The 115,343-nt window shown below is 63.7% G+C and carries 105 protein-coding genes and 1 pseudogene (2 of these 106 running past the window's edge); 31 read left to right on the forward strand and 75 right to left on the reverse strand.

Translation table 11 applies throughout. From position 1 onward, the window contains the following. The 13 genes from EHF44_RS27205 to EHF44_RS27265 all read right to left on the reverse strand — a co-directional run. A protein-coding gene (locus tag EHF44_RS27205; RefSeq protein WP_124686890.1) for a TolC family protein crosses the window boundary here: on the reverse strand, positions 1-945 show its 5' portion. It extends 261 nt beyond the left edge of the window; the window shows 945 of its 1,206 coding nt (coding positions 1-945); it begins with the start codon at positions 943-945; the stop codon falls past the left edge of the window. Between the two features lie 90 nt (positions 946-1,035). Further along, positions 1,036-1,389 (reverse strand): hypothetical protein, encoded by a 354-nt coding sequence (locus EHF44_RS27210; protein WP_124686891.1) that lies wholly within the window; start codon positions 1,387-1,389, stop codon positions 1,036-1,038. A 200-nt stretch (positions 1,390-1,589) separates the two neighbouring features. Further along, positions 1,590-2,222, reverse strand: a complete 633-nt coding sequence (locus EHF44_RS27215) for a DUF421 domain-containing protein (RefSeq protein ID WP_172966217.1) — start codon at positions 2,220-2,222, stop codon at positions 1,590-1,592. Next, a complete protein-coding gene (locus EHF44_RS27220; RefSeq protein WP_124686893.1) occupies positions 2,197-2,418 on the reverse strand; it encodes a DUF2188 domain-containing protein in 222 nt (73 codons plus the stop codon). Before EHF44_RS27220 ends, EHF44_RS27215 begins: the two co-directional genes overlap by 26 nt. Before the next feature lie 122 nt (positions 2,419-2,540). Continuing rightward, positions 2,541-3,521, reverse strand: a complete 981-nt coding sequence (locus EHF44_RS27225; RefSeq protein WP_253700488.1) for a tyrosine-type recombinase/integrase — start codon at positions 3,519-3,521, stop codon at positions 2,541-2,543. A 161-nt stretch (positions 3,522-3,682) separates the two neighbouring features. After that, positions 3,683-4,399, reverse strand: coding sequence for an MgtC/SapB family protein (locus tag EHF44_RS27230; RefSeq protein ID WP_124687072.1), 717 nt, complete (start codon positions 4,397-4,399; stop codon positions 3,683-3,685). 236 nt (positions 4,400-4,635) lie between these two features. Beyond that, complete coding sequence (arsH, locus tag EHF44_RS27235; protein ID WP_124686894.1) at positions 4,636-5,400, reverse strand: arsenical resistance protein ArsH; 765 nt, start codon at positions 5,398-5,400, stop codon at positions 4,636-4,638. Beyond that, the gene (arsC, locus tag EHF44_RS27240; protein ID WP_124686895.1) at positions 5,397-5,819 is read right to left on the reverse strand and encodes an arsenate reductase (glutaredoxin); all 423 of its coding nucleotides are present in this window, start codon (positions 5,817-5,819) and stop codon (positions 5,397-5,399) included. Before arsC ends, arsH begins: the two co-directional genes overlap by 4 nt. 8 nt (positions 5,820-5,827) lie before the next feature. After that, complete coding sequence (gene arsB / locus EHF44_RS27245) at positions 5,828-6,892, reverse strand: ACR3 family arsenite efflux transporter (protein WP_124686896.1); 1,065 nt, start codon at positions 6,890-6,892, stop codon at positions 5,828-5,830. Then, entirely contained in the window at positions 6,889-7,404 is a 516-nt protein-coding gene (locus tag EHF44_RS27250; protein WP_124686897.1) for an arsenate reductase ArsC, read from the reverse strand. Before EHF44_RS27250 ends, arsB begins: the two co-directional genes overlap by 4 nt. A 35-nt stretch (positions 7,405-7,439) precedes the next feature. Continuing rightward, on the reverse strand, positions 7,440-7,928 hold the full coding sequence (locus tag EHF44_RS27255) for an ArsI/CadI family heavy metal resistance metalloenzyme (RefSeq protein ID WP_124686898.1): 489 nt from the start codon (positions 7,926-7,928) through the stop codon (positions 7,440-7,442). Between the two features lie 3 nt (positions 7,929-7,931). Further along, positions 7,932-8,261 carry an ArsR/SmtB family transcription factor gene (locus EHF44_RS27260; protein WP_124686899.1) on the reverse strand — a complete coding sequence of 110 codons (330 nt, stop codon included), beginning with the start codon at positions 8,259-8,261 and terminating at the stop codon, positions 7,932-7,934. Between the two features lie 585 nt (positions 8,262-8,846). After that, positions 8,847-9,506 carry an HD domain-containing protein gene (locus EHF44_RS27265; RefSeq protein WP_124687073.1) on the reverse strand — a complete coding sequence of 220 codons (660 nt, stop codon included), beginning with the start codon at positions 9,504-9,506 and terminating at the stop codon, positions 8,847-8,849. Positions 9,507-9,684: 178 nt separating this feature from the next. Here EHF44_RS27265 and EHF44_RS27270 point away from each other — a divergent pair, with 178 nt between their 5' ends. The 6 genes from EHF44_RS27270 (at position 9,685) to EHF44_RS27295 (ending at position 15,647) form a co-directional block, all read left to right on the forward strand. Next, on the forward strand, positions 9,685-11,094 hold the full coding sequence (locus tag EHF44_RS27270) for a PLP-dependent aminotransferase family protein (protein WP_124686900.1): 1,410 nt from the start codon (positions 9,685-9,687) through the stop codon (positions 11,092-11,094). A gap of 123 nt (positions 11,095-11,217) precedes the next feature. Further along, a complete protein-coding gene (locus EHF44_RS27275; RefSeq protein ID WP_124686901.1) occupies positions 11,218-11,634 on the forward strand; it encodes a cupin domain-containing protein in 417 nt (138 codons plus the stop codon). A gap of 24 nt (positions 11,635-11,658) precedes the next feature. Further along, entirely contained in the window at positions 11,659-12,114 is a 456-nt protein-coding gene (locus tag EHF44_RS27280) for a carboxymuconolactone decarboxylase family protein (protein WP_124686902.1), read from the forward strand. A 414-nt stretch (positions 12,115-12,528) separates the two neighbouring features. Further along, positions 12,529-12,732: a cold-shock protein gene (locus tag EHF44_RS27285; protein WP_124686903.1), complete on the forward strand. Its 204-nt coding sequence runs from the start codon at positions 12,529-12,531 to the stop codon at positions 12,730-12,732. A gap of 477 nt (positions 12,733-13,209) precedes the next feature. Further along, positions 13,210-14,184, forward strand: coding sequence for a Bug family tripartite tricarboxylate transporter substrate binding protein (locus EHF44_RS27290; protein ID WP_124686904.1), 975 nt, complete (start codon positions 13,210-13,212; stop codon positions 14,182-14,184). A gap of 11 nt (positions 14,185-14,195) precedes the next feature. Then, entirely contained in the window at positions 14,196-15,647 is a 1,452-nt protein-coding gene (locus tag EHF44_RS27295) for an N-acyl-D-amino-acid deacylase family protein (protein ID WP_124686905.1), read from the forward strand. Between the two features lie 3 nt (positions 15,648-15,650). Here EHF44_RS27295 and EHF44_RS27300 read toward each other — a convergent pair whose 3' ends face one another. Continuing rightward, complete coding sequence (locus EHF44_RS27300; protein ID WP_124686906.1) at positions 15,651-16,559, reverse strand: LysR substrate-binding domain-containing protein; 909 nt, start codon at positions 16,557-16,559, stop codon at positions 15,651-15,653. 73 nt (positions 16,560-16,632) lie between these two features. Here EHF44_RS27300 and EHF44_RS27305 point away from each other — a divergent pair, with 73 nt between their 5' ends. Further along, complete coding sequence (locus tag EHF44_RS27305) at positions 16,633-18,201, forward strand: amidase family protein (RefSeq protein WP_253700490.1); 1,569 nt, start codon at positions 16,633-16,635, stop codon at positions 18,199-18,201. A 548-nt stretch (positions 18,202-18,749) separates the two neighbouring features. Here the strand turns inward: EHF44_RS27305 and EHF44_RS27310 are convergent. The 3 genes from EHF44_RS27310 to EHF44_RS27320 form a co-directional block, all read right to left on the reverse strand. After that, positions 18,750-19,784, reverse strand: a complete 1,035-nt coding sequence (locus EHF44_RS27310) for an MBL fold metallo-hydrolase (RefSeq protein ID WP_253700492.1) — start codon at positions 19,782-19,784, stop codon at positions 18,750-18,752. An 83-nt stretch (positions 19,785-19,867) separates the two neighbouring features. Next, entirely contained in the window at positions 19,868-20,590 is a 723-nt protein-coding gene (locus EHF44_RS27315; protein ID WP_124686907.1) for a nitroreductase, read from the reverse strand. A 3-nt stretch (positions 20,591-20,593) separates the two neighbouring features. Beyond that, the gene (locus tag EHF44_RS27320) at positions 20,594-21,142 is read right to left on the reverse strand and encodes a 4-hydroxylaminobenzoate lyase (protein ID WP_124686908.1); all 549 of its coding nucleotides are present in this window, start codon (positions 21,140-21,142) and stop codon (positions 20,594-20,596) included. 110 nt (positions 21,143-21,252) lie between these two features. Between EHF44_RS27320 and EHF44_RS27325 the strand changes: the two genes are divergently transcribed. Next, positions 21,253-22,233 carry a LysR substrate-binding domain-containing protein gene (locus EHF44_RS27325; protein ID WP_124686909.1) on the forward strand — a complete coding sequence of 327 codons (981 nt, stop codon included), beginning with the start codon at positions 21,253-21,255 and terminating at the stop codon, positions 22,231-22,233. 302 nt (positions 22,234-22,535) lie between these two features. Here the strand turns inward: EHF44_RS27325 and EHF44_RS27330 are convergent, their stop codons facing one another. Continuing rightward, positions 22,536-23,528 carry a GlxA family transcriptional regulator gene (locus tag EHF44_RS27330; protein WP_124686910.1) on the reverse strand — a complete coding sequence of 331 codons (993 nt, stop codon included), beginning with the start codon at positions 23,526-23,528 and terminating at the stop codon, positions 22,536-22,538. Between the two features lie 253 nt (positions 23,529-23,781). Between EHF44_RS27330 and EHF44_RS27335 the strand changes: the two genes are divergently transcribed. From EHF44_RS27335 to EHF44_RS27385, 11 genes are all read left to right on the forward strand, one after another. Next, positions 23,782-24,756 carry a tripartite tricarboxylate transporter substrate binding protein gene (locus EHF44_RS27335; RefSeq protein WP_124686911.1) on the forward strand — a complete coding sequence of 325 codons (975 nt, stop codon included), beginning with the start codon at positions 23,782-23,784 and terminating at the stop codon, positions 24,754-24,756. A gap of 45 nt (positions 24,757-24,801) precedes the next feature. Next, positions 24,802-26,235 carry a 3-isopropylmalate dehydratase large subunit gene (gene leuC / locus EHF44_RS27340; protein ID WP_124686912.1) on the forward strand — a complete coding sequence of 478 codons (1,434 nt, stop codon included), beginning with the start codon at positions 24,802-24,804 and terminating at the stop codon, positions 26,233-26,235. Next, complete coding sequence (gene leuD / locus EHF44_RS27345; protein WP_124686913.1) at positions 26,236-26,871, forward strand: 3-isopropylmalate dehydratase small subunit; 636 nt, start codon at positions 26,236-26,238, stop codon at positions 26,869-26,871. Between the two features lie 768 nt (positions 26,872-27,639). Further along, positions 27,640-28,443: an ATP-dependent Clp protease proteolytic subunit gene (locus tag EHF44_RS27350; protein ID WP_253700494.1), complete on the forward strand. Its 804-nt coding sequence runs from the start codon at positions 27,640-27,642 to the stop codon at positions 28,441-28,443. A 372-nt stretch (positions 28,444-28,815) separates the two neighbouring features. Next, complete coding sequence (locus tag EHF44_RS27355; RefSeq protein WP_124687077.1) at positions 28,816-29,052, forward strand: hypothetical protein; 237 nt, start codon at positions 28,816-28,818, stop codon at positions 29,050-29,052. A gap of 504 nt (positions 29,053-29,556) precedes the next feature. Continuing rightward, positions 29,557-31,056, forward strand: coding sequence for a transglycosylase SLT domain-containing protein (locus EHF44_RS27360; RefSeq protein ID WP_124686914.1), 1,500 nt, complete (start codon positions 29,557-29,559; stop codon positions 31,054-31,056). Between the two features lie 539 nt (positions 31,057-31,595). After that, complete coding sequence (locus EHF44_RS27365) at positions 31,596-32,495, forward strand: LysR substrate-binding domain-containing protein (protein ID WP_124686915.1); 900 nt, start codon at positions 31,596-31,598, stop codon at positions 32,493-32,495. Between the two features lie 139 nt (positions 32,496-32,634). Continuing rightward, complete coding sequence (locus tag EHF44_RS27370) at positions 32,635-33,384, forward strand: SDR family NAD(P)-dependent oxidoreductase (protein WP_124686916.1); 750 nt, start codon at positions 32,635-32,637, stop codon at positions 33,382-33,384. A 74-nt stretch (positions 33,385-33,458) separates the two neighbouring features. Continuing rightward, complete coding sequence (locus EHF44_RS27375) at positions 33,459-34,790, forward strand: MFS transporter (protein ID WP_124686917.1); 1,332 nt, start codon at positions 33,459-33,461, stop codon at positions 34,788-34,790. Positions 34,791-34,817: 27 nt separating this feature from the next. Next, positions 34,818-35,663, forward strand: a complete 846-nt coding sequence (locus EHF44_RS27380; RefSeq protein WP_124686918.1) for a transketolase — start codon at positions 34,818-34,820, stop codon at positions 35,661-35,663. Next, positions 35,660-36,667: a transketolase family protein gene (locus EHF44_RS27385; RefSeq protein WP_124686919.1), complete on the forward strand. Its 1,008-nt coding sequence runs from the start codon at positions 35,660-35,662 to the stop codon at positions 36,665-36,667. The genes EHF44_RS27380 and EHF44_RS27385 overlap by 4 nt, the downstream gene beginning before the upstream one ends. Before the next feature lie 721 nt (positions 36,668-37,388). Here the strand turns inward: EHF44_RS27385 and EHF44_RS27390 are convergent. From EHF44_RS27390 to EHF44_RS27400, 3 genes are all read right to left on the reverse strand, one after another. Beyond that, complete coding sequence (locus tag EHF44_RS27390) at positions 37,389-38,861, reverse strand: GntP family permease (protein WP_124686920.1); 1,473 nt, start codon at positions 38,859-38,861, stop codon at positions 37,389-37,391. Positions 38,862-38,864: 3 nt separating this feature from the next. Then, a complete protein-coding gene (locus EHF44_RS27395; protein ID WP_124686921.1) occupies positions 38,865-39,908 on the reverse strand; it encodes a patatin-like phospholipase family protein in 1,044 nt (347 codons plus the stop codon). A 430-nt stretch (positions 39,909-40,338) separates the two neighbouring features. Further along, on the reverse strand, positions 40,339-41,094 hold the full coding sequence (locus tag EHF44_RS27400; protein ID WP_124686922.1) for an SDR family NAD(P)-dependent oxidoreductase: 756 nt from the start codon (positions 41,092-41,094) through the stop codon (positions 40,339-40,341). 142 nt (positions 41,095-41,236) lie between these two features. On the opposite strand from EHF44_RS27400, the gene EHF44_RS27405 reads away from it, so the two are divergent. Beyond that, a complete protein-coding gene (locus EHF44_RS27405) occupies positions 41,237-42,130 on the forward strand; it encodes an AraC family transcriptional regulator (RefSeq protein WP_124686923.1) in 894 nt (297 codons plus the stop codon). Positions 42,131-42,630: 500 nt separating this feature from the next. Here EHF44_RS27405 and EHF44_RS27410 read toward each other — a convergent pair whose 3' ends face one another. Continuing rightward, positions 42,631-43,149, reverse strand: coding sequence for a DUF4145 domain-containing protein (locus tag EHF44_RS27410; RefSeq protein WP_172966218.1), 519 nt, complete (start codon positions 43,147-43,149; stop codon positions 42,631-42,633). A gap of 774 nt (positions 43,150-43,923) precedes the next feature. Here EHF44_RS27410 and EHF44_RS27415 point away from each other — a divergent pair. The 3 genes from EHF44_RS27415 to EHF44_RS27425 all read left to right on the forward strand — a co-directional run bounded on the left by EHF44_RS27415 (position 43,924) and on the right by EHF44_RS27425 (position 47,999). After that, a complete protein-coding gene (locus EHF44_RS27415; protein WP_124686925.1) occupies positions 43,924-44,208 on the forward strand; it encodes a PadR family transcriptional regulator in 285 nt (94 codons plus the stop codon). Continuing rightward, on the forward strand, positions 44,205-44,939 hold the full coding sequence (locus EHF44_RS27420) for a sugar transferase (RefSeq protein WP_124686926.1): 735 nt from the start codon (positions 44,205-44,207) through the stop codon (positions 44,937-44,939). The genes EHF44_RS27415 and EHF44_RS27420 overlap by 4 nt, the downstream gene beginning before the upstream one ends. Before the next feature lie 1,386 nt (positions 44,940-46,325). Continuing rightward, positions 46,326-47,999: a site-specific integrase gene (locus EHF44_RS27425; RefSeq protein WP_124686927.1), complete on the forward strand. Its 1,674-nt coding sequence runs from the start codon at positions 46,326-46,328 to the stop codon at positions 47,997-47,999. A gap of 328 nt (positions 48,000-48,327) precedes the next feature. Here EHF44_RS27425 and EHF44_RS27430 read toward each other — a convergent pair whose 3' ends face one another. The 17 genes from EHF44_RS27430 to EHF44_RS27510 form a co-directional block, all read right to left on the reverse strand. Beyond that, the gene (locus tag EHF44_RS27430; RefSeq protein WP_124686928.1) at positions 48,328-50,511 is read right to left on the reverse strand and encodes a xanthine dehydrogenase family protein molybdopterin-binding subunit; all 2,184 of its coding nucleotides are present in this window, start codon (positions 50,509-50,511) and stop codon (positions 48,328-48,330) included. Continuing rightward, positions 50,495-50,935 (reverse strand): (2Fe-2S)-binding protein, encoded by a 441-nt coding sequence (locus tag EHF44_RS27435; protein ID WP_124686929.1) that lies wholly within the window; start codon positions 50,933-50,935, stop codon positions 50,495-50,497. Before EHF44_RS27435 ends, EHF44_RS27430 begins: the two co-directional genes overlap by 17 nt. 129 nt (positions 50,936-51,064) lie before the next feature. Then, positions 51,065-52,006, reverse strand: a complete 942-nt coding sequence (locus EHF44_RS27440) for a tripartite tricarboxylate transporter substrate binding protein (RefSeq protein ID WP_124686930.1) — start codon at positions 52,004-52,006, stop codon at positions 51,065-51,067. A 148-nt stretch (positions 52,007-52,154) separates the two neighbouring features. Further along, positions 52,155-52,973, reverse strand: a complete 819-nt coding sequence (locus EHF44_RS27445; protein ID WP_124686931.1) for an IclR family transcriptional regulator — start codon at positions 52,971-52,973, stop codon at positions 52,155-52,157. A gap of 327 nt (positions 52,974-53,300) precedes the next feature. Next, positions 53,301-54,734: an MFS transporter gene (locus EHF44_RS27450; protein ID WP_437340365.1), complete on the reverse strand. Its 1,434-nt coding sequence runs from the start codon at positions 54,732-54,734 to the stop codon at positions 53,301-53,303. Between the two features lie 157 nt (positions 54,735-54,891). Further along, the gene (locus EHF44_RS27455) at positions 54,892-55,848 is read right to left on the reverse strand and encodes a PDR/VanB family oxidoreductase (protein ID WP_124686932.1); all 957 of its coding nucleotides are present in this window, start codon (positions 55,846-55,848) and stop codon (positions 54,892-54,894) included. A 42-nt stretch (positions 55,849-55,890) separates the two neighbouring features. Further along, positions 55,891-56,856, reverse strand: a complete 966-nt coding sequence (locus EHF44_RS27460) for a VOC family protein (RefSeq protein ID WP_124686933.1) — start codon at positions 56,854-56,856, stop codon at positions 55,891-55,893. A 1-nt stretch (position 56,857) separates the two neighbouring features. After that, a complete protein-coding gene (locus tag EHF44_RS27465; protein ID WP_124686934.1) occupies positions 56,858-58,336 on the reverse strand; it encodes an aldehyde dehydrogenase in 1,479 nt (492 codons plus the stop codon). Between the two features lie 15 nt (positions 58,337-58,351). After that, positions 58,352-59,158, reverse strand: a complete 807-nt coding sequence (locus EHF44_RS27470; protein ID WP_124687079.1) for an aspartate dehydrogenase — start codon at positions 59,156-59,158, stop codon at positions 58,352-58,354. 12 nt (positions 59,159-59,170) lie between these two features. Further along, positions 59,171-60,868: a thiamine pyrophosphate-binding protein gene (locus EHF44_RS27475; protein ID WP_124686935.1), complete on the reverse strand. Its 1,698-nt coding sequence runs from the start codon at positions 60,866-60,868 to the stop codon at positions 59,171-59,173. Beyond that, on the reverse strand, positions 60,861-61,664 hold the full coding sequence (locus tag EHF44_RS27480; RefSeq protein ID WP_124686936.1) for an SDR family oxidoreductase: 804 nt from the start codon (positions 61,662-61,664) through the stop codon (positions 60,861-60,863). Before EHF44_RS27480 ends, EHF44_RS27475 begins: the two co-directional genes overlap by 8 nt. Positions 61,665-61,687: 23 nt before the next feature. Then, positions 61,688-62,551 (reverse strand): IclR family transcriptional regulator, encoded by an 864-nt coding sequence (locus EHF44_RS27485; RefSeq protein WP_124686937.1) that lies wholly within the window; start codon positions 62,549-62,551, stop codon positions 61,688-61,690. Positions 62,552-62,579: 28 nt separating this feature from the next. Further along, complete coding sequence (locus EHF44_RS27490; protein WP_124686938.1) at positions 62,580-63,116, reverse strand: cupin domain-containing protein; 537 nt, start codon at positions 63,114-63,116, stop codon at positions 62,580-62,582. 24 nt (positions 63,117-63,140) lie between these two features. Beyond that, on the reverse strand, positions 63,141-63,911 hold the full coding sequence (locus EHF44_RS27495) for an SDR family oxidoreductase (protein ID WP_124686939.1): 771 nt from the start codon (positions 63,909-63,911) through the stop codon (positions 63,141-63,143). Beyond that, positions 63,904-64,959, reverse strand: a complete 1,056-nt coding sequence (locus tag EHF44_RS27500; RefSeq protein WP_124686940.1) for an aromatic ring-hydroxylating dioxygenase subunit alpha — start codon at positions 64,957-64,959, stop codon at positions 63,904-63,906. The genes EHF44_RS27495 and EHF44_RS27500 overlap by 8 nt, the downstream gene beginning before the upstream one ends. A gap of 33 nt (positions 64,960-64,992) precedes the next feature. Further along, positions 64,993-65,298, reverse strand: coding sequence for a recombinase-like helix-turn-helix domain-containing protein (locus tag EHF44_RS27505; RefSeq protein WP_437340359.1), 306 nt, complete (start codon positions 65,296-65,298; stop codon positions 64,993-64,995). 221 nt (positions 65,299-65,519) lie between these two features. Then, positions 65,520-66,401: an alpha/beta fold hydrolase gene (locus tag EHF44_RS27510; RefSeq protein WP_124686942.1), complete on the reverse strand. Its 882-nt coding sequence runs from the start codon at positions 66,399-66,401 to the stop codon at positions 65,520-65,522. A gap of 492 nt (positions 66,402-66,893) precedes the next feature. On the opposite strand from EHF44_RS27510, the gene EHF44_RS27515 reads away from it, so the two are divergent. Together EHF44_RS27515 and EHF44_RS27520 are read left to right on the forward strand one after the other, a co-directional pair. Next, positions 66,894-67,988 carry a porin gene (locus EHF44_RS27515; protein ID WP_124686943.1) on the forward strand — a complete coding sequence of 365 codons (1,095 nt, stop codon included), beginning with the start codon at positions 66,894-66,896 and terminating at the stop codon, positions 67,986-67,988. Positions 67,989-68,000: 12 nt separating this feature from the next. Further along, positions 68,001-69,002 carry a Bug family tripartite tricarboxylate transporter substrate binding protein gene (locus EHF44_RS27520; RefSeq protein ID WP_124686944.1) on the forward strand — a complete coding sequence of 334 codons (1,002 nt, stop codon included), beginning with the start codon at positions 68,001-68,003 and terminating at the stop codon, positions 69,000-69,002. Positions 69,003-69,501: 499 nt separating this feature from the next. Here EHF44_RS27520 and EHF44_RS27525 read toward each other — a convergent pair. Together EHF44_RS27525 and EHF44_RS27530 are read right to left on the reverse strand one after the other, a co-directional pair. Then, positions 69,502-69,876 (reverse strand): annotated as a pseudogene (locus EHF44_RS27525) (helix-turn-helix transcriptional regulator); the annotation flags it as partial. A 113-nt stretch (positions 69,877-69,989) separates the two neighbouring features. Continuing rightward, complete coding sequence (locus EHF44_RS27530) at positions 69,990-70,976, reverse strand: GlxA family transcriptional regulator (RefSeq protein ID WP_124686945.1); 987 nt, start codon at positions 70,974-70,976, stop codon at positions 69,990-69,992. 106 nt (positions 70,977-71,082) lie between these two features. Here EHF44_RS27530 and EHF44_RS27535 point away from each other — a divergent pair, with 106 nt between their 5' ends. After that, positions 71,083-71,724 (forward strand): HD domain-containing protein, encoded by a 642-nt coding sequence (locus tag EHF44_RS27535; RefSeq protein WP_124686946.1) that lies wholly within the window; start codon positions 71,083-71,085, stop codon positions 71,722-71,724. A 38-nt stretch (positions 71,725-71,762) separates the two neighbouring features. Here the strand turns inward: EHF44_RS27535 and EHF44_RS27540 are convergent, their stop codons facing one another. The 13 genes from EHF44_RS27540 to EHF44_RS27595 form a co-directional block, all read right to left on the reverse strand. Next, on the reverse strand, positions 71,763-71,990 hold the full coding sequence (locus tag EHF44_RS27540; RefSeq protein ID WP_253700413.1) for a response regulator: 228 nt from the start codon (positions 71,988-71,990) through the stop codon (positions 71,763-71,765). A 72-nt stretch (positions 71,991-72,062) separates the two neighbouring features. Continuing rightward, positions 72,063-72,458: a VOC family protein gene (locus tag EHF44_RS27545; RefSeq protein ID WP_124686947.1), complete on the reverse strand. Its 396-nt coding sequence runs from the start codon at positions 72,456-72,458 to the stop codon at positions 72,063-72,065. Continuing rightward, positions 72,455-73,417, reverse strand: a complete 963-nt coding sequence (locus tag EHF44_RS27550) for an isopenicillin N synthase family dioxygenase (protein WP_124686948.1) — start codon at positions 73,415-73,417, stop codon at positions 72,455-72,457. Before EHF44_RS27550 ends, EHF44_RS27545 begins: the two co-directional genes overlap by 4 nt. Before the next feature lie 14 nt (positions 73,418-73,431). Then, the gene (locus EHF44_RS27555) at positions 73,432-74,694 is read right to left on the reverse strand and encodes an ABC transporter substrate-binding protein (protein ID WP_253700415.1); all 1,263 of its coding nucleotides are present in this window, start codon (positions 74,692-74,694) and stop codon (positions 73,432-73,434) included. Then, the gene (locus tag EHF44_RS28785; protein ID WP_253700417.1) at positions 74,652-75,212 is read right to left on the reverse strand and encodes a hypothetical protein; all 561 of its coding nucleotides are present in this window, start codon (positions 75,210-75,212) and stop codon (positions 74,652-74,654) included. The genes EHF44_RS27555 and EHF44_RS28785 overlap by 43 nt, the downstream gene beginning before the upstream one ends. 181 nt (positions 75,213-75,393) lie before the next feature. Beyond that, positions 75,394-75,744, reverse strand: a complete 351-nt coding sequence (locus EHF44_RS28790) for a hypothetical protein (RefSeq protein ID WP_253700419.1) — start codon at positions 75,742-75,744, stop codon at positions 75,394-75,396. Between the two features lie 296 nt (positions 75,745-76,040). Continuing rightward, positions 76,041-76,460 carry a cupin domain-containing protein gene (locus tag EHF44_RS27565; RefSeq protein ID WP_124686949.1) on the reverse strand — a complete coding sequence of 140 codons (420 nt, stop codon included), beginning with the start codon at positions 76,458-76,460 and terminating at the stop codon, positions 76,041-76,043. A 42-nt stretch (positions 76,461-76,502) separates the two neighbouring features. Then, a complete protein-coding gene (locus EHF44_RS27570; protein WP_124686950.1) occupies positions 76,503-78,566 on the reverse strand; it encodes an acetyl/propionyl/methylcrotonyl-CoA carboxylase subunit alpha in 2,064 nt (687 codons plus the stop codon). A 10-nt stretch (positions 78,567-78,576) separates the two neighbouring features. Then, positions 78,577-80,184, reverse strand: coding sequence for a carboxyl transferase domain-containing protein (locus tag EHF44_RS27575; RefSeq protein ID WP_124686951.1), 1,608 nt, complete (start codon positions 80,182-80,184; stop codon positions 78,577-78,579). 14 nt (positions 80,185-80,198) lie between these two features. Next, complete coding sequence (locus EHF44_RS27580) at positions 80,199-81,380, reverse strand: isovaleryl-CoA dehydrogenase (RefSeq protein WP_124686952.1); 1,182 nt, start codon at positions 81,378-81,380, stop codon at positions 80,199-80,201. Positions 81,381-81,511: 131 nt separating this feature from the next. Next, on the reverse strand, positions 81,512-82,435 hold the full coding sequence (locus EHF44_RS27585) for a hydroxymethylglutaryl-CoA lyase (protein WP_124686953.1): 924 nt from the start codon (positions 82,433-82,435) through the stop codon (positions 81,512-81,514). Positions 82,436-82,464: 29 nt separating this feature from the next. Beyond that, on the reverse strand, positions 82,465-82,848 hold the full coding sequence (locus EHF44_RS27590; protein ID WP_124686954.1) for a hypothetical protein: 384 nt from the start codon (positions 82,846-82,848) through the stop codon (positions 82,465-82,467). A gap of 9 nt (positions 82,849-82,857) precedes the next feature. Next, positions 82,858-86,457, reverse strand: coding sequence for an indolepyruvate ferredoxin oxidoreductase family protein (locus EHF44_RS27595; protein ID WP_124686955.1), 3,600 nt, complete (start codon positions 86,455-86,457; stop codon positions 82,858-82,860). A 151-nt stretch (positions 86,458-86,608) separates the two neighbouring features. Here EHF44_RS27595 and EHF44_RS27600 point away from each other — a divergent pair, with 151 nt between their 5' ends. Further along, positions 86,609-87,541, forward strand: a complete 933-nt coding sequence (locus EHF44_RS27600) for a LysR substrate-binding domain-containing protein (protein ID WP_124687082.1) — start codon at positions 86,609-86,611, stop codon at positions 87,539-87,541. Between the two features lie 14 nt (positions 87,542-87,555). On the opposite strand, the gene rraA is transcribed toward EHF44_RS27600, so the two are convergent. The 3 genes from rraA to EHF44_RS27615 all read right to left on the reverse strand — a co-directional run bounded on the left by rraA (position 87,556) and on the right by EHF44_RS27615 (position 90,080). After that, entirely contained in the window at positions 87,556-88,065 is a 510-nt protein-coding gene (gene rraA, locus EHF44_RS27605; protein WP_253700421.1) for a ribonuclease E activity regulator RraA, read from the reverse strand. Between the two features lie 9 nt (positions 88,066-88,074). Next, entirely contained in the window at positions 88,075-89,055 is a 981-nt protein-coding gene (locus tag EHF44_RS27610) for a Bug family tripartite tricarboxylate transporter substrate binding protein (protein ID WP_124686956.1), read from the reverse strand. A gap of 134 nt (positions 89,056-89,189) precedes the next feature. Continuing rightward, positions 89,190-90,080 (reverse strand): LysR family transcriptional regulator, encoded by an 891-nt coding sequence (locus tag EHF44_RS27615; RefSeq protein WP_124686957.1) that lies wholly within the window; start codon positions 90,078-90,080, stop codon positions 89,190-89,192. Between the two features lie 108 nt (positions 90,081-90,188). On the opposite strand from EHF44_RS27615, the gene EHF44_RS27620 reads away from it, so the two are divergent. The 3 genes from EHF44_RS27620 to EHF44_RS27630 all read left to right on the forward strand — a co-directional run bounded on the left by EHF44_RS27620 (position 90,189) and on the right by EHF44_RS27630 (position 95,566). Continuing rightward, on the forward strand, positions 90,189-92,165 hold the full coding sequence (locus EHF44_RS27620) for an aconitase family protein (RefSeq protein WP_124686958.1): 1,977 nt from the start codon (positions 90,189-90,191) through the stop codon (positions 92,163-92,165). 125 nt (positions 92,166-92,290) lie between these two features. Further along, positions 92,291-93,382: a porin gene (locus tag EHF44_RS27625; RefSeq protein WP_124686959.1), complete on the forward strand. Its 1,092-nt coding sequence runs from the start codon at positions 92,291-92,293 to the stop codon at positions 93,380-93,382. Between the two features lie 36 nt (positions 93,383-93,418). Then, positions 93,419-95,566, forward strand: a complete 2,148-nt coding sequence (locus tag EHF44_RS27630; RefSeq protein WP_124686960.1) for a 3-hydroxyacyl-CoA dehydrogenase NAD-binding domain-containing protein — start codon at positions 93,419-93,421, stop codon at positions 95,564-95,566. Between the two features lie 180 nt (positions 95,567-95,746). Here EHF44_RS27630 and EHF44_RS27635 read toward each other — a convergent pair whose 3' ends face one another. The 17 genes from EHF44_RS27635 to EHF44_RS27715 form a co-directional block, all read right to left on the reverse strand. Further along, positions 95,747-96,160, reverse strand: coding sequence for a VOC family protein (locus EHF44_RS27635; protein WP_124687084.1), 414 nt, complete (start codon positions 96,158-96,160; stop codon positions 95,747-95,749). A gap of 37 nt (positions 96,161-96,197) precedes the next feature. Continuing rightward, positions 96,198-97,646, reverse strand: coding sequence for an N-acyl-D-amino-acid deacylase family protein (locus EHF44_RS27640; protein WP_124686961.1), 1,449 nt, complete (start codon positions 97,644-97,646; stop codon positions 96,198-96,200). 3 nt (positions 97,647-97,649) lie between these two features. Next, the gene (locus tag EHF44_RS27645) at positions 97,650-98,633 is read right to left on the reverse strand and encodes a Bug family tripartite tricarboxylate transporter substrate binding protein (RefSeq protein ID WP_253700424.1); all 984 of its coding nucleotides are present in this window, start codon (positions 98,631-98,633) and stop codon (positions 97,650-97,652) included. A 75-nt stretch (positions 98,634-98,708) separates the two neighbouring features. Next, complete coding sequence (locus EHF44_RS27650; protein ID WP_124687086.1) at positions 98,709-99,722, reverse strand: threonine/serine dehydratase; 1,014 nt, start codon at positions 99,720-99,722, stop codon at positions 98,709-98,711. A 68-nt stretch (positions 99,723-99,790) separates the two neighbouring features. Beyond that, positions 99,791-100,786 (reverse strand): N-carbamoyl-D-amino-acid hydrolase, encoded by a 996-nt coding sequence (locus tag EHF44_RS27655; RefSeq protein WP_124686962.1) that lies wholly within the window; start codon positions 100,784-100,786, stop codon positions 99,791-99,793. Between the two features lie 255 nt (positions 100,787-101,041). Continuing rightward, positions 101,042-101,944, reverse strand: a complete 903-nt coding sequence (locus tag EHF44_RS27660) for a LysR family transcriptional regulator (RefSeq protein ID WP_253700427.1) — start codon at positions 101,942-101,944, stop codon at positions 101,042-101,044. A gap of 109 nt (positions 101,945-102,053) precedes the next feature. Beyond that, the gene (hutG, locus tag EHF44_RS27665) at positions 102,054-102,851 is read right to left on the reverse strand and encodes an N-formylglutamate deformylase (RefSeq protein WP_124686964.1); all 798 of its coding nucleotides are present in this window, start codon (positions 102,849-102,851) and stop codon (positions 102,054-102,056) included. Continuing rightward, positions 102,848-103,855 carry a hydroxyacid dehydrogenase gene (locus EHF44_RS27670; RefSeq protein ID WP_124686965.1) on the reverse strand — a complete coding sequence of 336 codons (1,008 nt, stop codon included), beginning with the start codon at positions 103,853-103,855 and terminating at the stop codon, positions 102,848-102,850. Before EHF44_RS27670 ends, hutG begins: the two co-directional genes overlap by 4 nt. Beyond that, positions 103,840-105,165, reverse strand: a complete 1,326-nt coding sequence (locus EHF44_RS27675; RefSeq protein ID WP_124686966.1) for a Zn-dependent hydrolase — start codon at positions 105,163-105,165, stop codon at positions 103,840-103,842. The genes EHF44_RS27670 and EHF44_RS27675 overlap by 16 nt, the downstream gene beginning before the upstream one ends. Then, positions 105,162-106,850 (reverse strand): ABC transporter ATP-binding protein, encoded by a 1,689-nt coding sequence (locus EHF44_RS27680; RefSeq protein WP_124686967.1) that lies wholly within the window; start codon positions 106,848-106,850, stop codon positions 105,162-105,164. Before EHF44_RS27680 ends, EHF44_RS27675 begins: the two co-directional genes overlap by 4 nt. A gap of 3 nt (positions 106,851-106,853) precedes the next feature. Further along, positions 106,854-107,690 carry an ABC transporter permease gene (locus EHF44_RS27685; protein WP_124686968.1) on the reverse strand — a complete coding sequence of 279 codons (837 nt, stop codon included), beginning with the start codon at positions 107,688-107,690 and terminating at the stop codon, positions 106,854-106,856. Between the two features lie 10 nt (positions 107,691-107,700). Next, positions 107,701-108,690: an ABC transporter permease gene (locus EHF44_RS27690; RefSeq protein ID WP_124686969.1), complete on the reverse strand. Its 990-nt coding sequence runs from the start codon at positions 108,688-108,690 to the stop codon at positions 107,701-107,703. 89 nt (positions 108,691-108,779) lie between these two features. Then, positions 108,780-110,369: an ABC transporter substrate-binding protein gene (locus tag EHF44_RS27695; protein ID WP_124686970.1), complete on the reverse strand. Its 1,590-nt coding sequence runs from the start codon at positions 110,367-110,369 to the stop codon at positions 108,780-108,782. 52 nt (positions 110,370-110,421) lie between these two features. Continuing rightward, entirely contained in the window at positions 110,422-111,174 is a 753-nt protein-coding gene (locus EHF44_RS27700) for a LamB/YcsF family protein (RefSeq protein ID WP_124686971.1), read from the reverse strand. A gap of 24 nt (positions 111,175-111,198) precedes the next feature. Continuing rightward, the gene (locus tag EHF44_RS27705; protein WP_124686972.1) at positions 111,199-112,203 is read right to left on the reverse strand and encodes a biotin-dependent carboxyltransferase family protein; all 1,005 of its coding nucleotides are present in this window, start codon (positions 112,201-112,203) and stop codon (positions 111,199-111,201) included. Next, positions 112,200-112,943, reverse strand: a complete 744-nt coding sequence (gene pxpB / locus EHF44_RS27710) for a 5-oxoprolinase subunit PxpB (protein ID WP_124686973.1) — start codon at positions 112,941-112,943, stop codon at positions 112,200-112,202. The genes EHF44_RS27705 and pxpB overlap by 4 nt, the downstream gene beginning before the upstream one ends. After that, the gene (locus EHF44_RS27715; protein WP_437340360.1) at positions 112,943-114,097 is read right to left on the reverse strand and encodes a pyridoxal phosphate-dependent aminotransferase; all 1,155 of its coding nucleotides are present in this window, start codon (positions 114,095-114,097) and stop codon (positions 112,943-112,945) included. Before EHF44_RS27715 ends, pxpB begins: the two co-directional genes overlap by 1 nt. A 202-nt stretch (positions 114,098-114,299) precedes the next feature. Between EHF44_RS27715 and EHF44_RS27720 the strand changes: the two genes are divergently transcribed. Continuing rightward, a complete protein-coding gene (locus EHF44_RS27720; RefSeq protein WP_124686975.1) occupies positions 114,300-114,977 on the forward strand; it encodes a GntR family transcriptional regulator in 678 nt (225 codons plus the stop codon). A gap of 81 nt (positions 114,978-115,058) precedes the next feature. Here EHF44_RS27720 and EHF44_RS28795 read toward each other — a convergent pair whose 3' ends face one another. Next, positions 115,059-115,343 carry the 3' portion of a TonB-dependent receptor gene (locus tag EHF44_RS28795; protein WP_253700429.1) on the reverse strand. It continues 387 nt past the right edge of the window, so only the last 285 of its 672 coding nucleotides appear in the window; its start codon lies off the right edge, out of view — the gene reads right to left on this strand; the stop codon is at positions 115,059-115,061.

Genomic DNA, 115,343 nt, shown 5'->3' on the forward strand with positions numbered 1-115,343 from the left:
CACGCGCTCGGTCCGGTCGCGCTCGGCCCGCGCGGTCATTAGTTCGGTCTGCGCGGCGGTCTCGCGGGGCAGGTTGCGGGCATCGGTGGCAAACGGAAAACGCACGAAGACGCCGACGGTCTGGTCGCTGGGCAAGCCGCCGCCCGCCGCGTCGCGGCGGTAGGTCACGCCAACTTCGGGCGCATCGCGGCGGGATGTCCGCAGGTAGCCCACCTGGCGCTCGCCGCGCTCCACGGCGCGCCAGGCCGCCTCAATGCGCGGATGCGGCGCGCCGGGCAGGTCCGGCGCGGGGCGTTCGTCGTAGTGCTGCGGCAGGCCCTGCACGCCGGTGGCCTGCAGCAGCCGGGCGCGCATCTCGATCACGCGCGCCTCGTTCTCGGTCAGCAGTGCGCGGCTGGCTAGCAGGTCCTGCTCCGCGAACAGCAGGTCGGTGCGGGCCAAGTCGCCGGCGCTCACGCGGCCCCGCACGTCGTCGCGCAGGCGCTGGGCAACGCCCACGCGGCGGCGGGCCACGTCGCCCTCGGCCTCGGCGGCAGCCAGTTGCCAGACCCGCTCGCGGACTTCGGCGGCCACGGCAAGCTGGCCCAGCAGCATCGCGGACTCGGCCTCGGCGGCCTGGGCATCGGCCAGAGCGCCGCGTGCGCTGCGCTGTCCCGGCAACCAGACCGGCACGCCCAGCGACACCTCGGTCTCGCGCACGCCGCGCCGGTCGGTAAGCTGGTCGCCCCGGTGGCGCAGGTCCACGGCGGGCGATCCCGCGATCAGCGCGTCGGCCTGCACCCGGCTGGCGGCGGCTTCCTGGCGCCGGCCGGCAGCGGCCTGCATGGAGACCGACCGCTCCCATGCGGCCTCGAACAGCGCGTGCAGATCCGTCGCCGGTGTTTGCGCGCAAACGTCGGCCAGCATCGCGCACGATGCGGCCAGCAATACAAGTAACTTCTGCATGACTTCCCCAAACGCCTAGGCTCGACCAGCGTCGCGGCGGGGCACCGTGCCTGAGCGGCACGGCGAGCAGGAATGGCTAACGCCCCGCCGTCAGGCGGGTGCGTGAGGCGGACGTAAGGGAGGACTTGTGGCCGGGTGCGGCACTGCGCGGCCGGCAAAGACGGGCGCGGGCTGGCGGCAATCCAGCAGTGGCGGGAACGCCACCGTCATCAGCGTGCCGGGCAGATTGGACATCAGGTCGAAGGCGAGCTGATGCGTGGCGGACGACAGCGAGTCGTCTTGTTCGACGCTGCCATCGTCGTCATGATGGTGCGGCACGTGTTCGGCGTGCGCGACGAGGTGGTCGATGGTGTCGCCGGCCAGATGACCGAGTTGCCGCTCCGCCGCGGCAAACGCCTGCAGCGGAAGGACCAGCATCATCAAGATGGCAACGATTCGCGACATGGGCGCGATTCTACATCACCGATTCGGTATCCGGCACCAATCACCCAAGCCTTCCAGGGAGGAGGATCGGTTCTTAGGGCAATGCCCATTTTGTCACGGCCGTTGCAAGCACAGTCGGAATATCAGTGGGGAGCGACATTGAGCCGGCGACGGCAAGAGAGAGGATTGACTAGCTGCTGGGCGTCTAATCGCACAATTTTTCAGCGGGATGCGTGATCTTCCTGTTTCACTGCAGTAGATACTCTGAGCCGCTGATGATCCTCGCGCGCCGCAGGTCCGGGCGTTCCGTCTCTGGCTTGCGGCTTGACGAATGTGATCTGGCCGGCTCGTTCCAACACCACCTTCCACTGGCGGTCCCAGCCGGGCGCGTGCATGCTGGCGCGTGCATTGGCGTCGAGGTCCTCGTCGCTCAACATGGCGCGCTTGCGCGCATGGCGGTTCTCCATGCCGTCGAAGACCAGCACGATTGGCCGGCCACCGACGATTCGGTCGAAGGCTGGCCACCGAGCCGACAGCATGCTGATTGCGCGATGCATGAAGACAAGTACTGCCGCCCCGGCCAGCGTACCGAGCATGGGGCTTGCTCCGACCACCGCGCGCGACAGGATCGCGCCCAGCAGCAGCATTATGCACAGGTCGAACGCGGTCTTCTGCGCGAACGTGCGTCGACCAGCCACCCGTAGCAGCACCCACGCGGCCATAAACACGAGCGCGGCCCGCGCGGCCATCTGGTACCAGGCCAGTTCCTCGCCCCTGCCGAAGACGGCCTGCATGGCCGCCTGGATGCCATCTGCAACCACGGCCGATTTACCCCTTGATCGATCGGGGATCATGCCCGAACGAGTTGCGCGAGCGGATCTGGCCGTCGCGGCCATGGATGAACAGCTCCGACTGGTTGCGCCGGGCGATCTCCATGGCGGCCTCGATGGCGTCCTCCTGCGTGGCGAACAGCTTGCGGCCCGCCGGGGTCTTCGCCTCTTCCACGGCCCAGCCCTCGGGGGCAGGGACCACGTGTACGTCCTTGTTCATAGGTCACCATCTGGTGGTTGTCACATAGCGTACTTATTCACCCAAAGCGACCTGCGGGGTAGTCGGCCAAAGTCTGACAACCGTGTAGGCCAAATGGCGATCGAGAAGGATCGGCTCACAATCTATGGCGTCACCGGTATCGTGGCGGCGATACGGGCAACAGTCCTATTGCTAACGAGACCCAGCGTCGCGCTGACCGTAACGGCGGCGATCCCACGGATCAATAGGCGCCGGCAGTAAGTGTTTCGGAGAGTCCTTGGACTTATGTTGTCCGCTTCGTGTCCAATCGCGTGGCATGCTTCGCGCACTATCTTGCCGAGACTCATGTCGGTTATCGGGGTTCCCGCGCGTGTTAGTGCAAAAAGCAGATCGCTCTCGGCTTTCCATTTGCGCCGGGCGGCAGCCCAGGCGGTAAGGGGTTCAAGGGCAAAGGGCTCCACATGCACCGTTCGGGCATCCTTGGGCCGCCGTGCGGGTACGTGGAGATATGGAGGGGCCGCATCAAGATGTAGATCGCGACCTCTAGCGCCGCGGCCCTCGTTGGCAGTGACACCAGTCCCGAGAAAAAAGGCGACTATTGCTCGTTTCTGGAGTTTCGCTGGGTCCTCGTTCGGTGCTGGCTGCACAAATTCCTGCAGCGCCAAATCCATCTCTTGGCTAAGGAAATAAACGTCCGGATCTGTGAGGGGCCATTGGTGGCTTGAGGCCAGTTCGCCGGCCGGATTTGAGTCGCGAACGCCGATGGTGACGAGATGTCTGCACAGACGGTCGATGAGCTTGAGGTAGCGCATGCGCGTTGCCGCAGAGTAGTGGACCGCCTCCCCATCGAGCCAGAACCCGTCTAAAACGTCAGAGCCAAAACTGGTCACCGTAGCACCGCGGCCGATCAAGTATCGATGGAATCGATCGAACATGGCTCGATGCTGGATGATCGATCGAGGGGAGAACGGACGGCGGTCCGCGCCAACGGCTTCGCCATCCTGCCAGTCGGCGTAGGCGCGAGCAGGATCCGATAACCACAGTCTATCCATCTTTGAATTTATATACTGAAATTGACCGACCTCACAAACAAATCGTCGCTTCGCGCCGACATTTGCATTCAAGCAAGGGCCGGCGAACTATGGAGACCACGTCAATCAGGCGCCACGCGAGCGGCCAGGTCCCGGATGTCGACAATATGAACGCTCAACTGGAAATGGCCAGGGAAGCCCGAAAGTCCTAATATAGATTTCCTTTCCGGCGGCAACGCGGCACACGGACATCCTTACTCCGTCGTACTCGCACTCCAGAATGCTTGACTGACAACGCTAGTGCCCCCCAGCCGGGTGACAATGCGGTCGAGTACGTCGCCGTCGACAGAGGTCGCGGCCAGCGCCGCCTCAATTTCCACTTCCTGTTCGCCGAATGCGCGGACTTCCAGGTCGCTCGGCGGATAATGGGCGGCCTTCAGCGCGTCCTCCAGCAGCCTTAGCGCCGTCTTCTGATGATCGCGTGCGGCGATCACATGCACCGTGTGTGTGACTTCCACGGCCGTCGTGTCTAATGGCTGGCGGTTAATGCGATCTACAACGGGGCGCAGCAACGTGTTGGCGGCCAGGATGAACACCGCGGCGATCGCCGCTTCCACAATCATGTCGGCGCCGGCGCAGGCGCCCACCGCGGCCGAGCACCAGAGCGTGGCCGCCGTGTTCAGCCCGCGCACGTTGCCTTCCTCGCGCATGATCACGCCCGCGCCCAGAAAACCGATGCCGGAAACGACGTACGCAACCACGCGCACCGCGCCATCGTGTCCGGCGATATGGTTTGCAAGGTCGACGAAGATCGCCGCGCCCACAGCCACCAGCACGTTGGTGCGTAGGCCGGCCGTGCGTTGGCGATACTGGCGCTCGAAACCGATCATGCCGCCCAGCACGAACGCTGCGGCCAAGCTTATGGCCGTATCGAGTAGCGATTGCGGGTTGATATTTTGCAGCGCTTCCAGCGACATGGACATATCCGTCTGGGCAAAAAGTTGGGGCGATTGTGGCACAGCGGCCGGGTGCCCGGTCCAATCCTTAGTCGCGCCCACCGTCTTGTTCATGCCGCTGACGACGAAACGCTCCGCATTGCGTTAGCTGCCGCCTCCACTACGGCGACCAGTAGATCAGACCGGCACGCGGCACGCCAGGTCGTGCAAAGATCACGCTATTGCTTGGCTCCACGTTTTTCCGTTGCCGGTTATTCGACTTCGCCGCCATCGGTGTCTCCCGTCTGCGCCTCGTTTTCGTGAGCCATGGCTGCTGCCGCGAGTGTCAGGGCGTTGGAGGGCGCGACCTCCTTGCGCTCGCTGTAGCGATCGGTCAGGTAGTCGCTGCGGTCCCGCACCAGTAGCGTGAACTTGTAGAGTTCCTCCATGACGTCGACCACGCGATCGTAGTACGACGACGGCTTCATACGGCCGTGGGCGTCGAACTCCTGATACGCCTTGGCTACCGACGACTGATTCGGAATGGTCACCATGCGCATCCAGCGGCCCAGCAAGCGCAGCGCGTTGACGGCGTTGAACGACTGCGAACCGCCGCACACCTGCATCACAGCCAGCGTGCGACCCTGCGTCGGGCGAATGCCGCCCATCTCCAGCGGCAGCCAGTCGATCTGGTTCTTGAAGACGGCTGTCAGCGTGCCGTGGCGCTCGGGACTGCACCAGACCTGGCCTTCCGACCACTCGGAGAGCTTGCGCAGTTCGACCACCTTCGGGTGATCGGCGGGCACGCTGTCGGTCATCGGCAGATCGCGCGGCTCAAAGACGCGGGTCTCTGCCCCGAAGTGCTGCAGGATCCGTTCGGCTTCCAGCACAAGCAAGCGGCTGTAGGAGGTCTCGCGCAGCGATCCGTATAGCAGAAGGATGCGCGGCGGGTGGGTGCTGACGTGTGCTGGCTTCAGCTTGCGGAGGTCCGGCGTGTCGAGCACCGCAGGGACGATGTTGGGGAGATCGACGGTCATCGAATCCTCCGGCCCTGCGCGTCGGTGACGGCCTCGCCGTCCTCCTTGGTGAAAGCGCCTTGCTGCGGTGCCGGCAGGATGTCCAGCACGACTTCGGACGGTCGGCACAACCGCACGCCAAGCGCGGTGACGACGAAGGGGCGGTTGATCAGGATGGGGTGGGCCAGCATGGCATCGAGCAACTGGTCATCGTTCAACGCAGGATCGGCGAGACCGAGTTCGGCGTAAGGCGTGCCCTTATCGCGGATGGCTTCGCGTACGGTAAGGCCGGCATCGCGGATCATTGCTTGCAAGGTCTGCCGATCGAGTGGCGAGGTCAGGTACTCGATGACGGTTGGCTCAATCCCCGTATTGCGGATCATCGCCAGCGTATTGCGCGACGTACCGCACGCCGGGTTGTGATAGATGGTGACGGTCATGGGGTATCTCAATGCGATTCGTACCAGTGCTGCGAACGGTTGACCACGCCAACCACGAGAAGCATCACCGGCACCTCGATCAGCACGCCGACGACGGTGGCGAGCGCCGCGCCGGACTGAAAACCGAACAGGCTGATGGCCGTGGCCACGGCCAGCTCGAAGAAGTTGCTCGCGCCGATCAGCGCCGATGGGCCCGCCACGCAGTGGGCGACGCCGAGCTTGCGATTGAGCAGGTAGGCCAGCCCGGAGTTCACGAGTACCTGGATCAGGATGGGCACAGCCAGCAGCAGGATGATCAGCGGCTGCTCCACGATCGCGTTGCCCTGGAAGCCGAACAACAGCACCAGCGTCGCGAGCAGTGCGGTGATCGAGTAGGGACCCAGCGCTCCCACCACGCGCTTGTAGGTCGCCTCGCCCCGCGCCAGCAACGCCTTGCGGATACCCTGCGCGATCAGCACCGGTACCACAATGTAGAGCGCGACCGAGGTGATGAGCGTGTTCCACGGTACGGTGATCGACGACAGGCCCAGTAGCAGCGCGACGACGGGTGCGAAGGCCACGACCATGATGGCATCGTTGAGTGCCACCTGCGAGAGCGTGAAATACGGATCGCCCTTGCAGAGCTGCGACCAGACGAACACCATTGCCGTACAGGGCGCTGCCGCCAGCAGGATCAGGCCGGCGATGTAGCTGTCGAGTTGATCCCCCGGCAGCCAGCCTGCGAACAGGTGGCGGACAAAGATCCAGCCCAGCAACGCCATCGAGAACGGCTTGACCAGCCAGTTGACGAAAAGGGTGACGCCGATGCCGCGCCAATGGCCCGCGACCTGGCCCATGGCGCCGAAGTCGATCTTGATTAGCATCGGGATGATCATGATCCAGATCAGCACGCCGACGGGCAAGTTTACCTGCGCAACTTCCATGCTGCCAATGGCGTGAAAGACCGGTTGCAGCCATTGGCCGAGCAGAATGCCGGCGACGATGCAGAGTGCCACCCAGACGGTCAGGTAGCGCTCGAAAAAGCCAATGGCGTTGGACTGCACCGTTGCGGCGGACTGTTGCGTCGTGCTCATTTGCCAGCGTCCACAGGCTGCTCGCCGATGGCCCGCATTTCGCGGTGGATGGCGTTGCGGTCCAGCACGTGCAGGGGCAGGTTCACGAACAGCGTGACGCGGTTCAGGATCTGGCGGAAGACCTGGTCGAAGACCTTGCGCTTCTCGTCGTCGGAGCCCTGAATGGCGGCCGGGTCCATGAAGCCCCAGTGCGCGGTCATCGGCGTGCCGGGCCAGATCGGACAGGTCTCGCCGGCGGCCTGGTCGCAGACCGTGATGACGAAGTCCATCTGCGGCGCGCCGGGCTGGGCGAACTCGTCCCAGCCCTTGCTGCGCAGGTTCGCGGTGTCGTAGCCGATGGACCGGCACAGGTCGACCGCCATCGGATGGACCCGGCCGGTCGGCTGGCTACCGCCGCTGTAGGCCCGGAAGCGGCCCTTGCCCAGCACGTTGAACAGCGCCTCGGCCATCACGCTGCGGGCGGAGTTGCCGGTGCAGAGCACCAGCACGTTGTACGTCTTGTTGTCGGACATGGCTGCCTCGGGATGCGGTTGCGGGGGCGGGGGGCTCAGCAGCAGCCGGAGGCCGGCGTGCAGCCACGGGCCGGGGTGGCCGGCTGCGGCACGGCGTCGAACTGGCGGGGCACGCAGCAGGCCGACGCCTCGGCGCCGCGGTCGCGCGATTCGCCGTAGGTGGGCGCGTCGCCGAGCGTCTGGAACGATTCCCACGCGATGCCGGTGGGGTCCACCGACCAGTGCTTGCTCGATCGGGCGTAGCAGCAGTTGGTCTCGGCCTGCGTCTGCATCGGAAGGTCGGCGCTGGCCAGCCGCGCCTGCATTGCCGCCAGTTCGTCGGCCGTTTCCACCTGGATGCCCAGGTGGTCCACGCCGGGCTGGTCGGTGCGATTCGAGATCGCGAAGTTCACGTGTGGGTCGTCGAGCGCCCACCTGGCGTAGTCGTCGCGCACGACGGTGGGTTCGGCGTCGAACAGGGCCGAGTAGTAGCGGATGCTGGCCGACAGGTCGGCCACGCTGACGTGGACGTGAAAGCGCTTCATGGTTCAGGACTCCGCGGCGGCGGAACAGGCGGACACCGGCGAACACGGCGCGCCGCCGCAGCAGTTCTCGGTGAGGTAGCCCAGCAGGGCATTCATGGTTTCGAAGCGGGCCATGTAGACGATGGAGCGGCCTTCCTGGCGGCTGGCCAGCAGGCCCGCGCGGTGCAATTCCTTGAGGTGGAACGACAGCGACGAGGCCGGCATCTCCATCAATTCGGCAATGCGGCCGGCCGGCAGCCCGTCGGGGCCGGCCTGGACCAGCAGGCGGAAAACGGCCAGCCGGGCGGCATGGGCCAGCGCGGCGAGCGCTTCGATGGCTTTACTGGTTTCCATTATTCGAATGTAGTCGAAATATGGAAATTCAGCAATCGCTAGCGCAGAAGTTCGTGGCCCTGCCGATCCTCAAGGGTCGGGAGAACGTGGGGAACGTGCGGCCGTTGCGGTAAAAAGGACGGCGCGCCTGATGTCCCTGGTGGGCACAGGGGACAAGCAAAAACAGGGCGGATGGGTCGCCATGGCAACTGATTTTCATGGCGGACCCCGTTACCCGAAAGCACCGAATCCGAGGACCGCAGCCAATGCGTGCACATTTCATGACTTGGAAAGGGACCGCAGGCGTGGAGATAAAGTTCAATAGTGCCCGGTGCGTGAAGTGCCTTCGCCGTCGCTTGTGGAGAATTTGTGTCCTACAAGTGAAAGTCGAGCGTAAGTCCCCATAGACCGCGATGTATCCCATGTTGGCGAATCCAAATGGTCGTGAGTTCCAGCGGGCTATTGATAATGACCTAATGTCCGTCGGCGGCAAGCCGGTGGGACAACGCGCGACCGATGCCCTTTACTGGCGCCCGTAACCAAAAATGTACGTCTGAGCATTGCAAAAATCCTATAGATGTAGAAGTGAGCCCGTGGGAAACGCAGTCATCCCCAGCGGGAATTCAGAATGATGCTGCACAGATTAGCGCGCTCGAAGCTTGGGTCCTTGTGCGCCAGGAAGTCGTCGTTGAACGTGCCGAACGTGGTGCCTGGGCGATGCTTCATACCGTCGTAGAAGGCATCGATCATCTTTCCGGCGAAATCGGTACCGCGGGGATAGGCAGCGACAACCGACGCGCGCTGTTCCTCGATGAACGCGTCGAAGTTCCGTCCTGCCAAGTCCATTCCAGCTCCTGCCTGCACCAGTGCGATTTCACCGTGCATGTGCTCGGGAATGCCTGGCGTCGTATGGAGCGCCACAGCGGTCCACACTTTCGCTACGTCAGCCTCGTCCACCTGGTGGCTGCGCAGAAAATCGCGCGCCGCGTTGGCGCCGTCAACTTCGAAACGCAGTTCGCTTTCGCGATAGGACGAGGTCAAACCGATATCGTGGAACATTGACGCAACGTAGAGCAGTTCCGGGTCGAACGCTACGCGCTTTCGCTCTCCCAGTAGTGCGCCCCATAGATAGACGCGCGTGGAGTGGTTGAAGAGCAGTTCGCTTTCGGTGTCCCGAATGAGCTGCGCGACCTCGCGCGCTAGCTGGCTGTCGGGGATGACGACACCAAGACTTTCGATTGCGGGCGCTGCCTTATCCTGCTTCATCGGATTCCTCGCGTTGTTGAGAGCGTGCGATTCCTGCAGCACGCTTGATTTCCGGAGCCCGCCGCGTGAGTCATTGAACCCGAACGGGCCTAGCGGCATGACACCGACAAAATTACACCTCTCCTTGGGTCATGGAAAAGGCCTAAGATTGGACAATTCGAATGTACTATGCGCGTCCATGACAAAGCTTTCTATCGGCCTCGATCGGTCCGGGCGCATCTCTCTATCGGCGCAAATTTACGGCTCGATTCGAGAAGCGATCGAGTCGGGCCAGCTTGCCGCTGGCGCACGGCTGCCGTCCTGGTCTGATCTTTCCACCCAGCTCGGCGTGTCCCGGGGCACAGTGCGGGCCGCCTATGAACGGCTAATTGACGAGCAATTCGTGATCGGCCTTGGCGCGGCCGGCACCCGAGTAGCCGCGCGGCCATTGCCGGCGACGACGGGATGGTCGCCGGAGGCGCCGCCGCTTCCGGATCTGTTCTACGACTTCAGCACAGCGCCGTTGGCGTTCCAAATGGGGGTCCCCTCCCAGGACGCCTTTCCATTCAAGCTCTGGTCGCGCATTCAGGCGCGTGCGGCCCGCCGAGCAGCAGCGGCTCCCGTCGGCTACCCCGACCCACGTGGCGAGCCGGATTTGCGCCAGGAGATCGCTGCGTATCTTGGCGTCTCGCGCGGGCTTCGATGCAGCCCCTCCCAGGTCTTCGTCACCGCAGGGTTCTCCGGCGCGCTCAATCTGGCGATTCGCGGGCTTCGCTTGGAAGGTCGCCAAGCCTGGCTGGAAGAGCCCGGCTTTCCGCTCACACGCGCGGCGCTCGGGCTGGCCGGCATAACCGTGGCAGGAGTGCCGGTCGATGTGGACGGGCTCAATGTCGACGCCGGCATTCAGATCGCTCCCGAAGCCGCCCTCGCGGTGGTCACGCCGGGCCAGCAGGCGCCGTTCGGAATGACGATGTCGCTTTCTCGAAGAATCTCACTGCTCGGCTGGGCCCAAAAAAACGATGCCTGGATTGTCGAAGACGATTATCTCGGCGACTTGCAGCTGAAAGGGCGGGCCGCGCCGGCGCTGGCGTCGCTCGATTCGGATGGACGGGTGCTGCACATCGGGACCTTCAGCAAGACGATCAGTCCGGCACTGCGTTTGGGGTTTCTCGTTGTCCCGCCTGCCCTGGCACGCCACTTTGGAGACGTCGCAGCGTGCCTTGCGCCCGCGCCGACTACTTCCGTGCAACACGCCGTTACCGAGTTCATGCACGACGGACACTATCTTCGCCATCTGCGGCGTATGAAACGTCTCTACGCTGCTCGACAGGAATCACTCGTTCGTTGTCTGAAGGGCCTGGCCTCGCAATCGATCAGAGTGCAGGCGGCCGCCGGCATGACCGTCGTGGTCGCGACGCCCCCTTCGGCCTCTGATGTCGATATCGCTGCGCGGGCGCGAGCTTTCGGGCTAGCCCCAGTTCCTCTCTCACCTTGGTACACGAGCCATCCGGCGCAGCAGGGGCTACTGCTCGGCGTCACGAATATCGATGAACGAACCCTTGCGTCCAACTGTTCACGCCTGCTGGAACTGGTTCTCGGACGCCACTGATGGACCCGTGGCGCTAGATCTTTCGTCGCGTCTTGGTACATCGAAAATGTTCATTCATGGTGCTTTCTGAGTAGCCGCCTGTCGCACGACAATTCTGGGAGGTAAATCGGAGCCCCAACTTCCATGAACATTCGACGTATCGTAGAAGCCGTCTGCACAGCTGTGGCCTTTGGCATCGCCCTTCCTGCCAACGCGCATGACACGACGGAGACTGTCACACCAAACTTTCAGCGTGCCATTCCCAACATCCCGGGCAAGTCCTTGATCGCTGTCGTCGTTGACTATGCACCGGGCGCAGCGTCGCAGGCGCATAGGCACGCAGGCTCGGCTTTCATCTATGCCTACGTCGTATCAGGCGATATAGAGTCACAGGTCGATGATGCCCCGAAGCGTGTCTACCATGCTGGCGAGAGCTTTTTCGAGGAGCCAGGCGCCGTTCATCGCATAAGCCGCAACGCGAGCGAAACAAGGCCCGCAAAGCTGCTCGCCGTATTCGTCGCGGACAGCAACGACAAAGTGCTGACCACCCCTATCAAGTAATTCCGTACCTCAAGGAGTCACCTCGTGAGCAAGCGTCTTGACTACGTTCAGATTGCGCCGGAGGGCGTCAAAGCCCTTGGCGGCGTCTACGGCTACGTCATGCAGAGCGATCTTTCGCCGGTTCTCGTCGATCTGGTCTACCTGCGCGTCTCGCAGATCAACAACTGCGCCTATTGCCTCGACATGCATACACGCGACCTGCTGAAAAAAGGCGCTACGGTCGATAAGCTGGCGCTGGTGCAGGCATGGAGGGAAGCGGGCCATCTCTTCGACGAGCGCGAGCGTGCGGCACTAGCGTGGGCCGAATCGGTTACGCTGGTTGCACAGACTGGCGTGCCCGACACGGCCTACGAGGCGGCACGCGCCGTGTTCGATGAACGCGAGCTTGTTGACCTGACCATCGCCATCAGCCTGATGAATACCTATAACCGCATGGCGATCAGCTTCAGGAACACGCCTCAGGCCGTAATGGAGTTGTAGAACGCCGTCGCTTCCGATGGGCGCGACAGCTGCCGACGGGCATGTGCGACGGCAAGACAAGGTGTGTCGTGCAGCGACTCGGATTCTGGAGGGAACGAGCGCCGCCGGACGGCGCGTCCCTTCCATGGCGAGGTGTCTGCGATCGCCCGCCGAAAGGAGCCTTCCGTACTCAGCGCGTTAACGGGATTCTTGACAGCCATACCGTTCTCAATGGAAGCCGGAACGGCAGATGCAGCAAGAATTTCTGATTGACCGAGTATGACTTCACCTGTATAACCGACCTCGCAGGATCTTCAAGCTAGTCTCGCAGCGTCAGTTGCAGCCCGTTAGGGCCACTTTCTCTCCATGCATCTTCCTTGATCGTCGTGCCTCGTCTGCATCCTTCGCCGGCGAGAATCTTTAAGGAGTCCTCACATGGAAACCGGTACTGTAAAGTGGTTCAACGATTCGAAAGGCTTCGGCTTTATTTCCCCCGACGCAGGGGGCGAAGATCTTTTCGCACATTTTTCTGAAATTCAAGGCGCTGGCTTCAAGAGCCTCCAAGAAGGACAGAAGGTTCGTTTCGTAGCAGGCAAGGGCCAGAAGGGTCCCGCAGCAACGAAGATCGAGCCAGTCTAATCAGTTTCCTAGATTTATGAAAAAACCCCGCCAGCGATGACGGGGTTTTTTTCATTGCCCCGAGTGCAAACAACATTGTGGACGGCGCTCTTTTGCACTGCGTAGGTTCCTACCGAAGCTCTAGTCTGCAGAAGGCATATCTATGCTCGCAACTGAGGGACACCCCTCGCCACCGTCTCGTCAGATATCGTTCGTCTCCCGGATCGCGCCGGCAGAAGATCGCGTCATGCCAGCGCTGCTTGAAACGCTAAGGTAGCGCGATTCAACGTCCGCGATCGGTTGACCCGCTCGCGGCACTCTTTCAAAGCGTCGCCGGCAAGTCGGTCGCGATACTGCGCCGAAGGAGAGGCGCGGCCGGCGAGCCTTCTAGATTTATTCCGCCACGGAAACTATCGAACCACAAAACTTCACTAGGCTGCCGTCCGGCCGGCGCTGATACTCGATCCGCAGTGACACCACGATGACGAGGAAATCAGCATGAGGAAGACAGCAATTCAAGCACTGGCTGCGGGGATCTTCGGCACGCTGCTGCTTGCGCCGGCTGCGGCGCAGGCGGCGTGGCCGGAGAAGCCGGTGCGCTTGATCGTACCGACCGCGCCGGGCGGCGCACCGGACATCGTTGCGCGCTTGTTTGGCGACGCGTTGTCGAAGCGGCTTGGCCAAGCCGTGATTGTCGAGAACCGGCCCGGAGCGGGCGGCAATATCGGCATGCAGGCGCTGCTGGCCGCGCCGGCGGACGGCTACACGATCGGTTATGGCAACAACGCCACGATGTCGACCAACCGTTTCCTCTATACCAAGCTGCCCTACGACCCCGACAAGCTAGTGCCCATTGTCGGCTTGGTGACGACCTTCAACATCCTTGCGGTCAACCCCTCGCTTCCGGTCAAGACCACGCAGGAACTGGTGGCTTACGCCCGCGCCAATCCGGGCAAGCTGTCGATGGGCTCGGCCGGCAACGGCACCACCAGTCACCTGGGCGGCGAGCTGTTCAAGGTCATGGCCAGCCTGGACATCGCCCACGTGCCCTACAAGGGCAGCACGCCGGCGCTGCAGGATCTGGTTGGCAACAACGTGCAGCTCATGTTCGACAACGTGCCGTCGATCGGGCCCTACGTGGCGTCTAACCGTGTGCGGGCGCTGGCGGTGACATCGAGCAAGCGGTCGCCGCAGTTCCCGGACCTCCCCACTATGGCGGAGGCCGGCCTGAAGGGCTATGAATTGACTGCATGGGCTGGACTGGTGGCCGCGCCAGGGACGCCTGCCGAGGCCCTCGACCGCCTGAACCGGGAAGTCAATGCCATCATCAAGGATCCGTCTTTCCGTGCGCATTTGGACAAGCTCTCGTTCGAACCGGTGGGTGGCACCGCGCGCGACTTCCAGCAACTGATCACGACGGAGACCGTCAAGTTCGGCGAACTGGTGCGCAAAAGCGGCGCCAAGGTCGACTGAGGGGGAGCGTCATGCAAAAGCACTATGACCTGATCATCCGCAACGGCGACCTGATCGACGGCACCGGCGCGCCGCGTCGCGCCGGCGACATTGGAGTGTTGGACGGCGAGATCGCCGCGATCGGAAACCTCGTTGCGGCGCGGGCGGACACCGAAGTGGATGCTACTGGGCTGATCGTTGCGCCGGGCTTTATCGACACCCACACACACGACGACTGGATGGTATTCCAGTCCCCGGAGATGCTGCCCAAGGTTACGCAGGGCGTCACCACCATTATCGCAGGCAACTGCGGCATCAGCCTGTTCCCCCTGGTGACTGACGCCATCCCGCCGGCCCCGCTCGACATCATGCGCGGCGGCTACCGCTTCGATTCAGTGCGGGCCTACCGGGAATCATTCGCGGCGCAGCCGGCCGCGGTCAATGTCGCGGTGCTGGTGGGCCAGTCCACGCTGCGCGCCAGGCATCTGCGCCAGCTCGGCTTGCCCGCCAGCGATGTGGAGATCGAAGGCATGCGGCAAGACATCGAGGCCGCGCTGCGCCAGGGCGCGATCGGTGTGTCCACCGGCACGTTCTATCCGCCATCGGCCGCGGCATCCGAGGATGAGATCGTGCGTATGTGCGAGCCGATGAAGCGGCTCGGCGGCGTGCTGGTCTCCCATATGCGCGATGAAAGCGACAACGTCGGCGCATCGATCGACGAGACCGCGCGCATCGGCAAGGCCCTGGGAGTATCGACGGTGATCTCGCACCACAAGCTGGTGGGCAAGCAGAACTACGGCCGCAGCCGCCACACGCTGGCGCAGGTGCGGGGGCTGGCCAAAACCATGCCGCTGTGCCTGGACTGCTATCCGTATGCGGCATCGTCGACTATGCTGCGTCCCGAGCGTGTGTATCAATGCGACCGCATCCTGATTACTTGGTCCGCTGCGCATCCTGAAGCCGCCGGACGTTACCTGGAGGACCTTGCGCAGGAATGGGGCCAATCACGCCGTGAAGTTGCCCAGGCGCTGGTGCCGGGGGGTGCCGTGTACTTCATCATGCACGAGACAGACGTGCGCGACATCCTGGCCTATCCCGACACCATGATCGGCTCTGACGGCATTCCTTCCGATGAAACGCCGCACCCGCGGCTGTGGGGCACGTTCCCGCGCGTGCTCGGCTTGTACGCGCGTGACCTAGGTCTGTTTCCGCTGGAGCTCGCGGTCCACAAGATGACCGGTTTGCCGGCACAGCGTTTTGGGCTGGAGCGGCGTGGGGAACTCAGGACTGGCTATGTCGCCGATATGACCGTCTTCGATCCGGCGACGATCCAGGATCGCGCCACCTTCGATGATCCACAGCAGCCTTCCGTTGGCGTGCGGCACGTGTTCGTCGCTGGGGAGGCGACCCTTCGCGACGGCCAGCCGGCCAGCAGCCGACCCGGTCGCTTTGTCACCTCTACCCTGGTAAAGACGCAGGGGTAGCAACTAGCGTCGGTTTGCTTCCGCGCTCTGCTCCAGCAGCCACGCGATAAAGGTCTCCATGGCGGGGCTGTCCCGCTTATCCTCGCGACAGATGAAGTAGTAGGCCTTGGGCGAGACATAGGGCTCGTCGGACAGGCGCAGCAGACGGCCCGCCTTGATGTCGTCGCCAGCAACATACTCCGGCAGCAGCGCCAGGCCCAAGCCGCCGAGGGCAGCCTGCAGGCCCATGGTCAGCAGGCCGTAACGCGAACCGTCATGCGGGTGCGCGAGCTTGATGCCGGTCTGCTGGAGATAGGCCGGCCATGCTTCCAATGCGGCGTTCTGGTGCAGTAAGGGCAGGATTCTCACCGCTTTGGCCAGCGGAGTGCCGGCCGGCATCAATTCACGGGCGCAGACCGGATACAGTTCCAGCGGCATGACCTTCAGGCTGAAATGGCGCGGTGGCGGACCCGCGCAATACATGATGGCCGCGTCGAGCCCGGCGCTTTCGAGGTCTACCGGGCCGACCTTGGTGGTGACGTTGAGTTGGATATGCGGCTGTTCGCGCGCGAACCTGAGCATGCGCGGCAACAGCCAGATATTGCCCAGCGACACCGGCACGGACAGGTTCAGTCGCCCGCCCGAGGCCCGTCCCGATTGCACCTCCATCGTGGCCTCCTCGAGCATGGCAAGGGCCTTGCGCACACTCTTGAGGTACTCCTCGCCGGCAGGCGTCGGCGCCACAGCGCCCTTGCGGCGGTTTAGCATGCGCGCGCCGAGGAAGGATTCCAGCTCGGTGATTTGCTTGCTGACCGCGCTTTGCGTCAGGCACAGTTCTTCGGCGGCGCCAGTGACGCTACCCGTGCGCGCGGTAGTCTCGAATGCAATCAAGTTCGCCAGCGCGGGCAGGTGGCGGCCGTTGGTACTCTTCATGTCGATAGGCTGGGCTAGGCAGCCGGGTCCGGTTGCGGGGTGCGTGCCGGTATTGTCGTGCATTCATTCCGGGATGGAAAGATGGATCGACAAAACATCCATTGCCTACCGGGCATCGGCGGGCCAATACTGCTTAAATACCAAATGCTCGACGATGACCCCCAGTTCTTCCGCTGCTCCGACTGACAGTTTCGATCCGTTCGAAGCCTCCCTGCGGGAGCTCGCGGCCGCCATGCGCACCGGCACCCTTTCGGCGTCCGGTCTGGTCGACTTCTACCTCGCCCGCATCGCCGCCTTCGACAAGTCCGGCCCGCTGATCAACGCGATCAGTTGGGTCAATCCCGTCGCCTTGGAAGAGGCGCGTGCCCTTGACCAGGAGTTGCGCGCAAGCGGCCCGCGTGGGCCGTTGCACGGGATTCCCATGGTGGTGAAGGACAATATCGATACCGTCGGCATGCCGACCACTGCCGGGTGCTTGGCATTGTGCGAAGCTTATCCGAGCGCGGATGCGCAGTGCGTGGCGCGCCTGCGCGAAGCCGGTGCTATCGTGCTGGCCAAGGCCAATATGTCGGAGCTAGCTGCATCCAACGGCCGCTTCGGCTACAGCTCCGCCAATGGCCTGACGCTAAATCCCTATCGCCTGTCGCGCAATGCCAGCGGTTCCAGCAGCGGCACCGGCGCGGCAGTGGCGGCCAACTTCGCGGCCTTCGGGCTTGGCACCGATTCATTCGGTTCCGTGCGAGGCCCTGCCTGCGTGCATGCATTGACTGGCGTGCGGCCCACCCACGGGTTGCTCGATGCGGAGGGCGTACTGCCGCTGGCGGCATCGTTCGACACCGTAGGGCCGGTGGCGCGCTGTGCCGCCGATGCGGCCGTGGTTCTGGATGCACTGGCCCCAGGCGCAGGTTTCAGCGGCACGCCAACATCGATGCCCGGCCGCAGGCTGGGCGTCGTGGCCGACTTCGCGGGCGGCAATGACGAGATCGATGGGCTCTTCCTTGCGGCGACGCAGACGCTGCGTGGGGCGGGCGCGGAGACAATACCCGTACGCCTGCCAGCGGGTGCGCGCACGCTATACACCGACCTCCTTGGCGATATCGCCCGCGCTGAATGGGTGTTCGGGCTCGATAGCTGGCTGGAACGATTGCCTGGCGGCGCCCCCGCCGACACCTCTGCGTTGCTTGCACGGATGGCCGCAACGGATGTCCGCCGTCCGGTGAACCCGCTTACCCTTCTCGCGCTAAGGCAAGCGTACGAGACACGAGACCTGCCACCGCGAGCCGATCGCCAGGCGGCTCGCCGCTTTGGCGCCATGCTAGACGAGATATTCCTTGCCAATGGGGTGGAGGCATTGGTATTCCCCACGCTGTCATGCCCCGCATCGCCGCGCTTCGACATGGTCGATGCGACCTACCACTGCCGCGCCGAACAGCCCCTAGCGCCGATGCATATGGCGAGCGCCGCCGGCTTTCCGGAGATCAGCGTGCCGATGGGATTCACGTCGGCCGGCGTTCCCGCTGGCGTATCTTGGCTAGGCCGGGCAGGCAGCGATGTGCTGCTCTTGCGGCTGGCATCGGCCTTCGAGCAACTGACCCGGCACCGCCGTCCACCGGCCAGTACGCCGCCGCTGCGGCTTGGTTAGACTGAACGCGACACAGGCATCGCAGTAACCTACGTAGCAGCATTCGTAAAGTCGTCGTACACCCTGCCAATCCATGCCGCCGCGCTCATCGTGCAACGCAAGCACCAGTGCGGCCGGATTGTGCGGCATGCTTCTTCCGACATTTGATTCCGAACTACGACACTAGGATAATCGGCCACACGTACTGTTCTGGCTTTGCCAAAACGCCATACGGGCAGCCATTCAAAGGTGTCCGCTCGGGGTGCGGCTTGTGCGGGTTCGAATGATCGAAGGGTGACGGTAGGGCGGTGGTGCTGGTCGTTGCCACCTAGCGGGTAGCACGGCGGAGCGAGATACTTGCCGCGGGCGCCGTCTTAAAAGGAATAGCTGGTTGGCTGCCAGTTAGGAGCTCCAGGATGCCCCATTGCGAGGGGTAGGGCGCCACGTCGCAGAACGACCCTGTGGCGCCCTCCGGCGGTCTTCTCTGTGAATGACCGAAATAATCGGGCGTCTAAGGGTGGTCTTGCCGTGCGCGGCAACTCCAAGGCCCACCGCTTAATAGGCCCGGGCTAGATATCAGCCTGCAGTCCTGCGTAGACCATTCTCGTAAATTGATCGCCGTTGAACACGAAGTTTCCCCATTTGGCGTCGAAGTTTGCCGTTGGCTTGGCAGCCACAATTTCCTCGAGCGTCTTCCCGGCCTTCTTGAGCGCCGCTACGTTGTTGCGCACGGTCACCAGCATGTCGCGAAACTCAATGAGCTGAGCGCGAGTGCCTACAGTCCCATGCCCCGGAATGACAATCGTGTGGGAGGTCGTCCGAGCTACCGCCTTGCTGGCCCATGCGATCGCGCCGTCGATGCTTCCCCCGTCTTCGTTGTCGATATACGGATAAAACCCGTTCCAGAAAGTGTCGCCCAGCACCAGCACGTCGGCGTTCTTGAAGTAGACCCACAAATCCCCGTCCGTATGACCTTGGCCGAAGTTCTCCACTTCAATCACAGCACCGCCAAAGTTGAACGTCATTTCGCCGTCGACTAGCAGCGTTGGGCGTGCTGATTGTTGCACGGGGTCAAATGTCCAGTTCCAGGCGTTCACGTGTGTTCTTTCGGTAAGATGCCTGTAGGTATTACTTTGTGCGACGATCGTGGCCCCTGCCTCGTGCAACCATGCATTCCCGTCCGTGTGGTCCCAGTGCCAATGCGTGTTCACGACGTACCGGAGCGGGCGCTGTCCGATTTCTTTGAAGGCCGCCTGCAGTTTCTCCCGTGACTTGCTGATGCCGGCATCGACCAGAAAGTTTCCTTCCCGAGTCGCGAGCACAGTGATGTTGCCCCCCGAGCCCATCAGTACGGTGATATTACCCCGCAGCGGCTTCTTGACGAGATCGTCGTCGGCACGGCGCAAATACCTTGCGCCCGCCCCAGTATGAAAATAGTCGTCGGGCAACACCTTCGTGCTGGCAACGCTTGCCTGGATTGCATCGGAAGCCGATGCAGCGAAGGGTATGAACGCTGCGGCCGCGAGGCTGATTCCTATCGGCAAGAGGCTGGACACGATACTCGTGGTTGCTCGGGACTTCTTGAATTTGGAAGGGATGGTCATCTGATACGTGTTGTGCAGTGTTGCCTTCGAAGTGGCTGAGGCCCGGTCCGGTCGGACGGGTTTATGCGAATTCGGCCGTGGGATTACCGACCGGCCGCGGCAGAAAACCCGAATAGGCGGGCGAAGTCCTGCACACGTTCGCGTGGCATCCTCGTCTGATTGACCTCGGCTTCGGGTTCGCCGAAGCCCAACGACATACCGAAAGCGGTAACTTCCTCGGCAGGCATGCTCAAGTACGATGCAATCTGCTCGTGGAACGGTGCGAAGGCGACCTGGGGGCATGTGTCAATGCCTCGCGCTTTCGCGGCAATCATGAGGTTCTGCGCGAAAAGCCCGATATCGATCCAACTGTGGGGTTTCAGTCTGCGGTCTATGCTGAAAATTAGTCCCACCGGAGCACCAAAGAACGAGAAGTTCTTTTCGGTCTGGCGCGAGCGGGCCGCCGTGTCGTTGCGATCGATACGAAGCGACGCGTAGTAGCGCGCGCCGAAATCAATCAGTCTTTTGCGAAAAAGTTCGGGCAATGGCTCGGGGAAGTGAGCAGGAGCAGGAGCTGCCCCAGCTCTGTAGGCAGCGACCAGGATGTTGGCAAGTTCGTCCTTGACCGCACCTGTAACCACGTACACGCGCCAGGGCTGAATGTTGGCTCCGCTTGGTGCGGTGGCTGCTTCCTGCAGGATCTGTTCGACCGTTTCCTGACACACGGGGTCTGGCTTAAACGCACGGACTGAACGCCGCGAGGACACTACTGAGGCAACACATTGCGCGATCGCCTCCTGAGACCATTCACTTGCTGTCTTCACCATGACTCACTCCTGCGGGGCTTCGTGATATGAAATACGCCCCGAAGGCAAGAAGAACAGCGCGATCACGGCGCCACCCTTTGCTTCGGGGTAGTGATGGCTCCCGGGAGCCGGGGCGGTCCAGCCACCCGCACACCAACCATTCGGACCGTTGAGTGCCGCCCCGGCGTTCAAAGGAACGACCATGTTGAACTCCCCATACGGATGGCCGTGGTATTGCCCCCGAAAGCGACCATCCGAGTGTCCCTGGGCATTGCCAGCGCTGTCCATGTACACGGCAGTGATGCTGAAGTGCAGCGTGCGTTCGGAGGGCTCCGCGATGCGACTACGGCGATAGGTTGAGCCTTCAATGTCAATATTGGCCGCCCAGCCATCCTCCACACCCTTGCGCACAAGCGAGGCCAATGTCTTGTAGAGCTCGCTGTCAGGTCCGTATTTTTGGTTGAGCCAACTCTCCACCTCGGTACCGGTGGTGAGGTCCTTTACTTCCTCAAGGAAGGGGATGCATCGCTCGATCAGTGCTTCGCGATCGTTTTGCAGCGTTTCTGAAGTCATGGTTCGCCTCCTGTCCAATATTGGAAGCCATGATGCGCCGCCATTGAATGGAATGGAATTGATGTCTGTGCAACTGCATAATGAGCGGCATTCAACTACGGGGCGCCATCATGAGCATCGGACGCACGGACCTGAACCTTCTGAAAGTATTCGAGGCCGTCTATGAAGAGCGGAATCTGATCCTGGCCGGTAAACGTCTGCACCTCACGCAATCTGCGGTCAGTCATGCGCTACGCAGGCTGCGCGAGCTGGTGGGGGACGAGCTTTTCATACGGAGGGGCAAGGGCATGGTTCCGACCGGCCGTGCCATGTCGATGGCGCCAACGTTGCTGGATTCGCTTCGCAGGATCGAAAACGCTTTGGGCACGGAACCGTTCTCGCCAGGTCAATCCAAACGCAGATTCGTGATTGCGGCGAACGATCACGTCACTGAAGTAATCGTTGCGCCACTCTCCCGCCTGCTGGAGAAGTTGGCGCCCGGCGTGGACCTCGTCATTCGGCCGTCAACGCGACTGGATCTCGCGGAGCAGATCGACTTGGGCCGTATCGACATCGCTATTGGCATCTTTTCCCAGGTTCCCCCTCGCCTTAACTCGTGCGACTTGATGTCTCTCGGTGAATCGATCTTGATGTGCAAAGGACATCCGGCCTCGCGAAGAAAGCTCAGGCTCGAGGATCTGGCGAAGTACCCCCTTGTCACACTGTCAGTAGGCGGGCAGGAGGAAGGGGCGATAGGTGGATTCATCGTCGAGCGCGGGCTGGCTCGCCAGTCGGAGATGTTCGATCGACGGGCGTTGGAGGAGGCGCTCCTTGCGTGTGGAGAGACGCCGCGACTAAGAGTCACTACCCCACACGCGCTCGCCATTCCAGCCCTGCTTCGCCAGACCGACATGCTGTCGGTCGTGCCAGCGTCGCTTGCTCTCGCACTCGCGGACCGTGGGGGTCTAGCTCGTCGCGTACCACCTTACCCATCACGCACCGAAATCATGCGCGCGGTCTGGCATGGCCGGGACGATGACGATGTGGGGCATGCCTGGCTGCGCGAGATGATTTTGAAGACCGCAAAGACGTCAGAGAAAGCGCTGAAATAGTCCGCTTGCCTCTCTCATAGTCGGAAGTTGGCCGATTGGCTCATATAGCGTTGCCACATGCGTCAGTCGTGGTTCGTCGCGTCGATTTTGAATGGCCGAGCACTTTCCGTGCACGTAGAATCTTCTGTTGCCCTCCTGTGGATGGCGCTAGCGGTGGCTGCCATGCCAATGCACATATGCCTTCGACGGCTAGCATCGTTGCGTCGGTGCGGCAACGCCGGCGTGCAGGAGGTGACGCTGACTAGCGTGGGCGAGCGCAAGCGGATCCACGGGTATTCGGAGACGGACCGGAAGTAGGGTGGCTATCCGCCGGCCTCTGAATCGCCGGGCGACAGGAAATGGGCCCGGTACTGCTGCGGCGTGATGCCCAGCCGCCGCTTGAAGACCTGCCGCATCGTGTGCGCATCGCCAAAACCGCATTGGCTGGCGATGCGCTTCAATGGCACGTGGCTTTGCTCCAGCAGCACGCGCGCTGCATCGACCCGCGCACTCTCGACGAATACCGCGGGCGTCATCCTGGTCTCCTGCGCGAACACGCGCGCGAAGTTGCGCAGGCTCTGCCGGGCGACGCCGGCCAGCACGCCGACGCTCAGATCCTCCGCCAGGTGTTCCCGCACGTACGCCTGCACCTGTGCCACCGGTGACGCGTACTCGGTGTACGGCATCAGGTAGGGACTGAACTGCGACTGGCCGCCGGCGCGCTGCGTGAAGACCACCAGCCGCTTGGCCACGTCGAGCGCGATGGCCTTGCCATGGTCCTGCGCCACGAGGTACAGCGCTAGGTCGATGCCTGCCGTGACGCCGGCCGACGTGTACAACGCGCCATCCTGCACAAAGATGTTGTCCGCCACGACGTTCGCATCCGGACACAGCGTGCTTAGCGCCGTCGCCGCGTTCCAGTGCGTGGTGACCGTACGCCCGGCCAGCAGGCCGGCATGGGCGAGCACGAAGGCCCCGTTGCAGATCGACCCATGGCGCCGCGCCGCCGTGCAGAAACGTCGCAGCCATGCGTAGACATCGACGTCCCAGGCATCGCCCTGCAATCCGGCGCCGCCGGCGGCCAGGACGAGGTCGTACTGCTGCTCGCCAGGGGCGACCTCCGAGTAAGCGTGATGCGGCTGCAGGACCAGACCGTTGCAGCAGGCGATGGGGCCCGGCTCGGTGCCGATCACTGTCAGGACATAGCGTTCGTCGTGCGGAAGAAATCGGTTGGCCTCGGCAAAGACGTCCATGGGGCCGGTCACGTCCAGCGCCTGAACGCCGGGGAAGACCAGCAGCGCAATGTGTCGGGTCATAGGGTGGCTGGAGCGCCGCGGCTCCGGATTGGCAAAGCTGGCCCAAAGATAACGGAAAGGACCCACCCGCGCCACCGCCGAAAGTCACCGCTATTTGGCCGAATTCGTACGCACGCGGCGCTAGCTTGCGGCACCGGTTCTGCGCTACGCAACCGGCATCTTCTGCCGGCTGGCGCGGCGATGCCCGGCCCGATCGGCATCACATGCCGGGATGCGGTGCGTAGAGTCTCCGAAAACACTACGGAGACAATCAATGAACAACCTGCGGCGCGTCCTTCTGATCGCACCGATTGCCATGGCGTGCACCGTGGCTGCGGCGCAAACGACACCGGCCTACCCCAGCAAGCCGGTGAAAATCATCGTGCCGTTCGCACCGGGCGGCACCACCGACCTGCTGGCCCGGATACTCGCCCAGCGCATGACCGTGGCATGGGGCCAGCCGGTGATCGTGGAGAACCGGCCAGGCGTAGGCGGCACCATTGGTGCCGGGATGGTGGCGCGGTCGCCCGCCGATGGCTACACGTTGCTGCTCGGCACCGTCCATCACACCATCGCGCAAGCGGTGTACAAGAACCTGCCCTACAACTTCGGGCGCGACTTCGCGCCGGTCAGCGTGATGGCGATGGTGCCCAACGTGGTCGTGGTGAATAACGCGGTACCGGCGACCACCATTGAGGCATTGGTGGCGCTGGCCAAGTCCCAGCCCGGCAAGCTCAATTACGGCACGGCCGGGGCCGGCACCGCCCATCACCTGATCGGCGAGATGTTCAAGACGCGCGCCGGCGTGGACCTCGTCCACGTGCCCTACAAGGGCAGCGGGCCTGCCGTGGCGGACCTGATGGGCGGCCAGGTGCAGGTGATGTTCGACACGCTGACTTCGGCGCTGCCGCAGATCAAGGCCCACAAGACCCGGGCGCTGGCGGTCACCACTGCCCGGCGTGCCTCGGCCATGCCCGAACTGCCGACCCTGTCGGAAACCGTGCTGCCGGGGTTCGACGTCGGCACCTGGTTCGGCATCGTGGCCCCGAGCGGCACGCCCGCGCCCATTGTCGACAAGATACAGGGCGAGATCCGCCGCATGGTCGCCGCGCCCGAGGTGCGGCGGCAACTGCACGACATTGGGGCCGAGCCCGTCGGCAGCACGCCCGCGCACATGGGTGCACAGATCAAGGCCGAACTCCAAGCGTACGAGACGCTCGCAAAGCAGGTCAAGCTCGTCGTCGAGTAAGTCACCGGCCACTTCCGATTTCACCACTACTGGAACCACATACCCATGCCATCGAACAGGGAACCCCGGACGCTTTACGACAAGCTCTGGCAGAGCCATCTCGTGCACGTGAACGACGACGGCGAAGCGCTGCTCTACGTCGACCGTCACCTGCTTTACGAAGTGACCAGCCCTCAGGCCTTCGAAGGTCTGCGCGCGGCGGGCCGTGCGCCGTGGCGCCCCGAAACTGTGGTCGCCACGGTGGACCATAACGTGCCCACCACTCGGGCCGAACGCACGAGCGTTGACCGCATCGCCGATCCCTTCTCGCGCCAGCAGTTGCAGCAACTTGGCAAGAATTGCCGAGAATTCGGCATCTCGGCATTCGAACTGGGCGATGTCCGCCAGGGCATCATCCACGTCGTGGGTCCGGAGCAGGGTGCCACCTTGCCCGGCATGACGGTGGTGGCCGGCGATTCCCATACCAGCACGCATGGCGCATTCGCGGCGATGGCATTCGGGATCGGTACGTCCGAGGTGGAGCACGTGCTCGCGACGCAATGCCTGGCCATGCGTCCCATGAAGACCATGTGCGTCAAAGTGGAGGGCAAGCTGGCCACGTCTGTCACCGCGAAAGACCTGATCCTGGCCATCATCGGCCGCATCGGCATGGGCGGCGCCACAGGCCACGCCATCGAGTTCGCGGGCAGCACCATCGCGGCGCTGTCGATGGAAGGCCGTATGACGCTGTGCAACATGGCTATCGAAGCTGGCGCGCGGGTTGGCTTGGTAGGCGTCGACGACACCACGATCGACTATCTGCGTGGCCGGCCGTACAGCCCGGCCGGCGCCGAATGGGACCGGGCCGTGCTCCATTGGCGCACGCTGGTCAGCGACGCCGGCGCCCGCTTCGACCGCACGGTGGAGATTGATGCGAGCACCATCGGGCCGATGGTGACGTGGGGCACGTCGCCCGACATGGTGGTCGCGGCTGATGGCCGAGTGCCAGACCCGGCCCGGGAGCCCGATCCGATTCAGCGTGCGAGCATGGAAGCCGCCCTGGCCTACATGGGGCTCGCGGCAGGCACGCCCATGCGCGACGTCGCGATCGACAAGGTCTTCATTGGCTCGTGCACGAATTCGCGCATCGAGGACCTTCGCGCCGCCGCGGCCGTCGTGGCGGGCCGACGCGTGGCCGATTCGGTGCGCCTGGCCTTCGTGGTGCCGGGCTCTGGCCTGGTGAAGGCGCAGGCCGAAGCCGAGGGGCTGGACGGGATCTTCCTATCGGCCGGCTTCGAGTGGCGCGAGCCGGGCTGCTCGATGTGCCTGGCGATGAACGATGACAGGCTGAGCGAAGGAGAGCGGTGCGCGTCGACGTCCAACCGCAACTTCGAAGGCAGGCAGGGCGCCGGCGGGCGCACCCACCTCGTGAGCCCGGCGATGGCCGCCGCGGCAGCCATCGCCGGCCATTTTGTTGATATTTCCCGGGAGACACGTTGAATGGAACCGTTCAAGACGCTAGACGCGGTGGTGGCGCCGCTGGATCGCCGCAACATCGACACCGATGCCATCATCCCGAAGCAGTACATGAAGTCGATCTCGCGTACCGGCTTCGGCCAGCACCTGTTTGACGAATGGCGGTATCTGGATCGTGGCCGCCTGGGCCAGGACGCATCGACGCGCCCGCTGAACCCGCGTTTCGTGCTGAACCAGCCTTGCTATGCGGGCGCGCAGATCCTGCTGGCCCGCGAGAATTTCGGCTGTGGTTCAAGCCGGGAGCACGCACCGTGGGCGCTGCGGGATTTCGGCATCCGCGCACTGATCGCGCCGAGCTTTGCCGACATCTTCCACGCCAACTGCTTCAAAAACGGCATCCTGCCCATCGTGCAACCGTCGGCAGTGGTGGACGACCTGTTTCAATGGGTCGGCCAGCAACCGGGCTGCACGCTTCAGATCGACCTCCAGGCGCAGATCATCTCACTGCACGGCCGCACGATACCGTTTGACATCGCCCCAGGGCGCAAGCACCGCTTGCTGCACGGGCTGGACGACATCGCCGTGACGCTGCAGCAGGCAAATGCCATCCGCGCCTATGAAGCCAAGCGCAGGGTATCCGAGCCTTGGCTCTTCGCCTAGGGGGCATGGGGACTTGGCGCGGCCAAGATTTCCCGTTGCTGCCACGATGTGATCGAGCTTCCGCGCGGCTGATAGCTCTTCGCCGATCGAAGTTTCTTCGGAATGGACAGATTGGCCGAAGTTCGACGACGCATCTTTCGATACGGCCGTTGGCAGGCCCCGGCCGTCGGAGTACCGGAGCTAACCACGCAGCAGCCAGAGGTTCGGCCGAAGCGGACTCCCTGATTTAGCCCGTACACAAGGACTGTCGAGGCTTTGCGCAAGAAACTTAGGGGGCAATTTCAGATGTGGGTACGGGCGCTTCCCGACCTCAAACGCGTGATCGCATAGCACCCGGGCCAGCGCCGGTCCCTTCCACTCCAATGAGACACAAGTCCGCCAAGTGGACGTCTGGCGGTACGGTACAGCGCTTGACCGCTTGACCGCTTGACCGCTTGACCGCTTGACCGCTTGACCGCTTGGACGTGCAGCCTATGCTGTAGAAGAGCCGTCAAAAGCGCCGCTATTCTTATGAGGATCGGCTGCTGAAGGATGGCGGGACGCAGCGCCAGCGCACCGTCCCGCAGGTCAATCGCGGACCGCGCATGGTTCGCAGTCGATAGCAGCGCTCGTAGCATCTGCTCATTTAACACTAACGATCCAGACCCGGAGGAATCCGTTCCCGTGATTGCATGCTTTCAGCGCAGCGGATCGGTGCTGCGACACAGTGCGGCGCTACTGCCATGGCTTTTCCTCCAGGCCATGCTCGTTCCAGTCGAAGCGTTAAGCATGGAGTTCCGCTTCTATCAACAGCCCGAGCTTAACCGGCGAATGATCATAGCGGAAGGACGCATCGATGAGGGCGATGCCGACAAGCTTCGCGCGGTTGCGCGACTCGCGGACCGCGATGACGACGGACTTGTGACACTGATCCTGAACAGCCAAGGCGGCAACGTCGAAGCAGCGTTCAGACTCATCGATGTCATGGACAAGATTCGCGTCTATACCGTTGTTCCAGACAACGCTCAATGCGCGTCCGCCTGCGCTTCGATTTTGTTTGTCTCCGGGGAGCGCCGCGGCATTCTGGGATCGGGAAGGCTGGGATTCCATAGCTGCTACAAACGGACTGGACAGTCCTACGTGAGCGATTCGCTCTGCAACGAGATCGTTGCCGCAAACGCAATGCAACGAGGCGTCAGTCATGCCGCCATCAACCGCTTTGTCGCCGATCACGGAGCGCGCGACATGGCTTGGCTCGGACGTGGCGTCGCCTGCAGATTGTTGCAAGGACTATGCAAGCCCGGCAAGTTGGAGGATCTTCCGGCAACCCGCAACGCCGTGATGCGCAGCCTAGATTGCAGCAAGCTAAACTCCACCGTCTTGCAGCTAATCTGTGGTGACACTGAGTTGGCTCGCGTCGAGCGCGACCTCGCCGATCTATACAGGGAAAAGCTGTCTGAAAGCCGCACCAAGGCGGCAATCCGAGACGATCAACGTGACTGGGTAAGGCGTTCGCGCAATCAATGTACGGACAAGACCTGCTTGCTTCGTGCATATAGGCTTCGCATCGAGGAACTGCGACGGGCGCGGTAGCGATAGCGCTTTTGCGGACGCACGCAGAGTGCTTCTGTTCCGTCCGTCTAGTCACCCCTGGTTGCGGAACGTGCGCCAGTCTTTAACACCAATTTATCACCGTGCGATCGCCGCTGTGAGAGACAGGAGCGAACGGAATCGGGCAGGCGATGGCGAAGCGGACGTCACAAAATTGTCTCCCCCTGGCTTGCCCTCAATTGAAACTCCGGGGGCACTGGAACGCCCACGGTGTCCTGAGCCCAAGGTCCAATGGCAAGCCAAGCGAGCATCGTGCAAATTAATGTCGGAATTGTCGGCTCCGTGCGGTCCTTGTGCGCAGCAAGCGACATCCGAGGCGACCACGGGAGACGGAAGATGAACACGCGGGGAGCAATGGCGAAGGCCGTTACGGTTGCGATTGTGTTCCTGAGCAGCATCTCAGCCGCAGCTACTGAGCAGGCGCAGCAGCGTCGTCAAGGCAGGGATGTGCGCCAGGACACGAGGCAAGATGCACGGGAGAATAAGCAGGATTGCCGGGCGGCAAACCAGCAGAGCAATTCACAGTGCCGCCAGGACAAACGGCAAGCGAAGCAGGGCGGGCGTCAAACGGCTCGCGACATCAAATACTAGATGGCTCGGCACGCTCTCAGCGTGCGCAAACGTCGCTTTTATACCGTTCAGATCATGCGACGTGTTAGATAGGTCTGGCTAGCTCCCATCGGACGCCACGGTCTTGTTTGTGGCGTTCGGCAGGCTTGTCAAGGTCACACCCCTTGACGTTTATCGTGCGCCCCCTCGGCAAATCGGTTATCCCACGCCCCGTCTCAACCCTCGAACGCGACGACTGCTGGTCCTTTAGTCGGGCCAACCTGCAGCGGGACTTGTCGACACTCGCGGCGATTCCAGGCCAATCGACGTCATTCTCCACGTCCCAGTTGCATCGGCCGGGAAGAGGAACAGAAGCCCGCGCCGACATGTAGACGGCACTTTGGGGCAGAGAGCGCGCTTGCACCACTGCGACGGCAGCCTATGCTGAACGAGAGTCGTAGCCCCAGCTTGGCGCTCTCTTTCGCCTGCCCAAAGTCGCTGGGTAGGCATAGCCGTGCAAGACTCGAAAGTGAACGGTGCAACGTGATGCAAACTCCTCGCAAGTGGCTTCGGTCCGGACTTGTCGGCGTGGCTCTGTGGCTGTCCGGCACGCTTTCGGTCCTCGTATGGTCCGCCCTGCCGTCCGCACCAGCGTCTGCACCACCAGCCCCGAACACCGCCAGAAGGCTTGACCTGACCGTGAAGCCCTGGCGGGGCGACTTCGACGCGATGCTCGAACGACGCGTGATCCGGGTGCTCGTCCCATTCAGTCGCTCGCTCTACTTTAATGATCGGGGGCAGGAGCGTGGGCTAACCGCCGATTTCGCGCGAGACTTTGAGCGATTTATCAACAAGACTTACGCGGGCAAACTGGACAAGCGGCCCGTGACAGTGGTGATGATCCCGACAACACGGGACCGTTTGTTGCCGGCCCTTAACGAGGGTCTTGGAGATATCGCCGCCGGCAACTTGACCGTCACCGACGAGAGATTGAAGCAGGCCGATTTCGTTACAGCAAGCGCGCGTAAGCCCACCCGGGAATTGATACTGACGGGGCCGAAGTCGCCAGCGCTCACCACCCTCGACGATCTGAGCGACAAGACTGTCCACGTGCGCCGCCACAGCAGCTATTACGAAAGCGCGAACGCGCTCAATGGCCACTTCCGCCAATCGGGTAAGCCGCCGATGAAGATCGTGCTGCTGCCCGATGCGCTGGAGGACGAGGATGCGATGGAGATGATGAATGTGGGCCTTCTCCAGATTCTGGTGGTGGACGACTGGAAGGCGCGCATGTGGGCGCAGATGCTGCCACAGGTAAGAGTCCACGAGAACATCGCCGTGCGCGAAGGTGGCTATGTGGGCTGGGCCATACGCAAGCAGAGTCCCCAGTTGCAGGCGGCCGTCAGCGACTTCTATGAAAACTACATCAGGAAGCAGAGCATCGCAGAGATCCGACTGAAGCAGTATATGCAGGGGATCAAGCAGATCCACAACAACTCTGAGAGCACCGAGCTCAAGCGGTTCACACAGACGGTCGCAATTTTCGAGAAGTACGGCCAGCAGTACCGCTTTGATCCCCTGATGTTGGCGGCGCAGGGCTTTCAGGAATCGCAACTCAGGCAGGACGCTAAGAGCCGGGTTGGCGCGGTCGGGATCATGCAAGTGATGCCCGCCACCGGCAAGGAGTTGAACGTTGGTGACATCAAGGTGGCTGAGTCGAACATCCACGCCGGAGCCAAGTACCTGGATCAACTCATGAGCCGTTACTTTCAGGACGCCAAGTTCTCCGAGGTTGACCGCCCGCTATTCGCGTTCGCCAGCTATAACGCGGGGCCGGGAAACATCGCGAAAATGCGGAAGCTGGCGGTAGATCGCGGGCTCAACCCCGATGTCTGGTTCAACAACGTCGAGATTGTCGTAGCGGAAAAAATTGGAGTGGAGACGACGACATACGTGAGGAATATTTATAAGTACTATGTGTCTTACCGGCTGCTCAAGGACGCTGAGACACAGCGGCAGCGTGCGGTACAGCAGATCAACCGCTGACCGCATCGGTTAATGCGCGTGGGAGTGCTTGGCCGACCTGTGATGGCGGTGGTGTGCGCAGTGTTCGCTTGCTGCGAATTACTCGCAAGCACAGGTAAGGTCCGCGCGATATCCGGCTGAGTTGAATGCCGCTTCACCAGAGGAACCGAGCAGTCCAGCTTCGCGCCTGAGACGCGAGATAGCCACTGGCAGAAGAAAGGCATTCGCCGTCGCCCGGGATACGATGTCGGGCCAGACTTGCGCCTTGCAACGCGGTCGGGGACGCATTTACGGGGATTCCTATCCGAGGAACTGGCATCTAAAATCGGAGCCGTTGGGCTGAGGGCAAGTACGGACGCGCGACCACCTCCCCCCTGATGAAGGGGGGGATTGAGTCCCGGCTGCGCCGAGCCATCCAAAGGGCTTGCTAGGGCAACGAGGCACCGCCGAGACGTCCTGTCTTCGCAAGACGGAATCCCAGGATACCCCGCCTTTCCTCCTTACGAGGCGGATGCTTGTGTGCACGATAATGGCCGAAGAGCTCGTTACTAAGGAACTCAATGCGCATTCCGCCAATGAAGAGCATCGTTGCCTTTGAGAGCGTTTCCCGCAACCGAAGCGTCAGTAGGGCAGCAGAAGAACTTGGTTTGACTGCGTCGGCGGTCAGCCATCAACTCGCCAATCTGGAGGAGGCTATCGGCCAGCCGCTGTTCTTTCGCCAAGGCCGGGGTCTTGTCCTTACGCCCGTCGGTGAGCAGTATCTCCGGGACATCACCGGAGCTCTCGCGGAGCTCAACAGGGCGACCGAGCGTGCCTCCACCCCTGCAGCAATTGACATCCTGCGCGTTCATACCAGCCCAAGCTTCGGACTTATGTGGTTGCTTCCGCGGCTGGGGACTTTCCAGGCTGACAATGGCGATATTCAGATTAACCTGTCGTGCTCCTACGAGGATGTGTCCTTCACCGCCGGCTTCTATGACGTGGACGTGCGGCATGGCCACGCACACTGGCGAGATCTTGAGGTTAAAACGCTCCGACACGAACGAATTCTTCCCCTCGCGTCGCCTGAGTACCTGAGCAAGAATCCGGTTCAAAAACCCGCCGACCTTGTGCAACGACGGCTTATCAACTCCGAAACTCCGCTGATTCGGTGGGAGCAGTGGTTTGCGCGGTTCGGAGTGCCCGCGATGCATAAGAACTTCGACTTCGCTTTCGACCGTTCATACATGTCACTAGAAACGGCTGCCCTGGGTCTAGGGGTGGCACTTGAGAGCTCGCTCCTCGCATCGGTGATGCTACGGAAAGGGACGTTGGTTCCTGTGTTCGAAGAGCAATATTCAGTGGAGGTCGTCAGCCATCACGTGGTGTATCCAGCCCAAAATGCCGACTTGCCGCGGGTCCAGCGTTTCCTGACCTGGCTCGATCGGGAGGTCAATCGCCGTCAGGAGGGTGCGGACTAACGGGGTTTTCCCTAATCTCGTGAACCCTCGATATCTGAAAATTTCTCAGCAATAGTTGAAACCGAATGCATTGATTGGAAGTGCTCCAGAGACAAAACTCGACCCATCAACACACCACGCATAACCAAGGAGACATGAGATGCTGGTCGAGAACAAAGTAGTCATCGTCACGGGAGCAGCCTCGCCTCGTGGTATCGGCAAGGCAACTGCCCGCGCGCTGGCGGAACAGGGCGCAAAAGTAGTCATCGTCGACCTGCAGCTCGATGCAGCCCAGACAGCGGCCGCGGAACTGGGTGACGGCCATCTGGGACTGCGCTGCGACGTCACGGACAAAGCATCATGCGACGCTGCGGTGCAGGCCACTATCGAGCGCTATGGCCGCATTGATGGTCTCGTCAACAATGCCGGTATTACACAGCCAGTCCGCACGCTCGATATCGGTGCCGCCAATTTCGATGCGGTTGTTGATGTGAACCTGCGCGGTACGCTTTACATGTCACAGGCGGTACTGCCGCAGATGAAGGAGCAGAAGAGCGGAAGCATTGTCTGCATGTCGTCAGTTTCCGCGCAACGCGGCGGCGGCATTTTTGGCGGCCCGCACTATAGCGCCGCGAAAGCCGGCGTTCTCGGGTTGGCTAAGGCCATGGCCCGGGAATTTGGCGGCAATCGTATTCGCGTGAATTCCGTTACTCCTGGGCTGATTCAAACCGACATTACCGGGGACAAGCTGACCGCCGAAATGCGGGCAGACATTATCAAGGGTATTCCGCTTGGACGGCTTGGCGATGCCGCTGACGTAGCCAACGCTTGCCTGTTCCTGGTCAGCGATCTTTCCACATATCTCACTGGCATCACGCTGGATGTGAACGGCGGCATGCTGATTCACTGATAGCGGCCCGAGGGCCGCCTCCCCACCATGTCAAAGCACCCGGGACCACCCGGGGCACCGGCAGGAGACATTCCATGAAGACCAAGTATGCAGCGTCGGCCCTTGGGGCCGGCATGGTGACAACGCGCGCCGATGAAGCCACGTTCGAGTCTCGCACCTACGGCAAGGTGATGCGGAGGCTGATTCCGTTCCTGATGCTGTGCTACCTGGGAGCATACCTTGATCGCGTCAATGTGGGCTTTGCCAAGTTGCAGATGCTGAACGATCTGCAATTCAGCGAAACCATTTATGGCCTTGGCGCCGGTATTTTCTTCCTGGGTTATTTCATCTTCGAAGTGCCGAGCAACGTCATCCTGCACAAGGTGGGCGCGCGCAACTGGCTAGCGCGCATCATGCTGACCTGGGCGGTCATCTCGGCGGGCTTCGCTTTCGTCAGCACGCCAACGCAGTTTTACGTACTGCGTTTCATGCTCGGTGTCGCCGAGGCCGGCTTTGCACCTGGTGTCATCCTTTACCTCACGTATTGGTTCCCGTCGGAGCGCCGCGCGAAGGCATTGTCGATGTTCTTCATGGCGATTCCTTTGGCCGGCATCGTGGGTGGACCGCTGTCGGGCTGGATCATGCATGAATTCCACGGTGCGCATGATCTGGCCGGCTGGAAGTGGCTGTTCCTGATCGAGGCATTGCCTTCTCTGGTTCTCGGTATTGCCATTCTGTTCTATCTCGACAATGGCATCCAGGGCGCAAAATGGCTCACTGATCAAGAAAAGGCGTTACTCCAGCGTAATGTGGAGGGTGACAACGCCCAGAAGGTGCAGCACGTTTCGATTCGTGCCTTTATGGTGGATCGCCGGCTGTGGTTGATGGCTGCCATCTACTTCTGCGTGGTGCTGGGCCAGTATGGTTTGACGTTCTGGCTCCCGACGATCATCCGCAAGACTGGTGTCGCGGACCCGCTATGGGTTGGCATCCTCACCGCTGTGCCGTATCTGTGCGCCATCGTTGCACTGCCCCTGATTGGCCTGTCGGCCGACCGTCGGCGCGAGCGCCGTCTTCACTTGGCCATTCCGATGCTGGTGGCTGCTATTGGCTTTGCCACGCTGCCAATGCTCGGCAGTGTTACCGCAGCAGTCATTTGCCTCTGCATTGCTGCTGCCGGAATCATGACCTCGTCATCACAGTTCTGGGCACTACCCACGGCCGTACTGGGCGGGATGTCGGCGGCAGCAGGTATTGCTGCGGTGAACTGTGTAGCGAACCTGGCAGGCTTCTTCTCACCCGCCATCGTAGGCTGGCTCAACGACTTCACTGGCAAGTCAACTGCGGGCCTGATCTTCATCTCGGCAACGGTCGTTTTCGGCGCGCTGCTCGTATTCCTGGTGCCGGCGAAAGCTGTGAATCGCTGAGCCAACCACCATCCAACGGAGTCAATCATGAGTCGTACAAATCTCGAGGCGCCTGTCTCGCTGGCAGAACGCGCCTATCGCATCCGACGCAATGCCATCCTGATGGGCGAAGTCCAAGGGCAGGGCTATGTCGGCCAGGCTCTCGATATCGCGGACGTGCTTGCCGTCGCCTACTTCGGTGCCATGAAGTACCGTCCAGAGGATCCGCAATGGGATGGCCGAGATCGCTTCCTGCTTTCCAACGGTCATTACGCGATTGCGCTGTATGCCGCGCTGCTCGAGGCGGGCATTCTGCCTGCCGATGAACTCGAAACTTACGGAAGCGATGACAGCCGATTGCCCATGTCGGGCATGGCTAGCTACACACCGGGTATGGAGATGTCCGGTGGGTCGCTTGGCCAAGGCCTCACGATTGCCGTGGGTCGTTGCCTGGGCCTGAAGCGCAAGAACTCGGATGCGTTCGTCTACACGCTGTTTTCGGATGGAGAACTGGACGAAGGATCGATCTGGGAAGGCATCCTGTCCGCCAGCCACTGGAAGCTGGACAACCTTATCGCCATGGTTGACGTGAACAACCAGCAGGCCGACGGACCGTCGGCGCAGATTCTGGCGTTCGAGCCACTGGTTCCGAAGCTGGAGGCGTTTGGCTGGTATGTGCAGCGTGTGGACGGCAATGACATCGATGCGGTAGCCACGGCCTTTGACAACGCCCGCGCGCATAAAGAAGCGCAGCCGCGAATGATCGTCTGTGACACGCGAATGGGCTGCGGTGTGCCGTTCCTTGAGCAACGCGAGAAGAATCACTTCATTCGGGTGGATGCGCACGAATGGCAACTGGCCCTGCAGGCCCTCGAAGATGGGAGAAAAGCATGAGCAGCAGCATTCAATCGGGCAAGCCCCGCCTGAAGACCTCGGCCATGATTGCGTCGATCGCTGGCGAAGGGCAGACTACGCGGTCGGCGCCATTCGGTCACGCGTTGACGGCACTGGCGGCCGAGCGACAGGACATCATCGGCATGACGGCTGACCTGGGCAAATACACCGACCTCCATATTTTTGCGAAGGCCTACCCGGATCGCTACTATCAGATGGGCATGGCGGAGCAACTGTTGATGGGAGCGGCCGCAGGCTTTGCGCACGAAGGTGCAGTTCCCTTCGTCACGACCTACGCAGTGTTTGCAACGCGCCGCGCATACGATTTCATGCATCAGACGATTGCAGAGGACAACCTGAACGTCAAAATCGTCTGCGCGCTGCCCGGGCTTACCACCGGCTATGGCCCGAGCCACCAGGCTGCGGAGGACTTGGCGCTGATGCGTGCGATGCCGAGTATGACGGTCATCGACCCATGCGACGCCATCGAGATCGAACAGATGGTGCCAGCCATTGCGGCACACGACGGCCCGGTCTATACCCGCCTGCTACGCGGCAATGTGCCGGTGGTCCTGGACGAGTATGACTACAAATTCGAACTTGGGAAGGCGAAGCTGCTCAGGGATGGTGCCGACGTGCTGATCATCTCGTCCGGGATCATGACGATGCGCGCCTTGGAGGTTGCGAAGGAATTAGAAGCTGACCGTGTCGGCGTGGCCGTGCTGCATGTCCCCACCATCAAGCCGCTCGACACGGAAACCATCCTGCGTGAGGCGCAAAAGTCGGGTCGGCTGGTGATTGTGGCGGAGAATCATACCGTCATTGGGGGGCTTGGAGAGGCGGTTGCTGGAACATTGCTGCGCGCGGGCGCGCACGTGCCTTTCAGGCAAGTGGCTCTGCCCGACGAGTTCCTGGATGCCGGCGCCCTCCCGACGCTCCATGACCGCTATGGCATTTCCACCAACGTGGTTATTCAGTCGATCAAGAAATGGCTTAGCGAGTAGAAGGAGTTGGAATGCGGCACCGACAAGCGACGGTGCCGCATATGCCGATATGGTCTTAAACTGGCGAGCCTGATTCAAGACTGTTGGGAACTTCTCACGCGAGTCTTCCGAAAAATCGGGTTAGCTCTCGAGCGCGAAATTCCCGTATCCGAGCGTCCGAAGTTCACTGCCATCCGGCAACTGAAACGCTGCCTCTGTACGACCGAAATTGGCCGGCCTCGGCCCTCGGTCCACCTGGGTAGGACCTAACGGCCCGTCAGATTGCTCCAAACCGGGCAATGGCGCGGCGCCTTGGGCTCACTTGGAATCAGAGCCTGAGGTTCGGTCGTGCCTGCCGGATTTCAACTCCACTCGTACCGAGAGCGTGAGCATTAGGGTGGGTAAGCCAGGCGATGTCATTTCTGGACGACAACTTTCCAACCCATACAAAACCTACGCCCAGCGAGAAGAGGCCTAGGCGTCACCGCACGACGCATTCTGACATGACTCAATCAGCTCCGGAATCAAGTAGAGCATGAGTACCTCTTGCCAAGTCGGCCGGAGGTTGAGACCCTCATCGACGTAACAAGCTTGTTTGCAGCCTCCACGCAACGGTAAATCGCCAGCCTAGCCAAATCGGGATGCACCAAGCCATAACCATAGACGGAACCCGCGCCGTACGCCCACTGGCTGGAACGCTACCGCGCGCAGTCGGCCTGAACCTGAGCCAGCGCTGGCCGGGTCAGAAAGATCCGACCAGCGTACCCAGCACGATCACGGCCACAAGCGCCAGCAGCGGCCCAACGATGCCGACCATCACGATGCCGCCGTAGCTTTGCTTGTGCGTGGTGCCGCAGACGGCCAGCAGCGTGACCACGGCGCCGTTGTGCGGCAGCGTGTCGAGCGTACCGGCGCTCATCACGGCCACGCGGTGCAGTACAGCCGGATCGAGCCCGATTTCGAGCGCACGCGCCAAATAGGTGCTGCCCAGCGCGTCGAGCGCGATGGTCAGGCCGCCCGATGCCGAGCCGGTCAGCGCTGATAGCACATTCGTCGCGACGGCCAGCGATACCAGCGGCCCGCCCTCAATCGATAATACCCAGTCCCGTACCACGGCAAAGCCCGGCAGCGCGGCCACCACGGCGCCAAATCCGACCAGGCTGGCCACGCTGAGCACCGGCAAGGCTGCCGCGTGCGCGCCTGCACCCATCGTTTCGCGCAGCGCGGTCAGGCGACGCCAGTTCAGCAGCACCAGGCAGAGGATGGCCGCCGCCAACGCCACGATCACCGACCACACGCCGCCCACGGCCTGCAAGGTGGTGGCGCCCCATTCGGGCAGGGCCAGATAGTCCGCGTCAAGGCGCGGCAACACGACCAGGCTCATGGTCAGGTTCACGGCAATCACCACGATCAGCGGCAGCAGCGCCACCAGCGCCCCGGGCGGCTCGGCACTGCGCTGGCCGTGACGCGCTTCGGCCGGATCGAATTCGTGCGCGGTGCTGGCGCGCTCGCGGATCAGCGGCCGTTCGGCCACCTCGGCCACTTCCGCCACCCCGTCCACGCCGGCAGACCCCCCGTCGCCATAGCCCTCGCCTTTGCGCCGCGCGGCGCCTTCGCAACGCGTCAGCCACCACATGCCGAACGCCAGCATCAGCAGGCTGGCGATGATGCCCAGCCCTGGCGCTGCGAACGGCTTGGTGCTGAAGAAGGGCATCGGGATCGCATTCTGGATGGCCGGCGTGCCGGGCAGCGCCGACATCGTGAAGGTCGAAGTGCCCAGCACGATGGCCGCCGGCATCAGCCGGTGCGGGATGTCGGCCGCACGAAACAGCGCATGGGCCATCGGCGCCAGCACGAAGAACGCCACGAACAGGCTGACCCCGCCATAGGTGAGCAGCGCGCCGGCCAGCACCACGGCCAGCATCGCGCGCCGCGGGCCCAGCGTGCGTGTCATCCAGTCGGCAATCGCGCTCACCGATCCACTGTCGTCCATTAGCTTGCCGAACAGCGCGCCAAGCAGGAACAGCGGAAAGAACTGGGCCACGAAGCCCGCCGCTGTGCCCATAAAGGTTTGCGTCCAGTGTGCCAGCAGAGGCTCGCCCGCCGTGGCGGCAGCCAGCAGGGCGGCGGCCGGGGCAATAAGAAGGATGCTCCAGCCACGGAATGCCATCCAGATCATCGCCGCAAGGGCGATGACGATGCCTAGCAAGCCCATGGGTCAGACCTCCTGCAGCAGTTCGTCGAGATTGAACGACGAGCAGTTGCCCAGCGCATCGCCGTGCATCCCCAAGAACTGCTCGGCCGCCGCGCGGCCTTCGTCGCGCAGCATGCACAGGAACGGCCATTCGGCATTCATCTTCGACGACGAACCGAAGTCGGCCATGCGCTCGCTGGCAATGCGGTGGATGCGCATGTCGGCCCATTGGGCACCCTCGGCGTCGCCGGGGTCGGCCACGCGTTGCAGTACGGCGATCATGCGCAACTCCTTGAGCAGGGCGGCATTGAACGAAATCTCGTTGACCCGGCTCAGGATGTCGCGCGCGCTGCGGGGCACGCCGGCGCGGGCCACCGGATTGATCTGCACAAGGATGGTGTCGCGCGACTGGCATTCGCGGACCAGCGGCGTGATGGTGGGATTCCCGGCGTATCCGCCGTCCCAGTACGGCACGCCGTCGATCTCCACGGCCTGGAACACTGTCGGCAGGCAGGCCGATGCCAGCAGCACGCTGGCCGTGACCTCGGTGTTCTTGAACACGCGGCCGCGCCCGGTTTCCACATTGGTGGCGGTGACAAACAGATGAATCGGCGCCTGGGCCAGCACATCGAAATCGATGGTGGCCTGCAGCACCTCGGCCAGCGGATTGCTGCCGGCGCGGTTCAGGTCGTAGGGCGACCAGAGGCGCGCGGCCAGGTCGGCGGCAACAAAAAGCGGGGAGTTGTCGAGCGTCCAGCGGCCCAGGATCACGTCGAGAGGGGTGCGCCGGAACGGGCTGAAGCGGGCCGCATCGGACACCCGCTGCCAGAACGCCTCCAGTGCCCGGCGGGCCCCCGCGGCGCCATCGAGCGCGTGGCCGTAGACCAGCACGGCGGCATTCATCGCCCCGGCCGAAGTACCCGATATCCCGTCGATATTAAGCCACGGTTCTTCCAGCAGCCGGTCCAGCACCCCCCAGGTAAAGGCGCCATGGGCCCCACCGCCCTGCAGCGCCAGGTCGATCAGCAGCGGCTCGCGCGCCGGGGGGGACTTGCCTTCCTCGTTCATCCAGCACTCCCGAAGGTGACTCACGTGAGGTACAAGCCCCTCTATTATTTGTTGTGCAGTGCAACTTCCGCAAGGTTGATTGCTGGATCACTTATGCAGGAGCTTTGGAAGAGGTTGCGTCAGGGTGGGTGAGTGACTTGACGAGGCGCCTTCGCGGCCACGGGAAGGTCGTCAGAAAATCATGACAATCATGACTTGCAGTGTTTTAGGTAAGGCGCTTAATGCGAAAACACAGAGCTGTGGAGAACGGCGGCTAACATCACCCGGTGTGCGATGGCGAGGCGCGACTAAGGGCATTTTGGGACATTCAATATGTTCGCCCGGGTCCGGGTTCACTTTCGGGCGCCTGGGCGAGATACTATGTTTTGGCACAAGCTTATGGCCGAACGCGGACTCGCGTCCGCGCAAGGCTAGCGCAACGGAGCGGGGCTCAGATGCGCTGGCCGCCCGATACCTCAATGCGTTGCGCATTGATCCACCGGTTATCGGGGGAAAGCAAACTCGCAATCATAGGGCCGATATCGTCGGGCACGCCGACGCGGCCCAGAGCGGTCATCGCTGCGAAGGACTGGTTCAGCTCGGGATTGTCTCGCACCGCACCGCCGCCGAAGTCGGTCTCGATTGCTCCCGGTGCCACCGTGTTGACCGCGATGCCACGCTGGCCCAACTCCTTGGCCATGTAGACCGACAGCACCTCGATGGCGCCCTTAGCCGCTGCATAAGCGGCATAGCCGGGATAGCTGACGCGTGTCAGGCCCGACGATAGATTGACGATGCGGCCGCCATCGGCAATCAGGGGCAGCAGCGCTTGCGTCAGGAAGTAGACGCCTTTGAAATGCACCTCCACCAGGCGATCAAATTGCGCCTCGGTAGTATCGGCGATCAGTGCGTAGTCGCCGTGCCCAGCGTTGTTGACCAGATGGTCGAACGAATTGCGGCCCCAATGCTGTTGTAACGCCTTCCGCAGTTGTTCGGCGAACGGCGCAAAGGCGGCGACAGCCCCGGAGTCAAGCTGGAACGCCACCGCCTTGCGTCCCATGGCCTCGATCTCAGCCACGACGGCTTGGGCGTCCTGCGCCCGGCTTTGATAGGTGATGATGACGTCTCCGCCCTGGCGGGCGATGCTCAGTGCGGTATTGCGGCCGAGCCCACGGCTTGCGCCGGTAACAACGGTGATTCGGGTCATGTCTGGCTCCTGTCTCTAGTGTGGATGACTGGAAGCCAGTATCGAATTCCACCGCCTCGAAGGGTTGTCCAAAACTCGGCGATTCTTGCCTAATCCTGCAAATGCGTCGCGCCGCTGCAGCCACAGGTGTAGTCTTGTCGCCATGGAATCAACACTGCTCTCCGCCGTCCGACGCTATGCCGACGCCCATTCCGATGCAGCGGGCACGGCCCTGACGCCTGTTCCCGGACTCACCATCATCCAGGCCACGTCGGCGAGCGCGCTGCACTATTCGATCTCGCGGCCATTGATCTGCCTCGTACAGCAGGGCAGCAAACGCGTGACGGTAGATGCACAGAATTTCGATTTCACCGCTGGGGATTCGCTGGTGATTTCGGCCGATGTGCCGACCGTCAGCCAGATCACCGGGGCAAGCATAGCCGCCCCGTATCTGTCGCTGGTCATGGAGCTCGATAACCTGCTAATCGCCGAGCTGTGCCAGGAGATTGGCACTGTCGGCGATATCGATGAGACGCCCGTACGCGTCGATCGTACCGATACGGAAGTCACAGACGCTGCCTTTCGCTTGATGCGTTTGCTCGATCGTCCAGCGGCTGTCCCAGTATTACGGGCACAAATCGTGCGCGAACTGCACTACTGGTTGCTGATGGGGCGCTACGGCACGGCAATCCGAAAGTTGGGCAAGGTAAATAGTCACGCGCAACGCGTGGCACGCGCGGTGGCCGTGATTCGCGCTGAGTTCGACAAGCCGCTGACTGTGGAGCGGCTCGCAGCGGTGGCAGGCATGAGCCAGGGTGCCTTTCATCAGCATTTCCGTTCAGTGACATCGCTGACACCGCTGCAATTCCAGAAGTACCTTCGCCTCATCGAGGCCCGGCGCTTGATGCTGTCGGAGGGCGTAACTGCCAGCCGGGCGGCCTTCGCCGTCGGCTATGAAAGCGTGCCGCAGTTCACGCGCGAATACGGACGCATGTTCGGCCAGTCGCCGGCGCGAGATACGCGGACGGCGCGCAGCAATATCAAGGATGCGGCATAAGGCCCATTATTGCCAAAATGGTACTTTGACCCCATGGGGAGGCGCACCGGGGAGCTCTCACACCTGCCGTCGGTTTTGCGCGAGGAGGCAAGCTGGAGCCGGTCGATGCCGAGCCCGCCATTACCCTCTAGGAAGGCCGCCGCTTGCGCCTAAGCCGGGGAGGAGGCGCGAGGAAAGCGAGTTTTTCATCCCGGGCCAGCCTCGTGCCAAGCTTATTTGACTTGTACTTTATACATCACTTTACTTCGAATAAAGCTTATGTTAAATTAGGTGCGTAGATCAGAATCAATTTCCCATCTACAGGATGCCCAAGTGTGGCGCGCGCGACCGTCGACTGGAGGTCACATTAACCCTAGCATCTCTCTCCCCAACCCAATGGATGCCGGGTGGTGGCTTTTGAGCACCCTAGGGAGGGCTTCGAAGACTAAATTTAAATTTCGCGGCCCGCTTGGCGCGGTTCTGCACAACGTTTGGCATCTGACGATGCTCGGAAACTGAATTTAAGGCGCCGCAGGCAGCGCAACGGCATCGCCAGGCTTACCCTTAACCTTCGCGGGTCTGGGCGGCCTCGGCGGAGTTCTCTCCGCCATGCGCTTGACGGCTTCCTCGTGAACGTAAAGGGACTCGATAACATGCTCCATAACTCCCACCAGAACGTTCAGATCCTCCTCTGAAGGGATATGGCCTCGATGAATGGTCGCGTGGCCGACGTCGAGCACCGATTCCAGTTGTTTTTTCATGAGGAGAGACACATGCCCTTGCTGGAAGAGCTTCTCGAGATTCTCATCGAAGCCGCGATGATCGCCTCCGATCTTGTCTATCATCGCTTGTTCTAGGGCGGCGCGTACCCCCATCGCAGCGAGGTGCGGCATGTCATTTTGAAGCGCCTTATAGATCTCATTGCAGATCACGCGCACCGGCTCTTTCAAGCCTTGCGGGCCAAACCAACGCGACATCCACTTCGGCGGCTTTCGTAGGGCCGCAGGAGGATAGTCCGTTACCGTCGACTCGCCAAACATGCCAGATCCTGTCCAATCATTGCGAAGCTTTACGTTCCGACAGCCGCCGCATTGGATAGTCAAGTCAGTGTTCTCTTCCCAGCCGTCTTGGTCGCCAAGGTGTTGCGCTACGATATGAAGCACCGTATGCCAGGTGCGGCAGCCGCAAACGTTGCAGAATGACTGAACGCTGTCCCCTAAGTTGAAAGCCATCTCGACCCACCCCAAGAAATATCCCTCAAGGCGCCAATTCTAGCCGTGTCAGAAGAGGCGACCCCGCTCCGCGACCGTCCAACTCGCGATGACCAGCTCGCGGCCACCCTGCAGAAATGCCGAAACGCGCTCGGGACCGATGAAAGGTCGCAGCAATGTCGCGCGCGGCCGAACCTAAGAACCGAGGTGCGAACCAGTTACGTCCGGCGAAAGTGCCACCTCGACGACGTGTCCAGCCGCGGTCTCGTAATGAAGCACATGCCCATCAAGGCGATGCTTCTTTTCCTCATCTAGCGTCGGCTCAAACACGTGCCTCCGCACAGCAGGCACGGTGTCACCGCTCAGTACTGTGGCCCGCAAAGTTCCTTTCACCGGAACATTGGAGGGAGTGTGGTCAAACACAACTAGGCCCGAACCCTTCCCTCGCACCCAAATCCCGGGAATTCCGGATCCGTCGCCCTCCCAGCCGCCGCGAACGGGATGCCGCCTTCCCATGGTGTTTCGCACCGGGTTGTGGGTTCATGAACTGGCGGTTGACTTTCCCATGACGCTATGTAGACTTACAACATAGGGGGTAAGCGTATGAAGATGTCTCAGTCCGGGTTGTTAGTGCTGAAGGTTTTTTTGGAGCATGCCAGTGCACCGATCTATGGCTATACCTTGATGCAGGCAGCCGGCATATCCTCGGGCACGCTCTATCCGTTGCTGGCGCGATTTGAGGCCGAAGGACTTCTCACAAGCGCCTGGGAAACGTCCGACCCGGCCAAAGCAGGCCGTCCACGGAGACGCCTCTACCGGATGACGGCGCACGGTACGCGCGTTGCCACAGAAGTCTTGAGCCAACTTCGAGGAGGTGTGCTGGTATGAGCGAGACCCTGACCAGCATCCTGGTGTTTCTTGTTGGCCTCGCTTTTGCCGAACTGAAGGATTGGCTGCCCTGGCTGGCCCGGAAGGTGGTGTCACACGCAGGGCGGCGGTTGTCCCCGGAAATGCGTGAACGCATGGAGGAGGAATGGCTGGCCGAACTGGAGCAGATTCCAGGCAAGCTATCACCGTTGTTGTTTGCAGTAATGCTTTGCCGTGCGGCAAAAAAAATGCGACAGGACGCCCTCCCAATATCGCCAGAGGAGTGGCTCACGCGGAGGTTTGACGTGATCTTCGCCGTCGCCGTGCTGATCGGCGTCTTCCCACTGCTCCTTATCTTGTGGCTTCTGGTTCGACGACAGTCGGTTGAAGGGGGACTGATTGGACGGTCGGCATATGGTCAGGGTGGCAAGCCGGTTCGACTATATTCCTTTGCGCTTCCGGTGGATACGACCGGGCGTCTCACGCCGCTGGGCAAGTTCTTGTATAGAACCCAGTTTCATATGTTGCCGCGGTACATCAATGTCGCTAACGGCTCGCTAGCGCTCTTCGGTCCACGCCCGCAGTGGCCGGTCGCAAAACACGATCGCACCGGTGCCGACGAACTTTCTGTACGACCGGGCCTCGTTCCGTTCGAGGCTGACGGTGTGCGCCTGTGCACTGGGCCGTCCTTACGCGAGCGGTGCATTGGACTAGGGCGGGTAGCTTGGCGCGGTTGGAACAAGCCGCTGTGAATGTAACGCCCCGACGGCGCCGGGTTCGGCTATCGTCCCGCGCGGCGGATCGGTCGCGAAGCACCCCATAGCTCTCAACGCAGGTTTGGGCGGAGTCACCAGCCTGCGGTGCGAACTGCTGTCCGTCCTTCGGAATGCCGATGGGTCCTTCCTCACCAAGAAATCGCCGGCGCTGGAACATGAAGATCGACGGAAATGGGTAAGCGCAACCGCGGGTCCGTGAGGGTACTAGACAATCTTTTCTATGCCGGCCCGTCCTAGGACGGGTCAGGATCTCGAGCTCGACACACTGCAAAAGCACGGTGGCGCTGCTCCAGCGTACCAACCAGATCCACGCCTTGGGCATCAACTTGGGCGACGCCACGCGCAGGCAGATTGGGGCCGAACGACCTGGAGGCTATCTCGCTGTGGCTGGCGAACTATGTAGAGAGCCTGGCGACGCACGCGAACTATCGAAGGGAAGCCGATCGGCTGCTCCTCATGGGCCCTCGCGGATGCCCTGGCGGAGCCGGCAGCCATCGACGCAGGAGGACCTACGCCTGTTCCGCGCTTTTCTAGCGACGCCGGCGCCAAGCAATTTGGCCGAACAACGCGACCAAGCCCGCGCGCGATGGCTCACCACCCTCCTCTACCTGTTGGGTCTACGAATCTCTGAAGTCGCTGCCTGCACGATGGGCCACTTCGTGCGGGAGTTGAGCGCACCGCCGCCAAGGTGAATCGACGCAAAGCCATCGGATGAAATGGAGTAAGAGGTCCGGCTGCTCGGCACCACTGCAATGCGCTCGGGTGCCGCAAGGCGGACAGTTCCGGAGCTACCAGGAAGTATTCAGTTTGCCCTGAGGTAACATCGCCCCCGAAGGGGCGGAAGTTAGCTCGAATTCTTTGACTTACTTGGTCCGGTACCGGTCCCGGCGGGTAGCCACGCGTTCCGGCATGCCACAGTTCTGTGAGGAGTGTTCTTTGTCGGCCGGCGGCAGGCTTTGCAGGGTGACTGCCAGGGCGAGAAGGAAGGAAATTAGCGACGCTTTCATGGTTCCGGCGCTCTCAATCGAGCTCTGTTATTGAAGGAACTCAGTTAAGCGATGTCTGTTTAGTCAAGAAAACTGGTTCTTTGGACTTGCACATGCTTCGTTGCCCAAAATTTGACGTAGCCATTGACTGGCGCGGTACGCTGCGCAAGTTGGCGAAAGTGATGTTCGGGAAAGACGGGTCGCTGTACGTCATGTTCCCCGGTTTTCGAAATTCCCTTGGCATCGCTTCCCACCTCGTGATGCCGGCCGCTCCGTCGCCCCCGCTTTCCGCTCGCTGCGCATAAAAACGTCGCTACAGAGATAAGAGTTATTATCTCGGTACCGCTATCTTGGTACGTAACTCGCTTCGCACAAAATGCCCCGACGCCTCACTATTCCCGATGGCCTGCCCGACCCCGCCGCCCTTGCCGCGCTGCGCGCCTGGTACGAGGGCGCTTCCTCGCGTGAGGCGGCAGACCGCTACCTACGTGATCGGATTGCCGATGGCCAATCGGCTAGAGGCATCGTTGGCGCGATCCGGCGCCAGCTCGTTCAGTATGCCCGGCAGCGCCGGCGCCACGATCTGGCGGACATCTTCGTGTGCTCCACAACCGAGCGCGTGGGTTACGCCCGGGCCGCCGCGGCAGCCATCGAGCAACTGCGTGTGACCGCAGCGCCTTCGCCGCAGATCAGCGATGCTGTGGCACAGTGGCTGCCAGCGCGCGCGGTACGCGCCCTGCAGGCCGCTGGCATCACCAACCTGGCCGACCTTACCGTTCGTATCCCCCGCCGGCGACAGTGGTGGACCGCCGTCCCGGGCCTCGGACCCGCCAGCGCCCGCCAGATCGAGGCGTTCTTTGCCACACACCCGGCGCTTACCGAGCGCGCCCGCGCCTTGGTCGTCGCCGATCGAAAGCCCATCGTGACGCCGTGGGAACACCTGCGGCTGCCCCACGAGGTTGACGGCTCCGCCGGCGCCTTCCGCGCTCCGCTGTCGACCTGCATCCTGGGCGTGGACAACGATTACGAGGCCATCCAAGCCTGGCTGGCCCTCCACGAATCCTCGGCCACGCAGCGCGCCTACCGCAAGGAAGCCGAACGGCTGATCCTGTGGGCCATCGTCGCGCGAGGGAAGGCCCTTTCATCCTTGACGACCAAGGACGCGACCGACTATCGGGCATTTTTACGCAGGCCCACGCCGCGCGAGCGCTGGGTCGGACCACCACGGCCACGCACGTCGCCGGACTGGCGCCCGTTTGTCGATAACCTCTCGGCGCGCTCAGTCGCGCATGCGCTGGCCGTCCTCAGCGCGCTGTTCCGCTGGCTGGTGGAACAGCGCTATGTGCTTGCCAACCCCTTTGCGGGTATCAAGGTGCGCGGCAGCCAGCGTGCCATGGCCGTGGAAACTACCCATGCCTTCACCGAAGGAGAATGGCTGCTGGTGCGCACCATCGCCAACGGTCTCGAGTGGTCGTACGGCTGGCAAGCCGCGGCCGCACAGCGGCTTCGTTTTCTGCTGGATTTCGGATACGCCACGGGACTGCGGATCAGCGAACTGGCCAATGCCGCGTTGCGTCACCTCGACGTCGACGCCGCAGGCGATCACTGGCTGCACCTGGTTGGCAAAGGTGGCAAGCCCGCTAGGGTCACATTGACGCCCTTGGCGCGGGCAGCGCTGGAACGCTACCTGCTGGAGCGCGGGCTCCCTGTCAGCCGTGCTCGCTGGAACCCCGATATGCCATTAATCGGTAGCCTGGATGGTGGCGAAGCCGGCATTACGCCTCTGCGCCTGTGGGAAGTCATGCGCCGATTCTTCAGGCTTGCGGCGCACATCATCGAAGGCGATCATCCACCTTTGGCAGAGAAGCTCCGGCGGGCGACACCACACTGGATGCGGCACACCCACGCGACCCACGCGCTGGCAAAGGGCGTCGAACTGAGCGCTGTGCGCGACAACCTGCGCCACGCCTCAATTTCAACCACGTCCATCTACTTGCATACCGATGACGTCAAGCGGACGCGGCAGTTCGGCCAGGCATTCGCTGCCTGAATCGCTTTTTCAAGAGGGTGCCGTGAGTACGAAATGCAAGGAGATGGCAGCGCTGGCCGTCTGACCGCGCGTCTTGGCGCCCGGCAGGCGCTACTGACGGAGTAGCTCACGCAAAGCGCCGTCGTCGGCCCGACAGCCTGAAATGCGCCAGATTTTGCACCGGAAGGAGTGCAACCGAGAAAATTGCGACCGCACAACGCATTGATATATAAGAAGAATTCAGACCAAACCGCCAGATTTTGCACGGAAAGTACGATAGCCCCTAGCCTGGCAATCCAAAGCAAAAGGCGGCGCACCGTCGCGCCGCCCCTCACCCGGACGCCAACCCTCAGGCTTCCAGCTTCATCGGCATCGACCGGCGTCGTGACCGCGTTGCCTTGTACAGCGCATGCGCCACGGCAGGCGCCACTGGCCCAAGCGACACCTCGCCGCAGCCCTGCGGCGGACGGTCGCTATCGACGATCACTACCTCGATCTTCGGCATTTCGGCCAGGCGCAACAACGGATAGTCGTGGAAATTGCTCTGCTGCACCACGCCGCCCTTGAACGTGATCTCGCTATTGAGCGTATTCGTCAATGCAAAGCCGATGCCGCCCTCGATGTTAGCGCGGATCAGGTTCGGATTGATCGCCCTGCCGCACTCCACCGCGCACACCACCCGCTTCACGCTGAATGACTTGCCCGCGCGCTTCAGCTCCAGCGCCATCGCCACGTAGGTCTGGAATGCCTCCCCGCGCCCCGTGTAGAGATTGAACGTGAAGGCGCGCGTGACGTTGGCCTGGGGCTTGCGATCCCAGTTGGCAGCCTTTGCCGCCGCATCGAGCGTGCGCAGCGCCAGGGGATTGTGGGCCAGCAATACACGCCGGTAGCGGTACGGATCCATGCCTGCCGCATCGGCCATCTCGTTGACGAAGCTCTCCAGCATGAAAATGCTCGATGTCGAACCCACGCTGCGCATGAAGCTGACCGGAATCGGCTGCTTCACGTCGATCATGTCGACCTTGAGGTTCGGCACGCGGTAGACGCAGTCGTAGATGGCTTCGAGCATCGTTTCGTCCCAGCCGCCATTCTTCGCCATGCGATCGGCCTTGATGACGCCGTAGAGCGACTGCCCCGTCAGGCGCGCGTGCATGGCCACCGGCATGCCCTTGTCGTCCAGTACGGCGCGGAAGCGGCCCGAGACGCCGGGGCGATAGAAGCCGTGCCGGATATCGTCCTCGCGCGAGCGGATCACCTTGACCGGCTTGCCGACCGCGGCCGAGGCGCGCGCGGCATGGATCACGAAATCCGGCAGGAACTTGCGCCCGAAGCTGCCGCCCAGGAATGTCGTGTGAACGATCACGGTCTCCGGCTTGCGGCTATACAGCTTGCCTAGTGCGTTGCGCACGAAATCCTGGCCCTGGATCGGCCCCCAGACCTCGATCGCATCGTCGCGCACATGCACCGTGGCGTTCACCGACTCCATCGTCGCGTGCACGATGTACGGCGTGTGGTAGTCGGCCTCCACGATCCGCCCGCCCGCAGACAGTGCCGCGTCGGCATCGCCGAGCCGGGTGGCGACAACCGCCTCCGGCGCACCGAGCGCAGCCTGGCGTGCGGCCATGATGTTGTCGCTGTCCAGGTCTTTCGCCGCGCCCGGATCGATATCGAGCTCCAGCGCGTCGGCGCCCTTCTTTGCCAGCCAGTAGCTTGTCGCGACGACAATTGCCGCGTCGGGGGCCCGCACCACGGCCTTGACGCCAGGCATCGCCTGGACCGCGTCGGCATTGCGGATGCCGGTGACCTTGCCGGTCACGGTGGGCGGCATCTTCAGGGCGCCGTACAGCATGTCCGGCACTCTGACGTCGATGCCGAACTCGGCCGAACCGTCGACCTTGGCCGGCGTATCGAGGCGCAGCAGGTCCTTGCCGATCAGCTGGTGCGCCGCCTCGTTCTTGAGGCGCGGCGTCGGATTCAGCGGCAGCTTCGCTGCTTCCAGGGCCAGTTCGCCATAGGAGAACGAGCGCCCGGTGGCGCCGTGATACACGCGGCCCTTGTCGGTATGACACTGCCCGGGCCGTACCTGCAGCCGCTTTGCCGCCGTCATCATCAGCACTTCGCGCGCCTGCGCGCCGGCAATGCGCAGGCGCTGGTAGAACAGCGTGGCCGACATCGACGCGCCGACGAACTGCTGCGGATCTTCATACGCCGCCCCCGTGCGGTAGGCATCGCGCCCGGTGACGAACGTCACGGTGATGTTCTGCCAGTCCGCGTCGAGTTCGTCTGCGAGGACCTGCGGCATGCCGGTGTAGACCCCCTGCCCGCACTCGCACTGCGACAGGCCGAGCGTGATCTTGCCGTTCGGCTCGATCCAGATCCAGTCGGTTATCTCGTGGGTGCCGTGGGGGCCGCTGTCGACGGTGCGGCTGGCCAGCGCCGGCAGCGGGATGCACAAAGCGCCCGCCAGCGCCGCACTGCCCTTGAGGAAGCCGCGCCGCGCGGGGCTCGCCAGGATCTCACTTTGCTGCGGCATGGATGGCCTCCCGGATGCGGTGATAGGTGGCGCAGCGGCACAGGTTGGTCACGGCCGCGTCGATTTCCTTGTCGGTGGGGTGCGGGTTCTGCTTGAGCAGCGCGCTGACCGCCATCACCATGCCCGACTGGCAGTAGCCGCATTGCGGCACATCCTTGGCGATCCACGCCTGCTGCACCTTCGACGATCGGTCGGGCGACAGGCCTTCGATCGTGGTGACGCTGCGCCCCGCCACGCTGGACACCGGCGTCACGCACGACCGCTGCGCCTGCCCGTCGACGTGGACGGTGCATGCCCCGCATGCGCCGATGCCGCAGCCGTACTTGGTGCCGGTCATCCCGGCGTCGTCGCGTATCACCCACAGCAGCGGCGTATCGCCGTCGCCACCGAAGTGCGTCGCCTGCCCGTTCAACACAAAGTCCATGATTGCCTCGCTTTGTCCTCGCCAGTGCGAGAAAAGACGGCCGCAGGCCACCGCGCACTGCGCGCGGTGCGGCCGGTACGACTCGAAAATCGGATGGGATGGCGCCGCCTGGGCGCCCGGATGGTGCCGCTAGTCCGGCGTGATGTGGTAGGTGCGGATCAGCGTGGCCCACGACGCGGTTTCATCGCGAATACGCGTGGCCAGTGCTTCTGGCGTGCTCGCCACGGGCTCCAGGCCCTGGCGCTGCAGATCGCTGCGGATCACCGGCGTGGCGAACAGTGTCTGGACGTCGACGGCAAGCGCATCGGCCAGCGGCCTGGGCGTGGCCGATGGCAGCAGCAGCGCGTACCACGAACTCACATCGATACCGGGCATGCCCTGCTCTGCCAGCGACCGCACATCGGGCGCGGCCGGCGAGCGCTTCGACTGCGTCACCGCAATCGCACGCAAGGCCCCGGACTGCACGAACGGCGCCAGCGTGGGCCACGTGCCGAACAGCATGGGCACCTGGCCGCCCACCACGTCGTTGACGGCCTGCGTCGTGCCCTTGTACGGCACGTGCAGCATGCTCGCCCCTGCCTTGTGGTGAAACAGTTCGCCCGCCAGATGCAGGCCGCTGCCGACGCCGGGGCTGGCATAGCCCAGCGGCTTTCCGGCCTGGTCCGCCAGCTTCGCCAGCGCAACCAGTTCCGGCACGGTGCGCGCCTTGACCGACGGATGCACGGCCAGCACGTTGGGAGAACTGGCCAGCAGGGACACCGGGCGGAAATCACGCGCCACGTTATAGGAAAGCGCCGGAAACAGCGTGGGATTGATGGTCAGGTTGCCGGCCGGCACCACCAGCCAGGTGCAGCCATCGCCAGCCGCGCGCCTCACCGCATCGATACCGATATTGCCGTTGGCGCCGGGCTTGTTGTCGACGACGATGGACGTGCCCTGGCGCTGCTGCAGCCCCATGGAAAGCGTGCGGGCCAGCTGGTCGGCCGCACCGCCGGCCGGAAACGGCACGACGATCCGCACGCTCGCGCAGGAGCCGGCATGCGCCGTGCCGGCCACGGCGACGGCTGCCATCGCCGCCACCGCTGCGCCCAGCCACCGCCGGGGCCGCTGCCAAGCCTTCGCCCTCTGATTCGCCTTCTGATTCGCGGTCTGGCTGCGTTGCTGCATGCTCTTCCTGCCTGTCCCTTCGATCGTGACGATCGCTACCGTCGTGTTGTCATTAGCTGGCCACCATGCCTTCCGGCATGGGCCGGTAATCCAGCAGGCGCGATAGCTCGGCTGCCGCCTCCCGCACCCTTTCCACCATCGGTTCCAGCAGCGCCGGATCGATCCGTGCCGCCGGAATCGTCGCGCCGAGTGCGGCCACCACGCGCCGGGTACGATCCCGCACCGGCGCGGCAATGGTCGAGATACTCGCCTCGAAGAACCCTTCGTGCAGCACGTAGCCGCGCTGGCGGTCACGCTGCACCATCTCGTACAACTCTTCCACCGTGCGCGGCGTGCTCTCCGAGAACACTTCTAGCCGCGACTCCGGATACAGCTCGCGCAGCTCCGACAGCGCCAGGTCTTCCAGCAGCACGCGGCCCAGCACCGTGGCATGCGCCGGCAGGCGCGTACCGACATTGACCGTACTCGTGAACGGCCGGGCTGCCACCGACTTGGCCACGTACACGATGGACCGGCCATCGCGCACCACGAGATTGCACGGGTAGTGAATCTCGTCACGCAGCCTGTCCAGCAGCGGCCGGCCCAGTTCGGTCAGCTCCAGCGAGGCCAGGTAGTCGAAACCGAGCCGCAGCACCGCCATCCCCAGGCGAAACTCCCGCCCGCCGTCCGTGCGCTCCACGAACCCCATCATTTCCAGGGTGGCCAGCAGCCGGAACACCGTCGAACGCGGCACCTGCAGCCGCCGCGCCAGTTCCGCCGCCGACAGCGTGCGGTCCTTGCTGCTGAACTCGCCCAGCAGCCTGAGCCCGCGCTCCAGACCCGGCACGATGTACTTGTCCTGCGTCTCCTCCGTGGGAGTGGCTTTACTCATGGTCTCTCTCTGCTTGACGTTCGGTTTGCCAATGAACAGCAACGGGTCGATATAACACGCTTCGCGCTGCCCCATGCACCCCAAGGTACATGGCCATTTCCAAACACTAGCAGAATAGTTCCATATATAAAACTACGATCCACAATAGGGACAACTGCACTGTAGGACTTCTGTGTTGATGACTCAACTTAAGGAAAACCCTGACGGGACGCGGCAGGCCCCTTAAACAGCACCAGAAGAGCGAAAAAACCCTGCACGCCGGGAAAGTCGGCAGCAGGGCAAACGACGACAGGCAGGTCGGCGCCTGGAGGCCAGGCGCGATTTTCTTCAGATTTCCAGCTCTTCCAGGACCTGGCCCTTGGTTTCGATACCGAGGAAGAACACGGTGACGGCAGCCAGCAGCGGCACCACCGCCAGCCCGAGGAAGGCGGTGCTCAGGTTGCCGGTGCCGATGGTGGAGGCGATGATGCCCGGGGCAAAGATTGCCGACACCTTGAGCCACGCGCCGCCGAGCCCGCACCCCATCGCCCGCACGCTGGTCGGGTAGAGTTCAGGCGTATAGACGTAGGCCGTGATGAATCCGCAGGCCAGGAAGCCCATCGCCAGCGCGCAGAACGTGGCCACCACATAGACCGACGATGCGTGGAACACGCCCGCCAGGATCAGCGACGCCGCGCACAATACGAACGAGACATTGATGACCGGCTTGCGGCCAACCTTGTCCACCACCAGCGCACAGACCAGCGACCCGACCACGCCCAGTACCGAGGCACCCGCCGCCAGGTTCAGCGCCAGTTGCAGCGGCGCGTGGTAGACGGTCTTGTAGACGGTGGGCAGCCATGTGGACAGCCCGTACTGGATAAAGCCGCAGGTGGCCCACAGCATCCATACGGCCAGCGTGCGGCCCAGATACGCCTTGCCTACCAGGTCGCGCACCCGGCGGCGCGGATGCTTGCCCATCGCGTCGAACCTCGATGCATCGCCAACCGGTGCCAGCGGCTGCTTCGCACGCGCCTCGAACTGGCGCAGCGCGTCGTCGGCTTCCGCCAGGCGGCCCTTCTCGGCCAGCCAGCGCGGCGACTCCGGAATCACGCGGCGCAGCACGAAGAACAGCACCAGCGGCGCGCCGCCCAGGAAATACATCACTTCCCAGCCATAGCGCGGCACCAGCACGGCACCCATCGCATTTGAGACCATCAGCCCGATGGGGAACACGATCTCGTACAGCAGCACGAACCGGCCCCGGCCGTGGGCGCGCGTCACCTCGTTGATATAGGTGGCCGCCACCGGCAGTTCGCCGCCAAGCCCAAGGCCCTGCACGATGCGCAGCAACAGGAAGATCTCGAACGACGGCGCGAAGCCGCACGCCAGGCTCATCAGGCCGATGATGCCCGCGCTCCAGCCAATCGACCGCAGGCGGCCAAACCGTTCGGCCAGCGCCGGAAACAGCAGCGCACCCACCAGTTGCCCCACCGACGGGGCGGCGATCAGCAAGCCGATCTGGCCCGGCGACAGCGACCACTTGCCGATCAGCAGCGGCAGCGTGGCGGCAATGGCGATCACGTCGAAGCCATCGAAAAACGTGGCCAGGCCGATCAGCAGCCGTGCCCGCACGTGCATCATGTTGCCGGGCATGCGCTCGATACGGGCGACGATCTGCCCGCGTGTCACGGGCGTGGCCGCCTGGGTCTGGGATGGGGTGGCGGCCTCGCCGGCCGCTGCGCCGCCGTAGGCTACGGTGCCCGCCTGCGCGCCCTGCATCGAGGGCGCTGCGTCTTGTCTCTGAATCAACACGGGTATCTCTTCCGGAATCGTGTAGGGCAGTCACCCGCGTGGCCGCTTCGTCCCTGAACGTGCGACTCTGCCATGGCGGCGGGCAGTCTTCGTTGCCGCGCCTGTCACGGCACGGCGGGGTCCGTCAAAGGTCCAGCACCAGGCGCTGGCCCTTGCAACCGGATACGCAGACCATCATCGTCTGGTTCGATTCGCGCTCGCTGTTGCTAAGCACGCTGTCGCGGTGATCGGGACAACCTTCGACCACCGCTGTCTCGCACGAACCGCACACGCCTTCGCGGCAGCTGTACTCCACGGCCACGCCGGATTCCAGCAAAGCGTCGAGCAGCGACTTGCCGGACGGCACGCGCACGGTCTTGCCGGAGCGCTGCAGCTGGACGCTGTACTCGCCCTCCTGCACCGCTTCGGTGGCCGGGTCGGCCGCGAAGCGTTCGATATGCACGTTCGGGTAGCCGTGCGCTTCGCAGGCCGCCTCGAAGGCGTTGAGCATCGGGCCGGGGCCGCAGCAATAGAAGTGCGTGGTGGCGTCCTGCCCCGCCAGCATCGCCTTCAGGTCCGGCGGCACGCCGGCCTCGTCGTCGAAGTGAAAGCGCACGGCGTCGCCATAGGCCGACAGCTGCTCGACGAACGCCGCCTCCGCACGCGAGCGTGCGCAATACAGCAGCGTGAACGAGCGGCCGCGCTCGGCCAGGCGCCGCGCCATGCACACGATCGGAGTCACGCCGATGCCGCCGGCGACCAGCACCGTGTGTGCGGCATCCTCGTCCAGCGCGAAATGGTTGCGCGGCACCGCCACCGTCAGCGTGGTGCCGACGCGCAACTGCTCGTGCACGAAACGCGAGCCGCCACGGCTGTTGCGGTCGTTGAGCACGCCAACGGTGTAGCGGTCGCACTGTTCGGGCGCGCCGCACAGCGAATAGCTGCGCACCAGGCCGTTGGCCAGATGCAGGTCGATATGCGCGCCCGGCGCGAATGCCGGCAGCGGCGTGCCTTCGGGATCGCGCAGTTCGACGCTGACAACGCCACGCGCCTCGAAGCGCATGGCCTGCACGCGCAGGGTTAAAGATTGGCTCGCACTCATGGGGGCTTCCTTCTACTTCGAGACTTCCAGTCTTCCAGACACTTAACGCTTTTCCGTCAGGAACTTGCCTTCCGGGCCGCCGGCGTTCTTCTGCCGGCGAGTATTGCCGTCGATGCCGCCTTCGATCGCCCATTCGGCGAACGTGGTCGGGCCTGGCTCGAATTCGCGCGGCTCCCAGTGGGCATCGAGCTGGTCTTCGTCGGCGTAGTACTCGATCAGGCCGCCGGCCGGATTCTTGAAGTACCAGAAGTACGCCGACGAGATCGGATGCCGGCCCGGCCCGAGCTGCGTATCCCAGCCCGTGCGCGACATGTGCATGCCGCCGCCAAACACCTCGTGGATATCGCGCACCGTGAACGCCACGTGGTTGAGTCCGGCCTTGCCATGCGGCAGCTGCAGCAGGAACAGGTCGTGGTGACCGCCCTCGGCCGCGCAGCGCAGGAACGCGCCACGGCCCGGGTAGTTGTCCGATTGCACGAAGCCGAACTTCTCCATGTAGAAGCGCTCGGTGGCCTTCACATCCTTCACGAAGAACACCACGTGCCCCACTTCGATGGGGATCGCGCGCTCGTAGATCGGGCTCCGCTCGTTCATGCGCGGCTTGTCGTTCCACGTGTTCATGCGCGCGCACTCCACCAGCACGTCATGCTTGCGCGATACCTGGAAGCGCACTGCCAGGCCGTTCGGGTCGGTGCAGCCGATGCGTGCCCCATCCTGCAGCGACACGAACGTCGGCTCGTTGCCGATACGGTCGCGGATGGCGGCCAGCGATGCCTCGTTGTCCACGCCCCACACCACTTCGCGCAGCGTCGGGCCGTCCTCGATCGCCGCCGCCAGCGCCGCGTCGGCGATCTTGCGCACCAGCACGCGGCAGCCGTTCAGCGTCTCGAAGTCCAGGCCCTGCGCGTCGTCGCGCTTGATGGCCAGGCCCCAGTCGCCGAAGAAGCCACGGCATGCGTCGAAGTCGTCGGCACCGTAGACGATTTCGTCAATTCCCAATACTTTCATTTCAGTCTCCGGCCCACGGCAGCGGTTGTTCGTTCAAGCCCCAGTACACGCTCTTCTGTTCCATGTACTGCAGGATGCCAAGTCGTCCCTTCTCGCGGCCCAGGCCGCTGTCGCGCCAGCCGCCGAACGGCGTCGCGATCGAGAACTGCTTGTAGGTGTTGATCCAGACGTTACCGGCTTGCACGGACCGTGCCACCCGCCACGCACGCTTGTAGTCGCGCGTCCAGATGCCGGCCGCCAGCGCATAGACGCTGTCGTTGGCCTGCTCGATCAGGTCGTCCTCGTCGTCGAACGGCATCGCCACCAGCACCGGCCCGAAGATTTCCTCCTGGCAGATGCGTGCGTGGTTGTCGAGCCCTTCGATGATGGTCGGCGTATAGAAGTAGCCATTGGGCAGGCCGGGCACGTCCGGGCGGATACCGCCCGTGCGCAGCTGGCCGCCGTCTGCCACGCCTACCGCCACGTACGATTCGATGCTGTCGCGGTGCCGGTCGGTGATCAGCGGCCCCATCTGGGTGCGTTCATCGGCCGGATCGCCCACTCGCAACTTCGCCGCCGCAGCAGCCAGTCGGTCGATGAATGGCTCGTACTGCGAGCGCGCCACGAACAGGCGCGAGCCGGCAATGCACGATTCGCCCGACGAACTGAAGATGCCGTACAGCACGCCGTTCACCGCGTGGTCCAGGTCGGCATCGTCGAACACCATCGTCGGCGACTTGCCGCCCAGTTCCAGCGACACCGGCATCATCTTGTCGGCCGCGATATGCGCAATGTGCTTGCCGGTAGTGGTGCCACCGGTGAACGACACGCGCTTCACCAGCGGGTGCTTGGTGATGGCGTCGCCAATGACCGAGCCCTTGCCCGGCAGCACGCTGATCAGGCCACGCGGCACACCGGCCTCTTCGCAGATGGCGGCCAGTTCCAGCGCCATCAGCGGCGTTACCTCGGCCGGCTTGACGATGACAGCGTTGCCGGCGGCCAAAGCGGGCGCCATCTTCTGTGCCTCGCTGGCAATTGGCGAGTTCCACGGCGTGATGGCCGCCACCACGCCCATCGGCTCGTAGACACTCATCGTCAGGCAATCGCCGCGTTGCGGCGTGATCTGCTCTTCCAGCGTTTCCAGTGCGGCGGCAAAGAACTGGAAGGTCGCCGCAGCGCTGGCCACCAGCGCGCGGGTTTCGCTGATCGGCTTGCCGTTGTCCAGCCGCTGGCTCTGGGCCAATGATTCGGACTTGGCGCGGATCAGCGCGGCCACACGGTGGAGCACGGCGGCGCGCTCGTGCGGCTTGCGTTGGGCCCATCCGCTGACACGGAAGGCCTGATGCGCGCCCTGGATGGCCTCCTCGACATCGGCCAGGCTGGCCGCGTTCAGTTCGGCCACCACCTCGCCAGTGGCGGGGTAGCGCGTGGCGTAGCGGTCGCCGCCGCCCGGGCGCCACTCGCCGGCAATCAGGATGGGAAGGACTTGTTGCGTCGTCATGGGGTATTACTCGCTTCAGATCGACACCGCGTGCGCGCGGTTGCCGAGGGCGCGCACCACACTGAACACGGTCAGCGCGGACGTCTTGGGGTTGGCCGCCAGCGGCTTGCCGCGCATGGTCAGCTCGAAGCCGCCGAATGCGCCGCGTGCTTCCACGTGGTGGACGTTCTCCACCGCCGACGGATCGGCCAGCAGCTTGACCGACGTGCGGTCCAGCCCCAGTCCGGCCAGCGACACGGTGGCCGCCACATTGGCGTTCTTGGGATAGAGCCGTGCGGCATCGCGCGCCGTGCCTTCGAAGATCACGGTCGGCTCGGTCAGCGCATCGAGGTCGAACAGCTGCTCGGCCGGCGTGCCGGTCCATGCGCGCGCCGGCTTGCGGCCCGTGTAGATGACCTCGTCCAGCCCGCCCACGCGGGCAGCCGCCAGGGCATCGATGGCACCGATGGCACCGGACAGCAGCTGCACCTGCGTGTTGCCACGGCGTGCCGCGGCCTCCAGGCGTTCGGCCATCCCGGGCTCCGAAAGCGCGCCCACCGACACGACCAGGCACGGAATGCCGCGCTCCAGGGCCGGTACCACGTGTTCCTCCAGCGCCTGGTGGCCCGCGCATTCGACCAGCAGGTCGGGGCGCTGGTCACCGTCGGCCAGCCGCGTCGCCACGCGCACGTGGGGCGCCAGCGTCGACAGCGCGCCGCGCGCCTCGTCCATCCCGCCTTCCGGCACGATGACCACGTCGAACGCGACATCCGGATCGGACTTCAGCAGTTCCAGCACGCCGCGGCCAATCGCACCGCAACCCACCATCGACACATGCAGCATGGACATCCCCCTTCAGGCCGCTGCCGCCGCCGTATTGGCGATCGGGGCCTGCTTGTTGACCGGCGGGCCGGCAAACACGGTCTTGAAGCTGCCGATCGATAGCATGTCGATCTCCAGCAGGAACGGACCCGGCTCTACAGTTGCGGCCTCCAGCGCGGCGCCGATATCGGCCAGGTTGCTCACGCGGCGGTGGCGCAGCGCCAGCGACTGGCACAGCTGCGCATAGTCGGGCGTGTGCAGGTCCACGTAGTGGCGGCGGCCGCCGTACTGCGCGTCCTGGATGTTCTTGATCACGCCGTAGCCCTTGTCGTTCATCAGCACGATGACCATGTCGGCGCGCTCCTGCACCGCCGTGGCCAGCTCGCCCAGGTTCAGGATGAAGCCGCCATCGCCAGCCAGCGTGAACGTCTTCTTGCCCGATGCCGTGGCGGCCGCGCCCACTGCGGCGCCGATACCCATCGCCAGGCCCTGGCCGATGCCACCGCCCAGCGCATGCACGCCGGCACGCGAATCGAACAGTTGCAGGTGGCGGTTGCCCCAGGTGCTGTTTGACACGGTCACGTCGCGCACCCAGTTGAAATTGCGGCCCACGGCCTGCTGCAGCGCCTGCACCAGCGCGCTGTACGGGCCCAGGCCATCGACCAGCGCGCCCACGGCGGCGTCATGCGCGCGACGCAGGTCGGCAGCGAAGTTGTCATCGATCAGCATGCGGCCTTGCAGGCGGTCGGCCAGGCCGTCAAGCGCCAGCGCGGCGTCGCCGCTGACAAAGTCATCGCTCTGGTAGCAGCGGCCTTCGGCAGCCGGATCGGCGTCGATGCGCAGCAGCGGGCGCGGCAGCTTCAGTTCGTACTTGAGCGTCTCGTTGCCGCGCAGGCGCGATCCGACCACGACCATGGCATCGCAGGTCTGGTAGAACGTTTCCACCGGCTTGTGCAGGTTGTAGGCACCCAGCGAGCGCGGATCGTCCTCGGGCACGATGCCACGGCCCTGCGTCGACGTGACCACGCCAAAGCCCATGTCCATCAGGCGTTTGACCTGCTTGCTGGCGTGGCGCGCGCCACCGCCCAGCCACAGCATCGGACGTTTGGCCTTCAGCAGGCGCTCGGCCAGCGCATCGAGCGCATGGGCCGACGGCTGGTGTTGCGGCACCGGCAGCGGCTTCAGGTCGTTCGGCATCGGAATCAATGCCGCCTGGATGTCGATGGGGATCTCCACGCTGACCGGGCCAGTCGGCGCCGTCAGCGCGGTCTGCACGGCGAGCTTGATCGTCGAGATGGCGGTGTCGGCGCTGCGGATGCGGAAGGCGGCCTTCGACACGGCCTTCAGCATCGTGAGCTGATCGGGTGCTTCGTGGATGTAGGCCAGGCTCTGGTCCAGGTACGGCGTTTCGATCTGGCCCGTGATGTGCAGCATCGGCGTGCCGGCCGTCAGCGCTTCCACCATGGCGCCGGCGGCATTGCCTGCGGCGGTGCCGGTGCTGGTCAGGCACACGCCCAGACTGCCCGTGGTGCGGGCGTAGGCGTCGGCCATGTTGGTGCCGCCCGCTTCGCCGCGCGCGGGGACGAAGCGGATCTTGCCGCGTTCGCCCATCGCATCGAGGATGGGCATGTTGTGGATCGAGATCACGCCGAATGCAGCCTTGACGCCGCACTGTTCGAGGAAGGCTGCAATGGCGCAGCCCACGGTGACTTGTTGTTGCTCGTTACGCATGACGGGAGAGTCCTCCGGAAATATCGATGTGGCTGCCCGTGGTGTACGAAGACAACGGCGAGGCAAGGAACAGGATGGCGCGCGCGGCTTCCTGCGGCAGGCCGAGACGGCCCAGTTGAATGTGCTTCTGCCGGGCCAGACGCGCGGTCCACGCGGTCCAGTCCAGATGGCGGTCCTCGTCGGGGCGCGCGTCGAAGCGGCGGCGCCACTGGCCCGATTCCACCAGGCCGATCAGGATGCCGTTGACGCGCACGCCCTTGGGCGCGAACTCGGTGGCCAGCGAGCGCACGAGGTTATGCACCCCGGCACGCGCTGCGGACGTGGCCACCATATGGGGCTCCGGCTGCGTGGCCAGCAGCGAGTTCACGCAGACCATGGCGCCCTGCTTCGATTGCTCCAGCTGGGGCAGGAACGCGCGCGTCGGGTGGATCACCGAGAAGAACTTGAGCTGCAGTTCCTCGACCCAGGCCGCGTCCTCTGTGGTGGCGAACGTCGACACGCGGCCCTGGCCGGCGTTGTTGACGAGCATGTCCACGTTGCCCAGTTCGCGCGCCACGTCGGCGGCAAAGGCGTTGACCTGTTCCGGCTTGAGCACGTCGCAGGTGGCCGCGTACAGGCGGCAACCGGCAAAGCGCTCGCGCAACGCGGCTTCGGCGCTGCGCAGGCGGGCTTTGTCACGGCCGCACATGGCTACGGCGGCGCCCGCTTCCAGCAATAATTCGACCGTGGCCAGCCCAATGCCGGAGGACCCGCCGGTCACGACGGCTACGTTGCCGTCGAGTTCAATCATGGACATCGAATCCCCTCTCCCCTCTTCCATCAATCGCGATACATGGCGACCACCTGGCCCGGCGCGCGCCTGGCGTGCCGATGGGGCCGGTAGCCAAGCAGGCGCGACAGTTCTCCTGCGGTTTCCCTGACTTTCCCGACCATGCGGTCGAGTTCTTCCTGCGGCAGCCGCGACGCCGGAATCGTGGCGCCCAGCGCGGCGGCAACCTTGCCGGTGCGGTCGCGCACTGGCGCCGCGATGGTCGAAATGCTGGCTTCGAAGAAGCCTTCGTGCAGCACGTAGCCACGCTGCTGCACCTGTTGCACCAGTTCGTGCAGCGCTTCCACGGTGCGCGGCGTGCTGTCCGAATAAACCTGCAGCTGCGCTTCCGGATACAGCTCGCGCAGCTGCTGAAGATCCATGTCCTCCAGCAGCACGTGGCCCAGCACCGTGGCATGCGCGGGCAGGCGTGCGCCCACGTTGATGTTGCTGGCGAACGGCCGCGACGCCGCGGCCTTGGCCACGTACACCACCGAGCGCCCGTCGCGTACGACGAGATTGCACGGGTATTCGATGTCGTCGCGCAGGCGGTTCAGCAGCGGCCCGCCCAGTTCGGTCAGCTCCAGCGATGCCAGGTAGTCGAAGCCCAGCCGCAGCACCGCCAAACCCAGCCGGTACTCGCGGCCGCCGTCGGCGCGCTCCACATAGCCCGTGGATTCCAGCGTGGCCAGCAGGCGGAACACCGTGGAACGCGGCACGTTCAGGCGGCGCGACAGGTCGGCCGCCGACAGCACGCGGTCGCGCGCGCTGAATTCGGCCAGCAGGCGCAGGCCACGTTCCAGGCCCGGGACGATGTACCTGTCCAGGCTTTCGGCGGGCAGCGCGCTGTCTGCTGCGGATGGATTGGCGCTCATGGCAGGGGCTCGGCGTGTCGGTGGCAGGTCAGCGCTTGACCTTGGTGAGCGGATGCTCGGGCGGATAGGTCGGCGTGATCGGCTTCTTCGCGCCCAGTATCACGCACATCAGCGCGTCTTCCTCGCCGATGTTGATTTCCTCGCGGTACACGCCCGGCGGCACCGACACCAGGTCACGGTCGGTCAGGATGGTCTCGAAGCGTTCGCCGTCCTTTTCCAGCACCAGCTTGATCTTGCCGCGCAGGATGAAGAACACCTCTTCCACATCGGTGTGCAGGTGCGACGGGCCTTCGTGGCCGGCCGGGATGATCATGGTCGAGAACGTGAAGTGCTCCGACGGCACGGTATTGGTGTCGGCGGCAACGCCGGTGCCGCCCGTGCCCAGGTAGCGCATCTGGGCGCGGCGGTACTTCGGGTCGTAGTCGGCCTGGAACTTCAGCGCGTCCCAGTCGTAGCGGCGCGTGCTGAAGCGCGCCACGCGCGATTCCATCCACTTGTCGAACGAGGCGCCCTCAGGCTGCTCCCAGCTGCGCTTGATGTTTTCCTGTTGCGACAGATCGCTCATTTCCATTTCCCCTGGAGTGTTTGGTTATTGCATGACAAAGCCGCCGTTGACCGCCAGCGTCTGGCCGGTCACGAAACGGGCGAGGTCGGACAGCGCGAACAGCACGGCGCCGCAGACGTCATCGGGTACCTGTTCGCGCTGGATGGCGCGCTGGTTGCGGTATAGGTCGTGCCGGTGCTGCGGCACGTATTCGGTGGCTTCCACCAGCGTCAGGCCGGGCGCCACGGCATTGACCGTGACGTTCGCATCGCCGAGTTCACGGGCCAGCGAGCGGGTCATGCCGATGATGGCGCTCTTGCTGGCCACATAGGCCAGCAGGTTCGGCGCGCCCCACAGCGGGGTGTCCGATGCCAGGTTGATCACCGCGCCCCGGCCGCTGGCGCGCAACGCCGGCGTGCAGGCGGCCGTCATCAGCCACGTGCCGCGCACGTTCACGTTCATCACGCGGTCCCACGTGGCGACGTCAAGCTCGGTCAGGCCACGGCCGCCGGAATCGGTCACCGCACCGTTGTTGACCAGGCCGTCCAGGCCGCCCAACGCTTCGGCGGCGGCACTGGCGCAGGCCTGCACCGAAGCTGGCTCGTTCAGGTCGAGCTGCAGCGGCACCACCTTGAAGCCACGTGACTTCAGCGCGGCGGCCGATTCCTGGACGCGGTCGGCCAGGATGTCGGCCATGGCTACGCTGCCGCCGGCTTCGGCGATGGCCGTTGCAAAGGCCAGGCCCAGGCCGCGCGCGGCGCCGGTGACCAGCACCTTGCGGCCGGCCAGCAGGTTTGCGTACTGGCGATCAGGCATGGCTGTGGGCTCCGGCCACCGGCTGCAGCATGGCCACCGGGTCGTCGGCCACCTCGGCATCGGCGCGGCGCTTCAGCAGGCGGCGTACACGCGTGATGCCGGCATCGTGCGCGTAGAGCATTTCGTGATCGCGCGCGCCCGGGGCCATCGACTCCAGCACCACGCGGTCCTGTTCCAGCACGTCCCAGTGCAGGCCTTCCAGGCGGTTGCGATACAGGAAGCGCCACACGTCGCGCTCCCAGCCCTGCACCTGGCGGGTACGCCAGAAGAACACCATGCAGTGCTCTTCATCCACCGGCGTGGCGATGCCGACGATGCCGAACGGGCCGCCGGGGCCCACCTTGTCGCGATACGGGATCGACAGGCGCAGCCACAGCGTGCCGGTCTCGCCAAATTCCACCCAGTCGAAGTTCACGCCGCGCTGGCCGGTCTTTTCGAAGATCAGGCCATGATCGGTTTCCACGACCTGCATCACGGCGGACTTCTCTCCGCTGGCCATCGAGTGCGACACCGCATGCAGGTAGGCGCCGTGCATCGGGTCCATGACGTTGTCGATGGCGTAGCGGTAGTTGCAGTCCCAGTGCGCCACGCACAGGAAGTTGCTGTGTTCCTCGCTGACCAGTTCCTCGGGCAGGCGCAGCGCATCGGCCTCGGCGGGCGCGCGGTCGCCGAACCACAGGAAGATGGCGCCGGCCTGCTCTTCCACGGGATAGCTGCGCACGCAGGTGCGGCCTTCCAGCGGGCAGTTGTCCACGGCCGGCACGCTCTTCACCTGGCCATCGCCACCCACTTCCACGCCGTGATACCAGCAGGCCACGCGGTCGCCGAGGTTCCAGCCCATCGACAGACGCGCGCCACGGTGCGGGCAGCGGTCTTCCAGCGCGTTGAGCTTGCCGGCGTTGTCACGCCACACCACGATGTTCTGGCCCAGGCGCGTGATGCCGATCGGGGCGTGCGTGACCTGCCACGACGCAGCCACCGGATACCAGTAGTTGCGCAGGCCGGTGTTCAGGCGCGCTTCGGCGCGTGCTTGCTTGTTCGATTCCATGTCTGTCTTCTCGCTTGTCGTCTCAGCCGGCGCTCAGGCGCCCAGGCGGCGCATTTCGGAGAGGAAGCGTTCCTCGGTCCACGACTGGCCGTCGGCAGCCAGGAAACCGGATTGATTGAACGCACGCACGATGTCTTCCGGAGATTTGGCACCGCCCCCGAAGGCGGCTTCCAGCGCGTCGCCCAGCACGGTCTCGTAGGCGGTGGGCGCGGCGGCGCGCGTCTGCCAGACGATGTTGATCACGTGGCCAGGCTTCTCGATATGACCCTTGCCGGCGACGTTGTTGGGCGCGGGACGCTCCCAGGGAACCAGGTTCGGGTTGTACGCGAGGCTTTCCATTGCGCTTTGCTCCATAGCTTGCTTTGTGGGGGGCGGCTGGCTCAATCCGCTGTCGCGCTCCATCGGCCTGACGCTGTCGCGTTTTACCTATGAAACACGAGTTTAGATATTGAACACAGGTACGACTATAGACAACGACGGTTTAAAGATTGATCGGGGTTAACCCGCGCGGCGGAGGGCCCTTGGCCGATATCCGGCCAAGGGGACGCGGGGCGCGTGACTCAGGCGCCGGGAATGGCGTTGCGAATCAACTGTGCGACCGCGCGAGGCTGCTCGATGTAGCACGCGTGTCCGGCATCGGCAATGGCATGAAATGGCAGGCCGAAGCGTTCGGCCATCGCCGCGGACGCCTCGGGCGTAGTGACCACGTCCTGCGCTCCGCATCCCACTTCGACCGGACGCTGGGTCGCTTCCAGATAGCGGCCGATGTCGTCGCCGCTCAGCAGCGCCACGGCCTGTCGATAGCCATCGGCGTTCAGCCGCTGCATGTTCCAGCGCACCCATGCCTGGGCGTCCGGCGTGGCCGCCGGGCTGAGCAGCCGGGTGGGGCCGCGTTGCGCGAGCCCGTCCACACCCAATGTTTCCAGCGATGCGATGCGCTGCCGGGCCACTTCACGCGATTTCTCTTCGCTGCCCGGCGCGCCATATCCCAGCGCGGGGCTCAGCAGCAGGAACCGGTCTGGCTGCAGTGCGTCGGGCGCATGGGCGGCATAGCCGGCGGCCATCAAGGCACCGAGCGAATGACCCACGATCAGATCGGGCCGTACTTGTAGCGCCGCCAGCATCGCTTCGAGCCGCATCGCATAGTCGCGCGCGGTCGGCGCGGGCATTGGCAGCGGCGACGACTGGCCGTAGCCCGGCGCATCCCATGCGATCACGCGCGCGTGGGCGGCCAGCAGGCTCGCGCACGGCAGCCACGACGCCGCCCCGGAACTGATGCCGTGCAGCAGCACGACCACCGGGCCCCGCGAGCCGCCGATGCGGCAGGCCAAGCGCGTACCGTCGGGGCCGGTCATTACCAGGCGCTCGGCGAAGTGGCTATCCAGCGCGGCCAGCAGGTCGACGCCGGGAGCGGGTGCGGATTGGCGCACAGAGTGTTCCATATATGAAATACAGGTTTGCGAATAAAACTTCTCGACTATAGGCGCAGACTTTCGGTTCGTGGGATCAGGGTAAACAGGGAGAAAAACTGGGGCGTTTTCGCGCTGCCCGGAACCGGTGCGCGGTGCCTCAAACCTGTGTCGCCATCATGCGGAGACCAGCAAACCGCGAAACCCGCGTCGCGTATGGCCTGGCATCCCGAAGCGCGCGAAATGTCTGCAGTTGCCTCGCTTCAACGCAGTGCGCCACGCACCACGCCCGTACGGGCGGCGCCCCTCCACGGAGTGGCATGCGGACGGCACAGCGCTGTCACTGCACGACCTCATTAGGGTTCGTACCTATCTACGCCTTGTCGGGCCATGCCTATATTCCGCTCAACGTTTCCTATGCAGTTCATTGTTTTACTAATGAAACACAAAGACACGGCAGCCCCCATACCGTTGCCAGCGGAAACGTCCACGACAAGCCCACAAGACAAGAGAAGGAAACGGTAGATGAAGATCGCAAAGTACGCGGCGGGCCTGCTCGCAGTCGCGCCCCTGCTGGCCTGCGCCCAGTCCGTCACCATGTATGGCGTGGTGGACACCGGCGTGGAATTCGTCAACAACGTCGGCGCCGCCGGCAACAGCGTGGTGCGCATGAACACGCTGACCGGCACCGTGCCGTCGCGCTGGGGCCTGCGCGGCACCGAGGACCTGGGCAATGGCCTGAAGAGCGTGTTCGTGCTCGAAGGCGGCTTCGCGCCCGACTCCGGCAATGCCAACCAGGGCGGCCGCCTGTTCGGGCGCCAGGCGCTGGTGGGCCTGTCGTCGAACAAGTGGGGCCAGGTCTCGTTCGGGCGCCAGTACACGATGCTGTTCTGGGCCACGCTCGACCCGGACATCCTGGGGCCGAACGCCTTCGGCTCCGGTTCGCTGGACAGCTACCTGCCCAACACCCGGGCCGACAATGCCGTGGCCTACAAGGGCACGTTCGGCGGCCTGACCGTGGGCGCAACGTACAGCTTTGGCCGCGATACGGCCAACGCCGGCCCCAGCCCGTCCGGCACCAACTGCGCCGGCGAAAACCCCGCCAGCAAGAGCCAGTGCCGCGAATGGTCGGCCATGATCGGCTGGGACCAGAAATGGTGGGGCATCACGGCCGCCTATGACGCGCAGCGGGGCGGCCCGGGCGCCTTTGGCGGCCTGACCAGCGCCAGCCTGCGCGACGACCGCGCATCGATTGCCGGCTACGTGCTGCTGGATCGCACCAAGCTTGGCGCCGGCGTGATCCGCCGCGAAAACCAGGGCAGCACGACGCCGCTGTCGGAGCTGTACTACATCGGCGCGGCCTACGACATCACGCCCGCCTTCACGTTGGCCGGCCAGGTCTACTACCTGAACTACCAGAACAGCGCCAACAAGGCGATGCTGTACGCCGTGCGCGGCATGTACAACTTCAGCAAGCGTACGGCGGTGTATGCCACGGCCGGCTATATCAACAACGACGGCACGCTGGCAATGTCCGTGAGCGGCGCGCAGGCCGGTGCAAACCCGAAGCCGGGCGGCCAGCAGTTCGGCGCCATGGTCGGCATCAAGCACGTGTTCTAACGGAGTCGCCATATGAAACCGAACCTCGTCCGCCGCGACGTCCTGGGGGCGATTGGCGCCGCCATCGGCACCGCCGCGCTGCTGAGCACCGCTCCGTCCATCGCAAAAGGCAACTATCCCGGCAAGCCGATCACCATCGTGGTGGCCTACCCCGCCGGTGGCGACACCGACGTGCTGGCCCGCCTGATGGCTGAAAAGCTCGCCGGGCGCCTGAAGCAGTCGGTCGTGGTGGAGAACCGCACCGGCGCCGCCGGCACCATCGGCAGCGCCTATGTGGCGCGCGCCGCCCCTGACGGCTACACGCTGCTGCTGGCGCCCAACACCGTGTCGATCGCGCCGCTGGTGCTGAAGGCCGGTACCGGCGCCAGCTACGACGTGCTCAACGACCTCACGCCGATTGCCGAGCTTGGCACGCAGTCGTTGTTCGTGGTGGTGAACAAGAACAGCGGCATCGGCAAGATGAGCGACCTTGTGGCGCGCGCCAAGGCCGGCAAGCTCGAAACCTATGCCACGCCGGGCAACGGATCGCCGATGCACATCATGGGCGAGCTGTTCAACAAGTCGGCCAACGTCAAGATCTCGCAGGTGCCCTACCGGGGCACGGCGCCGGCCATCGTCGACGTGCTCGGCGGCCAGGTGCCGATGACCTACGTCACCTACGGCCCCGTGGCCCAGTACGTGGGCAACGGCACCCTGGTGCCGCTGGCCGTGGCCGACCAGAAGCGCTCGCCGTTCGCGCCGAACGTGCCGACGCTGGCCGAACTGGGCTACAAGGATGTCGAGATCGGCGCCTGGCAGGCCCTGCTGGGCCCGAAGAACCTGCCGCCGGATATCGTCCGCCTGCTGAATGGCCACGTGAACGAGATCCTGAAGCAACCCGACGTGGTGGCACGCATGGCCACGATTGCCGTGACCCCGGTGGGTGGTGAACCGGCCGTACTGCAGAAGCTGATGGCCGCCGACTACGCGCGCTATACCCGGCTGGTGAAGGAGTTCGCGATCCAGGCCGACTGAGCCCGCGAACGGCTTTGGCACATCCTGATGGAAGTAGCACTGATGGCCCCGCTTGATGCGGGGCTATTTTTCTCGTTTGACCAGCGTCAGAGAGATTGCGCCAAGCGTACTTCATCATGCTCGGGTTCCTCGCGGGCCGAACGACACCCCTCCGCTACGGTGGATTGATGCTCGAAGCCGCCGGATCGCCCGAACCATTCCGACGCCAGAAATCTATGCCATTCTCCAAGCTGCCTGCAGTTGCCGCCCTACCGCTGATTGGTGCTGCGGTTCTCTACTCGACATCCTATGACCAGCGCCCATCTGAGTGGGGCCAGCAGGTATAGCGATCCAACGCTCTTTTCGGCGATCTGCAGCCGAATCCGGTGTGCAAGAGTGGTCATTTTGGGTTTCCGTTCAGATTGCTTGAGTTACTGAGCCTTCAATCTAGTGCCGCGCAATTCGGATTTCGAGACGGCATTGGCTCAACAAGATGCGCGAAAAGATCAAAGGGCGCGCGTCACTGCCCATCGCGTGCCAGGCGGCGCCATTGCCCCGGCGTCATTCGCATTTTTTCGGTGAACACGCGCCGGAATGCCGCCACGGACCGGTAGCCGACCGAGTCCGCCACGGCTGCGGTGCTCGCGCCGGGCTTCCTCAGTTCGTTGGCCGCCAGGCTCAAGTGCATATCGGTCAGCAGGTCGCTTGCGGAGCGCCCGAGACTGGATTGGAAATGACGCATGAAGGTGGCACGCGACATGCTGCACAAGTCCGCCAGCTCTGTCAGGTTCCAGGGCCGCGCCGGCTCGGCAAACATGGCAGAAATCGCCGGGGCCAGTCGTGGATGGCCGGCAAGCGCCAGCGATGGAAGTCCCGCTGGTGCTCCGACGGATTCGAGTTCCGGTGCGACGACGGCACGCCGCCGCGCGTAGCGTTGGGTGGGATTCTCAAATCAACGCTTCATCCAGTCGTCGCGCTGACGTCCGCTGGAGGTATTTCAGCAGCCTGCTAGTCCAGCGACGAGACAAAGCGCTTGCGGTACTCCGCCGGGGTGACCCCCACCACGCGCAGGAAGGCCCGGCGCAGCGTGTCGACGCTGGAGAACCCGCACGCGGCCGCCACCTGCTTGGGCACGATATTGCCTTCCTCCAGCAACTGGCGCGCCGCCGTGACCCGCGCGGCCTCCACCCAGCTTGCCGGCGTCACGCCCACTTCTTCCTGGAACAGCCGCGACAGGTGCCGGGCGCTGACGCCGATCCGCGCGGCCAGGCTTGGCACGTCGTGCGCGCCCGCCGGATGCGCGGCAATCCAACGCTGCAGCTCCTGCAACGCGGCCCGGTTGGCGGCCGCGGGCGCCTCGCGGCGGCTGAACTGGCCCTGTCCGCCCGGCCGCTTGAAGAACATCACGAGCTGGCTGGCCACCTTCAGCGCGATGTCCCGCCCAAGGTCTTCCTCGATCAGCGCCAGCGCCAGATCCATGCCCGCCGTGACGCCGGCCGCCGTGCGCACCTTGCCGTCGCGCACGTGGATGGCATCGGCATCCACGGCCACGCGCGGAAAACGGGCCGCCAGCGCGTCGGCGGCGGCCCAGTGCGTGGTCACGCGGCGGCCATCGAGCAGCCCAGCCTCGGCCAGCAGGAACGCACCGCTGCACACCGAGCCGTAGCGCCGCGCCGTGGGCGCCACCCGGCGAAGCCAGTCCAGCGCCAGCGGGTCGGCCGGGGCGTCGGCCGCGTGCGGCGCGCCGGCCACCAGCAGCGTGTGGATGCGCGACGGGTGCCGGCCGTCCCGATCATCCGCGATCACGATGTCGGGCAGCAGCCGCGCGCCTGACGACGCCGTGAGGGGCCCCGCGCGCAGCGCCACCACGCGCATCTGGTAGACCGGCGTCCCGGCCTGGACGTTGGCTTCGGCAAAGACATCGAGCGGCCCCGATACGTCCAGCAACTGGACGCCTTCGATGGCCAGCAGGGCGATGGTGCGGGTAGTGGGCATGTCCGGATCTTCCAGCTATGTCTCATTACGTCGTATCACGACTATTGAAGACATGCTACGCCGACTCCTAGACTCAGGGCAACCCCCAACCGCACAGGAGTCCACCATGCGTTTCACCATCGGCGACATTGCTATCCCCGACAGCCAGCTTGCGCGCGAGATTACCGAACTGGTCCGCGATACCGAGTCGCCGCTGCTATTCCATCATTCGAGCCGCGTCTACTACTGGGCCGCGCTGGCCGGCCACCATCGCGGGCTGGGCTTCGACCCCGAACTGCTCTACGCGGGCGCGATGTTCCACGACATGGGCCTGACGCCCGCGCACGGCAGCCCGGACAAGCGGTTCGAGGTGGACGGCGCCAATGCCGCGGCCGATTTCCTGCGCAGCCGGGGCATCGGCGAGCGCGAGGTGGAGAAGGTCTGGACGGCCATCGCCCTGCACACGACCCCAGGCATCCCGGAGTTCATGGCGCCCGAGATCGCCCTGGTCACCGCCGGCGTGGAGATGGACGTGCTGGGCATCCGCTACGACACGTTCGCCGATGCCGACCGCGAGGCGGTGGTGCACGCCCACCCGCGCACGGCTCACTTCAAGGAAGACATCATTCAGGCGTTCTACGACGGCATCCGCCACAAGCCCGACACGACGTTCGGCAACGTCAAGGCCGACGTGCTGGCCGACAAGGACCCGCACTTCCATCGCGGCAACTTCTGCAGCGTGATCCGCAGCTCGGCCTGGCGCGGCTGACTAGCCCGGCCCGGCCGCGAAGCGCTGCACCAGCGCGGTCATCGCGCGCAGGCCCACGGGCTTTTCGAGCAAGAGGTCCGCACCAGCGCCAGGCCATCCATGCCACGCAGCCCGACGTCGGTCAGCAGCAGCGCCGCCCCGCCCTGCCGCCACGCGGCCCAGGCGTCGTCGCCGCGCGCGCAGGCCACCACCTCGCAGCCGCCGATACGCAGCAGTTGCTCCTGCATCATCAGCAGGTAGGCGGGATGGTCCTCGGCAATCACCACGCGCGGCAGCGGCGCCGTGAGGCTTTCCCCCGCAAGCCCGGAGGTTCGCCGTTTTTCTTGTTGCGCAGCGATTCACGCCATAACCGCCGCTACCCGAAACACATTCCTTTCCGGATCTGCGAGCACGGTCTGCCATTGCCCGTAGTACGTCTCGAACGGTGCCTTGACGATGGTGCCGCCGAGGCTCCCTATCAGGTCCGCTACCGCATCGACGCGTGACGGCGTTTCCACCATGAACGTGGCGTAGGCGATGGTCGGTGCGGTTACACCTTCGATCGGTTGCCGCGATGTGAGCCCCAGCAACTCATACGCGGGCTTTGCATTGAAACCGAACTGGAAGTCCGCGGTTTCGAGCGCGCAATAGATCGCAGAGCGACTCGACGCGGCTTCGGGCAAATCGAGTACGTGTTGATAGAACGCGAGTTGTGCGTCGATGTCGCGGCATAGCAGGTTGAACCAGAGCTTCATAAGACGGCCTCCGGCACGTAGGTCTTGCGGTACATCTCCGTCAGATGCTCACCCGCTGTGCACGGCGCAAAGCGCGGTGTCTCGCCATCGGCCACAGTGCCTGGCACCGGTTCGATCCGCACGAGGTAGTCGGGCTCGTAGAAGAACGGAATCGAGTAGCGTGGCAAGCCGTTCGAATGCACATTGCGCACGCGATGCGGATTCGAGTGATAGTGGCCGTTGGTCCAGCGCGGCACCATGTCGCCGAGGTTCACTACGAAGCAATCCGTCATCGGCGTAGCGGCCACCCATTCGCCGTCCGGCATCTGTACTTCGAGTCCACCGTGCTGGTCTTGCGCGAGGATGGTCACGGCACCCCAGTCGGTATGCGCACCAGCGCCGAACGTTCTCTCATCGGCATCGGCGGGATGCGCCGGATAGCGGATCATGCGCAGCGTCACCATCGGACTGTTGCTCGTGTGATCGAAGTAGTTTTCAGGCAGGTCCAGCGACAGAGCCATCAACTGCATGAGCCGGCGCGCGAGCGTCAGCATCGCGTCGATATACGTCTGACATTGCGCGGGCGCCTGCGGCAGTTCAGACGGCCACTGGTTGTGACCATAGGTCTGGTAGCCCGCCATCACATAGGGATGGTCATCGGGGTACGCCATGCCGCAATAGAAACTCTCCTTGAGATCGGGTCGCGCTGCGGCATCGAGTCGTTGATCACCGAGGTTCTCGAAACCGCGCATTGTGGGCGAGTTTCCCATGGCGAGCGCTTGGCGTGTGGCCTCCGGCAGATCCATCAGCGCCTTGGCCAGCGCGAACTGCTTCGCGATCAGTTCGCGTGGCACGCCGTGATGGCGAATGTAGAAGAAGCCCGATGACATCGCCGCTGCACGAAACGCCTGAGCCACTTCGGCGCTGCGCGGCGCACCAGGCGTCAAGGCATCGGCGAGATCGATCATGGGAATCGACATGATGCTGGCCCTCCTTACGCCTTGAGCTTCCGATCCGCTGCCGCAGGCAGGAACTGATCCGTCCAGATATCCGCAGCGGTCATCGGCTGCTTGATGCCAAACGCGCCTACGGTTTCATCGACGGTCGCCTGCAGACGCGCCTGCGTGGCCGCTCCCCAGCCATTGCGCTGCGTATCGGGCGTGCGCATCGATCCATCGACGATCAGTTTCAGTCGCTCGTATTCCAGCGCCTGGTCGGCCAATGGCTCGCGCGCTTTCACTGCCGCAGCGCCTGCCTTTGGGTCCGCCATCGCCTCGATCCATCCGCGCGTGGATGCCTTGACGAATGCCTTCATCGCGTCCGGCTGCTCGGCCATGCTCTTGCGATTGGCGACGAGTCCGTTGCCATACGATTTCATGCCGTAGTCCGAGAAGCGGAACACGGTCAGCTTCTCCGGACCCAGTCCGCGCGCTTTCAGGTTCAGCAGTCCCGTAAAGTAGAAGTACGCAGCCGCATCGAAATCGCCTTTCACAAAGCGCGTATCGCCGATATCGGGCGTGGCGTTCTCCCACTTGACCGATGCCGGGTCGAACCCCTGCGCCTTGGCGAATACGGGAAACAGCTTGCGCGACGCGTTGAACGGCTGGCCGAGAATGGTCTTGCCCGCGAGGTCGCCGGGCTTGACGATGCCGCCGCCCTTGCGAACGATCACCGCATTGGGATTCAGGTCGTACTGGATCGCCACGGCCTTGAGTGCGGCAGTGGGATTGGCGGCGTTGAATTCGATCATCGCTGCCAGGTCTGCGGACGCGCAGTCATAGGCGCCACCCGCCACCAGACTGATGGCCGATGCCGAGCCGTTACCCGTATCGATCACCACATCGAGGCCGGCGTCCTTGTAGTAGCCGCGCTGCAGCGCCAGCAGAAAGCCGGCGCCAGACGCTTCCACCTTCCAGCCGAGGTTGAACTTGAATTTCTGCAGCGAGCCCGAGGCACGGACGAAAGCCGGTGCGGCCAGCAGGGAAGAAAACGCGGTGGCGCCAGTGGCGCGCAGGAAGGTACGGCGTCGCATGGAAAACACTCCGGAAACAGGCGTGGATATACGTGGCGAGCAATTTCCGGGCGGCATGAACTGCCGCTGAACGCTTCTACTCTCCGCACTGTATCCACGCAGGTTCTGTGCCAACGATTCGCTGGCGCCGCGCACCAGCCCTGCACCGCAATGCGGCACGATGCGCCACGACGGCGCAGCGATCAGGCGATGGCCGTGGCTGGCAACGCTGCCAAAGCCGTCCACTGCGGCAGTGCCATACCGTCCATCAATACATCGACATGCCGATGTGCCAGCGCAGGCCCGACGCTCATGCAGATACCACTATGCATCAGCGCCAACGTTGTACGGTCGTCTATATGGGTGATGGAAAACGCGCCGCTGGCCGGCGTGTGACGCTTGGCGCCATACACACCCTGCCAGCGCCCCACCACACGCAGCTTGCTGCGCAGCGTATCGCGCGCCAGATCCAGCATGATGCCGTCGACCGATTCCGCATTGAACGGACGCGCATCCTGGCTGTAGTCGTGCGAATCGCCAATGATCCTGTCGCCATAAGGCGTCGGGCTGGCCAGCAGGTGGATGCCATGACGTTGTAGGTCGGAACACTGTTGGTCGATCTGCGTGGCCAAGGCCTTTGCTGTCGGCAGATCGGCAAACGCGCCGTAATGTGTGCACGACAAACCGGTGAGCACGGCGTGCTGCAGATGGAAGATATCTTCCGGCGTCACGCGCAGCAGGCGACAGACCTGCGGCTCTAGCACGCAGTTGTTCGGCGCACAGCGTCTGATAGTCGCGACCGCTGCAGACGATCATGCGCTGCGCATTGCAGGCGCCAGCTGTCGTATCTAGCCAGCCATTGTCCGCGCTGCGTACCAGCGTGCCGAAATGGAAGCGCACGTCTTGCGTCGCGAGCCATGAGGTCAGCGTGGGAACCGCTTCACGCTAATACAGTTGCAGATCGTCGAGCCCTTGCAGCGCCGAGCGATGCATGGCCAAGCGGCCATCGTTGAGGCCCGCCAGATCGGCACCGCACAGCAGCTTGACGTTGTAGCCGAACGCCGGCGCGCGCGTGTCCATGAACTCTTCGAGCACAGCGTCTTCCACGCGGTCGCGCGCGAACAGCAGCGCGCCATTGGCACGCGCCGAGATACAGGCGCGCTCGGCCCATCCCAGATACAGCGCGCGGCTTTCGCGCGCCAGAACCAGCATGATGCCCGGCGGCTGGCCGCTCACCAGCATCTGCCCGACGTTGCGGATCGATGCGCCAACTACCAATTCGCTGCGCTCGAACACCTGCCACCGTGTGCAAGAGGGATGCAACGCGCGTGCAAACCTGCCAAAGGTGCGGGTTGAACAAGGAGAGGCTCATGGTCTGCGCGTCCTCAGGACCGCGTGCGGACGATTCACGACGTAGGCAAGGCGTTCGGGCACTACGATCGTGCAGGCTATCGCCCCGGAGGGCGGCCTGGGTTTCGGTCCACGCATTTTGCGTTTCACCCCACTGCCCCTTGGCTGTATGCGGTACTGGAGCGGCAGAATCACTGGTACGCGTACCGACACCTCTCACCTTTACATGCACGCAGCCTCGCTTAGGTCGTCCATTTCCCCGGCTCGGGTACGGCACGGGGACCTTCAACGCCTTCACTCGTGAAGTCCGCCGGTCCTACGACCTCCAAATACTCCATGTCGGGGGAGTAATCGAAGAGATAGTGGCGAATTCCGGGTTGTTGGTGTACACAATCTCCGGCTGAGACCAACGTTTCCCTGTCCTCGTACATGAACCTCGCCCAGCCCTTTAACATATACACGATGTGGAAATCGGCTTTGTGCACGTGCCAACCAGTCCCCTTCTCGGGCTCGCGATTTGCTCGCACGAGTTGGGCAATCACCTTCCCTCCGGTGGCACATGCAATTCCCAGATCTCGATAAACAAAGAAGTCGCGGAGCCCACCCTCAAGGTACTTAGTATCTTCCGCTTTGACATGAGAGAAAGTCGATTCTTGCTCCATGATGTCCTCGTATCGTTGAGAGTCCGCCAAGTAAGCAATCGGCTATGCGGCCGCTTCACCCTGCTGAAAAGTCAACTGTTCATTGAGCAATAGCGAGAGAAGTTGCGCGCCCTCTGCCACCTGCTCACCGATGCCATACAAAATCTCCCCAACAGTGCCGTCTGTAGGAGCCGTGATCGTATGCTCCATTTTCATCGCCTCCATCACCAGCAATGGAGCGCCCCGTGCGACCTTGCTGCCGGGCGCGGCCATGACTGCAATGACCTTTCCCGGCATCGGCGCGGTCAACTTTCCTCCCTCGCCTTCAGCATCACCAGAGTGGCCTAGTGGATCAATCCATTGCAAGATGTCATGTCCTTCAGCGTAGAACACGTGTATATCAGCTCCATCAAAATAGACCTGTCCTCGAACCTGTCGACCGCCCAATTTCACCTGGATACCTGTGGATTCGATACTCCAAGTGAAGGGTTCTGTCTGACCGTTATATGTGAGCGTTTCTACAGATTCCCTTCCAAACGCGCTCTTTAGCGCGATCTGAACGGGACCGTTGGAAGACTCAAAGCGCATCAAACGAGTCGTCGCGGCGTTAAGTCGCCACGCGCCCGCGCGCGTCCACGGCGAGCATCGGTCAGCGTCATCAACCCGACGCTCAATGCTCTCCCTATTGAGGAGTGCCGACGCCGCCAAAGCAACGACTTCCGGACTGGGAGGATTCAGTGCGGGAAACAGCGTGGCCTGGTTGCGCTCGATCAGCCCCGTGTCCAGGTCGGCCGTGCGGAAGGCGTCGGACTTCACCAGCCGCTGCAGGAACGCGACGTTGGTCGACAGCCCCACCACGTGGTAGCCGGCCAGCGCCTGCGCCATGCGCGACAGCGCCTCGTCGCGGTCGCGGCCCCACACGATCAGCTTGGCGATCATCGGGTCGTAGAACGGGCTGATCGCGTCGCCCTCGCGCACGCCGGCGTCGATCCGCACGCCGGCCGGGCCATGGGCGTCGCCGCCACGCATGAACTGCACCGCCGGCGGCGTGCGCAGGAAGCGCAGCGTGCCGGTGGACGGCAGAAAGCCCTTGTCGGGGTTTTCGGCGTAGATGCGCGCCTCCAGCGCGTGGCCGTCGATACGCAACTGGTCTTGCGTCAGCGGCAGCGGCTCGCCGGCCGCCACGCGCAACTGCCATTCGACGAGGTCCTGCCCGGTGATCATCTCGGTCACCGGATGCTCGACCTGCAGCCGCGTGTTCATCTCCATGAAGTAGAACGACCCGTCCTGGTTGGCGATGAACTCGACGGTGCCGGCGCCCACGTAGCCCACCGCGCGCGCGGCGGCCACGGCGGCCTCGCCCATGGCGCGGCGGCGGTCCTCGGTCATGCCCGGGGCCGGTGCTTCTTCCAGCACCTTCTGGTGGCGCCGCTGCACCGAGCAGTCGCGCTCGAACAGGTAGACGCAGTTGCCCTGCGTGTCGGCAAACACCTGGATTTCGATATGGCGCGGACGGGTCAGGTACTTCTCCACCAGCACCTTGTCGTCGCCGAAGCTGGCCGATGCCTCGCGCTTGACCGACGCCAGCGCGGCCTCGAACCCGTCGCCCGCCTCCACCACGCGCATGCCCTTGCCGCCGCCACCGGCGCTGGCCTTGAGCAGCACCGGGTAGCCGATGCGGTCGGCCTCGCGCCGCAGCAGCGCGGCGTCCTGGTCTTCGCCGTGGTAGCCGGGCACCAGCGGCACGGCCGCCTTTTCCATCAGCTGCTTGGCCGCGCTCTTGCTGCCCATCGCGTGGATGGCGTCGGCCGGCGGGCCGATGAACACGAGCCCGGCCTCGGCGCAGGCGCGCGCGAAGTCCTCGTTCTCGGACAGGAAGCCGTAGCCCGGATGGATGGCCTGGGCGCCGGTCTCCTTCGCCATCTCGATGATGTGGTCCGCGCGCAGGTAGCTGTCGCGCGCGGCCGGGCCGCCGATATGCACGGCCTCGTCGCAGAACGCCACGTGCCGGGCGTCGGCATCGGCGTCCGAGTACACCGCCACGGTGCGGATGCCCAGCCGGCGGCACGTAGCCGCCACGCGGCAGGCAATCTCGCCACGGTTGGCGATCAGGATCTTGTTGAACATGCTGGTTCCTTTACATGCGGAAGACGCCGAACTTCATCTCGCCGATCGGCGCGTTCAGGCTGGCCGACAGGCCCAGTCCCAGCACCGTGCGGGTCTGGGCCGGGTCGATCACGCCATCGTCCCAGAGCCGCGCGCTGGCGTAGTACGGATGGCCCTGGCGCTCGTACTGGTCGCGGATCGGCGCCTTGAACGCCTCTTCGTCACCGGGGCTCCACTGGCCGCCCTTGGCCTCAATGCCATCGCGGCGCACCGTCGCCAGCACGCTCGCGGCCTGCTCGCCGCCCATCACCGAGATCCGCGCGTTCGGCCACATCCACAGGAAGCGCGGCGAATAGGCCCGTCCGCACATGCCGTAGTTGCCGGCCCCGAACGAGCCGCCGATGATCACCGTGAACTTTGGCACCTGCGCCGTGGCCACTGCGGTCACCATCTTGGCGCCGTTGCGCGCGATGCCCTCGTTCTCGTACTTGCGACCGACCATGAAGCCCGTGATGTTCTGCAGGAAAACCAGCGGGATCTTGCGCTGGCAGCACAGTTCGATGAAGTGCGCGCCCTTCAACGCCGACTCCGAGAACAGGATGCCGTTGTTGGCCACGATGCCCACCGGGTAGCCCCAGATCCGCGCGAAGCCGCAGACCAGCGTGGTGCCGTAGCGGGCCTTGAACTCGTCGAACTCGGAGCCGTCGACGATGCGGGCGATGACCTCGCGCACGTCGTACGGCTTGCGCGTGTCGGTGGGGATCACGCCGTACAGTTCCTCCACCGGGTACAGCGGCTCCACCGGTTCGTGCAGGCGGATCTGGTCCGGCTTGCGGCGGTTCAGGTGCTGGACGATGTTGCGCGCCAGCGAGAGCGCGTGATGATCGTTCTGGGCAAAGTAGTCGGCCACGCCGGACAGCCGCGTGTGCACGTCGGCGCCGCCCAGGTCCTCGGCGCTCACTTCCTCGCCGGTGGCCGCCTTCACCAGCGGCGGGCCGCCCAGGAAGATCGTGCCCTGGTTCTTGACGATGATCGACTCGTCGCTCATGGCCGGCACGTAGGCGCCACCGGCCGTGCACGACCCCATCACCACGGCAATCTGCGGAATGCCTTGCGCCGACAGGTTGGCCTGGTTGTAGAAGATGCGGCCGAAGTGGTCGCGGTCCGGGAACACGTCGTCCTGGTTGGGCAGGTTGGCGCCGCCCGAATCGACCAGGTAGATGCACGGCAGGTGGTTCTGCTCGGCAATCTCCTGCGCGCGGATGTGCTTCTTGACCGTCATCGGGTAGTACGTGCCGCCCTTGACCGTCGCGTCGTTGCAGACGATCACGCATTCCTGGCCGGCCACGCGGCCGATGCCGGTGATGATGCCGGCGCCCGGCGCGGCGTCGTCGTACATGCCGTAGGCGGCAAGTTGCGACAGTTCCAGGAACGGCGTGCCGGGGTCCAGCAGTTGCTGCACGCGGTCGCGTGGCAGCAGCTTGCCGCGCGACAGGTGCTTGTCGCGTGCGGCCTCTCCGCCGCCTTCGGCCAGTTTGGCGACCTTCCGTTCAAGGTCGCGCACAAGCAGCTGCATGGTTTCGGCATTCGACTTGAAAGCCTCCGAGCGTGCATTGAGTTTGGTCTCGATTCTTGGCATGGCTGGTGCCCCCCTTACATCGTTTCCGCGAACAACTCGCGGCCGATCAGCATGCGACGGATTTCGGACGTACCGGCGCCGATCTCGTACAGCTTGGCGTCGCGCCACAGCCGGCCCACCGGGTACTCGTTGATGTAGCCGTTGCCGCCCAGGATCTGCACCGATTCGCCGGCCATCCACGTGGCCTTCTCGGCCGTGTAGAGGATCACCGCGGCACAGTCCTTGCGCACCTGGCGCACGTGGTCGGTGCCCAGCGCGTCGAGGTTCTTGCCCACGGTGTACAGGTAGCTGCGGGCCGCCTGCAGCGTGGTGTACATATCGGCCACCTTGCCCTGGATGAGCTGGAATTCGCCGATGCTCTGGCCGAACTGCTTGCGGTCGTGGATGTACGGCGTCACCACGTCCATGCACGCCTGCATGATGCCGACCGGGCCGCCCGACAGCACGGCGCGCTCGTAGTCCAGCCCGCTCATCAGCACCTTGGCGCCGCCGTTTTCGGCCCCCAGAATGTTCTCGACCGGCACCTCGACGTCCTGGAACACCAGTTCGCCCGTGTGCGAGCCGCGCATGCCGAGCTTGTCCAGCTTCTGCGCCACCGAGAACCCCTTCATGCCCTTCTCGACGATGAAAGCGGTCATGCCGCGCGCGCCCAGGTCTGGCTCGGTCTTGGCGTAGACCACCAGCACGTCGCAGTCCGGGCCGTTGGTGATCCACATCTTGGTGCCGTTCAGCACGTAGCGGTCGCCCTTGAGATCGGCGCGCAGCTTCATGCTGACCACGTCGGACCCGGCGTTCGGCTCGCTCATCGCCAGCGCGCCGATCCAGTCGCCCGACACCAGCTTCGGCAGGTACTTCGCCTTCTGCGCGGCCGTGCCATTGCGGTGGATCTGGTTCACGCAGAGGTTGGAGTGCGCGCCGTACGACAGCCCGACCGATGCCGACGCGCGGCTGATCTCCTCCATCGCGATCATGTGCGCCAGGTAGCCCATGTTGGCGCCGCCGTATTCCTCGGCCACGGTGATGCCCAGCACGCCGAGGTCGCCCATCTTCTTCCAGGCGTCCATCGGGAACTGGTCGGTCCGGTCGATCTCGCCGGCGCGCGGCGCCAGCTCGGCCTGCGCCCAGTTGCGCACCGATTCGCGCAGCATCTCGATGTCTTCGCCGAGGTGGAATTTCAGGCCGGGGAGTTCATACATGGTGGGGTCTCCAGTTCTATTTCGCATCCAGTATGGATATCCGGATAACGTTGTATCGAGTCTATGAGGGGTGTACGTTATTGAAAAATCATCAATTCAGACTTCTGGTATCCGGTGAGCGCATACCGGTTTCAACTTGCTGTGCTCGATCGCAGCGCGCGGGCCACCTTCGACGCTGCTGGTCGGCCCAGATACGAAGAGATGAACTGACCGGCAGCAAGCAGCGGCGCCATATCGACACCGGTTTCCACGCCGAGCGCGTCGAGCAGGTAGATCACGTCCTCCGTGGCGACATTGCCGGAAGCGCCTTGCGCATAGGGACAGCCGCCGAGTCCTGCCACTGACGAGTCGAAAGCAGCCATCCCAAGTTGAAGCGAGGCGTGGACATTGGCGATCGCCATGCCATAAGTGTCATGGAAGTGACCAGCCAGTTTTTCCATCGGCACACGCCTGGCCACCTGCTGCAACATGCGCTGCACCTTCACCGGCGTTCCCACGCCGATGGTGTCGCCCAAAGACACCTCGTAGCATCCCATCTCGATCAGGGCACCGGCCACGCTGGCAACGTTCTCGATGGGTACATTGCCGTCATAGGGGCAGCCCACCACGCATGACACATATCCTCGCACCGGCACGCCATCCGCTTGTGCAGCGGCCAGCACCGGTTCAAAACGCGCGAGACTCTCGGCAATCGAACAATTGATGTTCCTCTGCGAGAAGGCCTCAGAGGCCGCAGCGAAGATGGCCACCTCATCGGCGCCGCCATTCCGTGCTGCCTCGTAGCCTTTCATGTTTGGTGTAAGCGCTGCATAGCGGACGCCGGGCTTTCGAACGATGCCTCGCAACACGTCTGCGTTGTCAGCCATCTGCGGCACCCACTTTGGCGAAACGAAGGCGGTCGCTTCGATCGCCGCGAGGCCTGCATTGGCCAGTCGCTCGATCAACGCGATCTTCACGTTTGCGGGTACGAGCTTTTTCTCGTTCTGCAAGCCATCTCGGGGACCCACTTCAACGATCTTCACCGTCCGGGGGATGCCGCCATCAAAATGTTCCATGCTCACTCCTGTTCCTCACCAAGAACGCTTCATGCTGCTACCGAGACCTGCGGCTGGCCACCGCTGCCGTCATGGCGTTCGCGGCAGGCCGGAGCCCCGAATCTGTTGGCCGGCTTTCCCGTCCGGCTGCATCGGTGTCGCACTGCCCAGTACACGCCGCGACAGTGGAGGTTGTCCTGTCCCAGCACCTCCTTGGCCCAGTTGAGCAGCGCGTCGTCCGGATACCACTGCAACTCAGCCGCACTCCCGAGAACGACAGCCACTTCGGTCGCCGATCGCGTAAGCAATGCACTGACCAGCAACGAACCCAATGCGTGCTCCAGCATGTCCGTGTTCCCGTTGGCTGACCGCGTTTCACGCCGAAGTCGCCCGGCTGAGGCGCGTATCAGGTGGAGAAGCTGCGTGGTATCCATGCGGGTGTCCTACGCGACACCGGTGACCATGGCATCTGTCGTCTCGGATAGCCCGCCAGTCCGATAGGCCGCCATCAGTTCAGCGCGCCTTGTCGCCACACGCGCGATCGACGCCTCTTTTACGTGCCCGTAGCCCCGGATATCGTCGGGAAGGCTGGCGAGATCGATTGCCACGCTCAGACGCTCTGCGGTCAAGGTGCGCGCAAACTCTTCAACCAGTGCGAAGTACTCCGCCACCAACGCGCGTTCCACGCGGCGCTCTTCCGTTCGGCCGAATGGATCGAACGCCGTACCGCGCAGGCCCTTGAGCTTTGCCAGCAACTTGAACACCGTCATCATGTGCGGACCGAATCGGCGCTTCTTCGGCGTGCCCGGTTCGCGTCCCGCGAGGCTCGGAGGCGCCAGCCAGAAGTTGATCTGATAGTCGCGGCCGGGCTCGCCCTCGAACTGCGTACGCAGCTTCTCGAGGAAGGCAGGATCGGCGTGAAGCCGCGCCACTTCGTACTCGTCCTTGTAGGCCATCAGCTTGGCGAGATGCTTCGCCACCGCTTCGGTCAGAGGGCGCTTTCTGTCGGGGCCGGCGATTGCATCTTCAGCCGCACGTACCCTGGTAACGGCGTCGGAGTACCGCTTCGCATAGGCAGCGTTCTGATAGTCGGTCAACAGCGCTGCGCGGTGGCGGATCGTGCTGTCTAGCGTTTCCGGCATGGCGACCACCTTCTGACCGGTGGTGTCCTTGCCAAGCATCGCCTGCACCGTCTCCTCGCCAAGGTGCGCCAGCGCGCGGCCCCATGTGAAGGCCTGCTTGTTGCGCTCGACGGACACACCGTTCAGTTCGATGGCCCTTGTCAGGCTTTCCAGCGACAGCGGCACCCAGCCCTGCTGCCACGCATAGCCGAGCAGCAGCGGATTCGAATAGATCGCATCGCCGAGCAGTTTCAGCGCCCAGGCGTTCGCGTCGAGGAATTGACAGGCTTCGCCCACGCTGGCGCGGATGTCGTTCTCCGCGGACGTACCGGGAAACGACCACTTGGGATTGGCCAGAAACTCCGCGGTAGGCATCTGCGCGCTGTTGATCGCGGCAGCCGTGCGGCCGTTCTGCACCTTGGACAGCACCTCGGCGGAAGCCGAGACAATGGCATCGCAACCGATGACGAGCCGCGCTTCGCCGGTGGCAATGCGGGTGGCGTGCAGCGCTTCTGGCGAGGGCGCCAGTTGGACGTGGCTCAGCACTGCACCACCTTTCTGGGCGAGTCCGGCCATGTCCAGCACGGTGACGCCCTTCCGTTCGAGATGCGCCGCCATGCCCAGCAGCCCGCCGATCGTGACCACGCCGGTGCCACCGATCCCTGTGACAAGGATGCCATAGTGGCTTTCAAGCGGCGCAAAGGACGGCAATGGCAGTGTGGCCTCGAGTCCGGTTCCGTCCTTCCCGCCCTGGGCTGCCGGCTTGCGCACCTGCGCGCCTTCTGCCGTGACAAAGCTCGGGCAGAAACCGTTGACGCACGAAAAGTCCTTGTTGCACGACGACTGGTTGATGACGCGCTTCGTGCCCAGCGGCGTCGCCAGCGGCTCCACGGACAGGCAGTTCGACTTGACCGAGCAGTCGCCGCAGCCTTCGCACACGGCGTCGTTGATGAAGGCGCGGCGCGCGGGATCGGGATACTTTCCCTGCTTTCGACGGCGCCGCTTCTCCGTGGCGCAGGTCTGGTCGTAGATCAGGATCGTCGCGCCTTCTATTTCACGCAGCCGCTTCTGCACGGCATCGAGTTCATCGCGATGATGCACGGTCACGCCCGCAGCTAGCGCATCGGTCTTTGCGTACTTCTCCGGCTCGTCGGTGACGATCACGATGTCGCGCACGCCTTCGGCCTTCACCTGGTGCGTGATCTGTGGCACGGTCAGCACGCCGTCCACCGGCTGCCCGCCCGTCATGGCAACGGCATCGTTGAACAGGATCTTGTAGGTGATGTTCACCTTCGCCGCTACGGATGCGCGTATTGCCAGCAGGCCCGAATGGAAATACGTGCCATCGCCAAGATTCACGAAGACATGCTTCTCGTCGGTGAACGGCGTCTGGCCTATCCATGCCACGCCCTCGCCGCCCATCTGGCTGAACGTATCGGTATTGCGGTCCATCCACATCGCCATATAGTGGCAGCCGATACCTGCGAGCGCGCGCGAGCCCTCGGGCACGCGGGTCGACGTGTTGTGCGGGCAACCCGAACAGAACCACGGCTTGCGCTCCACGGAAAGGCGCGGCTTGGCGGCTTCGCGCTCCTTCTCTTCGATCAGCGCCACACGGGCGCCAATGCGGCTGCGAACGTCAGCAGGCAGATCGAATGTGTCCAGACGCCTGGCGATGGCTTTCGCGATCAGTGCTGGCGACAACTCGTAGTGCGCAGGCAGCAGATACTGTCCCTGCGGCACCGACCATTCGCCGCCCTGGTTGCCACGCTCGTCGAACTTTCCGAACACCTTTGGCCGCACGTCCTCGCGCCAGTTGTAAAGCTCTTCCTTCAGCGCGTATTCGAGAATCTGCCGCTTCTCTTCCACGACGAGGATCTCTTCGAGCCCTGTTGCGAACTCGCGAGCGTCCTGCGCATCGAGCGGCCACACGCATCCGACCTTGAACAGCCGGATGCCGAGTCCCTTGCAGGTTTCATCGTCCAGACCGAGATCGCGCAGTGCCTGCCGCACGTCGAGATAGGCCTTGCCGGCGGCCATGATGCCGAAACGCGGCTTATCCGAATCGAGCACGATGCGGTTGAGCTTGTTGGCACGGATGTAGGCCAATGCGGCATATAGCTTGTGGTCGAGCAGCCGGGCTTCTTGTGCGAGGGGTGAATCGGGCCACCGGATGTTCAATCCTTCGGCCGGCACCTGGAAATCGGTCGGGATCTGCACCTGCACGCGATCCGGATCGATCTCGACCGACGAGGTGGATTCGACCACATCGGTCACGCACTTCATCGCGACCCATAGGCCGGAGTAGCGGCTCATCGCCCAGCCGTGCAGGCCGTAGTCGAGATACTCCTGCACGTTCGACGGATACAGGACTGGGATGCCCGCCGACAGCAGCACATGCTCGGACTGATGCGCGACCGACGAGGACTTCGCCGCATGGTCGTCACCGGCCAGAACCAGCACACCGCCATGCTGCGCCGAGCCGGCTGCATTGCCGTGCTTGAGCACATCCATCGAGCGGTCGACGCCCGGACCCTTGCCGTACCACATGGCAAACACGCCGTCCCGGTTTGCTTTTGGAAAGAGATTGATCTGCTGCGTGCCCCACACCGCCGTGGCAGCCAGATCCTCGTTGACGCCTGCCTGGAAGACCACGTCGCTGGCGGCGAGATGCTTTTTCGCCTTCCACAGCGCCATGTCCAGTGCACCGAGCGGCGAGCCCCGGTAGCCGGATACGAACCCTGCCGTATTGAGTCCGGCCGCCGCATCGCGCGCCTTCTGCAGCAGCGGCAGGCGCACCAGTGCTTGTGTGCCGCTCATGTACACGCGCCCCTTCGACAACGTGTACTTGTCGTCAATGGTGGTGGACGCAAGCGCATCGGCAAATGCTTGTTGGGATTGTGGGGTAAGCGGACTATTCACGGCGTAGTCTCCAGGGCGATGCGCCCTTCTCTATAGGTTTGCCCCAGTGTATGGATCCACCCAGCGATCGTAAAATCACGAATTCAGACACCTGCTATTTGTTTTTCGGATACCCATGAGCGCACCCCAACCGAAGGCCAGCCGTAGGAAGATGCAAGGCATCGAGCGCGCGTTTCCCGCCGCAAAAGAGATCACGCTGCGGCAGATGCGCTACTTTCGTGCTGCGGCGGCAACGGGCCAGTTTTCAATGGCCGCTACCGAAGAACACGTTTCACAGTCCGCCATTACCAACGCGGTCTTGGCGCTGGAACAACTGCTTGGCGTCCGCCTGTTCGACCGCTTTCCACATGGCGTTGCGCTAACCGCAGAAGGCAACCACCTCTACCAGCACGTCACGCGCATTCTCGAATCGGTGGAGGATGCGCTGCGGCAGCCTCGCATTCGCCTGGATGCGCTGGAAGGCAGTGTCAGCATCGCCGCCACCTATACCGTTCTTGGTTATTTCCTGCCCGGCCTGCTCGCGCGTTTCCGAAACAACTATCCCAACGTAGAACTGGATCTGCGCGATCTTGATCGTCTCTCCGTCGAGGAACAGGTGCTATGCGGGAACATAGAGCTAGGCATCGTGCTGCTCTCGAACGTCGAGGAGCCTGCCAGGTTCGGACACCGCTCGCTGATCCGATCACGCCGTCAGCTCTGGGCGGCGCCAGGTCACCCGCTGCTGCTAGGGCCGCCTCCTACACTCAGGCAGATTGCCGAGTATCCCTACATTCTGCTCACGGTCGACGAGGGCGAGGCTTCGACGATGCGCTACTGGCAAAGCAAACGGATCGCGCCGAACGTGGGGTTCCGAACGACTTCGATGGAAGCGCTGCGCGGACTGGTCGCCCACGGATTCGGCGTGACCGTGCTCTCTGACATGGTCTTCCGGCCGTGGTCGCTCGAAGGCAAGGAGATCGAAGCCAGGCCGCTCGCTACGCCGGCACCGGATATGGAAGTGGGCGTCATCTGGCCCAAGGACACGGAACTGTCCGTGCCCGCTACCGTGTTGCGGGACTTCCTGATCTACGCGTGCAGCCGCTAGTTGAACCTCACGCGCTATTGCTCGTGCAATGCCGCGTGGCTGAGCAACAGTCCGTCTGCATCGACATAGACATATCCGCCGGCGCGAAAGGAAATCCCGGCGATGACAACATCAGCATCCCGTTCGCCTTGTCCGTACAGACCACCCCGCACGGGTACTGCGCCGAGGGCCAGCACACCGACATCGAGCGCAGCCAGCGTATCGCAGTCGCGCACATTGCCGTTGAGAATCACACCGGCCCAGCCGTTGCCGACTCCCAACTGCGCCATCCTGTCGCCCAGTACCGCCACGCGCCGCGAGCCGCCTGCGTCGGCAACCAGCACGCGTCCGCGCCCTGGCTCCGACAGGTAGTCCCGGATGGGACCGGCATCCTCGAAGCAGGTGACCGTCGCGATCGGGCCGTGGAACGCGCGGCGTCCTCCATATGATCGGAACGGCGATGCGTAACCTTCGACATCATCCGGCCGGCTATCAGCAAGATCGCTGGTAGAAAGAACTGCAGCGCTATCTGCTTCCATGGTCATGTCCCATGCTCAGTTCAACGTCGCACCGGCCTGCTTGACGATCCTGGCGTGCTTGTCTAGTTCGGTCTTCATGAACGCGCCAGCGCTCTCCGGCGCAGCGGTCGACACAATGACGCCTTGCTGCGCGAGTTGCTCCTGCACGTCCTTATCCTGCAAGGTTGCCTTGATCTTCGACTGCAGCTGCGCAACGTTCTGGGCCTGCATGCCAGCGGGGCCGACGATGGCAAGCCACGCATCGAAGTTGTATTGCGGAAGCCCCGATTCCGCGAGCGTCGGCACATCGGGGAGGCCGGGCACGCGCTGCGTCGTCGACACCGCGATGGCCTTGAGCTTGCCTGCCTTGACGAGCGGCAACACCGTCTGCAAGGTGAGGAAGCCGAGCTGGACCTGACCGCCGACCAGATCGGTGGTGTAATTGCCCGCGCCCTTGTAGGGTACGTGGCTGACTTCGACTTTCGCCTCGCTGGCGAACAACTGGCCTGCGAGATGGAGCACGGTGCCATTGCCCGACGAGCCGTAGTTGAACTCGCCCGGCTTGGACTTCAGCAACGCAACGAGTTCCTTCGTGTTGTTCGCGCGGACTGACGGGTTGACCACCAGCACCAGCGGAAGCGTGCCAATGACGGTGATGGGCGTAATGTCCTTCAACGCGTCGTACGGCATGTTCTTGTAGATGAACGGGTTGATGACGTGATTCGATGAAATCAGGCCGAGCGTCGTGCCGTCCTTCGGGGCACGCACAAGCTGCTGCGTGCCCGGCACGCCGCCCGCCCCGGGCAGGTTCTCCACCACCACCGAATGACCCAGGTTCTTGGACAGCGACTGGCTCATTGCGCGCGCGACGGCATCGGCTTGCGAGCCGGCCTGCGTCGGCACGATCAGGCGAATTGGCGTCTGCGCTTGTGCGGGAGAGATGCTGGCGGAAGCCAGTACGAGCGACGTCATTACGGCAAATGCAAGGCGCACTTGCTTCCGAAGTGGGGTGGGCATTCCTGTCTCCGTCTATTGTGTGACACCGCCTCCGCGGGCGATATCTGGTTGGACGGAGTGTAGTGCGACGGCCCGCGCCAGAAGAGTGCTAATCCGGGGCACCGGCTATCGCACTCAGGCATAGCGTAGTTTCCCTAACCTTCCTGTCTCAGGGTGTCGATCAGCGCAGCCACCGCACGCAGGCGCGGCGACTTGTATGGCGAGTAGACGAGAAGGTGCCTGCTGCTCCATGCCTCGTGCAGAGGAATCCGCATAAAACGCTCGGTCCCGGCATAGGCAGCGCTCGCGCTTGCCGGCAGCACGGCGATGCCCAGGCCTGCCTCGACCATACGGCAGGCGGCCTCGAAGCTGGAAACGGTAACGCTCTGGTTGAAAGGCTTGCGCAGATTCGTCGCCTGTTCGCCAAGCTCCTTCGCCAGTGCACCACTGGCCTGAACGACTACGAGGGGATGGTCGAGCACTTCGACGAAACGCAGACGTTCCCGGCTCGACAGGGGATGTTCGTTCGGCACCACCACGTTGAGCGGATCGACAGCAAACGGCCACGACTCCAGGCCCGGCGCGCCACTTGTCGCGACCCCGATCCCCACATCGGCGGCATCGTCAAGACAAGCGCGGATGCACTCTGCCGTCGAACGCTCGAACAACGCGATCTCGACATGCGGATAGGCCTGCTTGAAACGGTGCAGCCGCTCCGGCAGGAAGCCGATGATCGCCGAAGGACTGGCCGCCAGCCGCACTACGCCGCCCACCTGTTCGCTAAGATCCTGTACTTCGCGTGCAAAGGAGACAATGTCCGCATTGAGTTTGCGGCCCAGTTCCAGCGCCCGTTCGCCCGCGTTGGTCAGCACTACGCCAGTGGTAGAACGAACGAAGAGAGTCACCCCCAGACTCCGCTCCAATTCCGCGATGCGGCGGCTTAGCGCCGACTGCGCGATGTGCTCCAGTTCCGCCGCGCGCTTGATGGAACCTTCCCGCGCCACCGTGAGAAAGAGCTGGATGCTGACAGGGTCGATGCGATGCAAAGGGTATACCCGCTATCTTGGTCTGCGATACCGGGAATGCTACATCAGCGCTTCACCTTGCGGAACGTAGCGACGTAAAGTCCAACAAAATCCCACAGGAGCACCCCCATGAACGTCCTCGAGGCCGCCGGCCGTATCTTGTATCTGGCCGACTCGTCGACGGCGATGGCGCAGCAATTGGCGGGCGAGGATCTAACGCTAGCTGCTGCAGGACCGCTACGCGACGACGTTTCCACTGACGAGATCACGCCCGTCCCCATCCTCACGCACTACGACGATGCGCTCGGACGCTATCCTTACACCGGCTACAAGGCCGGCGACACGCTGCCCTTCGTTCCCGATTCGGTTCGCCTTGGCAAGTTTGGGGTCACGGTTGCGGGCAACCGGTATGGCAAGGGCTCGTCACGCGAGCACAGTCCGGCGGCCGAGAAACTCGCCGGTATTCGCCTGGTCGTGGCAAAGAGCTTCGAGCGCATCTACCGCCAGAACGCCGACAATATCGGCCTCTACACGTCCACGGACTTCGGACTCGTGGCACGCCTGGAAGCGGGCGAGCCGATTCCGATCGACGATCTCGTGGCTGGACGTGACGCCCTCGCCGCGTCAATCCTCAAGCATGGCGGCCTGCTGAAGTTCGGGCAGCAATACCTCACGCGTGTACAGCCAGCCGGCAACGTTGACCACCAACAGCCGCAAACGCTGTTCGAGAAAATCGTCCGGCGCAATCTGCTGTCGACGCCGGTCACGCCCATGCATCCGAATCCTGGCGACGGCATCTTCGTGCAGGCGCACTGGCGATTCATCCACGAGTACTACACGGGCATGTGTGCACACATGTTGCATGCCAATTTCGGCAAACCTGTGCAACTCAAGCAGGCTGACCATATTGTCGTTTTCGAGGATCACACGTCCTACGTGACGGAGAGTCCGGCGCATGTGCGCAACGGTCTGGTCGAGAACGTCGTGCAGATGCGGTACGCGCAGCGCGACTTCGTAAAGACCTATGGGCTGACGTTCCACCGCACGCTGACTGACGAGGAGGTGCGCCAGGACGACGGCAGCAATGTTGCTGGCATCTCCCACGCGATGATGGCCGAGCGTTATGCGCTACCGGGACAAGTAGTCGTCGGCACCGACTCGCATACGCCGCACAGTGGCGCGCTGGGTTGTGTGGCCTTCGGTGTCGGCACGACCGACATGGCGAATGCGTTCGTCACCGGTGCGGTGCGGATGACGCTACCGGAATCGATCCGCGTGGTGCTCGATGGCACCCTGCAGACCGGGGTAACCGCCAAGGACGTGGTGCTGCAACTGCTGGCCCAGCCCGCCATCAAGACCGGCGCCGGCGTGGGAAAAGTCTTCGAGTTCACTGGCCCGGTGGTATCGGCGATGAGTGTCGATGAGCGCGCAACGCTGACCAACATGTGTGCCGAACTCGGCGGCTTCACGGGCATTGTTGCGCCGGACGCGGAGACCGTGCGCTTTCTTCGAGAACGGCGCGGCATCGATTTCGAAGTCGAGCCATGGATGTGCAGCGATGACGGCGCGTCCTACGCCGCCACGCTCGAAGTGGATTGCAGCACCCTGACTCCCATGATCGCGCGGCCAGGCGATCCCGGCAACGGACTCCCCATCGGCGAGCTCGACGAAACGGTAAAGGTTGACATTGCGTACGGGGGGTCCTGCACCGCAGGTAAGCGCGAGGACTTCGACCAATACCACGCGGTGTTCCAGTGGGCTGCCGAACGAGGGCTTCGCATTCCTGAGCACGTCACGCTGTACCTTCAGTTTGGCACCACCGATGTGCGCGACTACTGCCAGAAGCAAGGCTATATGAAAGCGTTCGATGCAGTCGGCGCGCGCATCCTGCAGCCCTCCTGCGGCGCATGCGCGAATTGCGGCCCCGGTTCGTCCACGAGCGCCGAGCAGGTTACGGTGAGTTCCATCAACCGCAATTTTCCGGGACGTTCCGGCCCCGGAAAAGTCTGGCTGGCCAGCCCCCCTACGGTCGCGGCGAGTGCCATCGCCGGCAGGCTGATGTCGTTCGAAGACTTGCAGCGACGCACGCCCACGCTGAATCACTGATTCCTCACGGCTTGTCCCGCACAGTCCCGTTTCGGACTGGGGGGGAACGTTCGCCCTGATTCGCACGACGCGCCAGTCAAAAGGCGCGTAACAGACATTCCAAACCAGAACACAAGGAGGAGACCATGAAGGAAAAACTGATAGCGGCCGCCGCACTGGCCGCAATATCGCCCCTGGCATTCGCACAGTCCTCGGTCACGCTGTACGGTGTTGCCGATGCTGGCGTGGAGTATCTCAATCACGCCAACGCCAGTGGCAACAGCCTGACGCGTCTGACATCGGGCAACATGTCGGGCTCGCGCTGGGGCCTGCGCGGCGTCGAGGATCTGGGCGCGGGAACCAAAGCACTGTATGTGCTGGAGAGCGGCTTCGAGATCGACACCGGCGTCGCATCGCAGGGCGGCCGGCTGTTTGGCCGGCAGGCGTATGTCGGCCTGGAGCATCGCATGGGCCGGCTCTCGCTCGGCCGGCAGCAGAATGCTTTGTATGACCTGCTAATCAACTATGACCCGATGGTGCTGGGCGCACGCTACTCGTTGCAGATGGTCGATTCGTCATTCGTCGGCCGCTACGACAATATGGCGAAGTACACCGGGAAGTTCGGGCCCGTAACCGCCATTGCCCTCTACAGCTTCGCGCGAGGCACCTCGATCACAAGCGGAGGCGCGACGTCGTTCGCTGGCGAAGTGCCCGGCGACCCGAAGAGTGACCAGGCGCTCAGCGCCGGCTTTGACTATTCCTCCGGCCCTGTCGGCATGACCGCGATCTACGACCAGCAGCAAGGCACTTTGGGCATCACGGGACAGAACACGAGCCAGCGCGACCGTCGCATCGCCGTGGCCGGCAGTTTTAAGTTCGGCACCACCGGCAAGCTGTTCGCAGGCTATCGCTGGCTGAACGGGGATATTGGCGTGCTGGCAGGGCAGCCTTCGAAGCGCAGCGATGTCTACTGGCTCGGCTACCAATATCAGATACTGCCGGCACTCAGCCTGACCGCCGCGGGCTATTACTTCAACGACAAACGCACGGGCCGTGACCCGTGGAGCCTGATCGGGTCTGCCAACTACGTGCTGTCGAAGCGCACCGACGCGTTCCTCAATGTCGGCTACGCAAGGAACAAGGAAGACTCCAACCTCGGCCTAAACGGCTTTGGCATCAGCATCACACCGGGTAACAATCAGACGGGCGTGATGCTCGGTTTGCGTCACAAGTTCTGACGCCCGACCTCCCAGCATTAGAACGTAAGGAGCGGTATGCCGAAGAATCAGATCCTGACCTATGTCGACGCCGGCGCATCTGATTGGACGGCGGTTCTCATGCGTGCCGTGGCACACCAGCTTCCCACTGGTAGCTATGAAATCCGCGCGGTGGTGGCCGACGATATTCGCTTCGACAGCACACTGTTCGTCGATGCCGCACTGTTCATCATGCCCGGAGGTGCCGATCTTCCCTATTGCGCTTTGCTGAACGGCGCGCCCAATGCGCGGATTCGAAGCTATATTGAAGCTGGCGGCAACTATCTCGGCATCTGTGCCGGCGCCTATTACGCCTGTCGCGAGATCGCATTCCACGCCCGCACGCGGGGCGCAATATGTGGAAGTCGCGAGTTACGTCTGGTCAACGCGGCTGCAGTCAGCTCCCTGCCAGAGCTGACTTCAGGCAAGTTGTACGACGGCACACCTGGCACTGCGGCGGCCGTACGGCTGCGCACCAGCGAAGTGCTTCTTCAACTGATTCTCGGCGGTCGCCCAATCAGCGCCGAAGATGCCGAGAAGATCGGCATCGTCGATGCGCTGGTACCGACAGGCGAGTTGCGTCGCGCCGCCATCGCGTTTGCGAAACGCATCGCTCAAGCACGCCCATTGCCACGCGTACGCGACCGTCACGTGGACGTGGATGACGAAAGTGTCGCCGCCATCGTCGCCGATGCACGCAAAGCCGAGACAAAGAATGGGCAACTGCTGCCGGCCAAGGACAGGGCAATCGCATGTATCGAGGCGGCAGTCCGCCTCCCCTTTGACGAAGGTATCGCCTTCGAAGAAGAAGCATTCGCGGCGCTAGAAAATTCCGCTGAAGCCAAGGCCCTGCGATACGCCTTTTTCGCCGAGCGTGAAGCGCGAAAGGTTCCGGAAGTCGATCTTTCGAGCGTGCCCCCCGTCAAATCGGCGGCCATCATTGGGGCCGGCACCATGGGCGGCGGCATTGCCATGTGCTTCGCGGATGCGAAGATCCCCGTCAAGGTACTCGAAGCGAGCGCCGAGGCGCTGGACCGCGGACTTCAACGCATCCGCGATACCTACGCGGTAAAGGTGAAACGCGGCAGCATGGCCCAGGATGAAATGGACCGGCGCCTGGATCTCATCCAAGGTGTTCAGGAGTATGAGGCCATCTCTGACTGCGATGTCGCCATTGAGGCAGTATTCGAACGCCTCGACATCAAGCAAGATGTCTTCCGAAAGCTGGATGCTGTACTGAAGCCGGGCGCACTGCTGCTTACGAACTCTTCCGCAATCGATATTGACGCCATCGCTGATGCAACTTCTCGGCCAGGCGACGTTGCCGGCGCGCACTTCTTTGCGCCCGCCAATGTCATGAAACTGTGTGAAGTCGTGAATGGCCCGCGCACCCTTCCGGCGACGATCGCTCGTACGATGGAGATGGGTCGGTCCATTGGAAAGGTTTGTGCCGTTGCGGGCTCGTGCGACGGGTTCGTTGCAAACCGAAGCCGTGCTCCAATGATGGCAGAGATGATGCTCATGCTCGAAGAGGGTGCCACGCCTGTCCAGATTGACAGGGTAATGGAGCAGTTTGGCTACCCGAAGGGACCCTTTGCAGTAAATGACATCTCGGGTCTCGACGTCAGTTACGAAGGACGCAAGCGTCGCGCGGCTGCTGACCCGGAATATCGAAAGCTGCATGTCCCTGATCGCCTGGTAGAAATGGGAAGAAAGGGACAAAAGACGGGAGCCGGTTGGTATCGGTACGAGAACGGCGACCGCACGCCCATTGCCGATGATGTCGTCAAGCAGGTGATTGCAGACGTAGCCAAGGATTTCGGCATTCCTCAACGGGAATTCACGGACGAGGAGATCCTGCAGCGCGTTCTCTTCGCTTCCGTGAACGAGGCGTGCAGGATCCTCGAGGATGGTAGGGCGTACCGGCCTAGCGACATCGATGTGATGTGGCTCTACGGCTTTGGATTCCCGCGACATCGGGGGGGGCTGATGTTCTGGGCTGATACCGTTGGTGCATCGGTGATCTATCGAGAGGTCTCGAAATGGCACTCGATGTACGGTAAGCGCTGGCGTCCGTCCGAACTGCTTCAGAAAGTCGCAGAGTCGGGACTCAGCTTCCGTGACGTCAAGCCTGCTATTGAGGAAGAAGCCGTCCTTCAGGCATGAAAGCGCGGCTTGGTAGCGGTGCATCTCTGATGCCACCACCGCCAAGCCCGCCCTCCTCCTCGGCCCTGCCCTTAGGTTTCCTTAGCGAACGCTCGTGACCGTATTCCGAGGAATGGATTGGCACAAACGATAGGTCTGACTTGCCGAAGTGCTAGCGCGAACGTTTTGCGAGCATGGCGGCTAATGGGCGTATACCGCCTCCCACGTCTTGAATCCCTTGACTTCGATGGGATTGCCGAACGGATCGACGAAGAACATCGTCCACTGCTCGCCGGGTTCGCCCTCGAAGCGCACCTGCGGATTGAGCACGAAGTCCGTGCCGGCCGCCGTAAGGCGATCCGCCAGCGTGCGCCATGCCGGCAGGAGCAGGATGATGCCGAAGTGCGGCATCGGCACCAGTGCATTACCGACCCGTCCGGTGCGCGCCGTTTCGAATGGCTTGCCCAGGTGCAGCGAGATCTGGTGTCCAAAGAAGTCGAAATCGACCCACGTGTCGGTGCTGCGACCTTCCTTGCAACCCAGCACGCCGCCGTAGAATCGGCGCGCCTCGTCGAGATCGGTAATGTTGAAGGCCAGGTGGAAGACGGACTGCATCATGAGTTTTCCGTTTGTGGGTTAGCGAATGGTGGAATTATGCGCCGCGCCGGATGACCATGCCGGCGCGTATGCCGGTTGCCGCGCCGTCGCGCCATGCCATGCTGCCGTTGACGAAGACGCAGGTGATGCCGGCAGCCTGCGCCACCGGCTGTTCGAACGTAGCGGTATCGATGATGCGCGCGGCGTCGAAGACGGTGATGTCTGCGTAGTTGCCTTCGGCCAGCACGCCTCTGTCCGGCAGGCCGAAATGCCGCGCCGTCAGGCCGCTCATCTTGTGGATAGCCGTCTCCAGGGGAAACAATCCCACGTCGCGGCTGTAGTGCCCCAGCACGCGCGGAAACGTTCCCCACAATCGGGGATGCGGCACAGGGTCGTGCGGCAGGCCATCGGAGCCGATCATCGTTTGCGGGAAGGCCAGGATGCGGCGGACATCGGCCTCATCCATCAGGAAATAGATCGCTCCAGCGGGTTGCAAGGCGTCCACGGCCGCCTCGGGCGATAGACCCATTTGCGCGGCGATCACGTCGAGATCCTGGCCCGCGTACTCGGAGTGTGTCTGGGAGCGCGTCACGATCACGCGGCTCGACACCGCCAGACGGTCCTTGCGAAGAATGGTCGAACCGGCCTGATAGGGATAGCAGTCCAGTCCCACGCAGTGATGCTGCATGGCCTGGGCGATATGCCCGAGTGTTTCCACCGAACGTCCGTGGTTACGCGGCCCGATCAGCTTGTGATGAGATAGCACGGTGCCTGCTGTGCCCGCCGCGCCGATGGCGATGGCTTCGTCGATGGCTTCGCACACACGGTCGCCCTCGTCGCGAATGTGGCTGGCGTGTACACCGCCAAACCCTTGCAACGCCGCGGCTACCTGCGTCATTTCATCGGTCGGCGCTGACATGGCCGCCGGATACGCGGCACCGGTCGAAATGCCGCAGGCGCCGTGCACCATCGCATCGCGCAGCAGGGTCCGCATGACCGCAATCTCGGCAGCTGTCGCGGCACGGTCCAGCCGGTCCATCACGGCCACGCGCAAGGTGGTGTGGCCCACCAGGCAGGCCGCATTGACTGCAGGTGCCGCGCGCTCCAGCGCACCGAGATACTCGCCGAATGCGGTGTAGCAGAAGGCAGCCGGGTCATCGCCAAGCAAATCCAGCGGCGGTGGCACGGTCTGTCCCGGTGAGGCACGCCATGGCGCAAGGCTGATGCCGCAATTGCCTGTGATGACGGTGGTTACGCCCTGGCTGAGCTTTGCAGGCATCAGCGGTTGTTGCATCAGGTAGCGGTCATCGTGCGTATGCGCATCGATGAAGCCTGGCGCCACGATGCGGCCACGCACGTCGAGTTCGCTGTGTCCTACCGCGCCGCAAAGATCGCCGATCGCGGCAATCCGCCGGCCAACGATGGCAACATCGGCATCGAAGCGTGCGGCGCCGGTGCCGTCGATGACCGTTCCGCCGCGCAACACCAGATCGAATTCGGCCATATGTCAGTCCAGCGTTGCACCCGAGGCGCGGATCACACCTGCCCAGATCGGCCGCTCCTTGTGGGCCAGGTCGAACAACGCACTGCGCGGCCCGGTCGTCACCTCGTAGGCCATGTCAGCCAGGCGCGCCTTGATGGCATCGGAGTTCGCGGCCTTGTTGAAGGCACGATTAAGCATGTCGAGGATCTGCGGATCGGTGGCCGCGGGTGCCACATAGCCCGTCCATGCCACGGCCTGGTAATCCTTGAGTCCACTTTCAGCCATGGTCGGCAACTGCGGAAGACGACTGTCGCGCTGGCGACCCGTCACAGCAAGCGGCACGACGCTCCCGTTCTTGAGGTACGGCGCAATCGACGTAATGTTCTCGAACACGAGATCCACTTCGCCACGCAGCACCGCGAGATCCGCTTCCGGCCCCCCCTTGTACGGAACGTGCGTAATCGACACGCCCGCCATCGACTTGAACATCTCGGCGCTCAAATGTCCCGTGGTGCCGTTGCCGCCCGAGGCGACTGCCAGTTTGCCCGGCGCGCCCTTTGCCTTGGCCACCAGTTCGGCCACGCTCTTGACGCCGAGATCCTTGCGCACGGCCAGCACGTTCTGCACGAAACCCGTCAGCGCCACCGGTGCGAGTTGCTTGTCGGCGTCATAGGGCAACTTCTTGTAGAGCGACTGGTTGATGGCCAGCGTGGCGACGTTGGCGAAGCCGATCGTATAGCCATCGGCCGGTGCATTCACGATGGCCTGCGTACCGATGATGCCCGAGGCGCCCACGCGGTTCAGCACCACGATCTGCTGGCCGATGTCACGCCCGACTGCATCGGCCAGCAGCCGCGACACGATATCGGGTGTGGTCCCTGCGTTGAAGGGCACGATCAGCGTGATCGGTCGCTCGGGGTATGCGGCAACCGCGTGGGTGGAGAACACCACGGTGGCCGCCAGGGCCATGCGCGCAATGGCGCGCAGCGGAGAAAACTTGAGAGACATGGCGAACAGTTCCTGAATCAGCGGGGTAGCAAGAATCGGCGCGGACGGATGCGCGCCGGTATGTGCACGGTCGTCTCAGGTTCCGTGCGAAGCGGCTGCAGTGGGCTGCAGCATCGTATGTAGGAGTGGCAGATCGACATTGCCGCCCGACAGCACGAGTACCGCGTCGCGTCCGGCCAAATCGATCTTGCCGGCCAGCAGCGCAGCCAGCGCCACGGCGCCGCCGGGCTCCACGAGCAAGCGCAGTTCGTCAAGCGCGAAGCGGATGGCAGTCACGACTTCCTCGTCGGTGACGGCTACGGCCGCATCGAGATAGCGGCCATTGATGGCGAACGGCAGTTCGGCGGGCGTGACGGCTTGCAGCGCATCGCACAGTGACGTGGCACCGGGCGCATTGGTTTCGCGCTGGCCGCTGTGCAAGGAGCGCACGGTATCGTCGAATCCCGCAGGCTCGGCCGCTACCAGCCGCGTGCCCGGACTCATTGCCTCGACAGTCAGGCCGCAACCGGCCAGCATGCCGCCGCCACCGCACGGCGCAAGGAAGGTGCCAAGATTCTCGCGCGCGCTGCGCGGCAGATCCTGCAAAGCCTCCAGCGCCACCGTGCCTTGTGCAGCCAGCACATCGGGATGATCTCCGGGCGGTACGAGCGTGCCGCCTGTTTCGTCCAGCAGCCGCATGCCGATGCTTTCGCGGCTCTCGACACGGCGGTCGTAATGCACCACGCGTGCACCCTGCTGCAATGCGCGCGCCACCTTGTTGCGCGGGGCATCGACGGGCATCACGATCGTTGCCATCACGCCGAGTTGTTTTGCGGCCCACGCGATGGCCTGCCCGTGATTACCAGTCGAATACGCCACCACGCCGCGTGCCCGCGTGGCGTCATCCATCGCCAGCAATGCGTTGAGCGCGCCGCGCGCCTTGAACGAACCGGTGACCTGCAAACATTCCGGCTTGATCCAGACGGGCGCACCGGCCAGCGCATCGAGCGCGGCATTACGCAGCAACGGTGTCCTGACGATGTGCGCGGCCAGTGCCCGCGCGGCGCGCTCCACATCGGCAAAGTCGGGCACGCGCATCTGGCCCAGCATCTCGTGGTGGATTTCGGCGGGCAGTGCGGATCGGGTCTTCGCGAAGATGGATTGCATGGCGCCCTCCTTCACAGCGATGCCGATGACGGTGTCCACACCTGCGGTGCTTCGCTGCCGGTCTGCGCCGTGATGCGGCCATACGCCTCGATCCGGCGATGCAGGCCGAAATTGAAGACCGTCGAGCGGCCCAGCTCGCAGAGATCGAGATTGCAGTCCGCCACCACCAGTTCGTCGTCCCACGTCGTGGCCTGCGCCATGATCTCACCCTGCGGATTGACGATGATCGAATGCCCGAGCATCTCGTGACCATCCTCGGTGCCGCTTTTGGCTACGGCCACAGCAAAGGTGGCGTTCTGGTAGCAGCCGGACTGGATCGACAGCTGGGAGTGGAATACGCGCAAGTGATGCGCCTCGAAACCACGGTTCTCCTGATTCATGCTTGGCGTGTTGTAGCCCAGCATGACCAGTTCCACCTGTTGCAGTCCCAGCACCCGCCACGATTCCGGCCAGCGTCGATCGTTGCAGATCATCATGCCTACGTTGACATCGACATCTCCCACCGGCGCACGCTTGACCGGAAAGCCAAGGTTGCCGATCTCGAAATAACGCTTCTCCAGATGCTGCACCTTGCGATGCGTGGCGAACTCGGCGTGGCCGGGCAAATGAACCTTGCGGTACTTGAGCACGATCTCGCCCGACGGTGCGATCACGACCGATGTATTGAAACGGCGCTTGCGCACGATGCCGGTCTCGTCAGGCTCGAAGGCGATCTCGGCATAGCCCAGGTACACCGTCAGTCCGTAGCGCCGGATGGCGTCGAACAGCGGTTGCGTGGCGGGCGATGGCAGTTCCGTTTCGTACCAGCCATCGGCTTCATCCAGATCTTCGTGATACCAGCGCGGAAAGAACGTGGTCAGGGCCAGTTCGGGGAACACCACGACCTGCGCGCCACGTTGGTGCGCGCGTTCAAGCAGCCGCACCATGCGGCCAACCGCGACGTCGCGGCCCTCGTGTTTCTGGATCGGGCCGAGTTGTGCAGCCGCTGCGGTGATGAGTCGGGTCATGAATCGAATGTGCGTGTAAGCAACAGGCGTTGAAGGCAGGCCCAGTGTAGGGAGGCAACGCGCGTGGCGAAAGCGCATGCCCGGCGTGCCGTTCCGCGTGATCCGATTCGGTGGCGGGCACCACATGCCCTTGATTTGCAAGGCGATTGTCGAGACTGCACACGCGCGTCCCGGCCGTCGTCCATAACCGTCGGTTATGGTTGCGCGACAAACATTGATGCCGTCGCGCAGGTGCACGTCGTCATGCCGCCACACTCATTCGGGATTGCGCGCCAGCAGATGGGCAAGCGTGGCCACGAAACCCCTGGCGAGCGTGGACATCGCCTGCTGCCGCGCGTGAATCAGATAGATCTTGTGGTTGAGTGCCGGACGAATCGGCTTCAGGACAATGTCGCCTGCACCGTCCGGCGTGTACCCGAACGATTCCATCAGCGCCACGCCGACGCCTTCGCGCACCAGCGCCATCGCCTCGGGCGTGGAGCGGATCTCGATATCGGGCGCCAGCATGCCGCGCTCCGAAGTGAGGAACTGCGCCGACAACCTGCCGAACGGGGTATCGCTGCCATAGCCGATGAGCGTGGAACCCCGGATGTCGTCGACCCTCACCTCATCGACATCGGCCAGCGGATGTCCGCGCGGCACCGCGCACATGATGTTGCCTTGCCCGATTTCACGCGCACGCAACTCCGAGCCTTCGGGCGGCGGCATCGACGCGATGCACAGATCGGCCTGCCCCTGCGCCACAAACGGCAACAGTGCGTCGAATGGCAGGGGCCGGTAGTGCACGCGTACGGTGGGATGCCGATGGCGAAAGCGCTGAATGGCGCGTGGCATCAGCCATTCGCTGTAGCTCGGGCTCGACACGATCGACAGCTTGCCGTCGCCATGCTCGGCCAGACTGGCCGCCACGGCGTTGAAACGGCCGACACCATCGAGGATGGGCCGCACTTCGGCGAACAACCGGTGCGCCTCCGGCGTGGGATGCAGACGACCGCGCTCACGGTCGAACAGCGCAAAGTGCAGGCGTGACTCGATGGTGGACAGCACCCGGCTGATAGCGGGCTGCGACACGCACAGCATGCGGCCTGCCTCGCTCAACGAGCCGGCCACCATGATGGCGTGGAACACTTCGATCTGCCGCAGATTCAGCGGCGTCACGGGCTGCCTGCGAGGCAGGGTGGAAGATGTCATGCGGAATACCGTGGAGACGGGCGTACGGCCCGACATCCACGGGGGATTGCAAGATCCACGCCACGCACCCCGCCCGCTACAGCGAGGCCATGGCCGCAAGCGCTCCATCCAGCATGCTGCGCAACACTGGCTGTACGCGCCCCGCGGCTTGCGGAAGATAGGGAAACGGCGCACGTTCGTCCATGTAGACCGACTGGGCCATTTCCAGCTGGATGGTATGAACGCCCGATGCCGGCTGACCGTAGTGGCGCGTGATATGTCCGCCCTTGAACCGGTCGTCCGCCACCCACGTGAACGGCCCTTGCGTTGCCGCCGCAATGACCGCATCGCGCATGGCCGGCGCGCAACTCGCGCCGCTATAGGTGCCGATGTTCAGGTCGGGGAGCCTGCCATCGAAAAGCCGCGGCAGCACGCCCGCTATCGAATGCGCCTCCCATACCAGAACCTTGGCATGTCGCTCGCGCAGGCGGGCAATCTCGGCCGCAAGCGCGTCATGATAGGGCTGCCAGTAGTCACGCTTGCGCGCTTCCACTTCCTCGGCAGACGGCGTATTGCCCGGGAGGTAGAGCGGTTCGCCACGGAACGTATCCACCGGGCACAGCGTGGTCGTCGTCTGTCCCGGATAAAGACTGCTGCCGTCTCCCGGCCGGTTCACATCGATGACATAGCGCGAGTAGTTGGCTTCGACGACCGACGCGCCCTGCTCCACCGCGAACGCATAGAGTCGTCGCAGATGCCAGTCCGTATCCGCACGTTCGCGGGCTGCGGGCGTCAGGCGCGGCACAAGCCAGTCGGGCAGTTGTTCGCCACCGTGCGGAATCGAGATCAACAGCGGCAGCGTGCCCTGTGTCACGTTGCAGATGGGCGCGCTCATACCTGTACCTCCATGACATTCTGCGTCGAGCCGCTGTGCCGGCGGCGCTGCCAGACGGACGGATCGAGCATGTTCTCGGGCTGCCTGCCTGCAAGGGCATCGATGATCTGCGCGGCGCACTGGCTCGCGGTATCGGCCAGGGCCTCCTGCGTGGAACCGGCCTGATGCGGACTCAACACGACATTGGGCAACGTCGCCAGTGGCGACGCCACGGGCAACGGCTCGCGCTCGAAAACATCGAGTCCCGCGCCAAACAGTTTGCCGGCGCGCAGGGCGTCGACCAGCGCCGGTTCGTCGATCAGGCCACCCCGCGACGTATTGACGAGGATCGCGCCGGGCTTCATCACCGCCAGCGCGGCGGCATCGATGGTGTGGCGCGTATCGGGCCGCAACGGGCGATGCAGCGACACCACATCGGACATCTGCAGCAGCGCCTGCAACGTTTCGACGCGCTGGCAACCCAGTGCCGCCACGTCCTGCTCCGCCACGCGCGGCGACCAGACCACCACATGCATGCCGAAGCCTGCCCGTGCCATCTGCGCGACGATCTGTCCCGTGCGGCCAAATCCAATGATGCCCAGCGTCTTGTCGGACAGCGAATGCATCGGCACCGTGTAGCGGTGTTGCCAGTCAGACCGCCGCGTAGCGGCATCGGCCAGCACCACACCGCGCGCCACGGCCAGCATCAGCATCATCGTGTGTTCCGCCACGGCCCGGACGTTGGCACCGGGCGTGGACACCACGGGAATGCCGCAAGCATGCGCATGGGCGACAGCGATTTTGTCCGTGCCAGTGCCATGATTGCTGATGACGGCCAGGTGAGGCGCGGCGTCGATGGCGGCGGCCGACAGGCCCTCGCGCACAATCACGGCGTCCACATCGCGCACCTCGGCAATCTGCTCCGCCGCGTTCGTGGCGGTGCCATGACGCACTTCAATGCCGGCGGCACGCAGGCGTTCCGCGCCGACGGGATGGATCGGCTGGGTAATCAGACAGACTGGCATGTATTCAATATCGTGTTGAGAGGAAAAACGCCGGCGCGCGTGCCGAGCACTTGGGCCAGCACGCGTGTGGCCTGCGCGAAATCGTCGAGCCGCATCGACTCGTCCGGGTTGTGGCTGCCGTGTGCATTGCGGACGAACAGCATGGCGGCGGGTATGCCTCGCGAGGCGAACAGCGCCGCATCGTGGCCGGCGCCACTCGGCATGGCCCGTGCAGGCACCCCGGCTTCGCCAGCCGCTGCGGTCAGCATGGCTTGCAGTGCCGGGTCCATCGCGGCCGATGCGCTCGACGTGACCGGGCCCAGATCGATGCTGACGCGAGAGGACTGGATGATGTCCGCGCAAATGGATTGCACTGCCGCGTCCATCGCATCGAGCGTGTCCCGATTGCGCGACCGCATGTCGATGCTGAAATCGACACGCCCGGACACCTTGCTGAAATCCGCCTGCGCCGCATCGGTCGAGCATTGCCCAACGGTCACGGTCAGTTCGTGGCCGGCGGCTTCCAGTGCGACCCACGCCCGCTGCAACGCCGTGACCAGCGCCGCCGCCGCCACCACGGCATCTTGCCGATGGCTGCGCGGTGTGGCGCCGGAATGCGCGTACTGGCCGCGAATCGTGGCGTGCCGGTAGCGCTGGCTGCCGCAGATACCGGTCACTACGCCCAGCACGTCGCCGCTTTCTTCGAGCACTGGCCCCTGTTCGATGTGGAGCTCGACAAAGCAGTCGATACGGGCGGCGTCGAGCGCGGACACGCCTTGCGCCACCGCATCGGGGTCACCACCTGCGGCGCGCATGTGATCGGCCAGCGTCCGCCCCGTGTCGGCGCGACGCAGTGCCAGTGCATCGGCGTCGAGCATGCCGAATGCAGCCTTGCTGCCGGCGTATGACACGGGAAACCACGCGCTCTCTTCCGCGCGGATGCCCATGACGGTGACATCCCGCGCCGGCGTCACGCCTGCGCGGCGCCATCCTGCCAGGAGGGCAAGTCCAGCTACCACGCCGGCGGCGCCATCGAAGTTGCCGCCACGGGGTACGGAATCGAGGTGCGATCCCGTCATGACGGCCGGCGCCGCCCGGTCGCGGCCCGGCAGCGTCAGGTAGAGATTGCTGGCAGCGTCGCGTCGCACTTCCAGTCCGTGACGTTCTGCCACGGCGGCGAACCATGCATGCGCGGCATTCTCGCCATCGCCATAGCTGTCGCGCGTGATGCCCACGCCATCGTGGCTCTGGCTGGCCAGTTGCGCGAACAAGGATGCGGCCAGTTCGAGATCGGGATCGAGATCGGTAGCGGGTTGCACAAACAGGGTCATGCGGCCTCCACGGTTTCAGACACCCGCTCATCGGCAACCTGTACGGCCTGCGGATCCCACGCCTTCCCGGGCATTGCATCGATCAGGCGGCGCGTATAGGCATCTTGCGGGGCCTCGAAAATCTCGGCGGGTGTGCCCTGTTCCACCACACTGCCGCGATGCATGACCAGCACCTTGTCGCATATCTGCGCGGCCACGCGCAGATCGTGCGTGATGAAGATGAGCGCAATGCCGAGGCGTTTCTGTACATCGGCCAGCAGCTTGAGCACCTGGGCCTGCACCGATACGTCCAGCGCCGACACCGACTCGTCTGCCACGATCAGGCGCGGCTCCATGGCCAGCGCGCGTGCAATGCCGATCCGTTGGCGCTGTCCGCCCGAGAACTGGCTTGGATAGCGGTCGAAAGCGCTGGCTTCCAGCTCCACCAGCTTGAGCAGCTCCCGCGCACGCGCTTCGGCCTGCGCACGCGGCACGCCGTTGGCCATGGGGCCATCGCATAGAATCCGTCCCACCGTGTGCCTCGGGTTCAGCGACGCGAACGGGTCCTGGAAGATCATCTGGATATGGCGACGCAGCGGGCGGAACGTATGTTCCGCAAGCGGTGCGATATCGCGTCCTTCGAACGCCATCACGCCGCCGTCGTTGCTGGTCAGCTTCAGCAGGCACTTGCCGATGGTGGACTTGCCGGAGCCCGATTCGCCGACGATACCGAGCGTCTCGCCCGCGCGGATCTCGAAGCTGACGCCCTTGACCGCCTCTACCACGCGCTTGCGCTGGAACAGCCCGCCCGGTGTGGTGTAGGTCTTGCGAAGCCCTTCGACGCGCAGCACCGGATAGCCGGCCGACGGCTCCACGGCAGCGGCATTGCGTGGACGGTGCGAGGGCACGCTGCCGATCAGCCGCTGCGTATAGGGATGCACGGGGCGATTGAGCACCTGCTCCGCCGGTCCCTGTTCGACGATGCAGCCCTTCTCCATCACGATGACGCGATCGGCAATCTCTGCGACCACGCCAAAGTCATGCGTGACGAACATCACGCCCATGCCCTTTTCTTTCTGGATACGTGCAATCAGCGTCAGGATCTGCGCCTGCGTGGTCACGTCCAGCGCCGTGGTCGGCTCGTCGGCAATCAGGAATGCCGGTTCCAGCGCGAGCGCCATGGCGATCATCACGCGTTGGCGCTGACCACCAGAGAGCGCGAACGGATACGCCTGGCAGAGCGTCGGCGGATCGGGCAGGCCCACGAATTCGAGCAGTTCGAGCACCCGTGCGCGACGCGATTCCGGATCGAGTGCGCCATGCACGCGCATCACTTCGGCAATCTGGTCGCCCACGCGATGCAGTGGATTGAGCGCAGAGAGCGGTTCCTGGAAGATCATCGCCATGTCCTTGCCGCGCATGCCGCGCAGCGTGGTCTCGTCCTGCGTCAGCAGGTCGCGCCCTTTGAACAGTATCTGGCCGGACTCAGGTTTCAGGTACGTGGGCAGCAGACCCATGATGGCGTTGGCGCTCATCGACTTGCCGGAGCCCGACTCTCCGACAATGCAGACGAGTTCGCCGGCGCCGATGTCGAAGCCGATGTCGCGTACGGCAAAGGGCCGGTCACCGCCTTTGGGCAGCGCGATGCTGAGGTTGCGGATCGATAGCAGCGGTGCGCCGGATGCGTGATTGCGGGGTTCCTTCATCGGTCAGCTCCCTCGTTTGCGCAGTTGCGGATTGAGCGCGTCATTGAGCCCCTCGCCAATCAGGTTGATCGCGAGCACTGTCAGCATGATGGCCACACCGGGCCACAGGCTCATCCACGGCGCCTCACGCAGCATCGTGCGGGCCGCGCCGATCATGAAGCCCCAACTCATCAGGTTGCGGTCACCCAATCCCAGGAACGACAACGCCGATTCCGTGAGAATGGCGGTGGCGGTCATCAGCGAGGCGGTGACGATCACTGGCGATGCGGCATTGGGCAGGATCTGCGTGAAGATGATGCGCGCGGGCGACTGGCCGATGACCACGGCCGCCTGCACGAACTCACGCTCCTTCAGTGTCATGAATTCGGAGCGAACCAATCGCGCCACGGGCGGCCACGACACGATGGCAATGGCTCCAACAATCGAATAGAGCGAGGGCTTGAAGATCGCCACGAGCACCAGTGCCATCGCCAGTTGCGGGATGGTCTGGAAGAACTCCGTGCCACGCATCAGCGCGTCATCGATGCGCCCGCCGTAGTAACCGGCCAGCGCGCCGACCACGATGCCGATCAGCACGGCCACAAGCGTCGAGATCACGCCGATCATCAGCGAGACGCGTGCGCCGTAGGCAATGCCCGCAGCGATATCGCGACCGAGCATATCGGTGCCCAGCGGATAGGCACCGTCATGGAACGGCGCGAGCAGCGGGTCCGCCACCATCACCCATGGCGGGTCTTCATAGAACGTGGAGGCCAGCGCCGCCGTCAGGATCACGACGAGCAGCAGCACCAAGCCTACCGCTGCGCCACGATTGGCGCCAAAGCGTTTCAGGAAAGACATCTTGAGCTCCTCAGGTTCGCCCGATGCGGGGATCGATCAGGCGATACACCAGATCGGTCAGCAGGTTGAACACGACAACCATGGTCGAGGTGACCAGGAACACGCCCAGCAGCAACTGATAGTCGCGCTGGATCAGGGCATCGAACATCAGGCGGCCGATGCCGGGCCAGCCGAACACGGTTTCGGTGAGCACCGCACCGCCTGCCATCTGGCCAAGCTGGATGCCGGCGAATGTCACCACCGGCAGCAGTGCATTGCGCAAGGCGTGGCGACGGATGGTCTCGCCCAGCGGCACACCCTTGGCGCGCGCCGTCTTGATGAAATCCATGCCCAGGACTTCCAGCATCGATGCACGGGTCAGCCGGGCGTACACGGCCATGAAGAAGCAGCCAAGCGAGACCGTCGGCAGCACCAGATGGTGGGCGATGTCACTGATGCGCGCCCAGCCCGTCAGGTTGCCGCCTACCTGCTCCATGCCATACGGCGGCAGCCAGCCCAGATGCAGCGAGAAGAACAGGATGGCGAGCAGCGCGAGCCAGAACTGCGGTGTGGCATAGATCAGCAGCGATCCTGTCATCAACACGCTATCGAGCCATGTCCGTCGCCCCGCATACCGGGCACGCGATGCGATCACGCCAAACAACACGCCGAACGAAATCGCGAACACGAATGCACAGGACATCAGCAACAGCGTGGCGGGCAGACGATCGAGGATCAGGTCGAGCACCGGCAGGCGCTCCCGGTACGAGTACCCGAGATCGAGATGCGCCACGCCCCACAGGTAGCGACCCAGCTGTACGGGAATCGGTTGATCGAGTCCGAATTCCTTGCGCAGTTCTTCCACATAGGCCGGGTCGGACGAACCGGATTCGCCGGCCAGCACCGCGGCCGGATCGCCGGGTGCCATGCGTACGAGCATGAAATTGATGATGACCACGCCGAGCACGACGAACAACGCCTTGCCGAGCCTGGCGATCAGGATGGAGAGTGTCTTTTCCATGTGACCGGATCCTTCTTGACCTTCTTGACCTTCTTGATACGGAACATCCGGCGCACCCTCCGCAGACGGTGCGCCGATCCACAGCGGGCTTACTTGCTGAGATAGACGTCGGCGAACGTGTCGTTCAGGCCGATGGCCGTCTGCACCAGGTTATGCACCTTGGCGCTATAGAGCGTGGGAAGCTCCATCTCGAACAGGTAGCCGTTGGCCACTTCCTGGACCAGCGTTTTCTGGATGTTCGAGTAGATCTGCTGGCGCTCGGTGTCCGACGTCGCCGCTGCGGCCTTGTCCCACAGTGCATCCATACCCGGGTTCACATAGCCCTGGTTATTCACGAACGCCGACCCTTTCACCTGGTTGCGCGCGAGATAGAGCCGCGACACGCCCAGCGCCGGGTCGCCATACTGCGACGTGAAGCTGAACGTCAGGTCGAAGTCGAAATCCGATACGCGCTTGGCCCATGTGCCTGCGTCGGCCGATTCGATCTCCACCTTGAAGCCAAGCTGCTCCAGGCACTGGCGCGTGTATTCGCCAAGGCGGTCCCACGTGGCGCCATACGGATACGAGAGGATGCGGATGGTGGTCTTCGACGGGTCTACGCCAGACTCCTTGATCAGCGCGCGTGCCTTCTTGATGTCGAAACCATAGGCCGGCACGTTGGCGTCGTAGAACGGCGTGGTGGACGAGATCGGTCCAGTCGCCACCTTGCCCAGACCGAAGAAGATGCTGTTCACCACGAACTTGCGGTTGATCGCCTCCATGATGGCCTGGCGCACCTTCACGTTGTTGAACGGTGCCTTGCGCTGGTTCATCTGGATGTATGCCAGCTTGGAGAACATCTCCCAGCCCTTGGTGGTGTACTCCACGTTGGGCAGTGCGCGCAGCCGTTTGATTTCCACGTTGTCCACGTCGCCTGCGCTCACCACCTGCACGTCGCCGCGCTCGAACGCCACGGCACGCGACGCTGCATCCGGGATCACGTTGAAGACAATCTCGTCCAGGTACGGTTTGCCTTTCTGCCAGTAGTTCGGGTTGCGGGTCAGGACGATATAGGCGCCCTTCTTCCATTCCTTGAACATGAACGGGCCCGTACCTACCGGCGTCTGATTGGCCGGGTTCTTCGCATAGTCGGTGCCGTCATAGATGTGCTTGGGCACCATCGGCATGTTGTCGCTGACGAACGATTTCAGGAACGGCGCGAACGGCTCCTTGAGCGTGATGACCACCTTGTTCGGTCCCTGTGCCTTGACCGACTGCACGAACTGGTCGATCACCACGCGGGCGCGCGGATGCACCGTGCGCAGGAATTTGTCGACCGAGAACACGACGTCATCCGACGAAAAGGGCTTGCCGTCATGCCACTTCACGCCCTGCTGCAGTTCGAACGTATAGGTCTTGCCGTCCGGCGAAATCGTCCACGACCTGGCCAGGCCCGGTTGCGGCTTCATGTCGGGGGACCACGTCAGCAGGCTCTCGTAGATCTTGCCGGCCACGTACTGCGTGGGGGTCTGCTGGTTCAGGCCCAGCATGAGAGTAGGCGGTTCGGGTTGCGCGATGGCGCGCAGCGTGCCACCACGCGTCTGGGCATGGACGCCGGTGGCCAGGCCAACGGTCAGGACCATTGCGCATGCGGCGATCTTGAGCAGGCGGGAAGTGGGCAGGGGCAGCTTCGTGGACATGGATTTACCTGTTTATCGACGGGGAGAGGAAGGGACGGAACTCGGGCTGGAATCAGAGCGGCTGCACGGCAACGCCATCGGCGGACAGTGCACTGCGGATACGTTCGGCAAACAGGACAGCGCCGGGCTGATCGCCATGGATGCATAGCGTGTCGGCCACGATGGGCACCGACTTGCCGGACAAGGCGCGCACGCTGCCGTCGAGCACCATGCGGCGCACCTGGGCGATGGACGCGCCGACGTCCTCGATCATCGCGTGCGGCATCGTGCGCGGCGTCAGGGTGGCGTCGTCCTGGTACGAGCGGTCGGCGTAGACCTCGTTCGCCACGCGCAGTCCTGCGGCACGCGCAGCGGCGGCCATATTGGCATTGGCCACATAGATCAGCGCATCGGGGGTCACGGCACGCACGGCATCGGCGACCGCCGTGGCAAGTGTCGCGTCGCGCGCCGTCATGTTGTAGAGCGCGCCGTGTGTCTTGACGTGGTGCAGCGGCACACCCACGGCGCGCGTCACACCGAGCATGGCGCCAACCTGGTACACCGTCAGCGCATAGATTTCGGCAGCGTTCATTGCCATCACGCGGCGGCCGAAGCCCTGCAGGTCGGGCAGGCCCGGATGGGCGCCGACGGCTACGCCGGCGCGGGCGGCTACGCGAACGGTGGCGAGCATCACATCGGGGTCTCCGGCATGGAAGCCGCATGCAATGTTCGCGGAGGTCACGTGACGCAGGATGGCTTCGTCGTCACCCATGCGCCAGGCGCCAAAGCTTTCGCCCATGTCACAGTTGATATCGAGAGTCGGCATCGCAAGGTTCCTCGTATTGGCGGGTTATCGGTGGGGAAGACCGAGCAGACGCGCCGACTCGACGGCAACGGCGGCATGGCGATCTTCCATGGCAAGCAGTTCACGCTGCGCGGTCTCGGCCGTCACGGCACGGAATCGCAGTTCGGCGCCGGGCATGACCTGGGCCAGCGACGGCAGGTCCGCGCTGATGATGTAGGCAATCTTGGGATAGCCTCCCACGCTCTGACGGTCGGCCATCAGCACGATGGGCGAGCCGCCGGGTGGCACCTGCACAGTGCCGAACGTCACGGCTTCGGACACTATCTCCAACGGCGCGCTCAGCGCCAGCGAAGGACCCTCCAGCCGAAAGCCCATGCGATCCGACTGGCTGGACACCGAGAATCCCTGTTGCTCGAATGTACTGCGGGCCGCGGGCGTGAAGCGCTCCCATTGCGGGCCTGGCAGGAAGCGCAGCGCATCGCACGTTGGGGGCGCCACGGCACCATCGGGACGTGCAGCGGCCACGAACGGCATGGCGCTCTGCACCATCATTCGGGCCAGCGGCAACATCTCTCGGTGCAGCGAGGCCACTGCGACACGGTCTCCGGCACGCAGCGCGCGCCCTTCCATGCCGCCGAACCGGGCGCGCAGATTCGTGCTTCGGCTTCCCAGCGCCGTCTCCGGCGCAAATCCACCACGCACAGCGAGATAAGCCCTGGCGCCACGGCGGCAATGAGCAAAGACAACCGGCACGTCGTGGCGCACCATCACCGCGCAATGCATTGGCAATGGCATGCCGGCCACCGTCACGGCAATATCCGCGCCGGTCACGCTGATCAACGTGTCCTGTGCGAAGCGAATCGCCGGGCCCGCAACGTTGATCTCCAGTGCGGCCGCGTCGTCGGCATTGCCTACCAGCGCATTGGCCAGCCTGCACGACCATTCGTCCATCGCGCCATTGACCGGCACGCCAAAACGCTGAAAGCCGTAACGGCCACTGTCCTGCAGCACGGACAGCATGCCGGGCCGATCCACTCGCATCACGTTCATGGCCGCGGCTCCAGCATGGCGTCGAACTCGGCCGGGGAGATCGGCACGAATCGCAGCCGGTCGCCCAGTTGCAGGCGGGTGGGCGGCTGGCGATCGACGTGGAAGAGGTTCCACGGGGTGCGCGCGATCACGTTCCAGCCACCCGGCGATGCGTTCTGATAGATCGACGAGATGCCATTGGCAATGGCCACCGAACCCGCCGGCACCAGCGTGCGCGGCGTGGTGCGGCGCGGCACGTTCAGGCGCGGGTGCAATGGCCCGGCAAACGGATTGCCCGGCGAGAAGAAGAAGGTGTAGAGCACCAGCGGCGTGGCCGCGTGCAGGCGAATCACTTCGGCGGGCTCGATATCGCAGGCACGCGCCACGTCATCGAGATCGGGACCATATTCGCCGCCGTAGCACGCGGGAATCTCGACTTCGCGCCCGGCATGCACCACGGCAGGCACGCCTTCCACCAGTACATCGCGAATGCGCGCGGAAAGTTGCGCAAAGGCTGGCCCCTTGTCGCGCGCAAACCGTTCCGGACGAAAATGCACGGCCACCGTCGTGAACGCCGGCACCACGTCGAGCACCTCGTGCCAACCCTGCCGCAGTAGCCACTCGGTCACGGCGTGCACGGTCTGGCTGACCGATACGCTGACGCGATCGCCAAGCCGAATCTGCAGGCAGCGATCGCCCACGGGCTCGATGCGCCAATCGGTCAGTGCGAGCACGTCCGGCTCCGGTTGCGCGATAGCCATCACGCGCGCTCCAGCGCCGCGCAAGCCATCACGATGCGCTCGCACGCCGTACGCAGGCGGTCATCGGCCAGCGCATAGGCCAGACGCACATAAGGCGCGAGCCCGAATGCGGAACCCGGCACCACTGCCACGTTCGCGGCATGCAACAGGTACATCGCGAAATCGGTATCGGTGTCGATGCGGCTGCCGTCCGGCGTACGCATGCCGATGGCCGCGCTGCAATCTGCATAGAGATAGAAGGCGGCGGGCGGCCGACGCATGGTCAGCACCGGTGCGGCGTCGGCCAGGATCGACAGCGCCGTGTCCCGCCGCACGCGCAGTCGGGCGCGCCACGCATCCAGGAAATCCTGCGGTCCATCGAGCGCGGCGACAGCACCCGCCTGGCTGATGGCACTGGGATTGCTGGTGCTCTGGGATTGCAGCAACGCCATCGCCTTGATGAGCCAGGCCGGCCCCGCCGCATACCCCAGGCGCCAGCCGGTCATCGCATAGGCCTTCGATACGCCGTTCACGGTCAGCGTGCGCTCCCGCATTGCGGGCGCTGCCTGCGCGAACGACACAAACTCGCCATCGAAGACGATCTCTTCATAGATCTCGTCCGAAAGCACCAGTACATCGGGATAGGCGTGCAACGCGTCCGCCAGCGCACGCAGTTCGTCGGCCGAATACAGGGCGCCCGATGGATTGCACGGCGAATTGAGCATGAGCCAGCGCGTGCGTGGCGTCAGCGCCGCGCGCAACGCTGCCGGCGTGAGCTTGAAGTCATCGGCAGGTGTCGATGTCACCAGCACCGGCGTGCCGCCTGCGATGTGCACCATGTCGCTGTACGACACCCAGTAAGGCGCCGTGACGATGACTTCGTCACCCGCTTCCAACGTGGCCAGCAGCGCATTGAACAGCATCTGCTTGGCGCCCGTCCCGGCGATGATTTCTGCATCGTCGTAGTGCAAGCCACTGTCGCGTACCAGTTTTCGTGCAATGGCTGCCTTAAGTTGGGGCGTGCCGGCAACGCTCGTGTACCGCGTGGCGCCCGCCGTCATCGCCTGGATGGCAGCCAGCTGGATATGCGCGGGCGTGTCGAAATCCAGTTCGCCCTCGGACAAACTGATGACCGGCTTGCCCGCGTCGGCAAGCCGCCTGGCGGCTTCGGACATGGCACCCGTGGCGGATGGACGCGCCATGGCCAGGCGCTGGGAAAGTCGGGGAACGGCAGAGGATGTCGGCATGAAAATCGCGTAGTGTCTGAACCGGCATTCCTATCGAATGCCATTGGTATACCACTGGCATTCAAGCAAGCCGCGTGCCATACTTCGCGCCATGACAAGAAAATCTGCCTTTGCCTATTCAGCGTCCGTGATGGAGACCGAGCCGGACACCGGGCCGTTGCCGGACGAGCTTCCCAAGGAGCGTGCGCTTGGGAACCAGGCCTATGAGGCGGTGCTCGACTTGCTGGTATCGGGTGGGTTGCATCCGGGCGACCCCATTCAGGAGCGCGCCCTCGCCACACAACTGGGATTCTCGCGCACGCCATTGCGTGAAGCCCTGCACCGTCTTGAAGGCGAGCGGTTGCTGGAGCGCGGCGCAAACGGCCGCCTGTTCGTGCGACAGGTCACCGTGCAGGAAATCCTCGAAGCCCTGCACGTACGCCGGCTATTGGAACCCGATGCGGCCGCCCGCGCCGCCGGACAGGTGCCGCGCGCCGTACTGGAACGGCTCCGTGCACGCGTGCAGGAACTGCTCGCATGCAACGAACCGGGTAACCCTGAGCATCAGGTGCTGGACGCGGACCTCCACGGCGTGATCTGCAACTACTGCGATAACGAGATGCTGGCCGGGATCATCGGCGAGGTCCGCCGAAAGACACGCATGTTTTCGCTCAAGCGCCTGGACCGGCGACTCGCGCCCGTTTGCCACGAACACCTGGCGATGATCGATGCACTGGAGCGTGGCGACAGCGAAGAGGCCGCACGCCAGACCGCCGAGCACATCGACAATATTCGTGCATCGATTCTGGAGAAGCTGGCGAGGTGGTAGCCCGCCGGCCGGGTTCCGGTTGGTTCGTCCGTACAGGCCGTCAACTTGGCCGAGCCCGCGGCGTAGGCCGTAGCCGGCTCGCTACCTGAGCGCAATGGTTAGATTCTCTGCGGGCGTGGCCGTAAAGCCAACGTCATAGGATTTGACCTTGGAAGGTGACACATCGTAGATCGTGCCTCCCGGTGCGCCGAGCGGGCCGGTTGAGCCGCTGCTACTAATTTGCTCAGCGGCAGGCGACCGGAAGCCCTGAGCGACGTTGGCAAACAGGTCCAGCCGCGGTAGCACGGACCAAACTGCGCCAACCTTCGGCGTAGTGACGCCGGCGAAATAGTGCGTGCTGGCAGCCGGCAATTTCAGGTTGCCAAT

It is taken from the genome of Cupriavidus pauculus, from assembly GCF_003854935.1.
GTDB classification, from domain to species: domain Bacteria; phylum Pseudomonadota; class Gammaproteobacteria; order Burkholderiales; family Burkholderiaceae; genus Cupriavidus; species Cupriavidus pauculus_C.

Bases quoted from the DNA above. Each gene is read 5' to 3' on its own strand.
- EHF44_RS27210 (WP_124686891.1), bottom strand. From the start codon at position 1,389: ATGTCGCGAATCGTTGCCATCTTGATGATGCTGGTCCTTCCGCTGCAG.
- EHF44_RS27215 (WP_172966217.1), bottom strand. From the start codon at position 2,222: ATGATCCCCGATCGATCAAGGGGTAAATCGGCCGTGGTTGCAGATGGC.
- EHF44_RS27220 (WP_124686893.1), bottom strand. From the start codon at position 2,418: ATGAACAAGGACGTACACGTGGTCCCTGCCCCCGAGGGCTGGGCCGTG.
- arsH (WP_124686894.1), bottom strand. From the start codon at position 5,400: ATGACCGTCGATCTCCCCAACATCGTCCCTGCGGTGCTCGACACGCCG.
- arsC (WP_124686895.1), bottom strand. From the start codon at position 5,819: ATGACCGTCACCATCTATCACAACCCGGCGTGCGGTACGTCGCGCAAT.
- arsB (WP_124686896.1), bottom strand. From the start codon at position 6,892: ATGAGCACGACGCAACAGTCCGCCGCAACGGTGCAGTCCAACGCCATT.
- EHF44_RS27250 (WP_124686897.1), bottom strand. From the start codon at position 7,404: ATGTCCGACAACAAGACGTACAACGTGCTGGTGCTCTGCACCGGCAAC.
- EHF44_RS27255 (WP_124686898.1), bottom strand. From the start codon at position 7,928: ATGAAGCGCTTTCACGTCCACGTCAGCGTGGCCGACCTGTCGGCCAGC.
- EHF44_RS27260 (WP_124686899.1), bottom strand. From the start codon at position 8,261: ATGGAAACCAGTAAAGCCATCGAAGCGCTCGCCGCGCTGGCCCATGCC.
- EHF44_RS27265 (WP_124687073.1), bottom strand. From the start codon at position 9,506: ATGAAGCAGGATAAGGCAGCGCCCGCAATCGAAAGTCTTGGTGTCGTC.
- EHF44_RS27270 (WP_124686900.1), top strand. From the start codon at position 9,685: ATGACAAAGCTTTCTATCGGCCTCGATCGGTCCGGGCGCATCTCTCTA.
- EHF44_RS27275 (WP_124686901.1), top strand. From the start codon at position 11,218: ATGAACATTCGACGTATCGTAGAAGCCGTCTGCACAGCTGTGGCCTTT.
- EHF44_RS27285 (WP_124686903.1), top strand. From the start codon at position 12,529: ATGGAAACCGGTACTGTAAAGTGGTTCAACGATTCGAAAGGCTTCGGC.
- EHF44_RS27290 (WP_124686904.1), top strand. From the start codon at position 13,210: ATGAGGAAGACAGCAATTCAAGCACTGGCTGCGGGGATCTTCGGCACG.
- EHF44_RS27295 (WP_124686905.1), top strand. From the start codon at position 14,196: ATGCAAAAGCACTATGACCTGATCATCCGCAACGGCGACCTGATCGAC.
- EHF44_RS27300 (WP_124686906.1), bottom strand. From the start codon at position 16,559: ATGAAGAGTACCAACGGCCGCCACCTGCCCGCGCTGGCGAACTTGATT.
- EHF44_RS27305 (WP_253700490.1), top strand. From the start codon at position 16,633: ATGGAAAGATGGATCGACAAAACATCCATTGCCTACCGGGCATCGGCG.
- EHF44_RS27310 (WP_253700492.1), bottom strand. From the start codon at position 19,784: ATGACCATCCCTTCCAAATTCAAGAAGTCCCGAGCAACCACGAGTATC.
- EHF44_RS27315 (WP_124686907.1), bottom strand. From the start codon at position 20,590: ATGGTGAAGACAGCAAGTGAATGGTCTCAGGAGGCGATCGCGCAATGT.
- EHF44_RS27320 (WP_124686908.1), bottom strand. From the start codon at position 21,142: ATGACTTCAGAAACGCTGCAAAACGATCGCGAAGCACTGATCGAGCGA.
- EHF44_RS27325 (WP_124686909.1), top strand. From the start codon at position 21,253: ATGAGCATCGGACGCACGGACCTGAACCTTCTGAAAGTATTCGAGGCC.
- EHF44_RS27330 (WP_124686910.1), bottom strand. From the start codon at position 23,528: ATGACCCGACACATTGCGCTGCTGGTCTTCCCCGGCGTTCAGGCGCTG.
- EHF44_RS27335 (WP_124686911.1), top strand. From the start codon at position 23,782: ATGAACAACCTGCGGCGCGTCCTTCTGATCGCACCGATTGCCATGGCG.
- leuC (WP_124686912.1), top strand. From the start codon at position 24,802: ATGCCATCGAACAGGGAACCCCGGACGCTTTACGACAAGCTCTGGCAG.
- leuD (WP_124686913.1), top strand. From the start codon at position 26,236: ATGGAACCGTTCAAGACGCTAGACGCGGTGGTGGCGCCGCTGGATCGC.
- EHF44_RS27350 (WP_253700494.1), top strand. From the start codon at position 27,640: ATGGAGTTCCGCTTCTATCAACAGCCCGAGCTTAACCGGCGAATGATC.
- EHF44_RS27355 (WP_124687077.1), top strand. From the start codon at position 28,816: ATGGCGAAGGCCGTTACGGTTGCGATTGTGTTCCTGAGCAGCATCTCA.
- EHF44_RS27360 (WP_124686914.1), top strand. From the start codon at position 29,557: ATGCAAACTCCTCGCAAGTGGCTTCGGTCCGGACTTGTCGGCGTGGCT.
- EHF44_RS27365 (WP_124686915.1), top strand. From the start codon at position 31,596: ATGCGCATTCCGCCAATGAAGAGCATCGTTGCCTTTGAGAGCGTTTCC.
- EHF44_RS27370 (WP_124686916.1), top strand. From the start codon at position 32,635: ATGCTGGTCGAGAACAAAGTAGTCATCGTCACGGGAGCAGCCTCGCCT.
- EHF44_RS27375 (WP_124686917.1), top strand. From the start codon at position 33,459: ATGAAGACCAAGTATGCAGCGTCGGCCCTTGGGGCCGGCATGGTGACA.
- EHF44_RS27380 (WP_124686918.1), top strand. From the start codon at position 34,818: ATGAGTCGTACAAATCTCGAGGCGCCTGTCTCGCTGGCAGAACGCGCC.
- EHF44_RS27385 (WP_124686919.1), top strand. From the start codon at position 35,660: ATGAGCAGCAGCATTCAATCGGGCAAGCCCCGCCTGAAGACCTCGGCC.
- EHF44_RS27390 (WP_124686920.1), bottom strand. From the start codon at position 38,861: ATGGGCTTGCTAGGCATCGTCATCGCCCTTGCGGCGATGATCTGGATG.
- EHF44_RS27395 (WP_124686921.1), bottom strand. From the start codon at position 39,908: ATGAACGAGGAAGGCAAGTCCCCCCCGGCGCGCGAGCCGCTGCTGATC.
- EHF44_RS27400 (WP_124686922.1), bottom strand. From the start codon at position 41,094: ATGACCCGAATCACCGTTGTTACCGGCGCAAGCCGTGGGCTCGGCCGC.
- EHF44_RS27405 (WP_124686923.1), top strand. From the start codon at position 41,237: ATGGAATCAACACTGCTCTCCGCCGTCCGACGCTATGCCGACGCCCAT.
- EHF44_RS27410 (WP_172966218.1), bottom strand. From the start codon at position 43,149: ATGTTTGGCGAGTCGACGGTAACGGACTATCCTCCTGCGGCCCTACGA.
- EHF44_RS27415 (WP_124686925.1), top strand. From the start codon at position 43,924: ATGAAGATGTCTCAGTCCGGGTTGTTAGTGCTGAAGGTTTTTTTGGAG.
- EHF44_RS27420 (WP_124686926.1), top strand. From the start codon at position 44,205: ATGAGCGAGACCCTGACCAGCATCCTGGTGTTTCTTGTTGGCCTCGCT.
- EHF44_RS27425 (WP_124686927.1), top strand. From the start codon at position 46,326: ATGCCCCGACGCCTCACTATTCCCGATGGCCTGCCCGACCCCGCCGCC.
- EHF44_RS27430 (WP_124686928.1), bottom strand. From the start codon at position 50,511: ATGCCGCAGCAAAGTGAGATCCTGGCGAGCCCCGCGCGGCGCGGCTTC.
- EHF44_RS27435 (WP_124686929.1), bottom strand. From the start codon at position 50,935: ATGGACTTTGTGTTGAACGGGCAGGCGACGCACTTCGGTGGCGACGGC.
- EHF44_RS27440 (WP_124686930.1), bottom strand. From the start codon at position 52,006: ATGGCAGCCGTCGCCGTGGCCGGCACGGCGCATGCCGGCTCCTGCGCG.
- EHF44_RS27445 (WP_124686931.1), bottom strand. From the start codon at position 52,973: ATGAGTAAAGCCACTCCCACGGAGGAGACGCAGGACAAGTACATCGTG.
- EHF44_RS27450 (WP_437340365.1), bottom strand. From the start codon at position 54,734: ATGCAGGGCGCGCAGGCGGGCACCGTAGCCTACGGCGGCGCAGCGGCC.
- EHF44_RS27455 (WP_124686932.1), bottom strand. From the start codon at position 55,848: ATGAGTGCGAGCCAATCTTTAACCCTGCGCGTGCAGGCCATGCGCTTC.
- EHF44_RS27460 (WP_124686933.1), bottom strand. From the start codon at position 56,856: ATGAAAGTATTGGGAATTGACGAAATCGTCTACGGTGCCGACGACTTC.
- EHF44_RS27465 (WP_124686934.1), bottom strand. From the start codon at position 58,336: ATGACGACGCAACAAGTCCTTCCCATCCTGATTGCCGGCGAGTGGCGC.
- EHF44_RS27470 (WP_124687079.1), bottom strand. From the start codon at position 59,158: ATGCTGCATGTGTCGATGGTGGGTTGCGGTGCGATTGGCCGCGGCGTG.
- EHF44_RS27475 (WP_124686935.1), bottom strand. From the start codon at position 60,868: ATGCGTAACGAGCAACAACAAGTCACCGTGGGCTGCGCCATTGCAGCC.
- EHF44_RS27480 (WP_124686936.1), bottom strand. From the start codon at position 61,664: ATGTCCATGATTGAACTCGACGGCAACGTAGCCGTCGTGACCGGCGGG.
- EHF44_RS27485 (WP_124686937.1), bottom strand. From the start codon at position 62,551: ATGAGCGCCAATCCATCCGCAGCAGACAGCGCGCTGCCCGCCGAAAGC.
- EHF44_RS27490 (WP_124686938.1), bottom strand. From the start codon at position 63,116: ATGAGCGATCTGTCGCAACAGGAAAACATCAAGCGCAGCTGGGAGCAG.
- EHF44_RS27495 (WP_124686939.1), bottom strand. From the start codon at position 63,911: ATGCCTGATCGCCAGTACGCAAACCTGCTGGCCGGCCGCAAGGTGCTG.
- EHF44_RS27500 (WP_124686940.1), bottom strand. From the start codon at position 64,959: ATGGAATCGAACAAGCAAGCACGCGCCGAAGCGCGCCTGAACACCGGC.
- EHF44_RS27505 (WP_437340359.1), bottom strand. From the start codon at position 65,298: ATGGAAAGCCTCGCGTACAACCCGAACCTGGTTCCCTGGGAGCGTCCC.
- EHF44_RS27510 (WP_124686942.1), bottom strand. From the start codon at position 66,401: ATGGAACACTCTGTGCGCCAATCCGCACCCGCTCCCGGCGTCGACCTG.
- EHF44_RS27515 (WP_124686943.1), top strand. From the start codon at position 66,894: ATGAAGATCGCAAAGTACGCGGCGGGCCTGCTCGCAGTCGCGCCCCTG.
- EHF44_RS27520 (WP_124686944.1), top strand. From the start codon at position 68,001: ATGAAACCGAACCTCGTCCGCCGCGACGTCCTGGGGGCGATTGGCGCC.
- EHF44_RS27530 (WP_124686945.1), bottom strand. From the start codon at position 70,976: ATGCCCACTACCCGCACCATCGCCCTGCTGGCCATCGAAGGCGTCCAG.
- EHF44_RS27535 (WP_124686946.1), top strand. From the start codon at position 71,083: ATGCGTTTCACCATCGGCGACATTGCTATCCCCGACAGCCAGCTTGCG.
- EHF44_RS27545 (WP_124686947.1), bottom strand. From the start codon at position 72,458: ATGAAGCTCTGGTTCAACCTGCTATGCCGCGACATCGACGCACAACTC.
- EHF44_RS27550 (WP_124686948.1), bottom strand. From the start codon at position 73,417: ATGTCGATTCCCATGATCGATCTCGCCGATGCCTTGACGCCTGGTGCG.
- EHF44_RS27565 (WP_124686949.1), bottom strand. From the start codon at position 76,460: ATGGAGCAAGAATCGACTTTCTCTCATGTCAAAGCGGAAGATACTAAG.
- EHF44_RS27570 (WP_124686950.1), bottom strand. From the start codon at position 78,566: ATGTTCAACAAGATCCTGATCGCCAACCGTGGCGAGATTGCCTGCCGC.
- EHF44_RS27575 (WP_124686951.1), bottom strand. From the start codon at position 80,184: ATGCCAAGAATCGAGACCAAACTCAATGCACGCTCGGAGGCTTTCAAG.
- EHF44_RS27580 (WP_124686952.1), bottom strand. From the start codon at position 81,380: ATGTATGAACTCCCCGGCCTGAAATTCCACCTCGGCGAAGACATCGAG.
- EHF44_RS27585 (WP_124686953.1), bottom strand. From the start codon at position 82,435: ATGGAACATTTTGATGGCGGCATCCCCCGGACGGTGAAGATCGTTGAA.
- EHF44_RS27590 (WP_124686954.1), bottom strand. From the start codon at position 82,848: ATGGATACCACGCAGCTTCTCCACCTGATACGCGCCTCAGCCGGGCGA.
- EHF44_RS27600 (WP_124687082.1), top strand. From the start codon at position 86,609: ATGCAAGGCATCGAGCGCGCGTTTCCCGCCGCAAAAGAGATCACGCTG.
- rraA (WP_253700421.1), bottom strand. From the start codon at position 88,065: ATGACCATGGAAGCAGATAGCGCTGCAGTTCTTTCTACCAGCGATCTT.
- EHF44_RS27610 (WP_124686956.1), bottom strand. From the start codon at position 89,055: ATGCCCACCCCACTTCGGAAGCAAGTGCGCCTTGCATTTGCCGTAATG.
- EHF44_RS27620 (WP_124686958.1), top strand. From the start codon at position 90,189: ATGAACGTCCTCGAGGCCGCCGGCCGTATCTTGTATCTGGCCGACTCG.
- EHF44_RS27625 (WP_124686959.1), top strand. From the start codon at position 92,291: ATGAAGGAAAAACTGATAGCGGCCGCCGCACTGGCCGCAATATCGCCC.
- EHF44_RS27630 (WP_124686960.1), top strand. From the start codon at position 93,419: ATGCCGAAGAATCAGATCCTGACCTATGTCGACGCCGGCGCATCTGAT.
- EHF44_RS27635 (WP_124687084.1), bottom strand. From the start codon at position 96,160: ATGCAGTCCGTCTTCCACCTGGCCTTCAACATTACCGATCTCGACGAG.
- EHF44_RS27640 (WP_124686961.1), bottom strand. From the start codon at position 97,646: ATGGCCGAATTCGATCTGGTGTTGCGCGGCGGAACGGTCATCGACGGC.
- EHF44_RS27645 (WP_253700424.1), bottom strand. From the start codon at position 98,633: ATGTCTCTCAAGTTTTCTCCGCTGCGCGCCATTGCGCGCATGGCCCTG.
- EHF44_RS27650 (WP_124687086.1), bottom strand. From the start codon at position 99,722: ATGCTGGGCCAGATGCGCGTGCCCGACTTTGCCGATGTGGAGCGCGCC.
- EHF44_RS27655 (WP_124686962.1), bottom strand. From the start codon at position 100,786: ATGACCCGACTCATCACCGCAGCGGCTGCACAACTCGGCCCGATCCAG.
- hutG (WP_124686964.1), bottom strand. From the start codon at position 102,851: ATGAGCGCGCCCATCTGCAACGTGACACAGGGCACGCTGCCGCTGTTG.
- EHF44_RS27670 (WP_124686965.1), bottom strand. From the start codon at position 103,855: ATGCCAGTCTGTCTGATTACCCAGCCGATCCATCCCGTCGGCGCGGAA.
- EHF44_RS27675 (WP_124686966.1), bottom strand. From the start codon at position 105,165: ATGACCCTGTTTGTGCAACCCGCTACCGATCTCGATCCCGATCTCGAA.
- EHF44_RS27680 (WP_124686967.1), bottom strand. From the start codon at position 106,850: ATGAAGGAACCCCGCAATCACGCATCCGGCGCACCGCTGCTATCGATC.
- EHF44_RS27685 (WP_124686968.1), bottom strand. From the start codon at position 107,690: ATGTCTTTCCTGAAACGCTTTGGCGCCAATCGTGGCGCAGCGGTAGGC.
- EHF44_RS27690 (WP_124686969.1), bottom strand. From the start codon at position 108,690: ATGGAAAAGACACTCTCCATCCTGATCGCCAGGCTCGGCAAGGCGTTG.
- EHF44_RS27695 (WP_124686970.1), bottom strand. From the start codon at position 110,369: ATGTCCACGAAGCTGCCCCTGCCCACTTCCCGCCTGCTCAAGATCGCC.
- EHF44_RS27700 (WP_124686971.1), bottom strand. From the start codon at position 111,174: ATGCCGACTCTCGATATCAACTGTGACATGGGCGAAAGCTTTGGCGCC.
- EHF44_RS27705 (WP_124686972.1), bottom strand. From the start codon at position 112,203: ATGAACGTGATGCGAGTGGATCGGCCCGGCATGCTGTCCGTGCTGCAG.
- pxpB (WP_124686973.1), bottom strand. From the start codon at position 112,943: ATGGCTATCGCGCAACCGGAGCCGGACGTGCTCGCACTGACCGATTGG.
- EHF44_RS27715 (WP_437340360.1), bottom strand. From the start codon at position 114,097: ATGTCCGAAGCCGCCAGGCGGCTTGCCGACGCGGGCAAGCCGGTCATC.
- EHF44_RS27720 (WP_124686975.1), top strand. From the start codon at position 114,300: ATGGAGACCGAGCCGGACACCGGGCCGTTGCCGGACGAGCTTCCCAAG.